Origin of the sequence: Intestinimonas butyriciproducens, from assembly GCF_004154955.1 — a bacterium.
GTDB classification, from domain to species: Bacteria; Bacillota; Clostridia; order Oscillospirales; family Oscillospiraceae; genus Intestinimonas; species Intestinimonas butyriciproducens.
Genome location: NZ_CP011524.1, coordinates 3125523 through 3224506, shown reverse-complemented (window position 1 = coordinate 3224506; position 98984 = coordinate 3125523). Strand labels below are relative to the sequence as shown.

General features: G+C 58.5%; 87 protein-coding genes, 10 tRNA genes, 3 rRNA genes and 1 pseudogene. 57 read left to right on the top strand and 44 right to left on the bottom strand.

From position 1 onward, the window contains the following. Nucleotides 1-339 precede the first annotated feature (339 nt). The 8 genes and pseudogenes from rpmH to SRB521_RS16830 all read left to right on the top strand — a co-directional run. The gene (rpmH, locus tag SRB521_RS15890) at nucleotides 340-474 is read left to right on the top strand and encodes a 50S ribosomal protein L34 (RefSeq protein WP_033117619.1); all 135 of its coding nucleotides are present in this window, start codon (nucleotides 340-342) and stop codon (nucleotides 472-474) included. Nucleotides 475-591: 117 nt separating this feature from the next. Further along, a complete protein-coding gene (gene rnpA, locus SRB521_RS15885) occupies nucleotides 592-945 on the top strand; it encodes a ribonuclease P protein component (RefSeq protein WP_075704850.1) in 354 nt (117 codons plus the stop codon). Further along, on the top strand, nucleotides 942-1160 hold the full coding sequence (gene yidD, locus SRB521_RS15880; protein WP_075704849.1) for a membrane protein insertion efficiency factor YidD: 219 nt from the start codon (nucleotides 942-944) through the stop codon (nucleotides 1158-1160). Before rnpA ends, yidD begins: the two co-directional genes overlap by 4 nt. 34 nt (nucleotides 1161-1194) lie before the next feature. Next, a complete protein-coding gene (locus SRB521_RS15875) occupies nucleotides 1195-2637 on the top strand; it encodes a YidC/Oxa1 family membrane protein insertase (protein ID WP_116721612.1) in 1443 nt (480 codons plus the stop codon). 27 nt (nucleotides 2638-2664) lie between these two features. Then, the gene (gene jag / locus SRB521_RS15870) at nucleotides 2665-3453 is read left to right on the top strand and encodes an RNA-binding cell elongation regulator Jag/EloR (protein ID WP_075704847.1); all 789 of its coding nucleotides are present in this window, start codon (nucleotides 2665-2667) and stop codon (nucleotides 3451-3453) included. 169 nt (nucleotides 3454-3622) lie between these two features. Then, the gene (locus SRB521_RS15865; protein WP_033117614.1) at nucleotides 3623-3946 is read left to right on the top strand and encodes a cyclic-di-AMP receptor; all 324 of its coding nucleotides are present in this window, start codon (nucleotides 3623-3625) and stop codon (nucleotides 3944-3946) included. After that, on the top strand, nucleotides 3946-4866 hold the full coding sequence (locus SRB521_RS15860) for a DNA polymerase III subunit delta (RefSeq protein ID WP_075704846.1): 921 nt from the start codon (nucleotides 3946-3948) through the stop codon (nucleotides 4864-4866). Before SRB521_RS15865 ends, SRB521_RS15860 begins: the two co-directional genes overlap by 1 nt. Before the next feature lie 35 nt (nucleotides 4867-4901). Continuing rightward, nucleotides 4902-5795 (top strand): annotated as a pseudogene (locus tag SRB521_RS16830) (PSP1 domain-containing protein); the annotation flags it as partial. 1549 nt (nucleotides 5796-7344) lie between these two features. On the opposite strand, the gene aspS reads toward SRB521_RS16830, so the two are convergent. The 14 genes from aspS to SRB521_RS15785 all read right to left on the bottom strand — a co-directional run bounded on the left by aspS (nucleotide 7345) and on the right by SRB521_RS15785 (nucleotide 20117). After that, entirely contained in the window at nucleotides 7345-9120 is a 1776-nt protein-coding gene (gene aspS / locus SRB521_RS15850) for an aspartate--tRNA ligase (RefSeq protein WP_116721613.1), read from the bottom strand. 111 nt (nucleotides 9121-9231) lie between these two features. Next, a complete protein-coding gene (gene hisS, locus SRB521_RS15845; RefSeq protein WP_116721614.1) occupies nucleotides 9232-10581 on the bottom strand; it encodes a histidine--tRNA ligase in 1350 nt (449 codons plus the stop codon). A gap of 409 nt (nucleotides 10582-10990) precedes the next feature. Further along, nucleotides 10991-11407: a methylglyoxal synthase gene (locus SRB521_RS15840; protein ID WP_033117608.1), complete on the bottom strand. Its 417-nt coding sequence runs from the start codon at nucleotides 11405-11407 to the stop codon at nucleotides 10991-10993. A gap of 28 nt (nucleotides 11408-11435) precedes the next feature. Continuing rightward, on the bottom strand, nucleotides 11436-12176 hold the full coding sequence (minD, locus tag SRB521_RS15835; RefSeq protein ID WP_033117607.1) for a septum site-determining protein MinD: 741 nt from the start codon (nucleotides 12174-12176) through the stop codon (nucleotides 11436-11438). 123 nt (nucleotides 12177-12299) lie between these two features. Beyond that, entirely contained in the window at nucleotides 12300-13010 is a 711-nt protein-coding gene (gene rsmG, locus SRB521_RS15830; RefSeq protein ID WP_058118680.1) for a 16S rRNA (guanine(527)-N(7))-methyltransferase RsmG, read from the bottom strand. Between the two features lie 3 nt (nucleotides 13011-13013). After that, nucleotides 13014-13361: a hypothetical protein gene (locus tag SRB521_RS15825; protein ID WP_058118679.1), complete on the bottom strand. Its 348-nt coding sequence runs from the start codon at nucleotides 13359-13361 to the stop codon at nucleotides 13014-13016. Nucleotides 13362-13390: 29 nt separating this feature from the next. Further along, complete coding sequence (gene mscL / locus SRB521_RS15820) at nucleotides 13391-13801, bottom strand: large-conductance mechanosensitive channel protein MscL (RefSeq protein WP_058118678.1); 411 nt, start codon at nucleotides 13799-13801, stop codon at nucleotides 13391-13393. Between the two features lie 55 nt (nucleotides 13802-13856). After that, nucleotides 13857-14798 (bottom strand): S-layer homology domain-containing protein, encoded by a 942-nt coding sequence (locus SRB521_RS15815; RefSeq protein WP_116721615.1) that lies wholly within the window; start codon nucleotides 14796-14798, stop codon nucleotides 13857-13859. Between the two features lie 59 nt (nucleotides 14799-14857). Next, nucleotides 14858-16165 carry a serine--tRNA ligase gene (serS, locus tag SRB521_RS15810; RefSeq protein ID WP_058118676.1) on the bottom strand — a complete coding sequence of 436 codons (1308 nt, stop codon included), beginning with the start codon at nucleotides 16163-16165 and terminating at the stop codon, nucleotides 14858-14860. Nucleotides 16166-16254: 89 nt separating this feature from the next. Next, nucleotides 16255-16812, bottom strand: a complete 558-nt coding sequence (locus SRB521_RS15805) for a hypothetical protein (protein WP_075704839.1) — start codon at nucleotides 16810-16812, stop codon at nucleotides 16255-16257. Further along, on the bottom strand, nucleotides 16809-17693 hold the full coding sequence (locus tag SRB521_RS15800; RefSeq protein WP_116721616.1) for a ParB/RepB/Spo0J family partition protein: 885 nt from the start codon (nucleotides 17691-17693) through the stop codon (nucleotides 16809-16811). The genes SRB521_RS15805 and SRB521_RS15800 overlap by 4 nt, the downstream gene beginning before the upstream one ends. A gap of 81 nt (nucleotides 17694-17774) precedes the next feature. Further along, the gene (locus SRB521_RS15795; RefSeq protein WP_116721617.1) at nucleotides 17775-18551 is read right to left on the bottom strand and encodes a ParA family protein; all 777 of its coding nucleotides are present in this window, start codon (nucleotides 18549-18551) and stop codon (nucleotides 17775-17777) included. 234 nt (nucleotides 18552-18785) lie between these two features. Next, nucleotides 18786-19586: a ParB/RepB/Spo0J family partition protein gene (locus tag SRB521_RS15790; RefSeq protein WP_075704837.1), complete on the bottom strand. Its 801-nt coding sequence runs from the start codon at nucleotides 19584-19586 to the stop codon at nucleotides 18786-18788. Nucleotides 19587-19757: 171 nt separating this feature from the next. Further along, on the bottom strand, nucleotides 19758-20117 hold the full coding sequence (locus tag SRB521_RS15785) for a hypothetical protein (RefSeq protein WP_075704836.1): 360 nt from the start codon (nucleotides 20115-20117) through the stop codon (nucleotides 19758-19760). A 149-nt stretch (nucleotides 20118-20266) separates the two neighbouring features. Here SRB521_RS15785 and SRB521_RS15780 point away from each other — a divergent pair, with 149 nt between their 5' ends. Then, nucleotides 20267-20581 (top strand): helix-turn-helix domain-containing protein, encoded by a 315-nt coding sequence (locus SRB521_RS15780; protein ID WP_033117597.1) that lies wholly within the window; start codon nucleotides 20267-20269, stop codon nucleotides 20579-20581. Nucleotides 20582-20670: 89 nt separating this feature from the next. Here the strand turns inward: SRB521_RS15780 and SRB521_RS15775 are convergent, their stop codons facing one another. Beyond that, nucleotides 20671-21528, bottom strand: a complete 858-nt coding sequence (locus SRB521_RS15775; RefSeq protein WP_075704835.1) for a YitT family protein — start codon at nucleotides 21526-21528, stop codon at nucleotides 20671-20673. A 36-nt stretch (nucleotides 21529-21564) separates the two neighbouring features. Continuing rightward, nucleotides 21565-23247 (bottom strand): S-layer homology domain-containing protein, encoded by a 1683-nt coding sequence (locus SRB521_RS15770; RefSeq protein ID WP_075704834.1) that lies wholly within the window; start codon nucleotides 23245-23247, stop codon nucleotides 21565-21567. A 321-nt stretch (nucleotides 23248-23568) separates the two neighbouring features. Between SRB521_RS15770 and SRB521_RS15765 the strand changes: the two genes are divergently transcribed. From SRB521_RS15765 to SRB521_RS15735, 7 genes are all read left to right on the top strand, one after another. Further along, complete coding sequence (locus SRB521_RS15765; RefSeq protein WP_058118671.1) at nucleotides 23569-24141, top strand: xanthine phosphoribosyltransferase; 573 nt, start codon at nucleotides 23569-23571, stop codon at nucleotides 24139-24141. A gap of 214 nt (nucleotides 24142-24355) precedes the next feature. Beyond that, the gene (locus tag SRB521_RS15760) at nucleotides 24356-25633 is read left to right on the top strand and encodes a BMP family ABC transporter substrate-binding protein (RefSeq protein WP_116721618.1); all 1278 of its coding nucleotides are present in this window, start codon (nucleotides 24356-24358) and stop codon (nucleotides 25631-25633) included. A gap of 160 nt (nucleotides 25634-25793) precedes the next feature. After that, nucleotides 25794-27338, top strand: a complete 1545-nt coding sequence (locus SRB521_RS15755) for an ABC transporter ATP-binding protein (protein WP_371824762.1) — start codon at nucleotides 25794-25796, stop codon at nucleotides 27336-27338. Next, nucleotides 27339-28430, top strand: a complete 1092-nt coding sequence (locus SRB521_RS15750; RefSeq protein ID WP_033117591.1) for an ABC transporter permease — start codon at nucleotides 27339-27341, stop codon at nucleotides 28428-28430. Continuing rightward, nucleotides 28427-29422, top strand: coding sequence for an ABC transporter permease (locus tag SRB521_RS15745; protein ID WP_033117590.1), 996 nt, complete (start codon nucleotides 28427-28429; stop codon nucleotides 29420-29422). The genes SRB521_RS15750 and SRB521_RS15745 overlap by 4 nt, the downstream gene beginning before the upstream one ends. A 296-nt stretch (nucleotides 29423-29718) precedes the next feature. After that, a complete protein-coding gene (locus tag SRB521_RS15740) occupies nucleotides 29719-30174 on the top strand; it encodes a MarR family winged helix-turn-helix transcriptional regulator (RefSeq protein ID WP_243276454.1) in 456 nt (151 codons plus the stop codon). Next, nucleotides 30164-31408, top strand: a complete 1245-nt coding sequence (locus SRB521_RS15735) for an MFS transporter (RefSeq protein WP_033117588.1) — start codon at nucleotides 30164-30166, stop codon at nucleotides 31406-31408. The genes SRB521_RS15740 and SRB521_RS15735 overlap by 11 nt, the downstream gene beginning before the upstream one ends. 326 nt (nucleotides 31409-31734) lie before the next feature. On the opposite strand, the gene tadA is transcribed toward SRB521_RS15735, so the two are convergent. Continuing rightward, nucleotides 31735-32208 (bottom strand): tRNA adenosine(34) deaminase TadA, encoded by a 474-nt coding sequence (gene tadA, locus SRB521_RS15730; RefSeq protein ID WP_116721620.1) that lies wholly within the window; start codon nucleotides 32206-32208, stop codon nucleotides 31735-31737. Between the two features lie 92 nt (nucleotides 32209-32300). On the opposite strand from tadA, the gene SRB521_RS15725 reads away from it, so the two are divergent. Together SRB521_RS15725 and SRB521_RS15720 are read left to right on the top strand one after the other, a co-directional pair. Further along, nucleotides 32301-32909, top strand: coding sequence for a manganese efflux pump MntP (locus SRB521_RS15725; RefSeq protein ID WP_058118670.1), 609 nt, complete (start codon nucleotides 32301-32303; stop codon nucleotides 32907-32909). Nucleotides 32910-32935: 26 nt separating this feature from the next. Then, nucleotides 32936-33232 carry a thioredoxin family protein gene (locus SRB521_RS15720; RefSeq protein WP_033117587.1) on the top strand — a complete coding sequence of 99 codons (297 nt, stop codon included), beginning with the start codon at nucleotides 32936-32938 and terminating at the stop codon, nucleotides 33230-33232. 351 nt (nucleotides 33233-33583) lie between these two features. Here the strand turns inward: SRB521_RS15720 and SRB521_RS15715 are convergent, their stop codons facing one another. From SRB521_RS15715 to SRB521_RS15695, 5 genes are all read right to left on the bottom strand, one after another. After that, nucleotides 33584-34141, bottom strand: a complete 558-nt coding sequence (locus SRB521_RS15715; RefSeq protein ID WP_075704830.1) for a nucleotidyltransferase family protein — start codon at nucleotides 34139-34141, stop codon at nucleotides 33584-33586. A gap of 10 nt (nucleotides 34142-34151) precedes the next feature. Next, nucleotides 34152-35534: a dihydropyrimidinase gene (hydA, locus tag SRB521_RS15710; protein ID WP_075704829.1), complete on the bottom strand. Its 1383-nt coding sequence runs from the start codon at nucleotides 35532-35534 to the stop codon at nucleotides 34152-34154. Between the two features lie 161 nt (nucleotides 35535-35695). After that, the gene (locus tag SRB521_RS15705) at nucleotides 35696-36049 is read right to left on the bottom strand and encodes a hypothetical protein (protein WP_075704828.1); all 354 of its coding nucleotides are present in this window, start codon (nucleotides 36047-36049) and stop codon (nucleotides 35696-35698) included. A gap of 26 nt (nucleotides 36050-36075) precedes the next feature. Beyond that, nucleotides 36076-37314 (bottom strand): threonine synthase, encoded by a 1239-nt coding sequence (locus tag SRB521_RS15700; protein ID WP_075704827.1) that lies wholly within the window; start codon nucleotides 37312-37314, stop codon nucleotides 36076-36078. Between the two features lie 11 nt (nucleotides 37315-37325). Continuing rightward, entirely contained in the window at nucleotides 37326-38801 is a 1476-nt protein-coding gene (locus SRB521_RS15695) for a pyridoxal-phosphate dependent enzyme (protein WP_075704826.1), read from the bottom strand. Between the two features lie 363 nt (nucleotides 38802-39164). Here SRB521_RS15695 and ygeW point away from each other — a divergent pair, with 363 nt between their 5' ends. From ygeW to xdhC, 5 genes are all read left to right on the top strand, one after another. Next, the gene (gene ygeW, locus SRB521_RS15690; RefSeq protein WP_075704825.1) at nucleotides 39165-40358 is read left to right on the top strand and encodes a knotted carbamoyltransferase YgeW; all 1194 of its coding nucleotides are present in this window, start codon (nucleotides 39165-39167) and stop codon (nucleotides 40356-40358) included. Nucleotides 40359-40424: 66 nt separating this feature from the next. Further along, on the top strand, nucleotides 40425-41357 hold the full coding sequence (gene arcC / locus SRB521_RS15685; RefSeq protein WP_033118284.1) for a carbamate kinase: 933 nt from the start codon (nucleotides 40425-40427) through the stop codon (nucleotides 41355-41357). A gap of 85 nt (nucleotides 41358-41442) precedes the next feature. Continuing rightward, complete coding sequence (gene xdhA, locus SRB521_RS15680; RefSeq protein ID WP_033118285.1) at nucleotides 41443-43761, top strand: xanthine dehydrogenase subunit XdhA; 2319 nt, start codon at nucleotides 41443-41445, stop codon at nucleotides 43759-43761. A gap of 3 nt (nucleotides 43762-43764) precedes the next feature. Next, entirely contained in the window at nucleotides 43765-44646 is an 882-nt protein-coding gene (gene xdhB / locus SRB521_RS15675) for a xanthine dehydrogenase subunit XdhB (protein WP_075704824.1), read from the top strand. Then, nucleotides 44643-45137 (top strand): xanthine dehydrogenase subunit XdhC, encoded by a 495-nt coding sequence (xdhC, locus tag SRB521_RS15670; protein WP_075704823.1) that lies wholly within the window; start codon nucleotides 44643-44645, stop codon nucleotides 45135-45137. The genes xdhB and xdhC overlap by 4 nt, the downstream gene beginning before the upstream one ends. A 105-nt stretch (nucleotides 45138-45242) precedes the next feature. Here the strand turns inward: xdhC and SRB521_RS15665 are convergent, their stop codons facing one another. The 9 genes from SRB521_RS15665 to SRB521_RS15625 form a co-directional block, all read right to left on the bottom strand. After that, a complete protein-coding gene (locus SRB521_RS15665; RefSeq protein WP_116722539.1) occupies nucleotides 45243-45905 on the bottom strand; it encodes a 3-oxoacid CoA-transferase subunit B in 663 nt (220 codons plus the stop codon). Next, nucleotides 45905-46591: a CoA transferase subunit A gene (locus tag SRB521_RS15660; protein ID WP_075704821.1), complete on the bottom strand. Its 687-nt coding sequence runs from the start codon at nucleotides 46589-46591 to the stop codon at nucleotides 45905-45907. Before SRB521_RS15660 ends, SRB521_RS15665 begins: the two co-directional genes overlap by 1 nt. 83 nt (nucleotides 46592-46674) lie before the next feature. Further along, complete coding sequence (locus tag SRB521_RS15655; RefSeq protein WP_116722538.1) at nucleotides 46675-47859, bottom strand: acetyl-CoA C-acetyltransferase; 1185 nt, start codon at nucleotides 47857-47859, stop codon at nucleotides 46675-46677. Nucleotides 47860-48155: 296 nt separating this feature from the next. Next, nucleotides 48156-51665, bottom strand: coding sequence for a transcription-repair coupling factor (gene mfd / locus SRB521_RS15650; RefSeq protein ID WP_116722537.1), 3510 nt, complete (start codon nucleotides 51663-51665; stop codon nucleotides 48156-48158). A 259-nt stretch (nucleotides 51666-51924) separates the two neighbouring features. Continuing rightward, nucleotides 51925-52380 carry a hypothetical protein gene (locus SRB521_RS15645; RefSeq protein ID WP_075704819.1) on the bottom strand — a complete coding sequence of 152 codons (456 nt, stop codon included), beginning with the start codon at nucleotides 52378-52380 and terminating at the stop codon, nucleotides 51925-51927. Between the two features lie 44 nt (nucleotides 52381-52424). Continuing rightward, nucleotides 52425-53018: an aminoacyl-tRNA hydrolase gene (pth, locus tag SRB521_RS15640; RefSeq protein WP_033118293.1), complete on the bottom strand. Its 594-nt coding sequence runs from the start codon at nucleotides 53016-53018 to the stop codon at nucleotides 52425-52427. Nucleotides 53019-53177: 159 nt separating this feature from the next. After that, nucleotides 53178-54137: a ribose-phosphate pyrophosphokinase gene (locus tag SRB521_RS15635; protein ID WP_033118294.1), complete on the bottom strand. Its 960-nt coding sequence runs from the start codon at nucleotides 54135-54137 to the stop codon at nucleotides 53178-53180. A 69-nt stretch (nucleotides 54138-54206) separates the two neighbouring features. After that, a complete protein-coding gene (locus tag SRB521_RS15630; RefSeq protein WP_075704818.1) occupies nucleotides 54207-55385 on the bottom strand; it encodes a DapH/DapD/GlmU-related protein in 1179 nt (392 codons plus the stop codon). A gap of 187 nt (nucleotides 55386-55572) precedes the next feature. Then, nucleotides 55573-56079 (bottom strand): HD domain-containing protein, encoded by a 507-nt coding sequence (locus tag SRB521_RS15625; protein WP_033118296.1) that lies wholly within the window; start codon nucleotides 56077-56079, stop codon nucleotides 55573-55575. 249 nt (nucleotides 56080-56328) lie between these two features. Between SRB521_RS15625 and SRB521_RS15620 the strand changes: the two genes are divergently transcribed. Genes SRB521_RS15620 through SRB521_RS15610 form a run of 3 tightly spaced genes read left to right on the top strand, consistent with a single transcriptional unit; the run spans nucleotide 56329 to nucleotide 59580 of the window. Continuing rightward, the gene (locus SRB521_RS15620; RefSeq protein WP_116722536.1) at nucleotides 56329-56697 is read left to right on the top strand and encodes a GntR family transcriptional regulator; all 369 of its coding nucleotides are present in this window, start codon (nucleotides 56329-56331) and stop codon (nucleotides 56695-56697) included. Then, complete coding sequence (locus SRB521_RS15615) at nucleotides 56694-57596, top strand: ABC transporter ATP-binding protein (protein WP_116722535.1); 903 nt, start codon at nucleotides 56694-56696, stop codon at nucleotides 57594-57596. Before SRB521_RS15620 ends, SRB521_RS15615 begins: the two co-directional genes overlap by 4 nt. Next, a complete protein-coding gene (locus SRB521_RS15610; RefSeq protein ID WP_075704816.1) occupies nucleotides 57571-59580 on the top strand; it encodes a hypothetical protein in 2010 nt (669 codons plus the stop codon). Before SRB521_RS15615 ends, SRB521_RS15610 begins: the two co-directional genes overlap by 26 nt. An 85-nt stretch (nucleotides 59581-59665) precedes the next feature. On the opposite strand, the gene SRB521_RS15605 is transcribed toward SRB521_RS15610, so the two are convergent. Then, nucleotides 59666-60337: an HAD family hydrolase gene (locus SRB521_RS15605; RefSeq protein WP_058118655.1), complete on the bottom strand. Its 672-nt coding sequence runs from the start codon at nucleotides 60335-60337 to the stop codon at nucleotides 59666-59668. 563 nt (nucleotides 60338-60900) lie between these two features. Here SRB521_RS15605 and SRB521_RS15600 point away from each other — a divergent pair. The 6 genes from SRB521_RS15600 to SRB521_RS15575 all read left to right on the top strand — a co-directional run bounded on the left by SRB521_RS15600 (nucleotide 60901) and on the right by SRB521_RS15575 (nucleotide 66568). Next, nucleotides 60901-61338, top strand: coding sequence for an RpiB/LacA/LacB family sugar-phosphate isomerase (locus SRB521_RS15600; protein WP_075704814.1), 438 nt, complete (start codon nucleotides 60901-60903; stop codon nucleotides 61336-61338). A gap of 1 nt (nucleotide 61339) precedes the next feature. Then, nucleotides 61340-62176, top strand: coding sequence for a transketolase (locus SRB521_RS15595; protein WP_058118652.1), 837 nt, complete (start codon nucleotides 61340-61342; stop codon nucleotides 62174-62176). Nucleotides 62177-62178: 2 nt separating this feature from the next. Then, complete coding sequence (locus tag SRB521_RS15590; RefSeq protein ID WP_075704813.1) at nucleotides 62179-63123, top strand: transketolase family protein; 945 nt, start codon at nucleotides 62179-62181, stop codon at nucleotides 63121-63123. A 67-nt stretch (nucleotides 63124-63190) separates the two neighbouring features. Then, nucleotides 63191-64531, top strand: coding sequence for a transaldolase family protein (locus SRB521_RS15585; RefSeq protein WP_052082754.1), 1341 nt, complete (start codon nucleotides 63191-63193; stop codon nucleotides 64529-64531). Between the two features lie 30 nt (nucleotides 64532-64561). Continuing rightward, on the top strand, nucleotides 64562-65449 hold the full coding sequence (locus SRB521_RS15580) for a dihydrodipicolinate synthase family protein (RefSeq protein ID WP_075704811.1): 888 nt from the start codon (nucleotides 64562-64564) through the stop codon (nucleotides 65447-65449). Between the two features lie 48 nt (nucleotides 65450-65497). Continuing rightward, a complete protein-coding gene (locus tag SRB521_RS15575; protein ID WP_033118304.1) occupies nucleotides 65498-66568 on the top strand; it encodes a sugar kinase in 1071 nt (356 codons plus the stop codon). 117 nt (nucleotides 66569-66685) lie between these two features. On the opposite strand, the gene SRB521_RS15570 is transcribed toward SRB521_RS15575, so the two are convergent. Next, nucleotides 66686-67366 (bottom strand): GntR family transcriptional regulator, encoded by a 681-nt coding sequence (locus tag SRB521_RS15570; RefSeq protein WP_195974258.1) that lies wholly within the window; start codon nucleotides 67364-67366, stop codon nucleotides 66686-66688. A 516-nt stretch (nucleotides 67367-67882) separates the two neighbouring features. Here SRB521_RS15570 and SRB521_RS15565 point away from each other — a divergent pair. Together SRB521_RS15565 and SRB521_RS15560 are read left to right on the top strand one after the other, a co-directional pair. Next, nucleotides 67883-69157: a peptidylprolyl isomerase gene (locus tag SRB521_RS15565; RefSeq protein WP_116722534.1), complete on the top strand. Its 1275-nt coding sequence runs from the start codon at nucleotides 67883-67885 to the stop codon at nucleotides 69155-69157. A gap of 176 nt (nucleotides 69158-69333) precedes the next feature. Then, on the top strand, nucleotides 69334-71991 hold the full coding sequence (locus SRB521_RS15560; protein ID WP_116722533.1) for a calcium-translocating P-type ATPase, PMCA-type: 2658 nt from the start codon (nucleotides 69334-69336) through the stop codon (nucleotides 71989-71991). Nucleotides 71992-72067: 76 nt separating this feature from the next. Here SRB521_RS15560 and SRB521_RS15555 read toward each other — a convergent pair whose 3' ends face one another. The 6 genes from SRB521_RS15555 to SRB521_RS15530 form a co-directional block, all read right to left on the bottom strand. Next, complete coding sequence (locus SRB521_RS15555) at nucleotides 72068-73003, bottom strand: phosphate acyltransferase (RefSeq protein ID WP_033118308.1); 936 nt, start codon at nucleotides 73001-73003, stop codon at nucleotides 72068-72070. Between the two features lie 295 nt (nucleotides 73004-73298). Beyond that, a complete protein-coding gene (locus tag SRB521_RS15550; RefSeq protein WP_116722532.1) occupies nucleotides 73299-74540 on the bottom strand; it encodes an MFS transporter in 1242 nt (413 codons plus the stop codon). A gap of 118 nt (nucleotides 74541-74658) precedes the next feature. Next, on the bottom strand, nucleotides 74659-75384 hold the full coding sequence (locus SRB521_RS15545) for a TetR/AcrR family transcriptional regulator (protein ID WP_116722531.1): 726 nt from the start codon (nucleotides 75382-75384) through the stop codon (nucleotides 74659-74661). A gap of 139 nt (nucleotides 75385-75523) precedes the next feature. Continuing rightward, nucleotides 75524-76303 (bottom strand): coenzyme F420-0:L-glutamate ligase, encoded by a 780-nt coding sequence (locus tag SRB521_RS15540; RefSeq protein WP_075704805.1) that lies wholly within the window; start codon nucleotides 76301-76303, stop codon nucleotides 75524-75526. 139 nt (nucleotides 76304-76442) lie between these two features. Further along, a complete protein-coding gene (gene gltA, locus SRB521_RS15535) occupies nucleotides 76443-77840 on the bottom strand; it encodes an NADPH-dependent glutamate synthase (protein ID WP_116722530.1) in 1398 nt (465 codons plus the stop codon). A gap of 3 nt (nucleotides 77841-77843) precedes the next feature. Beyond that, nucleotides 77844-78719: a sulfide/dihydroorotate dehydrogenase-like FAD/NAD-binding protein gene (locus SRB521_RS15530; RefSeq protein WP_116722529.1), complete on the bottom strand. Its 876-nt coding sequence runs from the start codon at nucleotides 78717-78719 to the stop codon at nucleotides 77844-77846. A gap of 190 nt (nucleotides 78720-78909) precedes the next feature. On the opposite strand from SRB521_RS15530, the gene SRB521_RS15525 reads away from it, so the two are divergent. The 16 genes from SRB521_RS15525 to SRB521_RS15450 all read left to right on the top strand — a co-directional run bounded on the left by SRB521_RS15525 (nucleotide 78910) and on the right by SRB521_RS15450 (nucleotide 89415). Beyond that, complete coding sequence (locus SRB521_RS15525) at nucleotides 78910-80427, top strand: spore germination protein (protein ID WP_075704802.1); 1518 nt, start codon at nucleotides 78910-78912, stop codon at nucleotides 80425-80427. Continuing rightward, a complete protein-coding gene (locus SRB521_RS15520) occupies nucleotides 80424-81569 on the top strand; it encodes a Ger(x)C family spore germination protein (RefSeq protein ID WP_116722528.1) in 1146 nt (381 codons plus the stop codon). Before SRB521_RS15525 ends, SRB521_RS15520 begins: the two co-directional genes overlap by 4 nt. A 36-nt stretch (nucleotides 81570-81605) precedes the next feature. After that, nucleotides 81606-82733, top strand: a complete 1128-nt coding sequence (locus tag SRB521_RS15515; protein ID WP_116722527.1) for a GerAB/ArcD/ProY family transporter — start codon at nucleotides 81606-81608, stop codon at nucleotides 82731-82733. Nucleotides 82734-83288: 555 nt separating this feature from the next. Next, nucleotides 83289-84820: ribosomal RNA gene (locus SRB521_RS15510) — 16S ribosomal RNA — on the top strand. A gap of 108 nt (nucleotides 84821-84928) precedes the next feature. Continuing rightward, nucleotides 84929-85005: transfer RNA gene (locus tag SRB521_RS15505), tRNA-Ile, on the top strand. Between the two features lie 65 nt (nucleotides 85006-85070). Further along, nucleotides 85071-85146 (top strand) — tRNA-Ala (locus SRB521_RS15500). 269 nt (nucleotides 85147-85415) lie between these two features. After that, nucleotides 85416-88257 (top strand): 23S ribosomal RNA (locus SRB521_RS15495). Nucleotides 88258-88328: 71 nt separating this feature from the next. Next, nucleotides 88329-88404, top strand: a tRNA-Lys gene (locus SRB521_RS15490). Between the two features lie 3 nt (nucleotides 88405-88407). Further along, nucleotides 88408-88482 (top strand) — tRNA-Glu (locus tag SRB521_RS15485). A 17-nt stretch (nucleotides 88483-88499) separates the two neighbouring features. Beyond that, nucleotides 88500-88576 (top strand) — tRNA-Lys (locus tag SRB521_RS15480). A gap of 164 nt (nucleotides 88577-88740) precedes the next feature. Beyond that, nucleotides 88741-88856 (top strand): 5S ribosomal RNA (rrf, locus tag SRB521_RS15475). The 16S, 23S and 5S rRNA genes sit together here with 10 tRNA genes alongside, the layout of an rRNA operon. 42 nt (nucleotides 88857-88898) lie before the next feature. Continuing rightward, nucleotides 88899-88974: transfer RNA gene (locus SRB521_RS15470), tRNA-Asn, on the top strand. Nucleotides 88975-89045: 71 nt separating this feature from the next. Further along, a tRNA-Ile gene (locus SRB521_RS15465) sits at nucleotides 89046-89122 on the top strand. A 3-nt stretch (nucleotides 89123-89125) separates the two neighbouring features. Next, nucleotides 89126-89201, top strand: a tRNA-Trp gene (locus SRB521_RS15460). A 35-nt stretch (nucleotides 89202-89236) separates the two neighbouring features. Further along, nucleotides 89237-89313, top strand: a tRNA-Asp gene (locus SRB521_RS15455). A gap of 26 nt (nucleotides 89314-89339) precedes the next feature. Beyond that, a tRNA-Thr gene (locus SRB521_RS15450) sits at nucleotides 89340-89415 on the top strand. A gap of 170 nt (nucleotides 89416-89585) precedes the next feature. On the opposite strand, the gene SRB521_RS15445 is transcribed toward SRB521_RS15450, so the two are convergent. Continuing rightward, nucleotides 89586-90779 (bottom strand): tyrosine-type recombinase/integrase, encoded by a 1194-nt coding sequence (locus SRB521_RS15445; protein WP_165366662.1) that lies wholly within the window; start codon nucleotides 90777-90779, stop codon nucleotides 89586-89588. A 1-nt stretch (nucleotide 90780) separates the two neighbouring features. Beyond that, nucleotides 90781-91605, bottom strand: coding sequence for a helix-turn-helix domain-containing protein (locus SRB521_RS15440; protein ID WP_207215983.1), 825 nt, complete (start codon nucleotides 91603-91605; stop codon nucleotides 90781-90783). A gap of 108 nt (nucleotides 91606-91713) precedes the next feature. Here SRB521_RS15440 and SRB521_RS15435 point away from each other — a divergent pair, with 108 nt between their 5' ends. The 7 genes from SRB521_RS15435 (at nucleotide 91714) to SRB521_RS16380 (ending at nucleotide 97280) form a co-directional block, all read left to right on the top strand. Next, nucleotides 91714-91926 carry a hypothetical protein gene (locus SRB521_RS15435; RefSeq protein ID WP_116722625.1) on the top strand — a complete coding sequence of 71 codons (213 nt, stop codon included), beginning with the start codon at nucleotides 91714-91716 and terminating at the stop codon, nucleotides 91924-91926. Between the two features lie 136 nt (nucleotides 91927-92062). Further along, nucleotides 92063-92395 carry a hypothetical protein gene (locus SRB521_RS15430; RefSeq protein ID WP_129868868.1) on the top strand — a complete coding sequence of 111 codons (333 nt, stop codon included), beginning with the start codon at nucleotides 92063-92065 and terminating at the stop codon, nucleotides 92393-92395. Between the two features lie 18 nt (nucleotides 92396-92413). After that, nucleotides 92414-93763, top strand: a complete 1350-nt coding sequence (locus tag SRB521_RS15425; RefSeq protein WP_116722627.1) for a DEAD/DEAH box helicase family protein — start codon at nucleotides 92414-92416, stop codon at nucleotides 93761-93763. A 263-nt stretch (nucleotides 93764-94026) separates the two neighbouring features. Next, complete coding sequence (locus SRB521_RS15420) at nucleotides 94027-95127, top strand: hypothetical protein (protein ID WP_116722628.1); 1101 nt, start codon at nucleotides 94027-94029, stop codon at nucleotides 95125-95127. A 222-nt stretch (nucleotides 95128-95349) separates the two neighbouring features. Continuing rightward, a complete protein-coding gene (locus SRB521_RS15415; RefSeq protein ID WP_116722629.1) occupies nucleotides 95350-95718 on the top strand; it encodes a hypothetical protein in 369 nt (122 codons plus the stop codon). 416 nt (nucleotides 95719-96134) lie between these two features. After that, nucleotides 96135-96563 carry a hypothetical protein gene (locus SRB521_RS16385; RefSeq protein WP_207215982.1) on the top strand — a complete coding sequence of 143 codons (429 nt, stop codon included), beginning with the start codon at nucleotides 96135-96137 and terminating at the stop codon, nucleotides 96561-96563. Between the two features lie 498 nt (nucleotides 96564-97061). Continuing rightward, nucleotides 97062-97280: a hypothetical protein gene (locus SRB521_RS16380; protein ID WP_207215981.1), complete on the top strand. Its 219-nt coding sequence runs from the start codon at nucleotides 97062-97064 to the stop codon at nucleotides 97278-97280. Between the two features lie 282 nt (nucleotides 97281-97562). Here the strand turns inward: SRB521_RS16380 and SRB521_RS15405 are convergent, their stop codons facing one another. From SRB521_RS15405 to SRB521_RS16585, 3 genes are all read right to left on the bottom strand, one after another. After that, nucleotides 97563-97742, bottom strand: coding sequence for a hypothetical protein (locus SRB521_RS15405; RefSeq protein ID WP_075704799.1), 180 nt, complete (start codon nucleotides 97740-97742; stop codon nucleotides 97563-97565). A 265-nt stretch (nucleotides 97743-98007) separates the two neighbouring features. After that, the gene (locus SRB521_RS15400; protein ID WP_075704798.1) at nucleotides 98008-98241 is read right to left on the bottom strand and encodes a hypothetical protein; all 234 of its coding nucleotides are present in this window, start codon (nucleotides 98239-98241) and stop codon (nucleotides 98008-98010) included. Nucleotides 98242-98540: 299 nt separating this feature from the next. Then, on the bottom strand, nucleotides 98541-98675 hold the full coding sequence (locus SRB521_RS16585) for a 3-keto-5-aminohexanoate cleavage protein (RefSeq protein ID WP_143433307.1): 135 nt from the start codon (nucleotides 98673-98675) through the stop codon (nucleotides 98541-98543). Between the last annotated feature and the right edge of the window lie 309 nt (nucleotides 98676-98984).

The following is a 98984-nucleotide window of genomic DNA, read 5'->3' as shown; positions in this document are numbered from 1 at the left end:
CGCGGGACCTCCCTTTTTTTGTAGTGTCCATATCTAATTAATTATATCAAAAAAACTGGTTGGAGGCAACGGTTTTCCACCTATACATTATTTATAAATATAACCCAGCCTCGGGCAGAATAGACAACCACAATATCTTGTATGGAAGGGGAAATCCTTGTCATAGACTGAAAAAAGAAGAAAAAAGGTGGTTGACAGGGGATAAAAATATAGGCTATAATAACGATTGCGTCCTGAAAACAAGGGAGACGTATATTCTGACGACCGCGGCCGGTCAAAACGGCCGTTGTGGTAGACGGGCTCAGCCCGTTTTATGCCGCGTACAGGAGGTGTACAGAGATGAAGCGTACCTATCAGCCCAAGAAGCTCCAGCGCTCCAAGGAGCATGGCTTCCGTAAGCGCATGGCCACCCGGAATGGCCGGAAGGTGCTGGCCCGCCGCCGTGCGAAGGGCCGCGCTCGCCTGACCTACTAAGGCAGATGCAGGCAGAACCGGAATAGAGCGTCATCAAGGGGCGGGGGAGCATTCCCACCGCCCCTGTAGTGCATACGCAAAAATTCCGCCTCAATGTCCGAAAGTGGGGTACCTTTTTTGAAGTTTACCGTCACCATCAAACGAAATCATGAATTCCAGCGCCTTTACCACAAGGGAAAGAGCGCGGCTACGCCCTATCTGGCCCTCTACTGTCGGAAAAACCGACGCATGGAGAACCGGTTGGGCTTGACGGTAGGCAAAAAGGTGGGCGGCGCTGTGACCCGGAACCGGGTCCGCCGCCGCGTCCGGGAGATCTACCGGCTCCATGAAGGAGAGCTCCGTCCCGGTTACGACATCGTGGTGGTGGCCAGGGTCAAGGCAGCCTTCGCCACGTACCGCCAGTTGGAGTGGTCCTTTCTTTCCCTTGCGGACAAGCTGGGGCTGAAGGCCAGGGAGGCGGGAGAGCCGTGAAGGCACTGCTGCTGAAGCTGATCCGGTTTTACCGAAGCAACCTGTCGCCCGCCCGGCCGCCCTGCTGCCGTTTTATTCCCACCTGTTCGGCCTATGCCTTGGAGGCGGTGGAAAAGTACGGCGCGTGGAAGGGCGGATGGCTGGCACTCAGGCGTATCCTGAAATGTCAGCCCTTCCATAAGCAAAAGAGCATCGAGTATGATCCGGTGCCCTGACTCCTCTTCTAAAATATTGTGTGGAGGACCCTAAATGGATATTTGGTACTACATTCTCACCCCCTTTACCTGGCTGCTCCAGCTGTTTTATAACATCACCGGCAGCTATGGCTTTGCTCTGATCTTCTTCGCCGTTGTGGTGAAGCTGATCCTGTTCCCCTTCTCGCTCAAGGGAAAGAAGAGCATGATCCAGATGAATATGCTCTCCGGCAAGATGCAGCAGATCCAGAAAAAGTATGCCAATGATAAAGAGCGGCAGAATCTGGAGATTCAAAAGCTCTATGAGAAAGAAAAGGTCAACCCCATGGGAGGGTGCCTGTGGTCTTTTCTTCCCATTTTGGTGCTGTTTCCCCTGTATGCCATCATCCGTCAGCCGCTGAAGTACATGATGGGCCTCAACGGCGAACAGATCTCCGCCGTGGCCGACGCCCTGAACTGGGCCACCATTTCCATTGAAAACGGCTGGGTCAAGAACGTGGCTGAGGGCGCGGCCAACGCTTTCAGCAATACGGGCTACAACCAGCTTTTCCTGGCCTCTCTCATCAATCCGGAAAACCTCTCTGCCGCTCAGGCCGCAGTAGGTGAGGGCGCCGCGAAGATGTTTGCGATGAACTTCCAGTTCCTCGGCCTGGACCTCTCTCAGGTGCCCAACGCCAAGTTCTGGGTCAACGGCATCAGCTGGGGCAGCATAGGGCTGTTCCTCATCCCTGTGATTTCCGCCGTTACGGGCCTTCTGTTCTCTATCATCTCCATGCGGACCAATCAGATGAACAGCCAGTCCCAGAATGCCCAGCAAAACTCCACCAACCGTATGATGATGATCATGAGTCCCCTGATGTCCCTGTGGATCGGTTTTATCATGCCTGCCGGTCTGGGCGTGTACTGGGTGGTGAACAACCTGCTGTCTCTGCTGCAGGAGTTTGTGGCGGGTAAAATTCTGAAAAAGGATTATGAGGCCGCTGCCGCGGCCCGCGCCGAACAGGAACGCCTGGAGAAGGAAGAGGAGAAGAAAAGGCGCCGGGAGGCCGCGGAGCGGAAAGCCCAGGCGCTGGCTGAGGCCAAGACCAATAAGGGTAAGAAAAAGGCCGCCGCGGTGGAAAAGAAGAAGAGCGACGCCTCTGTAATCGAGGTGAGCCGTGTGGGCATTCGCTCCTATGCCCGGGGCCGGGCGTATGACCCCTATCGCTACAGCCCCGACGGGCCGACCCTTTACAAGGATCCGGGAGCCCCCATCGATGAGAACGCCGTGGAGGCCGCTCTGGAGAAAAAATCGGACAAGCTGCAAGAGGCGGCTTTAGAGGCCGCCGCCGATGAGATGATCGCAGAGGAGCTTGTGGAGGAGAAGACTCCGGAAGCTCCCGACAAGAATCCCGTTTCCGAAAGCGCTGTCGAGGAAAACGGGACCGATTCTGAGGACCCCTGGGCCAAGCTGGATGAGGAAATCGAGGAGATCCAGAAGCCTGAGGGACGGGAATGACCCCAACATAAGGAGAAGAGAAGACCTATGTTGAAGTATATTGAGTGTACTGGAAAAAATGAGGAAGAAGCCATTACCGCCGCGCTGAGGCAGTTGGGGCTGGATCGGGACGAGGTGTCCGTGGAGGTCCTGGAGCGGGCCAAGAGTGGTTTTTTGGGCATTGGAGGAAGCCCCGCAAAGATCAAAGTGACTTATGAGGCGCCCGATGAGCCGGCCCCTGTCCCTGTTGTGGAGAAGAAGCCTGCTTCGACCGCGGAAAAGGAGCCGGCTCCTGCGGTCGAAAGGGCGGAGGACACGGCCGCTCCCGCCGATTTGACCTCTCAGACGACGGCTGCCCCGGAGGAGTTGGGGGACAAGGCTGAATCCATTGATCGCTTTCTCACCGGACTGATGGCCCACATGGAGGTGGAGGCCACTCCGAAGATCACTATGGGGGAGGACGGTAGCTACAAGGTGGAGCTGGTGGGTGAGAACCTGGGGGCTCTCATCGGGCGCCGGGGCGAGACGCTGGACGCGATCCAACAGCTCACCAGTTACGCGGTGAACCGCGGAGCGTCCAAGCGTAGCCGCATCCATGTGGATGCGGAAAACTACCGGGCCAAGCGGGAGGAATCCCTGGAGCGTCTAGCCAGAAAGGTGGCGGGCAAGGTGGTGAAGTACCGCCGGAACGTGACGTTAGAGCCCATGAACGCCTATGAGCGCCATGTGATCCATACGGCCCTTCAGGATTATCCAGACGTGACGACCTACTCCACCGGCACCGAACCCAACCGCCGCACGGTGGTGGCCTACTCCAGAGGAGAGCACAGAGCATAAGATTCCAAACGGGAAGCGGCATACTCTCGCCGCTTCCCGTTTTTTTCTTTCTGACCCGGGGCAGAAAGAAAAAACATCTTTCATATTTCTGCGAAGTAGGTTATAATATAAAGAATAAGATAGGCATATTGTAAAGAGGCAGTATGCCTGTCCCTGAGGAGGGAGTTCTATGAAACTGATCCTTGCTATCATCAACTTTGACGACGCCAATGCGGTGACCCATGCCCTGACTAAGAAGGGTTTTTCCTCGACCAAGCTGGCCACCACCGGCGGGTTTCTGATGGCCGGAAACGTCACTATCCTCGTGGGCGTGGATGAGGAGAAGGTGCAGGCTGTGATCGACATCATCAAAGAGCACTCTCACAGTCGGAAGCAGATGATCCCCACCACCACTGAGATGAGCTACGGCTATTATCCCAGTATGCCTGTGGAGGTCACGGTGGGAGGTGCTACCATTTTTGTGGTGGATATCGAACGATTTGAGCGCGCCTGATGCGGGGACTTGACGCTCTGGTAGGCAACGCGCAGGTCAAGCACCGACTTCAGACCGGTCGTGGGCTTTCACATGCGTACATTTTGGCAGGGCCGTCCGGGACCGGTAAGCGGACACTGGGGGGGGTCCTATCCTCGGCACTGGTCTGCTCCGGCCGAGGGGAGCCACCCTGCGGACACTGCCCCGACTGCCGGAAGGCGGGAGCAGGTGTCCACCCGGATGTCATCCGTATCGGCCTGGATGGGAAGGATATTAGCGTATCCCAGATCCGGGAGCTCCGGGCGGACGCCTATGTCCGCCCCAATGAAGCGGCGCGGAAGGTCTATGTGCTGGAAAACGCCCAGACTATGAACGGAAGCGCTCAGAACGCGCTTTTAAAGCTGCTGGAGGACGGTCCGGCCTATGCCGCGTTCCTGCTGCTCACCGACAATGCCGGAAATATGTTTGCCACGGTCCGTTCCCGCTGTGAGCTGCTCAACCTCAGCCCGGTGACCCCGGCGGAGTGCCGGGAGTATCTGCTCACCAGATTTTCTACCCTGCCGAGAGAAAGGGTGCTGGATGCCGCAGGGCGCTGCGAGGGCGTTCTGGGGCGGGCGGTAGCTTGGCTGGAGGGCGGAGGAGAAGAGGAGGAACGGATCCGTGAGGCCGCTTCCAGGCTGGCTTCTCTCCTGAAGGACGGGGGAGAGGGCGAGTTGCTGGAATATTGCGTGGGGCTGGAGAAATGGGATCGGGACGCGCTCTCCGGCCTGATGGATGAAACGGTACAGCAGCTCCGGGACGGACTTCTTCGCGGAGATGCGCCGGGCCGTTCCCTTCGGCTCATCAGCCATATTCAGCTACTCAAGGAGGCGCTCTCCTTCCATGTAGGGGCCGGCCATATTGCCGGTTGGCTCTGTGCGGGAGCCTTTGCGCATGTTTGAACAGGTCCCAATCAAAAGAGATACGAGGTACCCCAATGACAGAAATTATAGGCGTCCGTTTTAAAAGCGGCGGAAAGCAATACTATTTCGATCCGAAAGGCATTCAAGTGGAGCCCGGACAGGGCGTCATTGTTGAAACGGCCAAGGGGATCGAATACGGAGAATGTTTGAAGGGCAATACCATGGTGGAGGATGAGGCCGTAGTGGCTCCGCTGCGCCCCATGCTTCGGGTGGCCACGGAAGAGGATGAGCGGACCGTGGCCCGGAACCGGGAGAAGGAGGAGCGGGCCTTCCACATCTGTCAGGAGAAAATTGCCGAGCATAAGCTGGATATGAAGCTGGTGGAGGTAGAGTACAATTTTGAGGGGAACAAGATATTGTTCTTCTTTACCTCAGAGGGCAGGGTGGACTTCCGGGCCTTGGTCAAAGATCTGGCTGGTATTTTTCACACCCGTATCGAACTCCGCCAGATCGGTGTGCGTGACGAGGCCAAAATGCTGGGGGGCCTGGGGATCTGTGGAAAGCCCTTTTGCTGTGCCACTTTCCTGGATGAGTTCCAGCCGGTGTCCATCAAGATGGCGAAAACGCAGAATCTGTCCCTTAATCCCACGAAGATATCAGGTACCTGCGGACGACTGATGTGCTGCCTCAAGTACGAGCAGGACGCCTATGAAGATGCCGTCAAGCGAATGCCCAAGCCGGAGTCCTTTGTGGAGACACCGGACGGTGTGGGCAATGTGTGTCAGGTGAATTTGCTCCGGGAGCAGGTAAAGGTGCGTTTGGACGATGCGCCTGAGACGCCAAAGTGTTACCACAACTGTGAGATCTGCGTGGTACGCAATGGAAAGGGAAAACGGCCGGAGGGCTATGTGGCCCCGCCCCCTGAAGAGTTGGCAAAGCTGCGGAAAACGGATCCCAAGGAGGCGCTGGAGGAGCGGCCCGCGTCGGAAAAAACGGCTCTTTCGGAGGCGCTGGAGCGTGTCTTTCAGACGGCTGAGGAAAATGCCGCTCCCCTGCGGGAGAAAAAGTTGCCTCCGGAGCGGCGGGGAGGGTCTCGGCGTCCGGAGCGGCGGCGGCGTCCCCGGAATGAGGAAGAAGAGGAGTATGAGCAGCTGACCCAGCGGATTCCGCAGGAGCGGAAAAAACAGCAGCCGCCCCGCCATACAGACAAGCCTAAGGGGGACAAGCCGCCCCGGACAGAAAAACCAAAGGGTCCTGAGACCGAGGGCGAAAAGACCGAGAAGAAACAGAGCGGGCGGAACCACCGCCGCCGTCATCGGGGCGGGGGAGGGCAGCCCAAGCCTCCGGCAGCGGAATAGGAGCAGGCCCCGGCGGAATAGAGCGGGATCGCCCTCCATGCGGATAAATGCTGTTCGCATGGAGGGTTTTTCTATCACAATTTTTTTGGAAGAGTCATGGCTTGTTTGAAGATTGCGGGCCCGCCTAAGCGCCGGGTATTCTGGTGCCCGGGCTATGCCCTGTGTATGATCTTGTCGCTCGCTCTCGTACCCTGTTTTGACAGGGTGGCGGATGGATGTGGAGAGATACAGGTTTAACGGAACAGGTGGAAAAGAGACAGAACACACTTTTCCACATATTTTTCCACACATTGTCTCATGTTGGCGAACAGTATCTTTCAAAAAGGAAAGTGCAGAGATATTGTGATGTGCAGAATATCCCAAAAGGAAAATCCCCACTTCTTGGATTTGAAATTTATCCGAATGACAAAGTTCAATTCCCATGTTAAAACAATCATCAAGAGAATGTGATTTATAATATTTTTCTGCTTCATTTTTTACAAGTTTAAGACTATCTTTTTCGGGATTATTTTCGCTAAATATTCCATATATTCATTCATTTACCCATATCTCCAATACCGGTTTTTTCATTTTCTAAAATTGCTTGGTAAACTCCAATTTATCGAATTGATATGGTAAATTATACCACCAATCCGAACAATGTTCAACCTTTTTTGACGGACGTTGACAGTAGTAGCAAGCAACGCCTCGGTATATACCCGGCGCAGCTTGTTGGTGGCTGACGGCGCCCAAGCCCCAGTATATCGACGCAGCGGCGTCCGATGCCCAAGCCGCCGTTGGCGTTGGCGTCTGCTGTATATACCGGCGCAGGGGGAAGCTGACGGCGGAGCCGCCCCACCCCCGTCCCCCGGAGGGCGCACGCTGGCCGCAGGCCATACCACCACCGGCCAGCGGCGGGTGGTGAGTAAGTGCGCCCTTACCGGGGCCTATAAAAAGAAAGAGTGTCCAGGTCATTCCCAGACGCTCCCGCTCCGGCCCCCCTGCGGGTCGATCACAGAATTCCAGTTTCTGATATTTTGCCACAAATGAGCCGTCGGTCAATGTGATGTATTGGGCGGTTGATTTACCCTTTACATAGTACATCTCAAACGGACCATTACGGAAGGAGCCCCGGACCTTTGAGGTCCGGGGCTCCTTCCGTCACCAGGGCAAGCCGGGATCATGCTTCCGGCTCTACCAACGCAATATGCAGCTCGTCCAGTTGTTTCTGGCTGACGGTGGAAGGGGCATCCATCATCAGATCCTGTGCATTTTTGTTCATAGGGAAGGGGATGATCTCACGGATAGAATCCTCACCGGCCAGGAGCATGACCATCCGGTCTACGCCGGGGGCGATACCCGCATGGGGGGGAGCTCCATAGCAAAAGGCGTTGTACATGGCGGGGAACTTGGCCTTGACGTCCTCTTCACCCAGCCGAACCAGCTCAAAGGCCCGGATCATGATCTCAGGGTCGTGGTTCCGGACTGCACCGGAGGAGAGTTCCACGCCGTTGCACACCAAGTCATACTGATAGGCCATGATGGTGAGGGGGTCCACCTCTCCCCGGTGGGCCTTTTCCAGGATCTCCAGTTCACCGATGGGCATGGAGAAGGGGTTGTGGCAGAACTCCAGCTCACCGGACTCCTCGCCGATCTCATACATGGGGAAGTCGGTGATCCAGCAGAACGCGTACCGTTCCTTATCCATATGCTCGGGGGCCAGGGCGGGGAGCATCTTGATGAGTACGCCAGCGGTCTTTTGGGCCGCCAGCTTTTTCCCGGCGGTCAAGCCCACAAAGGTATTGGGTTTCAAGCCCAGGGCCGCAGTCACGGCCTCCTTCCGGTCCTGTAGGAACTTGGAGATACCGCCCACCAGCTCTCCCTTTTCGTCCAGCCGGAACCAGTAGACTTTGCCACCTGACTGTACCTCCACATCGGCGCAGAGCTTGTCGATCTGCTTGCGTGTGGCGGTAAAGTTGGTGACAGGTACGGCCTTTACCACACTTCCCTCAAAGGGACCGAAGCCGCAGTCGGCGAGGAGCGCTGTGGCGTCCACCGCGGTGAGGTCGATGCGCAGGTCCGGTTTGTCGGAGCCGTAGGTGTCCATGGCCTGGGTAAAGGGAATGCGGGTAAAGGGTGCGGAGGAGGCCATATGATACTTGCCGTACTTGGCAAAGATGGGAGGCAGCACATCCTCCAGCACGGCGAAGACATCCTCCTGGGTGGCGAAGGCCATCTCCATATCCAATTGATAGAATTCGCCGGGGGAGCGGTCGGCCCGGGCGTCCTCGTCCCGGAAGCAGGGGGCGATCTGAAAGTAGCGGTCGAAGCCGGAAGCCATCAGGAGCTGTTTGAACTGCTGGGGCGCCTGCGGCAGGGCATAGAACTTACCCGGATGGTTTCGGGCAGGCACCAGATAATCCCGGGCCCCCTCGGGGGAGGAGGCGGTGAGGATAGGGGTGGTGATCTCCAGGAAGCCGTGATCGGTCATGGCTTGGCGCAGGGCCGCCACCACCTGACAGCGCAGCACGATGTTGCCCTTTACAGCGGGATTCCGGAGGTCCAGGTAGCGGTACTTGAGTCGGGCGGCCTCATCCGCCTCGCGGCTGCGGTTGATCGGGAAGGGGAGCTCATGGTAGCGGCACCGGCCCAAAACCTCGATTTTGCTGGGCAGGACTTCGATATCCCCGGTGGGCAGCTTGGAATTCTTGCTGTCGCGCTCCCGAACGATGCCCTCTACCCGGATGGTGGATTCCTTGTTGATGGATTTGACGAGCTTCATCATGTCTTCGGTCTCGACCACTACTTGGGTGGTGCCATAGAAATCCCGGAGGATGACAAAGGCCAGATTTCCGCCCACTTCCCGGACATTTTCCATCCAGCCGACAAGGGTGACCTGCTGCCCCACGTGCTCGATGCGGAGCTCGTTACAAGTGTGGGTGCGGGACTGAAACATATCAATATCTCTCCTTAATGTTTATTATAAAATAAAATATACAAAATGGAATCAAAAATGACTGTTCTCAAAGGAAAGAGTCAGGCTTCAGGGCTGCCATCTCATGTGCTCTTAAACCTTGTCCTGAATGGGCGTGCCAATACTGCGCTGTCGAATACCCGTCTGGATGAGCGTCACAGCCTGGTCAGGGTCGGCCTTGACCTGTTCGCCGGAGCCCATGTCCTTGACGGCACAGACCCCTGCGCTCACCTCGTCCTCTCCCAGGAAGATCACATAGGGAATCCCCAGCTTGTCGGCATAGTTCATTTTAGCCTTGAATTTTTTCTGCTCCGTATAGAGCTGGGTCCGGACCCCCGCCTCCCGAAGAGTGGTGGCCAGTGAGATGGCGGGGGAGAGATCCTGGGTCATGGGGAGGATGAGGACATCCGCCGGCGCGGTGAGGAGTGCGTCGTTGAGATAGCCCTGGTCCTCCAGGACAAAAAACAAACGGGTGAGACCAATGGAAATTCCGACTCCAGGGAGTTGTTTATCAGTGTAATATTCCGATAAGTTGTCATATCTGCCGCCGGAACAGATGGAGCCGATCTCGGGGTGATCCAGCATGACGGTCTCATAAACGGTCCCGGTATAGTAGTCCAGGCCGCGGGCGATGGTCAGGTCCACCATAAAGTGGTCGGCTGGCACACCAAAGGCGGACATATAGCCCACCACGGTGGAGAGCTCTTCGATCCCCTGATCCAGGAGGGCATTTTGACCGCGGTAATGTTCCAGAGCGGACATGGGGTCCTTGGTGGCAAGGAGAGCGAGAAGCTTGTCCGCTGTGTCAGCGGGCACGGCAAAATCCTCGGTGAGAATCGCTCTAACCTTTTCCGCGCCGATTTTCTCCAGCTTATCAATGGTGCGCATCACGTCTCCGGACTGCGCCCGGAGGCCCAAGACGTCAAAGAGGCCGTTGAGGACCTTGCGGTTGTTGACACGGATCTTAAAGCGCCTGAGGCCCAGGGCGGTGAAGGTATTGTAGATGATGGCGGGCACCTCGGCCTCGTTGGCGATATCCAGCGCGCCGTCGCCGATCACATCGATATCGGCCTGATAAAACTCCCGGAACCGGCCCCGCTGTGCCCGCTCTCCCCGGTAGACCTTTCCGATTTGAAAGCGCCGGAAGGGGAAAGTAAGTTCATTGTGGTGCAGCGCCACATACTTGGCCAAGGGGACGGTGAGATCAAAACGCAGGCTGAGGTCCGTGTCCCCTTTGGTAAAGCGGTATATCTGCTTTTCGGTCTCTCCGCCGCCTTTAGCCAGAAGCACCTCGCTGGCCTCGATGGCGGGGGTATCCAGGGGGGTAAAACCATAGAGAGAGTAGGTTTTGCGCAGGGCCTCCACCATGCGCTCGAACTGTACCTGCCGCTGCGGCAGTAGCTCCATAAAGCCGGAGAGGGTTCTGGGTTTGATACGGTCCATGGAAACGCTCCTTTGTGATAAGATGTTGGGGTCTTGTCTGTAAAAAGGACAAAAAGGCGCTTTCGTCCCCAATGGGACGAAAGCGCCTGCTTTCGTGGTGCCACCCATTTTTAACGGCCTGCAGTATAACGCGGGGCCGTCCTCCGACCTTCTGTTGCGGGAAGGGGACCGCACCCGTCTCCGGGCCCGCTGCTGGGGCCGTCTTCTCCCACTCCTGGCCGTGGAGCCCTTTCAGCCTTGGGGTTCCTCTCTGTCCGGCGGTGCTGCGGGGTACTCATGCTCCGTCTTTGCGGTTCGATTCTTTCAAATAGTATCCCACTTTTGGGAAAAAGTCAACCAAAAATCACAGCTTTTTGGAAAGAAAGCGGCTCCGGCGGCCATCACCGTCAGGGCAGGGCATGCGGCCCTGTCATACCCGGAAGGGCGCAGTTTTGGGGCTGACAATATCGCGCCAGTCCAGATCGCCCCGCTCCAGGCCCAGAATAAGCATTTCAGCGGTGGCCACATTGGTGGCGAGGGGAATGTTATACTGGTCACAGAGCTTACGGATATAGCGGACATCGTCGTCCAGGTCGTCGGACTGGGGCTCGGTGAAGAAGAGCACCATATCGATCTCATTGTAGGCAATGCGGGCGCCGATCTGCTGGATCCCGCCGTGCTCGTGAGACAGAAAAAGATTGACCGGCAGACCGGTGGCCTCGGCCACCAGCTTGCCGGTGGTGTTGGTGGCGCATACGGTATGCTTGGAGAGAATGCCGCAGTAAGCGATACAGAACTGCACCATCAATTCCTTTCTACGGTCGTGGCTCATCAGTGCAAGATTCATCTTAGCTCATCCTCTCTAAAATATATCGTCAATGTATTTTCATCAGGGGGACACGTTCGCCCAGCAGCCGTTTGGCGATGTTCAGATAGGCCAGGGCCGCGCCCTTTCGGCTGGTCAGGATCAAGGGCTGGGAGGTATTGGCGGCCAGAATGACCTGTGCGTCCTCGGGCACCACGCCCAGGAGGGGAAGACCTGCGGCATCCATGGCGTCGTCGATGGTGGTCCTCAGCCGGCGCATCAGCTTGGGCTGGATGCGATTCATCACCAAGTGGATGGTGTCTATGCTGCGGCCCAACTCGGTAACAGTTCGCTGTGCGTCCCGAAGGGCGGAGGAGTCGTTGGTGGAGACGACCACGGCGCGGTCTGCGCCGCAGGAGGCCAGGCGAAAGCCGGAGCCCAGGCCGGCGGGGGAGTCGATGAGCACATAGTCAAATCGTTCCCGGGCCTGCCGCAGCAGGTCCAGCATGGAACTCTCTCCCAAAGGGTGGGGGGGAGGGCTTACCGGTGCGGTAAGGAGGTAGAGGTTTCGGATGACCGGATGTTCCACGGCGGCCCGCTCCAAAGAGCAGCGGCCCTCCAGTACGTCGGTAAAGTCCATCAGGGCCCGGTCGGTCATGCCCAGAGAGATGTCCAGGTTGCGCAGGCCGATATCCATGTCGATACACAGCACCTGTCTGCCCAGCGCCGCCAGACAGGAGGCCACGCCGCCGGTGAGCGAGGTCTTTCCAGTTCCGCCCTTGCCCGATGTGACGACGATTACCGTACCCATAGAGTGCCTCCTACCAGATGGTTACTATTATACCATTTGCAATCAGATAGTTCAAATCATTTTATGCGAAATGTGAAATTTCTTCTCGGGCGCGCCGGCGGTGTTCCGGCGGGCGGACCGTCGTCAGGAGAGAGGCGATTTCTGGATCTTGGCCCAACGTCTGGGATAGCCCTTGGGCGTGGGGGCGACCTTCTCCACGACGATGACCCTTCGGTCGACCTCTGTGCCGGGGATATGGTACCGATAGGAGGGGAGAAGCCGCCCCCCCAGGAGCTCTGCACCGTGTGCAGCAGCGGAGAGTTCTTCGTCGCAGTCCGCGGCTTTCATGGCGAGGAACCGGCCGCCCACTTTTACATAGGGGAGGCAGATCTCACACAGCACCCGCAGCTCGGCCACGGCTCTGGCCGTTGCAAAGTCAAAGGAGTCCCTCCAGCCCGACTGGAGGGCGAGCTCCTCGGCGCGGGCGTGACGGCGCTCCACCCCCTCCAGTCCCAGTGCTCCGCACACCTCGCCCAACCAGTCCAGGCGCTTGCCCAGACTGTCCACCAGGGTGAGCCGCAGCTCCGGGACCATGAGCTTGAGCACCATGCCGGGAAAACCGGCGCCGGTGCCCACGTCCACCAGGGATTTTCCCCTCAGGTCGGCACAGCCCAGCAGGGCGGCGGAGTCCAGAAAGTGAAGGGCTGCCACCTGCGCAGGCTCTTTGATGGCGGTGAGATTCATCACCTTGTTTTGCTCCAGGAGCAGTCCGGCGTACTGGGCCATCTGTGCCACGGCCCCTTCCGGCGGTGTAAGCCCCAATTGGGCCAGCCCCTCTTTTAGCTGTTCGGTCATGGCTCAGCCTCCAAAATTCCGCAGCAGTGCGGGAATACCGATCCCCAGGTTGAGGAGCAGCAGCACCGCGCAGAGGGCGGTCAGAACGGCGCAGGCTACCGGTCCGCCCCGCCCTTCGCCGGTGCGATAGCGCAGTACGGCGGTGGCTCCCAGCCCCGCCAGCGCGGGGCAGAAGAGGAGAGGACCTATGCCGGTGAGTATCCTCGCGGTGGCCAGATAGTAGGTGAAGGTGGCCAGGGTGATGAGCATATAGGAGATTCCCACCCATGCCCAGGCCCGTTTGACGGGAGATGCGTAGACGGGAGGTTCGCTCTGCTGACCGGGGTCCTGATTCTGCTTTTCGTCAGGCATAATGTTCTCCTTGCGGATTGAAATAGAGGTTACTTCCGCTCCTTCAGCAAATCGCGGATCTCCATCAGGAGCTTTTCTTCCTCAGAGGGCTCGGCGGGTGCCGGGGGAGCGGCGGGCGCCTCTTCCTTTTTGCGATGGAAGCGATTGATACCCTTGACCAGGCAGAATACGACAAGGGCCATAATGAGGAAATTGAGCACAGCCTGAATGAAATTTCCATATGTAATGACGGCGGTCCCCACGGTGAGGCTTAGGTCCGCAAAAGAATTTTCGCTGACAAAGATACCAATGACGGGCATGATGATATCGGCGGTGAGGGAATCGGCAATGGCCTTGAACGCGCCGCCGACGATGACGCCCACCGCCATGTCCATGACGTTGCCGCGGGCAATGAATTGCTTGAACTCTGCGATAAACCCTTTGGTTTTTTCCTGATACATGATCTGACCCTCCTTTTGGTTATGAGCAGCCTGTGTAATACCATAAAAATAGAAACTAATTCCTGGAATTAAAGGAAACTCTTTGCTGTGGGTCCAGAACTCTGGCCAATACGGCAGCCAGTTCGGCGCGGGTAAGGGTGCGATTTCCTGCAAACGTACCCTGTGCATCCACACCGGTGAAGATTCCCGCGCGGTAAAGCGTGAGTACGCCCGGATCTTCGGTGTCAGGGAGGGAGTCCACGGTGGTGGTGGCGGGAAAACAGTCCGCTGGCAGTGCGGACAGGATCCACTCCCCCAGTTCTTCCCGGGAGGCGGGGGCTTCAAAGGGGGTTTCCATGGGCTGCGCGTCCATCAGGCCGTGTTCGCGCGCATACCACAGGGCGTTTCGATACCACAATCCACGGGCCGGTGCGGGAAGAAAAGAGGAGAGTTCGCGGTGGAAGGCAGTGTAGTCGAGACCTACGGCGGCGGTAAACTCGATGCGGAGCGTGCCGTCGGATGCGGGTGCGAGGAAGCCTGTGAGCACAATGGCTCCATTCAGCGTCAGACTCACCTCTGCGGCTCCGCCGGCGGGGGAGAGGGCTTTATATTCCTGGCTGTTCACCTCCAGCAGCAGGTGGAGACGGCGGGGTGTGGTACTGTCAAAATAATAGGACAATTTGTGGTCCAGGTCTTCAGAGGAGAAGGAGAGCAGGACTGCACCGGCAGGCGTGTTGATCGAACCGGTTCCCCAACTCTCCGGAGCCGTCGGGAGGTCTCCGTTTCCGCCTGACTGCTGGTAGGACAGACGGGCGGCCACAGTCATGACCTCTGCCAAGGTGACGGTTTTGTCTGGGGAAAAGGTGTCTGAGGAGGTGCCTTTGAGCAGGCCGGCCTGTTGACATTGGGCTGCGCTGCTGGCGTACCAGGTGTCTGCGGGCACGTCGGAAAAGGCGGCCGCGGGGAGGGCGAGCAGCACGGACAGCGCCAGGGCAAGGGGAAAAAATCGGGGTCTCATTGGATTCCTCTCTTTCAGCGGGAGACGCGGAAGGGTATGGGATCTGCGGGCGGCAGTTCTTATTTTGTCTTCGGGACCAGGAGCGCCTTTCCTCCCATATAGGGTTGGAGGACCTTGGGGACTTTTACGCTGCCATCAGCCTGGAGATTGTTTTCCAGGAGGGCGATGAGCATGCGGGGAGGGGCCACACAGGTGTTGTTGAGGGTGTGGGCCAGATAATTTTTCCCATCCTCGCCCCGGATGCGGATTTTCAACCGCCGGGCCTGGGCGTCGCCCAGGTTGGAGCAGGAACAGACTTCAAAGTATTTTTTTTGCCGGGGACTCCAGGCCTCGATGTCGCAGGATTTCACCTTTAGATCGGCCAGGTCGCCGGAGCAGCACTCCAGTTGCCGGACGGGGATATCAAAATTGCGGAAGAGCTCTACAGAATACCGCCATAGCTTTTCATACCAGTCCATGGATTCCTCGGGCCTGCAGACTACGATCATCTCCTGCTTTTCAAACTGGTGGATGCGGTAGACGCCCCGCTCTTCAATGCCGTGGGAGCCCTTTTCCTTGCGGAAGCAGGGGGAGTAGGAGGTGAGGGTCTGGGGGATCTTTTCCTCTGGAATGATCTGATCGATAAAGCGCCCGATCATCGAGTGCTCAGAAGTACCGATGAGGTAGAGGTCTTCCCCTTCGATCTTATACATCATGCCGTCCATATCGGTCTGACTCATCACGCCCTCCACTACGTTCCCGTGGATCATGAAGGGGGGGATACAGTAGGTGAAGCCCTTGTCGATCATGAAGTCCCGGCCATAGGCCAGAACAGCCTCGTGGAGGCGGGCAATATCGCCCAGCAGATAATAGAAGCCGGAGCCGGACACCCGCCCGGCGGCGTCCATATCGATGCCATCAAAGGACTCCATGATGTCGGTGTGGTAAGGGACTTCGAAGTCGGGCGCCAGTGGCTCACCGAAACGCTGGACCTCCACATTGGCGGAGTCGTCTGGTCCAATGGGGACGGAGGGGTCGATGATCTGGGGGATCACCAGCATGATTTTTCGGATCTCCTCAGCAAGGGCGGTTTCCTGTGCCTCTAATTCGGCCAGGCGCTGGGCGTCGGCCGTGACTTTGGCCTTCAGGGCTTCAGCCTCTGCCAGTTTGGACGGGTCCTTCTTGGCCTGCCCCATCAGCATTCCCACCTGCTTGGAGAGGGTGTTTCTCTGGGTCCTCAAGTCTTGGGCCTCTTGAATGGTCTGGCGGTTTTGGCTATCCAGTTCCAGCACCTGGTCAACCAGGGGAAGCTTTTCCTCCTGGAATTTTTTCCGGATGTTTTCTTTCACCGCCTCGGGATTTTCGCGGATAAATTTGATATCCAACATGTTGTTCACCTCATTGTTAGTCGTTCAGCGCTGGGATGTTTCACGTGAAACAAAGGCCCTCGGGGGCGTTCTATCTGTTCGGCTACGCCTTAGTATAGCACGGCGAGGATCTCCTGATACTGCTCGGCGGGGGAAGGACCCTCAGGGTCCGCAGGATGGTCGGTGGGCAGGCAGTCCTCCAAGCCGGTGGCCTGGAATGCCTCCACCAGGGAACGCGCTGAGCCGTAACGGCCCCGGGAGAGCTCCCGCTGAATTCTCCAGAACCAGTCCATGGCCTCGGCAGCGTGTGCTTGCTCCTCGGCGGCGCTCTGAAGCGCCGCAGTTTCATTCTGGAGGGCGCTGACCTGGCCTTCCAGGTGGGCGACCTGCTCCTCCAGCAATGCCACTTGGGACTCCAGTCCCTCTTTTTCTTTTTGGAGGCTGTCGATGGACTGCATGGCGGAAACCGACTGTTTCAGCCCCTCGATGGTTTCGCTGTTGGTGCGCTGCTGCATCAGATAGCTGAGGAGCAGCAGCAAAAACGCGGCGGCAAAGAGGATGGTGAGGTAATTCATGACGGAGAGCCGCTTATGGGGCCGCTCATGCTCGGCGGCGTGTTGGAGCCCTCCGGATTCATGCTCCTGCTTTTCTTCTGGTTCCCGGTTCAAGACTGGCCTCCTCCCCTCAGGTCGGAGAGCCTGTCCAACAGCTCGGTGAGGTCTTCGTCATTATAGAACTCAAATTCCAGCTTTCCCTTTTTGGGCCCCATCGTGATTGAGACCTTTCTGCCCCAGCGGGTGGTGAGGTCCTTCGCTGCGGCGTCCCGATAGAGCTTCATGGGGTCGGGCGGCGCTGCATATGCGGTTTCCTCCTGCGCCTCTTCTCTGGCAAAGCGTTTTGCTAGGGCCTCGGTCTGCCGGACGGAGAGTCCCTCGGCGATGATCTTTTGGGCCAGCTTTTTTTGAAGGGTGCTGCTGGAGATGCTCAGAAGCGCTCTGGCATGGCCTGCGGAGAGCTGTCCCTCTTCCACAAGATGACGGATGGCGTCGGGCAGGGCGATCAGCCGCAGCGCATTTGCTACAGCGGGGCGTGATTTGCCTACGCGCTGAGCAGTCTCTTCCTGAGTGAGACCGTATTCCTCCATTAGGGTTCGATATCCCATGGCTTCTTCCATGGGATTGAGGTCCTCGCGCTGGAGGTTTTCAATAAGGCCCAGCTCCATCACCTTGCGATCGTCGGCCTCTATGATGACAGCGGGCACCTCTGACAGACCGGCCAGCTTGGCGGCCCGCCAACGGCGCTCGCCTGCGATGATCTGATAATAGCCGGAGGACAGCCGCCGCACAGTAAGGGGCTGGATGATACCGTGTGTACGAATAGAGTCGGCCAGATCGGCCAGAGTCTCTTCATCAAATCGTTTCCGGGGCTGTTTCAGGCCCGGCTCCACCTGGGCCAGGGGGAGAGAGACCGAGCCGCCCTCCTGGGATTGCAGGGCCGCGTCGCCCAGCAGAGCGCCCAGACCTTTGCCCAGGCCGCGTTCTGATGCCATAGGATCACTCCTTCTACGTTACAGTTTACTTGGGTTTTGACAAAAGAAAGCTCGTTTGCGCCGCAGGAAAACAGGCGGGGCTCAGACTCTTGTCACTGCGCAGCCGTTCTTTTCCACCAGCTCTTCCGCCAGGGCGCGATAGGCTTCGGCGCCCCGGGAAAGGCCGTCGTAGGCAGTGACAGGCTTCCCGTGGCTGGGGGCTTCGGAGAGGCGGACGTTCCGGGGGATGACCGTGGCATAGACCTTACCGGGGAAATGACGTTTGACCTCCTCCGCCACCTGCATGGAAAGGTTGGTCCGTCCGTCAAACATGGTGAGGACCACCCCCTCCAGATCAATGTCCGGATTCAGGGACCGCTTTACGATGCGTATGGTAGAGAGAAGGTCGCTGAGGCCTTCCAGAGCGTAGTATTCGCATTGAACGGGAACCAGAATGGTGTCTGCGGCGCACAGTGCGTTGAGGGTGAGAAGTTCCAGCGAGGGGGGACAGTCCACAAAGATGTAGTCATATTCCTCATGGAAGGGAGCCAAAGCATCCTTGAGCAGATATTCCCGCCGGGACATACCGATCATCTCCACAGTGGCCCCGGCCAAAGCCTTGTTGGAGGGGATCACATCGGCCCAGACGGTGGGGACGATGGCTTTCCGGCAGTCGGCACCGTCGATCAGCACATCGTAGATGGAGGGGGAAGAGGCGGTCTTATCGACCCCAAATCCCGAAGTGGTGTTGGCCTGTGGGTCAAAGTCGCAGACCAAGATGCGACGGTCCAGGGCCTTGAGTGCGGCGGCCAAGTTGACGCAAGTCGTGGTTTTGCCGACGCCGCCTTTCTGGTTGACGATTGCGATGGTTTTTCCCATGGGACACCTGCTCTCTTTCTTTCGGGAGGTTGGAAGGAATGCGGATTGAGGACCAAAGGCCGGAGCGGGCGGGCACCCCCTTGCAGGGGTGCCCGGTATTTCAACAGGTTCTATTATAATGCGTGCGCCGTGGTAATTCAACTAAATTTCCGTGTTTCACGTGAAACATTCCAAAAAGAAGCCGGCGGAATGTTTCACGTGAAACATTCCGCCGGGGGAGAAGAGGGGAGCCTGTCAAGAGCACTTTGGAATGCGGATGGTGAGAAGAATGGCATCTGCAGTCTCCTGCCGGCCACACTGAGCATCAATTCCGGCACCCTTCATCAGTGAGAGGCCACGGGTAACGGTATTGAGGAAAAATCGCACATCTTTAATCAGATAAGTGGGCTTCCGCTTTTGCGGCTTGGGAGAAAGAAGGCTTTCCACATAAGCCTCGGTTTTGGCCACCGTCAAGTGATTGGCGGCCACATGGCGAAGGGCGGAAAGCCTTGCCTCATTCCCCTCCAAGCGGAGCAGCGCCCGGGCGTGACGCTCAGTAAGTCCGCTCTCACGGAGCAGGTACAGCGCTTCCGGAGGAAGCTTCAAGAGCCGCAGCTTGTTGGCTACTGCCGATTGGGACTTCCCAATGCGCCGGGCCGCCTCCTCCTGGGAGAGGTGATAGGTGCGGATCAGCTTGTCCAGCGCAAAGGCCTCCTCCAGAAAGTCCAGATCCCGGCGCTGTAGATTTTCCACTAGGGCCAGAAGCGAGGAAGCGGTATCATCTACATCTACCGCGATACAGGGGACCTCCCTCAGCCCTGCCAACTTGGCGGCTCTGAGGCGCCGCTCTCCGGAAACCAATTCATATCCGCCCTCAACCCGCCGAACTGAGAGAGGCTGGAGAATCCCGTGCTCCTGAATACTGGCGGATAGCTCCTCCAGGCCCTCCTGAGAAAATTGAGTCCTGGGCTGATTGGGATTGGGTCGCAGGGAGTCCACCGACAGATAGAGCACCCTGCCAGACTCAAAGAGGCCTTTTTTGCGAAGAAACTGCATAGAGAGGACTCCCTTCTGCTTTGATAACCATATTTTACCATAGCTGTAAGAGAAAGAAGGGGAAAACCGTCGAGGGGGAAATTTTTTTATTTCCGGAGTATGGCAGGAGCAAACACACTTGCGTCCATAAGCAGGGCACTTAGGGATTGTTTTGAATATTGGAACGATGCGCTAAAAGAGATGGGCACAGAAAGGCACCTCATGGAGCATGCATAGCCCGCTGACCAGGGCCACCCGTTCCCGATGGTAGGGATCGGCATGGAGGGCCAGAATACAGACCTGAGCGGATCGACGGACCAGACAGCCGTAATAGGCGCGATCGGTGTCAAAGCGCTGCCAGAAAGAGCGGGGGATGGAGATGATACCGTGGCTCCAGGGGAGAGGGGAAAGGTCGAAGAGGGGGAGATCCGTCCAAAGAAGGGCGCCGTCCCGCCTCGCCTGTTCCATAGACTCCTTCGCATGGAAGAGAACGGTCTTTCGCAGGGCTTCGGGAAAATAGCCGCCGGACAGGAGAAGAAAACGCTCAATCATAAAACCACGCCATTCGCCGTTATTTGCTATTCAAAACTAATTATACGCAGAATTCGGCCATTATCAAGTAAATATTTTCTGATTTGGGCAGAATATAAAAATGAGGTGGAGAGGGAGAATACTCTTTTCCCGAAGTGGGGGTCATTGCAATGGAGGGTGAACGTCTGGCGGAGCTCCGAAAGGGCAGAAAGATCGGCCAGAAGGAATTTGCGGAATTGATGGGGATTTCAGTGAGTGCGCTGTCCAAATATGAGCGCAATGTCAATGAACCTGAGGACGCGCTGAAGAAAAAGTTCGCTGAATATTTCAACGTGTCAATGGACTATCTCATGGGGCTGACCAGAGAAGAGGTGCCCATCCGGCACACGGAGAGCGGATTTCTCTATTTTGACAACCTGCCCGAGGCGGCCCGAACGGAGCTGTGCTCTTTTCTGGAATATCTGCGCAAACGCTACCGTCTGTAGGACGGTGTCCAGCCGTAAAGCGCAAAGCCGGCCCAGAGCGGGGGCCTCATTTAGGAGGTCCCCGCTCTGGGCCGACTTTGCATTACGGGTCAGGCCCTGAGAAAGCCTTTTCCAAAAATCTCGCTGGAATTGGTGACGATCATAAAAGCCTGGGGATCCTGTGCCTTCAGATGGCGGCGGAGGAGGACGGCCTGACTCCGGGAGAGGACCGTGAGCACGATATGGTGTTCCTGATGGGTGTAGGCCCCCTCGGCATCCCAGAGGGTGGCGCCCCGGACCAGATTGTCAGTGATGTAGCCGCAGGCGATCTCGGGATGAGAGGTGACGATGATAAAAGCTTTTCGGCGATTCAAGGATTCGATCACATTGTCTACCAGCACTGATTTGAGGACCAGACCCAACAACGAGCACAGGCCGGCCGTAATGTCAAAGACAAAGAGGGCAGAGGCGGCGATGAGCACATCTGAGTAGAGCAGAGCCCTCCCCACATCCAGGCCGGTATATTTCTTGAGGATCATGGCCGCAATGTCTGTACCACCGGTGGAGGAGCCCAAATTAAAGAGGATGGCCGCGCCCAGGGCCGGCAGAATGACGGCGAAAAAGAGCTCCAGCATCAGCTCGTCGGTGAGGGGACGCTCCATGGGATAGATCCACTCAAGGACCTGGACCAGACCGGAGTAGAGAAGGGAGCAGTACACCGTACGGACCCCAAAGCCCTTGTCCAGCACCACAAAGCCCAAAGCGAGAAAGATGATGTTGATTAGGGTGTTAAAGGTGGAGGGGGTGAGCCAGGGAGCGGAAAAAAGCTCACCCAGCAAAATAGAGAGACCGGAGACGCCGCCCATGGAAAAGTGGTTGGGAAACTTAAAGAAATAGACGCCGATGGATACCAGAGACGTGCCGAGGGAGAGAAGCAGAAATTCCTGAAGGGTCTTCTTTGTGAGCATGGGCGCATCATCTCCTGATCAATGGGCGCAGCAGCTTCACCGCTGGGCCAAAATGGCGGACCAGACGTCATAATTAGGGACGTCGGAGTAGGCAGGAATATTTCCCAAGCGCCACACCGACACCCCTGTGATGCCGAACATCCGGGCCAGGGTCAGCTTGTCCGCCACACTTCGGGCATCCTCGTACCAGAGAAGAATGCGGCTGCCGTCCTCAGTGGTATAGAGGGCCGCAGGATTGCGGGTGTGGTCGTCGTAAGTCACCACCGTGTCGGACTGGAGCAGGCGCTTGGCAATGGTATTCTGGGTGGGATGGTAGATGGTGGAGGAGAGGAGGTTCCCGTTCTCATCCACCTGAAAACCCGCCGTGCCGAGGGAGATCTGGAGGGCGATTTTGCGCTTGTCCTGCACACCGGTCTCCGCGTCGGTGATGGCCTGCAGGGCCCGGTAGACGTCGGGGAAGGGGGTGACTGGGGAGGAGGTATCCTCCGTGGTCCCCATGGGCTTGCCAATCTGATAGCTGGGTACGCTGGTCCACTGATAGTCATGTACCATGTAGATAACCTTGTCGCACACCTCGCCAAGGGCCCTGAAATCATAGCCCTTGTACCAGTCGTTGGGGGGAACGCAGACAAAGAGGGTCTTGCCGGAGGGAAGCGCGGCCCGCAGTTCGGTCATGAAGGAGACAAAGTCGGCCTTTAAGAGATCGGTCCGCAGTCCTTCAAAGTCGATGGTGATGCCCGCATAGTCCGAAGCCGCGTCGGTCAAGGCGGCCACGGCCTGCGCCCTGACCGACGGGTCGGGGAGAATGGTCTCCAGTACACTGGTCCTGGAGCCGTCTGGAAGGGCGACGTCCTGTGTGGTGTCTGCATAGACGTTGAGCGTATAGAGCGTGCCGTTTCCCTGGAAATAAGAGGTGGCGGTGGAAGCGTCCTGCGGCTTGACCCAGTCGTTTCCCCCCGAGCTGGTGGAGTTGAGCCAGGGGCCGGCGTCGGCGTCATAGCTCATTCGGGCCCAGCCCACCGACACCACGTCCATCTCGTCGGTAAAGGAGATTTGGGAATACGAGGAGAAGGCGTAAAAGCCATTGAGCCAGTCGATGGTTGAGCAGTAGCGCTCGTAGACACGGGAAAGCATGGCGGCGGCCTGTCCACGGGTGGCGAAGGCATCTGGCTGGAAGAGAAGCTGGCCGTCCACCTCCACGCCGGTGGTCATACCGATGGCGGCGGAGAGGGCGATGTGACCGGGGTGGGAGGTCACATCGGGGAAGGGGACGCCCAGGGAGGCGATGTCGCCGGCCAGGGATTCATACCCCAGGGCCCGCACCAGCATGACCGCCATATCCTCCCGCGTGATGTAGGCCATAGGCTGAAAGAGCGTCTCCTCGCCGGTAACGCCGTGGGCACGGGCTGTCTCGGCGGCCGCGTAATACCAGTCGCCGGGCCGGACATCGGAGAAGGAGGGAGAGGCCGGCAATACGTCCTCCCAGGAGAACATGCGCTGAAGGATGGTGACGAAAGAGGCGCGGTTCAGGGTCTCCTCCGGACGAAAGGTCCCGTCTTCCAGCCCCTGAATCAGCCCGTATCCCGAAGCCTTTTGAATGTCGGCATAGGCCCAGTGCTCCGTGGACACGTCGGGAAACTCCACTGCCTGGGCCGAAGCGGTGAGCCCACTGAGCAGGGCAGCGCAGACCAGGAGCGCGGAGATGCGTTTGATAAACATGGATTTCCTCCTCCAGGCTGCCGCCGGGGACCGGCGGAGCAGCGGCAGAGATCCGCGCCCTCCTGAGGCCGGTGGAAGCGGACCGTAAAACAATTGATTCGACAGACCCTATTTTAGCAGGTCGGAGGCGGTTATACAACGGTTATTTCCAGGAAGGAAAGAGGTGGAGGGACGGCTGGACATGCCGTCGCTTTCGTCAAAAGCGTGTGGAATACATTGGGTTTTTTGTTACATTTGCTTCATTGAACGCTGGTAGATTTTACTGTAGAATAAGGTTATCTTACTTTTGCTTTTGAGTATACTTACAGAGGAGCGGCTGCAATGAAGCTTTTGGAGGATCGGATCCGGAAGGACGGAAAGATTAAGGGCGGCGACGTCCTCAAGGTGGACAGTTTTCTGAACCATCAGATGGACGTGGACCTCTTCAATGAGATCGGCAAGGAGTTTCAGCGGCTGTACGGGGACTGCGGAGTCACCAAGATTTTGACCATCGAGGCATCGGGGATCGGGATCGCGTGTGTGACTGCGCAGTTTTTTCATTGCCCGGTGATCTTCGCCAAAAAAAATAAGACAAAGAATATCGCGGGGGATGTCTATACCTCTCAGGTGGAGTCCTTTACCCACGGCAAGGTGTATGATATCATTGTGGCCAAGGAGTTTCTGCTTCCCACCGATCGGGTCCTGCTCATTGACGATTTCCTGGCCAACGGCTCGGCGCTGCAGGGACTCATCAATCTGGTCCGGGATGCGGGCGCCACCTTGGTTGGGGCGGGCATCTGCGTGGAAAAGGCGTTTCAGCCCGGCGGAGACCTGATCCGCAGCATGGGCGTCCGGGTGGAATCTCTGGCGCGGGTCAAGTCCATGAGCGAGGAGAACGGGATCACGTTCTGCTGACGCGCCTGTTTGCATACCAAATTTCGCGGGGCCCGCGCGCCCCGCATGCTGCCGCAGCCAGAGAGAGCGCCGCTCTCCTGGGATGAGCGGATGGAGCCCTTCGGCTGCCCGCTGGCGGTATACGACATTTTCTTGGATATCCCGGCTGTGGCAGCCGTTTTTCATTTTGACGGATCCGGATATCGACCAACTATTTTGAGGAGGAATGAAAAGAATGAAGAAACGTATTCTTGCCCTGTTCCTGGCAGGCGCCATGACGCTGAGCCTCGCCGCATGCTCCGGCGGCTCCGGCAACTCCACCCCGGCCCCCGCCGACACCACCGCCCCCGCGGATACTTCCGCGCCCGCCGACACCACTGAGCCGGCTAAGACCGTGAAGGTGGGCCTCATCTGCATCGGCGACGAGAACGACCAGGGCTATACCTACAACTTTGTCCGCGGCAAGGAGGCCGCCACCGAGGCGTTGGCCGCCAAAGGCATCGAGGTGGAGTGGGTCGTCAAGTGGAACATCGGCGAGGACTCCGGCTGTGAGGACGCCAATATCGAGCTGGCCGAGGAGGGCTGCGACCTCATCATCAACAACTCCTACGGCTTTGAGCCTTACATGCTGAAGGTGGCTCCCGATTATCCCGAGGTGGAGTTCATCTCCTGCACCAACCAGGGCTCCTGGAACGACGGGCTGGAGAACACCCACAACGCCTTCGCCAACATCTACGAGGGCCGTTATCTGGCCGGCGTGGTGGCCGGCATGAAGATGCAGGAGATGATCGACAACGGCGACATCACCCCCGAGCAGGCCGTGATCGGCTATGTGGGCGCCTATTCCTTCGCGGAAGTGATCTCCGGCTTCACCGCCTACTATCTGGGCGCCAAGAGCATGTGCCCCAGCACTACCATGAAGGTCCAGTTCGTGGGCTCCTGGTCCAACGCCACGGAAGAGGGGAACGCCGCCGCCGCGCTGTGCGACCTGGGCTGCATCATGATCTCCCAGCACTCCGACAACACCTCTCCCGCCACCACCGCCCAGTCCAAGGGCGCTTTCAGCTGCGGTTACAACAACGACATGATCTCCGTGGCCCCCGAAGCCTCACTCATCTCCACCCGCATCGACTGGTCCGTTTACTTTGAGTACGCCATCGAGGCCGTTGCCAACGGCGAGAGCTTTGACCAGGACTGGTGCCACGGCATGGATATGGGAGCCGTGGTCATGACCGATCTCAACGAGGCCATTGCCGCCGAGGGCACCGCCGAGAAGCTGGCCGAGGTGGAAAAGGCCATCCATGACGGGACCCTCCAGGTGTTCGACACCTCCACCTTCACCATTGACGGCGCTGAGCTGACCCAGGCCTTTGCGCTGGATACCGACGGCGACTTCACGCCCGACTCCGAGGAGGCCGTGTTTGATGGCGCGTTCCACGAGTCCTACTTCCAGTCCGCTCCCTACTTCGCCCTGACCATTGACGGCATCGAGTGGCTGAACTCCGCATTCTGATGCGCGTATCACCAAGAGGGGGCTGCGACGGCAGCCCCCTTTTGCTCTTGTGAAGGGCGCCCGCCCGCACCCGGATCGGCGCGCCGAATTTCCCAGCGCAAGTCTGGCGCCCAGGAGCCAAAGCCGAAGGGATTTCGCTCCTGCCGCATGAAAAGGAAGGATGACAGCCTTGGAAACTGTCCATGCAATCGAACTCCGGCACATCACCAAGCGCTTCGGCAAGGTGGTGGCCAACGACGACATCGACCTGGCCCTGGACCGCGGTGAGATACTTTCCCTGCTGGGAGAGAACGGCAGCGGAAAGACCACCCTGATGAACATGCTCTCGGGCATCTACTTTCCCAACGAGGGGGAGATCCTGGTGGAGGGCAGGCCGGCGGCTATCCGTTCCCCCAAGGACGCCTTCGACCACGGGATCGGGATGATCCATCAGCATTTCAAGCTGATCGACGTCTTTACCGCCGCGGAGAACATCGTTCTTGGCCTTCACGACGGCAGCAGGCTGGACCGCAGGGAGATCGCGGCGAAGGTGAAGGAGATCAGCGACCGGTATGGCTTCGGAATCGATCCCAACAAGAAGGTCTACGATATGTCGGTCTCCGAGAAGCAGACGGTGGAGATCGTCAAGGTGCTCTACCGGGGCGCCGACATCCTGATTCTGGATGAGCCTACAGCGGTGCTCACGCCCCAGGAGACAGACCGGCTCTTCGATATTCTCCGCGCCATGCGTGCAGACGGCAAGGCCATCGTTATCATTACCCATAAGCTCCACGAGGTCATGGCCCTCTCGGACAAGGTGGCGGTGCTGCGCAAGGGGAAATACATCGGCACGGTGAACACCGCCGAGACCAACCCCCAGGCGCTGACCGATATGATGGTGGGACACGCCGTCACCCTGAACATTGACCGCCCTGAGCCTGTGAACCCAGAGCCCCGTCTGGAGATCCAGGGGCTCACCTGCCTGGATGCCGAAGGCGTGAAGAAGCTGGACGATGTGAGCTTTACCGCCCGGAGCGGCGAGATCCTGGGCGTGGCCGGTATCGCCGGCTCGGGCCAGAAGGAGTTGCTGGAGGCCATCGCCGGCCTTTACCCCATTGCCAAGGGGTCGATCCGGTATACGCCGGAGGGGAAGGAGACCTTCGATCTGGTGGGGAGGACCCCCATGCAGATCAAGCAGGCCGGCGTATCTCTGGCCTTCGTGCCCGAGGACCGGCTGGGTATGGGCCTGGTGGGCGGCATGGGAATGACGGGCAACATGATGCTCCGCTCCTGGCGGAAGGGGAAGGGCGCCTTCGTCAACCGGAAGGACCCCAATGAGCTGGCCCTAAAGGTGAAGGAGAGCCTGGAGGTGGTGACGCCCAGCGTGGAGTTCCCCGTCCGGCGGCTCTCCGGCGGCAACGTCCAGAAGGTGCTGGTGGGTCGGGAGATCGCCTCCTCGCCCACGGTGCTGATGAGCGCCTATGCCGTCCGGGGTCTGGACATCAACACCTCATATACCATCTATAATCTGATGACCGAGCAGAAGAAAAAGGGAGTGGCCGTTCTTTTCGTGGGGGAGGACCTGGACGTCCTGCTGGAGCTGTGCGACCGGATCCTGGTCCTCTGCGGCGGCAGGGTGAGCGGCGTGGTGGATGCCCGTACCGCCACCAAGGAAGAGGTCGGCCTGCTTATGACCCGGGTGGGCGGCGGAAGGGAGGAAGCGTAGATGCACGAACAGAACACGCCCCTGATCCGTCTGGCCAAACGGGACGACATGCCCCGGTGGCAGGTCTGGTGCATCCGCGGCGGCTCCTTTGTGGCGGCCATTCTGCTGGGTGCGCTGATTTTCCTCATTATGGGCCATAGTCCTGTGTCGGCCTATGGCACCATCCTCTCCGGCTCCCTGGGCAAAAAGACGGCCGTCTGGCAGACGGTGAAGATCGCCATCCCCTTGCTGGGCACCGCCCTGGCCATCGCGCCCTGCTTCAAGATGCGGTTTTGGAATATCGGGGCCGAGGGGCAGATCACCGCGGGGGCTGTGGCGGCCAGCTACTTTGCCCTCTTCTGGTACGACAAACTGCCCTCTCCGGTGCTGCTGGCGGTCATGGCGGCGTCCGGCGCGCTGTTCGGCGGCCTGTGGGCCCTGATCCCCGCCTTTTTCAAGGCCAGATGGGGTACCAACGAGACCCTCTTCACTCTGATGATGAACTATATCATCATCGGTGTGGTCAAATGGCTCCAGGGCGGCCCCTGGGAGGGGCGCCCCGGGTCCCAGATTATCCCGCAGTTCGACTCCGCCGCCGTATTGCCCAAGGTCCTCGGGGTCCACTGCGGCTGGATCATCGTGCTGGCGCTGACCGTGCTCATGTATATCTACATGAAATATACCAAGCAGGGCTATGAGATCGCCGTCATCGGAGAGAGTGAGAACACCGCCCGCTATGCGGGCATGAACGTGGGGCGGATCATCATGCGCACCATGTTCCTCTCCGGGGCCATCAGCGGTCTGGTGGGCTTTATCGTGTGCTCCGGCGCCAACAACACCCTTTACGACGGCGTGGCGGCCGGAGTGGGCTTTACCGCCATCACCGTGGCGTGGCTGGCCCAGCTCAATCCCTTTGCCATGATCGGGATATCCGGGCTGCTGGCCGTGCTGGAGAAGGGGGCGGACACCCTGCAGACCCGCATGACGGTCCCTGCCTCCATCTCCGACATCATCACCGGTATCTTCCTCTTCTGCATGCTGGGCTGTGAATTTTTCATCAACTATCAGATGATCTTCCGGGGAAAGCACAGGGAGGAGGTGTCCGGCGCATGAACATCAATCAGAGCTTTCTGGTTCTCCTCATCAGCGCCGCAGTGCTCAACGGCACGCCGCTGCTCTTCGGCACGGTGGGAGAGATCCTGTCGGAGAAGTCCGGCAACCTGAACCTGGGCGTGGAGGGCATGATGTATATGGGAGGCGCCATGGGCCTAGGCGGTGCCTTCTATTACGAGATGATGACCGGCGGAAACACAAACGGTCTGGTGGCCGTGCTCATCGCCATCCTGTTCGCCTTCTTGGGGGGCGCGTTCGGGGCCCTCATCTACAGCTTCATCACCATCACGCTCCGGGCCAACCAGAATGTCACGGGTCTGGCCTTGGCCATCTTTGGCACCGGCGCGGGGCAGTTCATCGGCGAGTATATGCGCGTGACCTCCGGCGGTTATGTGGCCATCAGCAACGAGCTCAAGGCGGTCTTTCAGGGCTCGCCTTTTCCCGCGGCACTCCAGAGCATTCCCGTGGCGGGCCCGCTGCTGTTCAGCTACAACATCTTCGTCTACCTGGGCGTGGCCATTGCGGTGGCCATGGCGTTCTTCTTCAACAAGAGCCGCCCCGGCCTCCATCTGCGGGCGGTGGGGGAGAGTCCCGCCACCGCAGACGCTGCCGGAATCAACGTCACAAAGTACAAGTACCTGTCCACTGTGATCGGCGGTGGGATTTCGGCCATCGGCGGCATGGTCTATATTACGACCATCGCAGGCTGCGTCTGGAACCATGAGGGCCTCTCCGGCGAGGGCTGGCTGGCGGTGGCGCTGGTCATCTTCTGCCTGTGGCGGCCCGTCAACGCCATCTGGGGCTCGGTGCTCTTCGGCGCTCTGATGATCCTCTACCTAAGGCTCCAGCTCCCCTTCATCCCCGACCAGCTCTATAAGATCCTGCCCTATGTGGTAACGGTGATCGTCCTGATCTTCACCAGCATGCGCAACAGCAAGGATAAACAGCCCCCGGCCAGCCTGGGCCTGCCCTTCTTCCGCGAGGAGCGATGACTGCGGCCGTGGTCTGTCAAAAAAATGCCCGCAGGCGCGCTTCACAGAATCCCGGTGTCCACATACGACGGAAGAAACACAAGATTCGCCGTTTTCGGGGACATACGCCTCGGAGATGACACTTCTCATGACGGACAGGGTGACCTTTTCGACAGCCTAAGGCCGCCGCCCGGTATTTCGGGCGGCGGCCGTCCTTGTGGGAAGCGTTGACAAAGGAAATAAGTTGTAGTATCATCTATCAGGTTGATACTACAACTTGTTTGGGAGAGATGACAGTGGACATCACACAGCGGAGAATGACGAAGATCGCGCGGGAGGCCGCCAAGTTCACCACCCGTACGCTGCGGGCCGACGGGGTGGGGACGGCGGAGTTCGACCTCATCCATGTGGTGCGCCATGCCCCTGGCATCACGCAGGCGGAGGCCTGCAAGCGACTGGGCGTGGACAAGGGAGCCGTGGCCCGGCAGGCGGCCAACCTGGAGAGTAAAGGCTATCTGATCCGGGAGCGCAACCCCAAGGACGGCCGGAGCCAGCTCCTCTATGCCACGGAGAAAGCCGAGCGGCTGAAGAACTCAAAGACCCAGGTGGAGACGCTCTTTTACGAGTGGCTGCTGGAGCCTCTGGGAAAGAAGGAGCGCAGGGAGTTCGTCCGGGTCCTGGAGCTCCTGTATCAGCGGTCCAAGGCGGAGAGCCGGGCGGGCTTTCCCAATGTAGCGGAGCGGATAAAGGGAGAGGATCGAAATGAGGAATGAAAAAAAGAAGCGGAGGCTGTCCCAGGCCATGCTGTTTATCCTGCTCTTCGGTGTGGTGAGTCTGTTCTCCGACATGACACATGAGGGAGCCTCCAGCATACGGGGGGCCTACCTTACGCTGCTGGGAGCCTCTTCGGCCGCCATCGGTTTTGTCTCCGGACTGGGGGAGCTCATCGGCTATTCCATGCGCTATGTGTTCGGAAAGCTCACGGACAGGACGCGCCAATACTGGACCATGACCATCTTGGGCTATGTACTGGATGTGCTGGCCGTCCCGGCGCTGGCCCTGGTGGGAGAACACGGCTGGCTCTGGGCCTGCGCTCTGCTGGTGGTTCAGCGCATGGGCAAGGCCATCAAGAAGCCTGCGAAGGACACCATCATGTCCTTTGCCGCCACCCAGGAGGGCACGGGCAAGAGCTTTGGACTCCAGGAGCTGCTGGATCAGATCGGGGCCTTCCTGGGGCCGGTGCTGCTCTATCTGGTGATGCTCTTCCAGACGGAGGGGAGCACCTTTCAGATCTACTCGGCTTGCTTTGCCGTGTTGGCAGTCCCCGGAGCGATCACCATTGTGCTGCTGCTGGTGACCAAGCACAAATTCCCCAATCCGGAGCAGTTTGAGCCGGAGCCCAAGGAATACGTGCCCTTTCGGATGAAAAAGGAGTTCGTGCTGTATATCGCCGGGATCAGCCTCTTCGCCTTCGGTTTTATCGACTACTCCATCATCCTCATGCATGTCTCACGGCTGTATACGCCCCTGGCCTCGGGCCTTGCCGAGACCTCCGCACTGGTGAACAGCGGCACCCTGCCCCTGCTGTACGCCGGAGCCATGCTGGTGGATGCGGCCGCCGCCCTGGTGTTCGGTCACATGTACGATAAAAAAGGAGTCAGGGCCCTGGTTTGGTCCACCCTGCTCTCCGCCCCCTTCGCCCTGTTTGTATTCGCCTTTGACTCTATTCCCGCACTGCTTCTGGGCATCGCCCTCTGGGGAGTGGGGATGGGGGCCCAGGAGTCCATTCTGAAGGCCGCCGTGAGCAGCATGGTGCCCAAGAGCAGTCGGGCCACGGGTTATGGTATTTTCGAGTGCTCCTTCGGCGTGTTCTGGTTCCTGGGGAGCTGGCTCCTGGGCGCGCTGTACGATGTGAGCATTCCGGCGATGGTAGCTGTCTCCATGGCCGCGCAGTTGGCCGCGATCCCCCTTTATCTCTGCTCGGCCAGGGAGAGGGAGACCCCCTGAGCATAGCAAAAGCCGGACGCCTGCTCCTGACGTCCGGCTCTCACCAAAGGAAAGAGGATACAATGAAATGAAAAGAAACTGTCTCTTGCAAGTAGTATAATACCCGGGAGTTGTTAAGAATCAAATCTGGAGTTGTTACAAAAAGATTAAATCTTTGCAGAAAGCAGTAAAATCTGTGTAATTTGCGTTTGGACAGAAAAAAGCGGCGGATATTCCGCCGCTTTTTTCCGGATTTGGAGGATAGAATGAAAAGAAGTATCGTCTCTTGCTGAGGATATCCTATCAGGGCTTTGTTAAAAAAGAAGACCGGAGTTGTTACAAATGTTTTAAATCAGCGTGGATATCCCGCCTTTTTTGCGCAAGGTGTGGAAAAATTCCTGGAGCAGCGCGGCGCATTCCTCCCGGAGGACGCCGCCGTAGAGCCGGGGCTTGTGGTTGAAGTCCTCCATAAAGAGGTTGAGGACGGAGCCGCAGGCTCCGGCCTTTTCATCCCGTGCGCCGTAGCAGACGCTTTTGAGCCGGGCGTTGATGATGGCCCCGGCGCACATGGGGCAGGGCTCTAGGGTCACATAGAGGGTGCAGCCGTGCAGGTTCCAGCCGCCCCGGCGCCGGCAGGCGCTGCGAATGGCCTCCACCTCGGCGTGGGCCAGGGCGTCCCCTTCGGCTTCCCTGCGGTTCCAGCCCTCGCCGATGATCGCCCCATCCGCATCCGCGACGACGCAGCCCACGGGCACGTCCCCGGTGCTGAGGGCGCGGCGGGCCAGGACGAGGGCGCGGCGCATATAATCTTCTGAAGTCACGGCGGAGCCTCCTTCTCGGGATTGTCGATGCTATCTTAGCCGGTTTTCCTCCAAAAGGCAAGGGTCCGGCATAAATTCAGGTGGAAAAGCATATGTTCCTGTGCTATAACAGTATTGACGAGGGCGGTGATCGGGTGCCTGTGACGATTCTCCTCATCGCGGTGAGCCTAGCGATGGATGCCTTTGCCGTGTCCGTATCCTGCGGCATCTCCGTGCCCGGATTTGGGGTCCGGCAGGCGGCGCGGGTGGGACTCTGGTTCGGGCTCTTTCAGTTTCTCATGCCCCTGGCGGGGTGGGCTCTGGGCACCGGCGTCAGCGGCTGCATCCGGGCGGTGGACCACTGGGTGGCATTCGCGCTCCTGGCCTTCATCGGCGGACGGATGGTGGCCGGGGCCCTGGAGCAGAGCTGTGGAGGAGAGGGGGTCCGGGTCCCGTCGGAGCTCACCCGGCGGCGGCTGTGCCTGCTGGCTGTGGCCACCAGCATCGACGCCCTGGCCGTGGGCGTCTCTATGGCGTTTCTCCAGCATGTGAATATCCTGTGGGCGGCCTTGGTCATCGGCGGTGTGGCATTTGCCTTCTCCCTGGCGGGCGGGCTGCTGGGGCGGCGGTTGGGCTGCCTCTTTCAGAAGCGGGCGGAGCTGGCCGGCGGACTGGTGCTCATCGGGATAGGATTCAAGATTTTGGGGGAACATCTCGGATAGCCTGAGAAAGGCAAGGAGGTAGAAGGATGAAGGACGTGATCTTGTTCAAGCTGACCTATTGTCCCCACTGCAAGTTGGCCCTGCGGCTTCAGGAGGAGCTCTTTCAGGCGCACCCCGAATGGCGTGACATCCCGCTGCAGATGATCGACGAGGCGGAGGAGCCGGAGCTGGCCAATTCGTATGATTACTATTATGTCCCGACCTACTACGTGGGCGGGGAAAAGGTCCATGAGGGCCACGCCGAGCGGGAGGACATCGAGCGGGTCTTTTGCCTGGCGGCCGGAGAGCCGGCGGCCGCATCTGTAAACGGCGGACAGCATTAGCTGTCCGCCGGTCAGTCTGTCGATAAAGTGTAATTCTGCGATTTTTATTGCAAGAGCCTCGCAGAGTTCCGTCGCCCGCAGACGACGGAAGCACATCAAAGCGTGTTTTTCGACGGCGTGTACGTCGAAAAACACTCATTTCAGGCCGCTAGTGTGCGAGCGCCAGCGAGTGCGCGCAGCGGCCTGCATCCCCTCGAAAAAATGCTTGCATTTTTGAGAAGCGTGTCGAACTTTTTCGACACGCTGCGGCGGACAGCATTAGCTGTCCGCCGTCTTTGATGTAAATAGAACAAGATAATCCACAGACAAAGGATTCTTTGGGAGGGGGCGCCGCATCTGATACGGAGCGGCCTACAGTTCCTCAGGGTAGTCCACATCGGAGAGCTCGCGGGGAGATCCCGCCTCGGTGAGGCGGAGAAGTTCCGCGTGGCGCCGGATGACCGCGCTGCCCCCGGCATCTCCGGTGAGGGCCATCAGCTCTGGAAAGAGAGCCTTGGGGAAGAGGACCGGATTGCCCCGCCGTCCCTGCCAAGAGAGGGCATAAATGAAATCGGGCGATTCCAAAAAGGAATTTATCAAGCTTTCAATACTTTTTGTTGTCAAATTTGGCTGATCGCAGACCGAAAACAGGACTCCGTCCATATTCCGCAGGGCGGCGAGGCCCAGCCGAATACCCGCCGCCACCCCCTCCCAGGGGTGGCAATTGAGGAGAGGAAGGTAGCCCAGCTTTCCCGCCTGGGCCAATATCTCGCCATACTGGCTGGTGACCACCGCCTTTGTAAAGAGGGTGGGGGGCAGGGCGGCAAAGGCCCGGCGATAGAGGGGAACTCCGTCCAAAAGGGCCAGCAGCTTGTTGGAGCCGAAGCGGCGGCCGTAGCCGGAGCAGAGGAGGACGCAACCGATCTCCATGGTCCCGCCCTCACCGCCAGAAACCGCTGGGCCCCCGAGAGACATAGCGGCCCCGGCGCTCCAGCAGCACCCGGCCGCCCTCCACCGCCACCTCGCCCCCCAGGAGGACGGTGTCCACCCGCCCGCGGAGCTCCATTCCCTCGTAAGGGGTGTAATCCACATTCTGATATTGGGTCTCAGCGGTAATACGGCCTGTATCATTTGGATCAAAAATAACAAGATCAGCATCGCTCCCCACGGCCAGGACCCCCTTTTGGGGATACATCCCGAAGAGACGGGCCGGATTTTCCGCAAGCAGCCGGGCCATATCCACGGCGGTAATGCGCCCCGCCGCCACCCCGTAGGTGTACATCAGGCTGGGACGGTGCTCCACGCCGGGGATGCCGTTGGGGATCTTGGAGAAGTCCTCTCGTCCCAGCTCTTTGGCGCCGTGGAAGCGGAAGGAGCAGTGGTCGGTGCCTATGGTGTCGATCTCTCCCGCCTCCAGGGCGTCCCACAAGGCGGCGCAGTTTTCCTGCGCGCGCAGGGGAGGAGAGAGCACGAACTTGGCGCTCTCAAAGCCGGGCAGACGGTAGCTCCGCTCGTCCAGCAGCAGATACTGGGGACAGGTCTCCACATACAGCCGCTGTCCCCTGGTCCGTGCGGCCCGCACGGCCTCCAGCCCCCGGAGGGTGGACAGGTGGACAATGTTTACCGGGCAGCCCGCCAGCTCGGCGATGGTCAGCCAGCGGCCCACCGCCTCGGCCTCCACCGCAGGCGGGCGGGACAGGGGATGGGCGGCCGGACTCAGATTTCCGGCCGCCTGCTGAGCGCGGATGCCCTCGGTCACCAGGTCGCCGTTTTCACAGTGGCAGCTCACCACGCCGCCCTCTGCCCCCACGGCCTTCACCACCTCATAGGCGGCGGCGTCGGAGAGGCGGAGGTTGTCGTAGGCCAGATAGACCTTGTAAGAGGTGACTCCAGCGGCGGTCATCTCCCGCAGTTCGCTGCGGATGGAGGGGGACCAGTCCTTGACAGTCATGTGAAAGCCGTAGTTGCAGCAGGCCGCGCCATCCGCCCGGCCATGCCATGTCTCCAACGCAGAGGCCAGAGTGGCGCCGCGCTCCGGCTCGGCGAAGTCCAGCACCGTGGTGGTGCCCCCGGCCAGCGCCGCCCGGGTGCCGGTGTACCAGTCGTCAGCGGTCTCGTTGGGAAAGCCCTTGTTCATCTCAAAGTGGGTGTGGGTGTCGATAAAGCCGGGAAAGACCAGCCGTTCCTGGGCGTCGATGACACGGGAAGCGCCAGGGGCGAGGCCGGGCCCCAGCTCTGCAATCCTGCCGCCTGCCACCCGCAGGTCGGCCTGGATAGGGCCCGTGGGGAGGACGAGGATGCCGTTTTGGATCAGAATGGACATCAGGAGACACCTCTTTTCAAATGCGGCGGAATTTGTCAAAAGACACTGTAAAACGATATTATTTTATTAAAGTGGACAGAGATGCGGAAAGAAAAACGGGCCCCATTCTGACCCTGCCGCGTCAAAATGAAGCCCGCGCGCTGCGGCGCGGGGCCGCCGGGTCAGCGAAAGAGCACCCAGAGGGCCACGGGGACCGCCAGCTTGAGGAGGGAGGAGGCGACCAGCATCAGGGTAAAATACCGCATGGCGGTTCCGTGATCTCCCGTGTTCTGCTCCCAAAGGGCGATGGTGTTTTGAAAATTCTGCGCTTTTTTGTGCTGGCCGGAGAGGACGTCGCTAAGCATGTGGATGAGGGAATACACTCCCAGGGCCAGCCAGGCCATGAACACGACGGTGCGGGTCAGGCTGCCGCCGCTGCCGCTGATGAACAGGGCAAAGGTGAGAGCTAGGTTGGCCACGGTGATGATGCGGTTGACGATGACGCCGGTCGTGACGGCCTTGGAAGTCTGATCCATAGGGGGTATCCTCACTTTTCCTTATTTTAGGGGGCGATGCGGCGCTGGGCGAAGGCGGAGAGCAGGGCGTCCATATCCGGCGGGACCAGCATAGGCTCGCCCGCGGCCCGGATGCCGCTCTGCACGTCCTTGAGACCGTTGCCGGTGACCACGCTAACCACAGTGGAATCCGGATCGATAAGGCCGAGCTCCAGGGCCTTTTTTATGCCGGCGGTGCCGGTGACACCGGCGGGCTCGCCAAAGATCCCCTGGGTGCGGCCCAGCAGGCGCATGGCATCCAAGATCTCCTCGTCGGAGACGATGACGGCCAGCCCCCGGGACTCCCGGATGGCGGCGAGGGCCTTGTCCGCGTTGCGGGGGACGCCCACGGCGATGGAGTCGGCCAAGGTGTTCTCCTCCATGGGGCGCCAAGGCTCTCCCGTCTGAATGGCCCGGTTCAAGGGACAACAGCCCTCCGCCTGAACAGAGATCAGGCGGGGCAGCCGGTCGATAAACCCGGCGGCGCAGAGGTCCTTGAGTCCTTTCCAGGCTCCGGCGATGGTGCAGCCGTCCCCCACGGAGAGGGCGATATAGTCCGGGACCTGCCAGTGGAGCTGTTCCATGATCTCCAGGGTGACGGTCTTTTTTCCCTCGGAGAGGTAGGGGTTGATGGCGGCGTTCCGGTTGTACCAGCCCCAGCGGTCGATGGCCTCCTTAGAGAGGGCAAAGGTGTCCTCATAGGAGCCGTCCACCGTGATGACGGCGGCGCCGAAGATCATAAGCTGGGCCACCTTTCCCTTGGGGGCCCGGGCGGGCACGAAGATGTAGGTGCGGAAGCCTGCGGCGGTCGCGTTCCCGGCCAGAGAGGAGGCGGCGTTGCCGGTGGAGGAGCAGGCGATGGTATCCGCCCCCGCCTCCCTGGCCTTGACCACCGCCATGGCGGAGGCACGGTCCTTCAGGGAGGAGGTGGGATTCTGGCCGTCATCCTTGAGGTAGAGGGTCCTCAGCCCAAGCGTGCGGGCCAGCCTGTCGGCCCGGTAAAGGGGGGACCAGCCCACCCGCAGGGGCGTGGGCGGCGAGCGGTCCTCCACCGGGAGGAAGGGACGGTAGCGCCACATGGAATAATCCCGGCATCCCTCCAGGTCCGCGGGGGAAAAGTCGGCCCGGATGGCCTCGTAATCGTACTCGATGTCCAGCATGCCGCCGCAGCGGCAGGTGGTGAGGGCGGGGACGGCCTCGTAGACGGCGCCGCAGCGGACACAGCGGGCGTGGCGGACATATTTCATATCGCCGCCCCCTACAGGCCCTTCAGCACGCCGGTGGCCTCGTTGAAGGCTTCTATGAGTTCGTCCAGCCCGTCGGCCTGGGCGTGGACGCCCTTCCAGGTCTTTTCCTCATCATACCACAGGTCGTTCAGTTCGTCCACCGTCCGGCCCTGCTGCTCCACCCAGGTGTAGTACTTGAGGTTGTGGACCCGCTTGCGGTCCTGGTAGGTGAGCTCCTCCATGGAGTCGGTGCGCAGCCCCAGCATGTGGAGATGGTGGTCCACCGCGGCGGATTTGGCGTCGTAGGGACCGTACTGCGCAGAGAGCTCCTGAATGCGGGAGCCGTACATGGCGGCCGAGTCGGTAAGGACGGTGCACACCACGTCCCGGCCGGTCAGCTCGTAATATTTGGCCATTTTGATGCAGCACAGGACGTTGGCGATGCCGGAGATGCCCAGCCAGGAGAGCCGGGAGAGGGTTTCTTCGTCCACACCGGCCTCCGTCCCGAGGTAGCGGAGCCCGGCCGGATCGTTGAAAAGGCGCAGGAGGCGTTGGGAATCCTCATCGTCGATGGCAATGACCATGTCGGTGTTTTTCACGTTGTGGATCCAGGGGATATGCTTGTCTCCAATGCCCTCGATGCGGTGGCCGCCGAAGCCGTTGTTGAGGATTGTGGGGCACTGGAGGGCCTCTCCCACCGCCAGACGCATGGCGGGATAGTGCTCCTTGAGGTAGTCGCCGCAGCCGATGGTGCCCGCCGACCCGGAGGTAAAGCAGGCCCCGGCCATCCGGTCCCCGGGGCGCTTGACATGCTCAAAGACGGTGGCGATGGCGTCGCCGGTGACCTGATAGTGCCACAGGTGGTTGCCCATCTCCTCGAACTGGTTGAAGACCATCATGTGGGGCTGGCGTTTGAGCTCGTTGGCCTTGTCGAAAATCTCCTTCACGTTGGACTCGCAGCCGGGGGTTGCGATGACCTGACCGGCGATGGAGCGCAGCCAGTCGAAGCGCTCCCGGCTCATGCCCTCGGGGAGGATGGCAACCGAGTCCACCGCCAGCAGCTTGGAATTGAAGGCGCCGCCCCGGCAGTAGTTGCCGGTGGACGGCCAGACAGCGTGATCTGTGGTGGCGTCGAACTGACCTGTGACCAGACGGGGCACCAGACAGCCGTAGGAGGCTCCCACCTTATGGCAGCCGGTGGGAAACCACTTTCCCACCAGGCACACGATGCGGGCGGGGACGCCGGTGAGAGAGGGGGGGAGCTCGATGTAATTGGGCACGTCCTGATAGAGCCCGCCGGTCTCCTTGGCCTCGTTTTTCCAGGTGATGCGGAAGAGATTGAGGGGATCCACGTCCCAAAGCCCCACAGCCTTCAGCCGATCCCGGATGACGCCCGGAATGGTCTCGGGGTGCTTCATTTGCCGATAGGTGGGGATAACGACGCGGTTTTCGCGGGCCTTGCGGATGTTGTGGGCCAAGTTCTCATGGTGGATGGTCAGGTCGATCATGGAAAAACCTCCTTTATCAATAGACCATTTTTAAGGTGAGAAGGTGAGGCGGCGCAAACAAGGGCTCGGCCTCTTTGGGACGTGGGCCAGGCAGCCCGGATATCCGTCCGCGGGCGGCGCGGCCGCGCCCGACAGGCCCAGGAGAGCAGGGGAGGCAATGGCCCCCAGCCTGCGCCCGGATATCTTGCCGTCATTTTATTGGTATCTCCATCATAGCACATGAGAGACAGAAATCAAGTCGAGAATCAAAAAACAGTTTGGACGGCTAAGAATTTGTAAGATGCATTGACAGGAGGCCGCCGGGTGGCTATGATGGGTGGTAAGAGAAGAGGCGGAAGGCCGATTACGTCAGGAGGAAAGACCATGAGCCAGTTTCAGGAGATTTTGAAGGAATTGGGGACCCTGGATGTCTCCAGGCTATACAAAAACGACTTTTTCCTCACTTGGGACAAGACGGACCAGGAGATCGCCGGGGTGTTCGCCGTGGCGGACGCGCTGCGGGATCTGCGGGAGCGGAACATTTCCGCCAGGATCTTTGATTCCGGCCTGGGCATCTCCCTCTTCCGGGACAACTCCACCCGGACCCGCTTCTCCTTCGCCAGCGCCTGCAACCTGCTGGGCCTGGAGGTCCAGGACCTGGACGAGGGCAAGAGCCAGATCGCCCACGGCGAGACCGTGCGGGAGACCGCCAATATGATCTCCTTCATGGCCGATGTCATCGGTATCCGGGACGATATGTACATCGGAAAGGGTCACACCTATATGCAGTCCGTGGCCGACGCGGTGGCCGAGGGCTACCGGGACGGGGTGCTGGAGCAGCGGCCTACCCTGGTGAATCTCCAGTGCGATATCGACCACCCCACCCAGTGCATGGCCGATATGCTCCATATCATTCACGAGTTCGGCGGCGTAGAGAACCTGAAGGGCAAGAAGGTGGCCATGACCTGGGCGTACTCACCCAGCTACGGTAAGCCCCTGTCGGTGCCCCAGGGGGTGATCGGGCTGATGACCCGCTTCGGCATGGATGTGGTGCTGGCCCACCCCGAGGGCTACGAGGTCATGCCCGAGGTGGAGGAGGTGGCCCGCCAGAACGCCCGGCGCTCCGGCGGCACCTTTACCAAGACCAACTCCATGGCGGAGGCCTTTGCAGGGGCGGATATCGTCTACCCCAAGAGCTGGGCGCCCTTCGCCGCCATGGAGAAGCGGACCGAACTGTACGCCGGGGGCGACAGCGCGGGCATCCAGGCGCTGGAGAAGGAGCTGCTGGAGCAGAATGCCCGGCACAAGGACTGGTGCTGCACCGAGGAGCTGATGAAGACCACCCGGGAGGGCAGGGCGCTGTATCTCCACTGCCTGCCCGCCGACATCAACGGCGTCTCCTGTGTGGACGGCGAGGTGGAGGCCGGTGTCTTCGACCGCTACCGCACCCTCCTCTACAGGGAGGCCAGCTTCAAGCCCTATATCATCGCCGCCATGATCTTCCTGGCCCAATGTGAAAAGCCCGTGGAGATGCTCCGGGAGCTGGAGCGCCGGGGCCGGGTCCGGAGGAAGAAGTAAGGACCCATATCCGCGGGAGAGACAGCGCCCGCGCGGCGGCCGAAAGGCTGGAAAGGGGGATTGCCTATGAAACCCAAGCGCATTGTTCTGGCTCTGGGGGGAAACGCCCTGGGGGAAAACCTGCCTGAGCAGATGAAAGCCGTAAAGCGCACCGTCAAGACTATCGCCGACCTCCTAGAGGAGGGCCATCAGATGGTCATTACCCACGGCAACGGTCCCCAGGTGGGGATGATCAACATGGCCATGACCACGCTCTCCCGGGAGGACCCCAGCCACCCCATGGCCCCTCTCTCGGTATGTACCGCCATGAGCCAAGGCTACATCGGCTATGATCTCCAGAACGCCCTGCGGGAGGAACTGCTGAACCGGGGCGTTCGCCGCAGCGTGGCGACGGTGCTCACCCAGGTGGAGGTGGACCCCGCAGACCCGGCTTTCCAGCATCCCACCAAGCCCATCGGAGCCTTTATGACCCAGGCGGAGGCGGAGGAGATGCGCCGCCGGGGAAATCCGGTCATGGAGGATGCCGGGCGGGGCTGGCGCCGGGTGGTGGCCTCTCCCCGGCCCCGCCGGGTGGTGGAGCTGGACACCATCCGCACACTGGCCGATGCGGGACAGATCGTCATCGCCTGCGGCGGAGGCGGCATCCCGGTGTTGCCGGATGGCAACCACCTGCGGGGCGCCGGTGCCGTGGTAGACAAGGATTTCACCGCGGAGCTCCTGGCGGAGGAACTGGGGGCGGACTGCCTCATGATCCTCACCGCCGTGGAAAAGGTGGCAGTCCACTTTGGAAAGCCCAATCAGCGTTGGCTCACCCATATGACCGTGCCTGTGGCGGAAAAATACATCGCGGAAGGACAGTTTGCCCCCGGTTCCATGCTGCCCAAGGTGGAGGCCGCTGTGGCGTTCGCCAAGTCGAGCCCCGGCCGGCAGACCCTGATCACCCAGTTGGAGAAGGCGCTGGACGGGATGCGGGGTCAGACCGGGACCATCATCGGCTGATGGGATCCATTGGAAAGGGGGCTGGACGCCCCCTTCCTTTTTGGACAAAACTGTGTTATATTACCTTTAAAAGGAGGTGTGTTTTGTGGAAGTTGGCAGAAGTCTGACTCGCGTAGACGCCTTTGACAAGGTGACGGGGCGGGCCAAGTATACGGACGATCTCCACGGTGAGGCCATCCTTGTGGCCAGAATCCTCCACAGCACCATTGCAAACGGCGTGGTCAGATCCATGGATATTTCAGAAGCCCAGGCGGTCCCCGGCGTGGTGAAGGTGCTCACCTGTTTTGATGTGCCCGACATCCAGTATCCCACGCCGGGCCATCCCTGGAGTGTGGAGGAGGCGCACCAGGACGTGGCCGACCGAAAGCTGCTGGCCACCCGGGTACGCATCTATGGGGACGACATCGCCGTAGTGGTAGCGGAAAATGAGCTGGCAGCGCAGCGGGGGCTGGAGGCCATCCGGGTGGAGTATGAGGAGTACCCCGTTTGCACCACGCCGGAACAGGCGATGGCGGAGGGGGCCCTTCCCATCCACGAGGAGCACCCGGACAATGTCTTGAAGCACACTCTGTTCAACGTGATCACCCCGGGCGCGGCGGTAAAGGATGTGGATGAGGTCTTTGCCGATCCCGCCTACCGGGTCTTCGAGGACCACTTCGACACCCAGGCCGTTCAGCACTGCCACATCGAGAACCCGGTGTCGTACGCCTATATGGAAGCCGGACGCATCGTGGTGGTGTCCTCCACCCAGATCCCCCATATCGTCCGCCGCGTCATCGGCCAGGCCTTGGGCATCGGCTGGGGCAACATACGGGTCATCAAGCCCTATATCGGCGGCGGGTTCGGGAATAAACAGGAGGTACTCTACGAGCCTCTCAATGCCTGGATCACCACCCAGGTGGGCGGCCGACCGGTGAAACTGGAGTGCACCCGGGAGGAGACCTTTCAAAATACCCGCTCCCGCCATCCCATCCACTTCGACCTGAAGGCCGCCGTGGGGCCGGATATGCGCCTTATGGCCCGGGAGTGCCGGGCGGTCTCCAATCAGGGGGGCTACGCCTCCCACGGCCATGCCATCGTGGCCAATGCCGTCACCGGCTTCCGCCAGACCTATCCCGATGTCCTGGCCCACCGCTCCGAGGCATGGACGGTGTACACCAATCTGGGCTCTACCGGCGCCATGCGGGGCTACGGCATCCCGCAGTGCAATTTTGCCGGCGAGTGCATGATGGACGACATCGCCCGGGAGATGGGGTGGGATCCGCTGGAATTCCGGCTGAAAAACAGTATGCCGCTGGGCTATGTGGACCCCACCAACGGCATCACGTGCCACTCCACCGGACTCCGGGACTGCATCCGTAAGGGTGCGGATTTCATCAGGTGGAGGGAGCTGCGGGAGAAATATGCCCATGAGACCGGAGCCATCCGCCGGGGTGTGGGCATGGCGGTCTTTTCCTACAAGACCGGCGTGTGGCCCATCTCCCTGGAGACCTCGTCGGCCCGGATCATCCTCAACCAGGACGGTACCGTGCAGCTCCAGCTCGGGGCCACGGAGATCGGACAGGGGGGCGACACCGTCTTTTCCCAGATGTGCGCGCAGGCCGTGGGCATCCCCACCGAGGATGTACATATCGTCTCTTTCCAGGACACCGACACGGCGCCCTTTGACACCGGCGCCTATGCATCCCGGCAGACCTATGTCACCGGTAAGGCCATCAAAAGGGCGGGAGAGATCTTCCGGGACAAGGTGCTGGACTATGCAGCCGAGCTCACCGATCTGGACCCGGGCAATCTGGACATCCGGGGCCGGGATGTGGTGTCCACAGTCAGCGGTGCGCCTGTGCTGCGCATGGCGGACCTGGCGATGGAGGCCTTTTACTCTCTGCAGCACTGTGTCCACATCACCGCTGAGGCCACCGTCCAGTGCAAGAACAATACCTTTTCCTTCGGCTGCTGCTTTGCCGAGGTGGAGGTGGACATCCCGGTGGGCAAGGTGCGGGTGCTCCGCATCGTGAATGTTCACGATTCCGGAAGGCTCATCAATCCCAAGCTGGCCGAGGCACAGGTGCACGGCGGCATGAGCATGGGGATGGGATATGCCCTCTCAGAGGAGATGAAGTACGATGACAAGGGCCGCCTCCTCAACGGCAATCTGCTGGACTATAAGCTGCCCACCGCGATGGACCACCCGGAGCTCCACGCCCTCTTCGTGGAGACCGACGACCCCTCGGGGCCCTTTGGGAACAAATCCCTGGGAGAGCCGCCGGCCATTCCTGTGGCCGGCGCGATCCGAAACGCCGTGCTCCAGGCCACCGGCGTGGGCCTCCGCCGCCTGCCCATGAATCCGCAGCGGCTGGTGGAGGCCTTTACGGAGGCGGGACTCATCGAGAAAGTGGGGGATTGAGCCGTGTACGATATTCAATCCATTTACCGGGCCGTATCCGTGGAGGACGCCATTTCGGCGCTGCAAAAGGACCCGTCGGCCGTGGTCATCGCGGGCGGCTCCGATGTGCTCATCAAGATCCGGGAGGGAAAGCTAGCCGACAGCCGTCTGGTGTCCATCCACGGACTGCGGGAGGAGCTGGAGGGGGTGACGCTGCTGGAAAACGGCGATATCGCCGTGGGACCTCTGACCACTTTCCGGGGTGTCACCGGCAGCGAGATCATTCAGGAGAGGGTCTCCGTGCTGGGGGAGGCCACCGATTTGGCCGGCGGCCCCCAGCTCCGGGCAGTGGGGACCATCGGCGGCAACGTCTGTAACGGCGTCACCTCTGCCGACTCGGCCTCCACCCTTATGGCCCTGGACGTCCGGATGCACCTGCGGGGCCCCGCGGGCTGGCGGATCGTGCCCATTTCCCAGTGGTATCAGGGGGTGGGCAAAGTGGACCTCGGCCCCGCCGAGCTCCTGTGCAGGATTGTGATACAAAAAGAAAATTATGACGGCTGGAGCGGACACTATATCAAATACGCCCAGCGCAACGCCATGGACATCGCCACACTGGGGGTCTCCTGTCTGGTCCGGCTTTCCGCAGACAAGAGGATCTGTGAGGATGTGCGCCTCGCCTTTGGCGTGGCCGCGCCGACGCCCATCCGTGCCCGGACGGCGGAGGAGGGGGTCCGCGGCCTCCCCGTATCGGAAGCGGCTGCGCGGCTTGGAAGCCTGGCGCTGGAGGACGTCAGCCCACGGACCAGCTGGCGGGCCTCCAGGGAATTTCGCCTTCAGCTCATCCGGGAACTGTCCGGGCGGGCCCTGCTGGAGGCGGCCCGGAAGGGAGGGGCGCAGCTATGATGGAAATTCTGCACTGCACCGTCAACGGAAGGCCGGTGGAGGTGGGGTACGACCTGCGGGAGTCCCTGCTGGACACCCTGCGGGACCGGTTGGGCCTTACCAGCGTCAAGCGGGGCTGTGAGGTAGGGGAGTGCGGGGCTTGTACTGTTCTGGTGGACGGCGTGGCCATCGACTCCTGCATCTACCTCACCTGTTGGGCGGAGGGAAAACACATCCTGACTGTGGAAGGACTCCAGGGGGAAAACGGGGAGCTCACCGAGATCCAGAGGGCGTTCATCGAGGAGGCCGCCGTCCAGTGCGGCTTCTGCACCCCGGGCATCATTCTCTCCGCTGTGGAGATCGTGGGAACAGGGCGAACGTACACACGGGAGGAGCTCCGAAAGCTGATCTCCGGCCATCTGTGCCGCTGCACCGGCTATCAGAACATCCTCAACGCCGTGGAGAAGGCGGTCAACGTCTGCAACGGCTACGTGGGGGAGAAACAGAGTTAAAAAGGAGCAGCCCGCCGTATGGCGGGCTGCTCTTTTTAATAGAGCCGGGCTGGGAGAAAAAAAGATTCCCCGGACATCTGTCCGGGGAATCTTGATAAGAAAAACTCAGGCGGTCATATCCTTGAGGTCCTCGGCCACAGTGAAGTCTGCGGCGGTGGCGGCCTTCACATCATCTACCGTGAACTCAGGGTTGATCTCGGTCATCACCAGGCCGTCCTTGGTCACATTGAATACGCACATCTCGGTGATGATTTTGGTGACACAGTGCACGGCGGTATAGGGCAGGGTGCACTTCTTCAGGATTTTGGGGTTGCCCTTGGCGGTGTGCTCCATGGCCACGATGACTTCCTTGGCGCCCACCAGCAGGTCCATGGCGCCGCCCATACCTGGCATCTTCTTGCCGGGGATGATCCAGTTGGACAGAGAGCCCTCCTGATCGACCTCCAGACCGCCCAGGATGGTGGCGTTCACATGGCCGCCGCGGATAAAGGCAAAGGAGGTGGCGGAATCAATGTAACAGCCGCCCTTGGCAGCCTGAGCGGGAGAGCCGCCGGCATCGGTCTTGTAGGCGGGTTCAGCGTCGGTGCCGGTGGGTTTGGCGCCGGTGCCGATGATGCCGTTCTCGGACTGAAGAATCACATGTACGCCCTCGGGCAGGTAGGCGGGGACCAGGGTGGGCAGGCCGATGCCCAGATTCACCACGTCGCCGTCCTTGAGCTCCTTGGCAACACGCTTGGCGATAAAGCCCTTGATCTCAGACTTTTCCATTACAGCTTCCCTCCATCCACGATGTATTTGATGTAGGCGCCGGGGGTGACAACGTTCTCGGGCTCGATGTCGCCGATCTCGACCACGTGATCGGCCTCGGCGATAACGATGTCAGCGGCGGTGGCGGCTACAGTGTTGAAGTTGCGGGTGGTGCCCTTGTACCACATGTTGCCGGCCTTGTCGACGAAATGGGCGTTGACCAGAGCAAAGTCGGCCTTCAGGGCCTTCATGAGCAGGTACTCCTTGCCGTCGATGGTCTGCTTGCCCAGGCAGAGAGGGGAGTCCTCCACGATGGTACCCACGCCGGTGGGGGTGAGCACGCCGCCCAGGCCCGCGCCGCCGGCACGGATCATCTCGGCCAGAGAGCCCTGGGGGACCAAGTCCACGGTGAGGGTCTTGTCCACCATGTTCTGAGTGCCCACGTCGGGAGTCATGCCCACATGGGTGGCGATGACGCGCTTGACCTGGTGGTTGTGTACTAGTTTGGCCATGCCGTACAGGTCGCCGTTGGGGCCGGTGGCCATGCCGCAGTCGTTGCCAATGATGGTAAAGTCCTTCTTGCCACTTTTGGACAGGGCATCGATGATATGGTGAGCGCTGCCGCAGCCCAAGAAGCCGCCGAACATGATGGTAGCCCCATCGGGGATCATGGCGATGGCTTCCTCAACAGAAATAATTTTTGCCACTGTTACGTTCCCTCCTAAAATTGTTTCTATGCTGACTTCGGCGGACGGACCCTGCCCGCCCGCCGAAGAACCGCAAGCTTATTTTAGCACTTTTCAAAGATGGTGGCAACGCCCATGCCGCCGCCGATGCAGAGGGTGGCGAGGCCCTTCTTGGCGTCGTCGCGCTTGAGCATCTCGTGGAGCAGGGTGACGATAATCCGGGCGCCGGAAGCGCCGACAGGGTGGCCGATGGCGATGGCACCGCCGTTGACGTTGACCTTGCTCATGTCGAATTTCAGCTCACGGGCAACCGCCACGGACTGGGCGGCAAAAGCCTCGTTGGCTTCCACCAGGTCGATGTCCTCGATGGTCACGCCGGCCTTTGCCATGGCGTTCTTGGAGGCGGGCACAGGGCCCACGCCCATGATCTTCGGGTCCACGCCGCCCTGGCCCCAGCCGATCAGCTTGAACATGGGCTTCAGGCCATACTTCTCCACGGCCTCCTTGGAGGCCAGAACAATGGCGGCGGCGCCGTCGTTGATACCGGAGGCGTTGGCGGCGGTCACGCGGCCGCCGTCGGGCTTGAAGGCGGGCTTCAGCTTGGCCATCTTCTCCAGGGAGACGTCGCCCTTAATGAACTCGTCGGTCTTGAACTCCACGATCTCCTTCTTCACCTTCACGGGCACAGGCACGATCTCGTCGTTGAAGCGGCCGGAGTCACGGGCGGCGGCGGCCTTCTTCTGAGAGTTGTAGGCGAACTCATCCAGCTCCTCGCGGGTGATGTCCCACTGATCGCAGACATTCTCGGCGGTGATGCCCATGTGATAATTATTGAAGGCGTCGGTCAGACCGTCGTTCACCATGGTGTCGATGATCTTGTTGTTGTTCATCCGGGCGCCCCAGCGGGCGGCGGGGATGGAGTAGGGGGCCGCGGACATGTTCTCGGTGCCGCCGGCCACGATGATGTCGGCGTCACCGGCGACAATGGAGCGGGCACCCTCAATGACGCTCTTCATGCCGGAGCCGCAGACCATGCCCACGGTGTAGGCGGGGACCTCAATGGGAATCCCGGCCTTGAGGGAGGCCTGGCGGGCCACGTTCTGGCCCAGGCCGGCGGTCAGAATGCAGCCAAACATGACCTCATCCACATTCTCGGGGGCAACATTGGCGCGCTTGAGCGCTTCCTTGATGACAATGGCACCCATCTCGGGAGCCGGAACGTCCTTCAAGGACCCGCCGAACGAGCCGACAGCGGTACGGCAGCAGTTCACAACATAGACTTCTCTCATGGGACTAACCTCCATAAATTAAGTATTTTTGTATTTTGCTTTCCCATCCTTATGCTTCGTGGTTTATTATATATGATTGTCCCATAAAAAGCAACGGGACCTTTGAGAATTGTTTGTGTATAAGTTAAGGTTTTTTTATACTTTGTGGTATATCGCGGAACTTAATTGCCGGATGTTCTGATTAGCGGAACCAGATGAGAGAAAACAAAAAGATTGTCTGCATATAGGCTCGAATTGGTATTACCAATATAAAGGCAACTTGGAGGCCGCGGGATCGGAGCGTCAGGCGGCAAGGGCTATTTTGCGGGGGAAGGGAGCGGTGTGGCCCTGTACTCCTCCACCAACCGGGCGGCTAGTTTCAGCGCGTCCTCTCCCTTACGCACCTTGAGGGCCAGGTAGGGATTTTCCCCGGCGGAGAAGAGAAGGCGGCCCCGGTAGGCCGCTCCACCGCACAGAGAGGAGACCTTGGCGAAATCCACCTGGGCCAGCGTGAAGTTCAGGCGTTCCCCTTTCTGGGCGATCTCTGTAATGCCGCAGCCGGCAGCGGCGGCGCGGAGCAGCGCCACGGAGATGAGATTGTTTACGGTCCGCGGGGGATCTCCGTAGCGGTCGATGAGCTCATCCACCAGGTCGTCGGCCTCCTCTTCGCTGCGGATACGGGCGATGCGGCGGTAGAGGTCCATGCGCTGTTCCGGCGAGGGGACATATCGATCCGGGATAGAGGCGGCCACCGCCAGATCGGCGGCGCATTCGGCCTGGACCTTGGGCGTCTCGCCCCTCTGTTCCAGGACCGCCTCCTCCAAAAGCTTCAGGTACATATCATAGCCCACGCTGACCAGGAAGCCGGACTGCTCGGGACCCAGCACGTTACCCGCGCCCCGGATCTCCAGGTCCCGCATGGCGATTTTGAACCCAGAGCCGAATTCGGCGAACTCCCGGATGGCAGAAAGGCGCTTGGCCTGGACCTCGGTGAGCACTTTGCCCTGGCGGTAGGTCATATAGGCGAAGGCGCGACGGGCGGAGCGCCCTACCCGACCCCGGAGCTGGTGGAGCTGGGCAAGCCCCATCCTGTCCGCATCCTCTATGATGAGCGTATTGGCGTTGGGGATATCGATACCGGTTTCGATGATGGTGGTACACACGAGAATGTCCACCTCGCCGTCGGTCATCCGGCTCATGACATCGTTGATCTCTTCCTGGGTCATGCGGCCATGGGCGATGGCGATGCCTGCATCAGGCAGCATGGCCTGGATACGGGCCGCCGTGCGCTCGATGGTCTCCACACGGTTGTGGAGATAGTACACCTGGCCGCCCCGCTCCAGCTCGCGGCTCATGGCGTCGCCCAGCACGGACCAGTCGTGCTCAAGCACATAGGTCTGGACCGGTTGGCGGTCCTGGGGCGGCTCCTCCAGGGTAGACATGTCACGGATACCGGAGAGGGCCATGTTCAGCGTGCGGGGAATGGGGGTGGCAGAGAGTGTAAGCACGTCCACCTGCTTGGAGAGCTCCTTGAGCTTCTCTTTGTGCTGGACGCCGAACCGCTGCTCCTCATCCACCACCAGCAGCCCCAGGTCCTTAAAGTGGACATCCTTATTGAAAAGGCGGTGGGTCCCGATGAGCAGGTCCACCTTTCCGGACTGCACGTTCATCAGCGTGGCCTTCATCTGGGCCGGTGTACGAAAGCGGCTCACCACATCGATCTCCACGGGGAACTGCGCAAAGCGGCGTTTGGCGGTGAGAAAGTGCTGCCGGGCCAGCACGGTGGTGGGGGCCAGGATGGCCGCCTGTTTGCCGTCCAGCACACATTTCATGATGGCACGGAAGGCCACCTCCGTCTTGCCGTAGCCCACATCCCCGCAGAGAAGCCGGTCCATGGGCTTGGGCGTCTCCATATCGCGTTTGATCTCCTCGATGCATCGGAGCTGGTCGTCGGTCTCAGCGTACTCGAACTGATCCTCGAACTCCTTCATCCAAGGGGAGTCGGGCGAGAAGGCATAGCCGGGCATGCGCTCCCGCTCCGCGTAGAGCTGGATGAGCCCCTTGGCCAGGTCCTGCACCGCCTTCCGCGCCCGGGTCTTGGCCTTTTCCCAGTCGGTGCCCCCAAGCTTGGAAAGCTTTTTATGCTCGGTGTCATCGCCGGAGCCGATGTACTTGGACACCAGGTCGAGCTGGGTGGCGGGCACATAAAGAATATCGGACCCGGCATAGGCGATTTTTACATAGTCTTTCTGCACGCCGTCGGCGGACATTTTTACCATGCCCACATACCGGCCGATGCCATGGTGCTCATGGACCACCAGATCGCCGGGGGAGAGGTCGGCATAGGAATCCAGCTTCTGGCGGTTGGATGCCTTCCTGCTTTTCGGCTTTTTGGCGGGGGCGGCCCGCCCTTCGGTAAGTACGGCCAGTCTGGCGTCCGGATACTCAAAGCCGGCGGAGAGGCCCCCCACGCAGATGACCGTCTTGCCGGGCGCGGGCAGATCGTGAAGGGCGAAGTCCACGGCGGAGCGGACCTTCCGCTCCCGCAGCAGCGACTGGAGGTTCAGACAGCGCTGCTCGCCGGCGGCCAGGGCGATGGACCGGAAGCCCACGGACTGGTAGTGCTCCAGGTCGGCGGCGGCGGTCTCCGGGCTCGCGCCGTAGGAGGGGAGCTGTTTGGCCATCACGTCCAGAAGCGATCTGGGACGCAGAGGGTAGGAGGACGAGGAAAAGGTGTCCAGAAAGACCACGGGGTAGTCGGAAAGCCCGTGGGACAGGTCGTCCATGGTGCGGGAGAAGGCGGCCAGCTCCCCGGGGAGGAGGCCGGATTCCATCAGGGTCTTGGCGTCCTCCTCCAGCCGCCACTGGTAGTTCCTGGCCCGCTCCGCCACGCGGGGACTTTCAGAGAGGCAGACCACGGCGTCCTCGGGGAGATAGTCGACTGCTGTGGACATCTGAGGATAAATAAGGGCGATGTACCGGTCCACGGCGGGAAAGGAGCCCCCCGCCTCCAGGCGGTCCCGGTCCTCGACCAGGGTGGCGAGAAGCTCCGGCTGTGGGTGTTTGGCCCGTTTTACCCGGGAAATGAGCTGGTCCATGGACTCCAGGAGCCCGGGATAGCCTCCGGGGGCAAACTGAGGGAGGACTTCTGCCACCGGAAGGATCTCCGCCTCCTCCCGGTTTTCCGTCCTGCGCTGACTGGAGGGGTCAAACAGACCCATGGAGTCGATCTCATCTCCAAAAAATTCGCATCGAACAGGCCGGTCGTAAGCAGGGGAGAAAAAGTCCAGAATACCGCCCCGCAGAGCAAACTGGCCCGCGCCCTCCACCTGCTCACAACGGGCATATCCCGCGGCGGCAAGGCGTTCGGCCAGCTCTGGCAGGTCATGGACCTCCCCCACGCGCAGAGTCTGTGCCGCCTGGGACAGCAGTGTTTTCGGGAGGGTCCGCTGGAGGAGGGCATCCACAGTGGCCACGACCAGCGGCGCCCGTCCGGTGGACATGGCCCGGAGAACGGAGAGCCGCCGGTGCTCCCACTGGCGGGAGACCACGGCGGCGTTGTGGAAGGTAAACTCCCTGGCGGGCAGCCGAAGGACCGTCTCCCCGGTCAGAGCGGCCAGGTCCTCCCCCAGACGGGCGGCCTCGGTTTCGTCGGCGCACAGAAGGACCACCGGACGCCCGGTATTAGCCCGGATGCCGGCGGCAAAATGGGCGCGGTGGACCGCCGCCAGCCCTGTGACGGCCGCGGGACACCCGCCGGAGTCGATGGCAGCCAGAAGCTGGGGAAATTCCGGGACCTGGGATAAGATCGAGAGCAATTGATTCATAACAGGCGGTACTCCTTGGATCAGGTTTCTCCGGCGACCGGCGCGGAGCTGCGGAGCAGTGCTTCTGCGTCGGCGCGGTGGTGGAGCCACCCACCGTGGGCGGCGGCGTATTCCAGATGGGGGCAGGCCTCCTCCGACCGGCCCGCATTTCAGGCAGAGGCGGCCCAGCAACAGACAGACCCACACGGAAGTGTAGCGGTCGGGAGCGGGAGCCATCGGGGAGAGCAGGTCAGCCTCTAGGCCGACACGCTCTTCCTGGTCAAACCGGAGCAGCAGACCGTTGAGACAGAGGTTCCACTGGAGGGAAAAACGATTTTCCCCGCTCATAGGTCCATGGCGGAAGGATTCCACGGCCCGGTTGCGGTTTTCCGCCGCCTCCTGCCAGAGTTCGCCGCCGGCGAGGGCGCAGCTCAGGGCATACCAATAAGGCGGCACGGAGCGAGGCACGGTTGGGAAAGACGGCATCGGGCTCCATCCGGCACAGGAGGGAGAGCGCAGCGCTCTCCTCTCCCATGTCCACGTTGACATCCGCCAGATTGAGGGCATGGAGGAAGTAGAGCTGGGGAGAGGAGACGGCCAGTCCGGCGTCGGCCATGGTCCTGCGGGAGACATCCAGGAGCGGTCCCGGGTCGCAGTCCTCTTTCAGATGCCGCATGGCGCGTTCGCCGCTGTGGGCGGTGCGGTGCATGTGGAATAGATTTGCCCAATTTCCCATGCCGGACCCTCCTCAGAATCAGAGCGGCCGGGGAGAAGGCCCCATCAGCCGTTGTAGCGGTTCATGGCCTCCTCGGGGCCCCGTTCGATGAGGCATTCCACTGCGTCGGCGGCGCGCTTCACCGCAGCTTCCACCGCTTTTTTGTCCTCGCCCTGGAACTTTCCCAGGACCCAGTCGGCCATATCACAGGCGGGGTGGGGCTTCTGGCCCACCCCCACCCGAACCCGGGGAAACTGGTCGGTGCCAAGGTGGGCAATGATGTTTTTCAGGCCGTTGTGGCCGCCGGCACTGCCGTTTTTTCGGACCCGGATCTTTCCAGGGGGAAGGGCCACCTCGTCGGAGACCACCAGGACCCGCTCCGGAGGGATCTTGTAAAAGGAAGCGGCCTCGTGTACCGCTTCGCCGGAGAGATTCATGTAGGTCATAGGCTTCATGAGCAGGACCTTCCGGCCGCCCAGCGTCACCGTGTTGGTGAGGGCGCGGAACTTCAGGCGCTGAACGGGTACGTTCAGGCGGTCCGCCAGCTCGTCGGCCACCATAAAACCCGCGTTATGGCGGGTATTCTCGTACTGGTCGCCAGGATTACCCAGGCAGACCAGCAGCCAGTCCACACCGCCGCTCTTTGGGGAGAAGAACATGGTTTCACCTCGATGATCTGGATAAGAAGCGGCCCAGCAAGGGGAGGGGGACTCCGGCGCAAGGCGGGCGCCCAGCCTTACAGAGGCCGACTTTCTTCCGATGCACAACGGGGGCGAAGCTGCCGCTCCGCCCCTGTCGCAGTGTTCAGTTGAAGCCGATCAGTTGAAGAGCTTGGAGACGGAGATCTCCTCGTAGATGCGCTCGATGGCCTCGGCAAACATCTCAGCCACGGAGAGATACTTGATTTTAGCACACTTTACCTCAGGACGCGCGGGAATGGTGTCGAGGAAGATGACCTCGTCCAGGACGCTGTCCTCAATGCGCTGGATGGCGGGACCGGAGAGAACGCCGTGGGAAGCGCAGGCGGTGACGGACTTGGCGCCGCCCACCTCGACCAGGGCCTTGGCCGCGCCGCAGAGGGAGCCGCCGGTGTCCACCATGTCGTCGAGGAGGATGACCCGCTTGTCGCGGACATCGCCGATGATGTTCATGACCTCGGAGGAGTTGGCCTTCTGGCGGCGCTTATCCACGATGGCCAGCGGCATATCCAGCTTCTGGGCAAAGGCGCGGGCGCGGGCCACAGAGCCCACGTCGGGGGAGACCACCATGACCTCCTGGTGACAGTCGGCATACTTCGTCATAAAGTGATTGACAAAAATGGGAGAGCCCAGCAGATTGTCCACGGGAATGTCGAAAAAGCCCTGGATCTGATTGGCGTGTAGGTCCATGGTCAGCACCCGGTCGGCGCCGGCGCGGGTGATGAGGTTGGCCACCAGCTTGGCGGAGATGGGGTCGCGGGGCTTGGTCTTGCGGTCCTGGCGCGCATAGCCGAAATAGGGGATCACGGCGGTGACGCGCCCGGCAGAGGCACGGCGCATGGCGTCGATCATGATGAGGAGCTCCATCAGGTTATCATTTACAGGAGAGCAGGTGGACTGGACGACAAATACGTCGGAACCACGGACGGTCTCATAGATGGAGACGGACTTCTCTCCGTCGGAGAACGTGCCCACCTCGGCGTTGCCCATCTGGGTACCCAACTTCTTGCAGATGTCCAGCGCCAGCTTGGGGTTGGAGTTGCCGGAGAAAATCTTGATGTCCTTGCCGTGTGCGATCATTTCAGCATCCCTCTCATTTTTTGTGATGTGTTTCACATAATTTGCAGGCGTTCCCGCCTGGAAGCTACGTTATTTCCGGCCCTTGGCCCTGCGGCGTTTGGCGGCCCACTGCACTTTGATGGTCTGGGGCGAGCGGGCGATGCACAGGCTGTCCGCCGGCACATCCTCGGTGACGGTGCTGCCCGCTGCGGTGTAGGCCCTGTCCCCGATTTTCACAGGGGCCACCAAATTGGTATTGCAGCCGATAAAGGCGTGGTCGCCGATGGTGGTGCGGTATTTGGCCGTGCCGTCATAGTTCACTGTGACAGTGCCGCAGCCGAAATTCACATGGCCGCCCACGTCGGAATCCCCCACGTAGGTGAGGTGGGAGATCTTGGTGCCGTCGCCGATGGTGGAGTTTTTGAGCTCCACAAAGTCGCCCACCTTCACGTCGGCGCCCACATGGCAATGGGGCCGGACATAGGCAAAGGGGCCAACCTTGGTCCGGTCGGCCACGGTGGACTCGTTGAGCTGGGAGGCGTTCACCGTCACACCGTCGCCGATGACACAGTCCTGGATCATGGAATTGGGGCCGATTTCGCAGTCGGCGCCGATGGTGGTCTTGCCCCGAAGGATGGTGCCGGGCAGGATCACCGTACCCTTGCCGACCCGCACGGTAGGGTCGGAAAAGAAGGAGCCGGGGTCGATGAACCGGGCGCCCATCCGCTCCAGACGGCTCACCTCCAGCACTTGCGCCTGACCCTGGTACATGCGCCACATGGCGGGGTTCCGACTCTGGAGGGGCATGGCGCAGGTCTCGCTCACCGCGCCGCCATGGAGCTTGAGGGCACCGGCGAAGTCCTCGCCGGCGGCCAGGTCGGCGGCCAGGACCTCGGTGGACATGCAGTACATGCCGGTCTCCACCTTGGGAGACTGTCCGGCGGGCAGGAAGTTGAGTCCGTCCGGCGCCAGAAGCACCGGGCGGGTGACGACCACCACCTTGCCCGGTTCCCGGGTGAGGAAAGCGGAGAGCTTTGCGCCGGCGTCGTCCGCGCCGGTGGTGACAAATTCCGTATCTGCGGGGAAACAGGCTGCAGCCGCCTCACGGTCATCATCGTGGCAGACCACCAAAAAACGGCCAACTCCTGCGCTTTTCAGGGCTTCGCACAGCCACACCGCGCCGGGAGAAAACAGCAGCTTCTCCAGCAGCAGGGGCATTTCATTGGCGTGATCGCGGGGCAGAAATACAACGGCGCCCACAGATTCCATATCAAAGCCTCCCAGAAAAAAGTCGAACGGACACAGTATAGCATATAAGAAGGGAAAAAGCGATGTCCAGTCTTGCAAGAACATTATATCAGAGCGAGAGGTTTTTTGCACTGATATATAAAAATTTTTCGCACAGGAATACAAAAAGCCGGCCTCGCCCCCTGAAAGGGGCGCGGCCAGCTTCCTGTTATACGGCGGCGGCAATTCGGCGGCGATATTTGCGGTTCCGGATGCGGCGGATACCGTGGTAGAGGTGGGAGACCTCAGCGGTGGCGCACAGTTTGTCCGCCAGATTGACCACCAGGGACTCCTTGTAGCGGGGCATCCGGCGGGAGAGGGGCCACATGTGGGAGATGATGATGTTCTCCTCCATAGGGGTGAGGCTCCCGCACAGGGCCCAGGCATTCTTCAGCGCAGCCACCGGATGGGCGAAGCACTGATTGCCGTAGTAGGCGGGCTTGTTCCGGGCGTCATAGAGATAGAGGTCATGGAGCAGCCCCGCTCTGGCCGCGGCCCTGTAGTCCAGGCCCCAGCGGCGGGCCAGACGGAAGGATACATAGGCCACAAAGACCGAATGTTCATAGCAGGAGGTGCCGGGGTGATGGGGCAGCGCCCGCATGGACTGGACTTCGGGGGAGTCCAGAAGGTCCCGGACACAGTTTACGAAACAGCGGATATTGACGTCATAGTACATGATGTGCCTTTCATCTGAGCGGAATAGATTCGTGGGGAGAGCCGTGTCGGGCGGCTTTCGCCGGGACGGAGGGGAGGGCCTGCTGCTTGCAGGAGTTATTTTTTATTATAGTGTGTAAGATGGGATTTGTCATGCGATTTCTCAGGAAAATAGGAAAAACGTTATAATAAATTAAGACTTGCAGCGGCAGGTCCGTGTATACTAAACTGTACCAAGCGATCTAGTACAGTCGGAAAGGAGGCCGGAAGTGTGTTCAGTTTGAATTATCGGGACGCCCGGCCCATCTATGAGCAGGTGAAGGACGGTCTGCGGCATCTGGTGGTCACAGGGGCCATCCAGCCTGGGGACCAGCTCCCCTCGGTGCGGGCATTGGCGTCGGCCCTGGCTATCAATCCCAACACCATCCAGCGGGCCTATGAGTCGCTGGAAGCGGAGGGATATCTCTACACCATGCCGGGCAAGGGATCCTATGCTTCGGAGCAGACTGGTGTGAATCAGGACCGGCGGCGGAGGCTACTGGAGCAGTTTGATGCCGCCGCCTCGGAACTCATCTTTCTGGGCATGACGGCGGAGGAGCTGGCCCTGCGGGTGTCCGGTGCGAAGGAGGGGAGAGTATGATCGAAGTTAAGCATGTGACAAAGACCTTTGACAGGTTTCGGGCGCTGGACGGACTCACCATGTCGGTGCCGGACGGGTCCATCTACGGCCTGGTGGGGCCCAACGGCGCGGGCAAATCCACCATTCTGCGCCACATCACCGGCATTTACCGCCAGGACGAGGGCGAGGTGCTGGTGGCGGGGGAGCCGGTGTACGAGAATCCGGCGGTCAAGGCCCGCATCGCCTCCATTCCGGATGAACTCTATTATTTCCTCTCCGCCTCCACCCGGGACATGATGCGGCTCTTCCGGGGCTTTTACCCCCGCTTCGATCAGAAGCGGTACGAGGCCATGAAGGACATCTTTACCACCGTAAATGAAAAACAGCCCATCCGGCGGCTCTCCAAGGGCATGCAGAAGCAGTCGGCCTTCTGGCTGGCCATGTGCTGCCGCCCTGAATTACTGGTGCTGGACGAGCCGGTGGACGGGCTGGACCCGGTGATGCGGCGTCAGGTGTGGAGCCTCCTCATGTCCGATGTGGCCGAATACGGTACCACGGTACTGGTCTCCTCCCACAACCTGCGGGAGCTGGAGGACGTGTGCGACCATGTGGGCATCCTCTCCCATGGGAAGGTCCTGGTGGAGCGGAGCCTTTCCGACCTTCAGGAGAATGTGGTAAAGATGCAGGTGGTCTTTCAGGAGAAGGAGCTTCCGCAGCTCCCCGCCGATCTGGAGATCCTCCATGTATCCCAGGTGGGGCGCATCCACACGCTTATCATACGGGGGAACGCCACCGACATCACCAACCGTCTGGCGGTCTACGCCCCCATCCTTATGGACGCCCTGCCCCTCACCCTGGAGGAGATCTTTATTTACGAGCTGGGAGGTGAGGACTATGAAGTCCGCGACATCGTGCTCTGACAGGAGGCTCTTCTATCCTGTCCTCTGGAAAAAGAACATGGCCCGGTTCTGGCCCATCTGGTCGGTATATGGAGCGTGCTGGCTCCTGGCCCTGCCCCTCAACCTGCTGATGTTGCGGGCGGAGGATACTTACGGCTCTATGCCGTCTCCCCAGTATTTTGCCGATCTGGAGGTCCTCTCCATGATCAAACCCGGCAGCGTGATCGCCGCGCTGGTGTTCGGCATCCTCTCTGCCATGGCAGTGTTCTCCTATCTCTACAACAGCCGCAGCGTGGGGCTCTTTCACGCGCTTCCGGTCAGGCGGGAAGGGCTGTTCCTCACCAACTACCTGTCCGGGCTCTCCTTTATGCTGCTGCCCTCTCTGGTTGTGTTTTTCTGCACCCTTTTGGCGGAGCTGGCCAAGGGATGTCTCAACATCGGGGCGCTGTGCATGTGGCTTGCCATGCAGGTGCTCCTTACGCTGTTTTTCTACTCCTTTGCCGTGTTCTGCGCCATGTTTACCGGACACATTCTGGCCCTGCCCGCCTTTTACGGGATTCTGAGCGTTCTGGCCGTGGTGATGGTCCAGCTCGTCAACGAGGTGCTGAGGGCGTTTGTCTTTGGCTATCGGTATGTGGATACCCTCAACACCCTGGGCACATGGCTGAGCCCGGTGATTCTGTTTTTGGAAAAACTGCGGGTGGACCGCGCCTGGGACACCGATGGAAATCTGGAAAGAGCCGTCTTTCAGGGCCTGGGGTACGGCCTGATCTATGCGCTGATCGGCGCTGCGCTGGCGGCGGTCGCCCTGGTGCTCTACCGCCGGCGGCATCTGGAGGGGGCGGGAGACGTGGTCACCGTGCGCTGGGTGCGGCCCATCTTCAAGTATGGGATGGCTTTCTGCTTTGCGCTGGCGCTGGGCCTGTTCCTCTACCTGTTCTTCGGCTACAACCTGCCCCAAGGGGCCTGGACGCTGCTGTGCTTCATGGTGCTCTGTGGAGCGGTGGGCTATTTTGCCGCTGAAATGCTGCTCAAAAAGAGCTTTTGGGTCTTTCTGGACAGCTGGAAGGGCTGTGTGGCGTTCTCTGCCTGTCTGGTGGTCCTGATTGCCGGGATGGAACTGGACGTGACGGGATTTGAGCGCCGGGTACCCGAGGCCGGACAAGTGACGGCAGTACGGATCAGAAATGTGAGCAGCGCGCCCTATGACAGAGGGGACGGCAGGGAAATCCACACGGCGGACCCGGAGCTCATCAGGGCGATCACGGAGCTCCACCAGAGTATCGTGGACGAGCGGGCGCGCCATGAGGGGACTACGTTCGGCGGCAGCTATGAGACGCGCACCCTGGCTGACGGGACTTATCTGGAGAGCGTACAGACCGAGGGCATTGTGAGCCTGCTGCTGACCTACGAACTGGCGGGGGGCGGCACCCTGACCCGGGACTACACCCTGGACGTCACGGAAGAAGACCTTCAAGACCCGGATTCGGCCGCGGCGCGGCTTACGGCGATCCTCAATCAGCCCGAGGTGATCCTGAACGCCTACTTCCCCCAGAGCTACGAAGGGCGGCAGATCACCAATATCAGACTGAATCTGATGGACATGGAAACGGGTGAATATGACAATTATCCCGTCCCCGCCGGATTCCGGGAGGATCTGGTGGCTGCGATAAAGGCGGATATCCAGGCCGGGCGTTTGGGACAAAGGTACCTGCTGGACGACGAGGCGCGGCTCACCAACTGCTATGTAAACGACCTTTTCATTGAGTATGCGCCGGTGGACCGGGAGAACAGCGCCGAATACGAGGGCGACGGATACAGTATCACTCTTCAGGTCAGCGCAGTGGAGACCCTGGAGTGCCTCCGGGAGGCCGGAGTACTGGACGAGACCCATATACTGGAGACCCAGGCGGAACACCAGCAGACCGAATGGCTGGAGCGCCGGGCTGAGGAACTGTTCTGGGAAGAGAATATGCGCATGGCGCCTGCGGCGGCGGAGCAGTGACCGCCTGAGCTGCGGTCATCCATCAGAAAAAGGCCCCCGGAATGCTGTTCACAGCATTCCGGGGGCCTTTTTCTGACAAGAGAGATCATGCGCCAAAGCCAGACTGCTCCGACAGCCACTGCAGCGCAAGACGCAGCAACTGCCCGTAGTCGGCGGCGGTGGCGTCGGCCAGCGAGACGGCCTGCGGGAGACTGCCGGCGGTCAGTCCGACCACAAACATCCCGGCCCGCTTCCCGGCCAGGATGCCGGGCGGAGAGTCCTCCACCACCATGCAGTCCTCGGGGCGCGCCCTTAAGAAACGGGCGGCATGCAGATAGGGGTCGGGGGCGGGTTTCCTCCGCGGGGCCGATTCGCCCCCCAGCACTACGTCGAAAAGTGGCAGCAGGGAAAAGCGGTTCAGCGCGTCCAAGACCTCCCGGCACTGGGTGGAGGACACCAGACCGGTTTTGGCGCCACGCTCTTTCACGGTACGGAGGAAGTGTTCCAGGCCGGGGAAAGGGCGCAGGCCCTCCGCCTCCAGATAGAGCCCCCGGCAAGTCCGCGCCAGCGCCCTTTGGCAGGCGGCCGCAGAGAGAGGCAGCTCAAAGCGCCTCGCCAGCCGCCGGGCGGCGTCGCGGTTGCTCACTCCACTCAGATCCAAAAGCGCCTCGGCCTGCACCTCGATCCCCTGCTGTTTTAAGAAACGCCTGATGTAGGCGAGACGTACCATTTCACTGTCCAGAAGTACGCCGTCCATATCCAGAAGAATCGTTTTCAATGCTTTTCCTTCTTTCTGCTGCGCTGTTCTGTGGCCCCCCTTTTTTGACGGCGGAGGGGGACGCCTCCCCTGCGGGACACGAAAAAGACAGAGCAGAGGAGGAGACCACGGCCCAGCGGCGTAAGGGGGAGAGCGGGTCGCGGAAGACCAGCGTGCTGACCGCCGGCCCCAGCATGTTGATCGCTGTAGCCGCAGAGGCCCCAACGTCGCGTGTCCCCAGGGCAAAGAGCACAATGGAGCTTATGTTGCAGAGCTGGTTCAGCAGGGTGAACAGATAAGCCCGAGGTTGCTGCATGGTAAGTACTAGTACATTCATTCATGTATATACAAGTATAATTGAGCTACAAATTGAATAATAGTCGATTTCTTGGATAAAGTCAACATATTTTTTGAAGCTTTTTTCGGTTTTATTTGGACTTGCTTAAGGATTAAAAGAAAGACTAAAAAAATCCCTTGACAAACTACCCGGGTTGATATATCTTGTATATACAAGTAAAAATAGATTGACCAAAGCTGTTTTTTTGCGCTCCCACACTTTTTGTCAGAAAGGAATTTGCCCTATTATGAAAATTGCAATTGGCAACGATCAGCATGGATTGGCCTATAAACAAATGCTTTTGAGCGCTTTCGCAGAGCACGAGTTTGTCGATATGGGCTCCTATGATACCCAGGCGGTGAGCTATCCCGCCGTTGCAGAGGCCGTTGCCCGCAAGGTGGCTTCCGGGGCGTGTGAGCGCGGCATCCTCATCTGTGGGACTGGTATCGGTATGGCCATGGCGGCCAACAAGATCAAGGGCGCATATGCCGCGGTCTGTCACGATATCTACTCCACACAGCGCTCCATCCTTTCCAACGACGCCAACATCCTCTGCATGGGGGCATTAGTGATCGGACAGAAAACGGCGGAGGAGTTGGTGCGCCTGTGGCTGCCGCTGCGCTTTGATCCCAGCAGTCCGTCTGCGGCCAAGGTGGCCCAGCTCCGCCAGCTGGAAGAGGTGTGACATGAAACCGTTTGACCGTGAAGCGCTGGAGCGGAGCGCCTTCCATATCAGGAGCAACATCGTGCGGACCATTGCCAGCAACGGTGAGGGGCACGCCGGCGGCGCGCTCTCCGCTGCGGATATCCTGGCGGTGCTCTACTTCGCTGTAATGGACTATGATCCGGAGGACCCCGTCCACCGCGACAAGCTGCTGCTCAGCGGCGGACACAAGTGCCTGGCCCTCTATGGAGCGATGGTGGAACTGGGGGTGCTGGAGCCGGAGCTACTGAAAACCTATAACCAATTGGGGACCCTCTTTCCCGGACACCCGGACGCCACAAAGTTGCCCTGCCTGGATTTTTCCACAGGTTCTCTGGGGCACGGCCTGCCGCTGGGCTGCGGCTATGCCCTGGCGGCAAGAAAGGCAGGTCTGCCGTACCGTACTTACGTATTGATGGGTGACGGAGAACAGGGGGAGGGCACCAACTGGGAGGCGGCGGCCTTCGCCGCTCACAATCATTTGGACAATCTGGTGGCGATCCTGGATGAAAATACCCTTCAGATCAATGGACGCACCAGCGAGATCTGCAAGCCCACCTCCTATGAGTCCCGATATGCTGCGTTTGGGTGGGCAGTAAGGCCGGTCCCCGGGCATGACGTTGGGGCCCTGTATGACGCCTTCGCACAGATCCCTCTGGAGCCGGGAAAGCCCACGCTCCTGGTGGCCAAGACCACAAAGGGAAAGGGGATATCCTTTCTGGAGGATCAACAGAAGTATCACCACTGGAACCCGGATGCGGGCGAAGCGGCCCGCGCCCTGGAGGAACTGGATGCCCGTGCGGCGGAAAGGGGTTGGTAAGCATGTGTTTGCGGGATCCCCGAAAGGCATTTGAGGCCAAGCTCCTGGAGCTGGGAAAAGACAATGAAGCGATTGTGGCGATTTCCTGTGACTCCGCCTCCGGCGGAGGCCTGGGCGCCTTTTTCCAGGCCTATCCCAATCGGAGCGTGGAGGTCGGCATCAGCGAACAGACCGCTGTGGGAATCAGCGCGGCGATGGCGCGTCAGGGCTTTATTCCAGTGGTCGTCGCCATCGACCCCTTCCTTACCATGCGGGCCTATGAGCAGATCCGGGATGACGTGGGTTATATGCACACCAATGTCAAACTGGTGGCCTCCGGCGGCGGTCTGGCCTATTCCACACTGGGGTCCACCCATATGGCTCTGGAGGACGTGGCCCTGATGCGCACCGTTCCCAATCTGGTGGTCCTCTGTCCCGGCGACGCCGACGAGGTGGAGTTCTGCCTGGAGGAGGCCATAAAGATAGACGGTCCCGTTTTTATCCGGATGCCCCGTCAGGCCAAGGAGCCGCCTGCAAAGCGGACGCAGCGAAAGCTGGAGCTGGGCAGGGGGGAGGTACTGGCGGACGGCGGTGTAGCCGCGGCACTCTTTACCTATGGGCCCAGCACGGCCGAGGCTGTAGAGGCGGCAGAGATCCTGCGGGAGCAGGGGGTATCGATGTCGGTAATCAATTTCACCACCTTAAAGCCGCTGGACGAAGAATTGATCCGACACTACGCGTCCTCCGCCAAAAAGGTTTTTGTCTTGGAGGAGCACGCACCCAACGGCGGGCTGGGCTCGGCGGTGGCCGATGTGCTGGCGCGGAGCGGAATATCCGTGCCGCTGAAGGTCTTTTGCGTACCGGAGGGGGCGAAGCAGACCGGGCCGTATGAGGCGCTGCTGAACTATTACGGCATCTCCGGAAGCGCCGTGGCCCGACGGGTCATGTCGGTCCTCTCCGGCGACTGATGCCCGCCCATGACGCTGTAATGTAATGCATTGGAAATAAGTATTAAGTATTAGGGGGACAAACAGAATGACAGTAAACTACCGTAGCCAGGGCGAGGGCACGCTTGGCCTCCACTTCCCACTGACCGCTCTGGGAGCGGGTGCGGCCAAAGGTGAGGAGGCATATATCGAGCGGGTGAAGGACCTGTGCCTGGAGCCGCAGCTTTTCTCTCTGCTGGAGGGGAAAGTGAAGTATCTGGCAGCCACGCCCCGGTTCAAGGATGTCATCCAGACCTTTGCGGTTCCCGCCGGAGAGACGCCCGCCGGGTTTCGCATCGAGAGCACGCTCCAGGAGGACGGACTTTTACTGATTGATTTAGTCCGCGATATCTCTTATGATAAAAACGGAGTGAAACGGCCTACCGGTATCCTCTACTCTGCCGACTCCGCCAACCCTTACGAGGTGGCGCCCATCGCCCCGCTGCTTGCAAACCTCACCTGCAATCCCGGCATCGTGTACGACCTGTTTATCAACAATCCCAAGGCCAATGTAGGGAATGCGTTCCATACCCGCGACGAGGTCATGACTGAGCTGGGACGTATTCTGGGACCCGGCTGTGACATCAGCGTGGAGCTCAACAACCCCTTTGAGGAGGACTTTGACAAAATCCTGGAGGAATGTGAGACCTTCAAGAGCATTCTCTCGGAATACCGGCTGGTGGTCAAGGTCCCCCACACCGGCCCTGTCAACCCCAACAATGTACATGAGCTGCTGGAGGGCGACAAGAAGCTCTCCACCCGGTACGACCAGGCGTCCACCGCGGACGCCCTGCGCGGCCACAATCTGGCACTCAGACTCAGGGAGCACGGATACCGCATCAATTACACCCTGATGTTTGAGCCCTATCAGACCGCCATGGCACTACAGGCAAAGCCCTATTTCATCAACAGCTTTGTCCGGCATCGCGCCAAACAGTCCTCTGCCATCAAGGTGCTGCTGGACTGCTATGACCGGACGGCGGACCGCAAATATCTGGAGGCGCTGCGGGCGGAACTTCTGGCCAACGATTACCTCAGCAGCGGGGAGGCGGACCGGGATCTGCTGGATGTGCTGAAGCTGGGCCGGGATGTCCTCAGATACCGCAATTTTGAGAACCCCGAAGGGGCCGATGGGCTGGACGGCGTGCGCCATAACCTCCGTCTCCTGCGCCAGACCAACCTGCCGGATACACGCCTGATTATCTGCTCCATGGAGGGCGAGTATAACTACCCCGACATCGACAACCTGATGGCCGACCCCGCCTATGCAGATATGGTGGACCGGGTGGTCATCACAGCAGAGCCCCAGTATCTGGCGCGGTTTACCGCTACCAACCAGGTGGTCTCGTATCAGCGCCGCTTTATGAACGCCGCCAACGGTCAAAAGTAGGAAACACAATATTTGAGAAGGGAGCCGTCTATGAACGAAAAGCTGATGGGCGTGTTCGCCCCCATCACGACCCCGTTCACCGCTGATGGGACCGTGGATTACAGCGGACTGGAGCACAATGTCCGCGCCTATGCCAAAAGCGGGCTGAAGGGGTTCCTGGCCCTGGGCTCCAACGGAGAGAACAAAAGCCTCACCAATGAGGAGAAGCTCAAGGTCCTGGAGATCATCTGTACCTGTAAGAGAGAGGACCAAGTGGTGATGGCCGGCTGTATCTTTGAGTCCACTTTCGAAACCATCGAGATGGCACATAGAATGGAGGCCTATCACCCGGATTTCCTCACCCTGCTGCCTCCCAACTATTTCAAAAAGCAGATGACCGACGATATCCTCTGCCGCTATTTTACGGATGTGGCGGAGGCCGTTCACACCCCATGCCTGGTCTACAACGCGCCGCAGTATGCCGGCGGTGTGGGCCTGTCCATCCCGCTCATCAAGCGGGTCGCCCAGCATCCCAATATCGTGGGCGTGAAGGACAGCTCGACTGGCAATATCGAGAGCATCCTGTTTGCGGTCCGGAATCACTTTGACGTGATGGCCGGCTCCATCAACAACTTTTTCATGGGAATGATCACCGGCGCCTCTGGGGGCGTGCTCTCCCTGGCGGATTCTTTCCCCGAGATAACGGTGGAGCTTTACCGCCTGCTGGCCTCCAAGCACTACGACAAGGCGGCGGCCCTCAATGACCGGATCCTTCAGATCAATAAGATCGTGTCCGGAAAAGGCGGTGTGGCCGCCGTGAAGTATGCCATGGACCTCAACGGCCTTGTGGGAGGATATCCCAGGCTGCCCCTGCTGCCCCTTGCGGAGGAGGACAAGGCGGGAATCCGGGAAAAACTGGCGGCGGAGGGACTGCTCTGACTCTTGTGGGACGCAGATCTACTACCATAAAAATAGGAGGCATATGTTATGGCAAAGTATGATTTCATGAGCTTTGGCGAAGCGATGGTCCGGTTTACACCTCCCGGCCACGACAGACTGGGACAGGCGGAGGAGCTCCAGCTGGGGATCGCGGCGGCGGAACTCAACTGCTGTGTGAATATCTCCAACCTGAGCCGAAAGCTGCTCAAACCTCAGCTCAAGACCGGCTTTGTGACCAAGCTGGTGGACGCCTGGGACGGAGACTACATCATCAAGCACGCCCAGATGCATGGCGTGGATATGTCCAATGTGGTGGTCTCTCCGTATGACAAGATCGGACGGAACGGGCGCAACGGCAAATGCTTTATTGAGGTGGGCATCGGTCCCCGTCCCAGCTATCAGACCTATGACCGCGGACACTCCGCGGTGGCCATGATCCAGCCCGGGGACATCGATTGGGAGTCTGTGCTGGATACCCGCTGGTTCCACACGACCGGCATTATCACCGCTGTGGGCGAGCATACCGCTACCGAGGTGGCCGCCGCGCTGCGGGCGGCCAAGAAGAACGGCGCGACCACCAGCTATGATCTGAATTTCCGCTCCACGCTCTGGTCCAGGGAGGATGCTCAGAAAGCCATGGTGGAGATCATGCCCTACGTGGATGTTGTCATCGGCAACGAAGAGGACTTCGAGACCATGCTGGGGATCAAGGCCGACAATACCGACCAGAACTTTTCCAAGCTGGATCCCGAGAGCTACCGCGGCGTGGCCCAGAAGGTCATGGAGAAGTACCCCAATGTGATCTGTGTGGGCACCTCGCTCCGCGAGGTCACCTCCGCATGCCTGAACAACTGGCGGACCGTGATGATGACGCGCAACGGCTTCTTCGTCTCCCGCAAGTACGACAATATCGAGATCTATGACCGTGTGGGCGGAGGTGACAGCTTTGCCTCCGCCCTGATCTGGGGCTTCCTGGAGGGCCATCCGGAGCAGGAGGTCATTGATTTTGCAGCAGCTTACTCCGCGCTGTGCCACACCATCCGCAATGACTGGAATCTGGTCACCACGGAGGAGGCCTACGATGTGATGAAGGGCGGCAGCGCGCGAGTGAAGCGCTGAGCGCAGCTCTGAATGAGTTTGTATGCTCTCTTTCCCTGTGTGGAGACCTTGTTTACGCGGAAAACCCCGCCTGCATCCTCTGGATGCAGGCGGGGTTTTCCGCGTGCGAAACCGAAGTTAAAACTCCAGCGTAATTTTGATTTTTTCCCCCCGAAAGGCGACCTTGCTGTATTCAAAAGTCAGGCCGTCCTCGTTCTGAATCACATCCTGTAAGAGAAGAAGGGGCTGGCCGGGCGCAATATTGAGGAGATCCGCTTCGTGGGCGGTGGCGGGGACGGACTCCAGCGTCTCTATGGTCTTTGCCCGGTGCAGGCCGTAGTCCTGACTCAAGATGGTGCACATCTGCTCTGTGGCGATGTCATGACGCCCCAGATCCGGGCACAGTTCGGCGGGAATATAGGAAGTGTGCACGCTAAGAGGAGTCTTTTTGAGATACCGCAGCCGGCGGACCACAAAAAAGACAGGACTTTTGATCCCGGAAAATTTGGCAAAGGTCTTTTTGTCCAGCGTCTCTTTCGTGATAGACAGGACCCGGGTGGAGACCTCATAGCCCATTTTTTCCAACTGCTCCCGAATTCCAGCGTAGGACAGAGACTGCGCCACGATCTTGGGCTCGGCGACATAGGTGCCCTTGCCTGGGATACGGAAAAGAACCTCTTCCTGCACCAGCTTCGTGATGACGTTGCGCACCGTGGTGCGGCTGATGCCGTACATATGGCTCAATTCATTTTCGGAAGGGATCAGAGCTCCGGGGCTCCACTCACCAGAATCCAATTTCCCCCAAAATAACTCTTCCATTTGAACATAGAGTGGCTTCGCGCTTGCTTTATCAAGAAGCATCTCTCTCCCCCATTTCTAATTGCTGGTGAGCCGGGGTTATGGCACTGCCAACCGCGCGTGTGTTCCCATTCCGTGCATCTGAAACTTTCAAAAAATATTCAGATAAACCGGTATAAACTCATATATACAGGGTGGAGTAAAATATACATTTCCTGTATGCAGAGTGCGCCGGCTCCGCTCAGGAAAATAGGGCTCACCAATCCCCCTTGTATATTTTTTATCATACATCAAAAAGCCATTATTTGCAAGCGTCGATTGTGAGGGTGTAAAAAACACACTTATGGACACAGGGGATATCTTGTGCAATTTGAAGCGTGAGAGAAAGAAAGGGCGGGGCGGATTTGTGTGCCGGCGTCTCCAAGCGAACTGTGCTGTGTAAAGAAAACATGAACTTGACGGCTTTCCCGTTGTGTTTTTGGAAAAAGGGTGGTATATTGAAAAGCGTCTATTGCGACGGTTAAGGAGAGTTATGAAATGAAATTTGGAACAAAGATGCTCAGCGCGGTCACCGCGGGGCTGGTTCTGGCCGCCTCTCTGGCGAGCTGCTCCAGCGGGGCGGCCACCGCTACTCCCACCCCGATCCCCCTGCCCGAGGGGGTGCCGGAGGACGTGATTCTGGAGGCGGCGGGGATCGCCAAGGACACCCCCCTCATCACTGTGGACGGTGCAGGTGTGCCGGCGGAAGAGCTCCTCTATTGGGTCACCTATTCTGCAGATCAGTATGCTCAATGGGGGATGACCGACCTCTCTATGGATATGGGCAGCGGGCAGACGCTGGGGTCATATTATCTGGACAGCGCGGTGGAAAACGCGACCCTCTATCAGGTGGTACGCAATCACGCGGAAGAGCTGAAAATGGGTTGGAACGAGGCAAATGAGGCCGACTACGAAGCGCAACTGTCCCAGTTGAAGTCCAGTCTGGCCGCCCAGATGGGGGTTGGCGCCGCCTCCGACGGCGAGTCCGCCAGCCCCGATCCTGAGATAGCTGCAAAGACGGACGCGGAATATGTCCGGTTCCTGGCCTATATGGGCCTGTCGGAAAACAGCTTTTTCCACATCAACGAGGTCTCCTATCTTTTCCAGAATCTGCGGCAGGGGCTCTATGGGACTAAGGGCACGGAGGCTCCCGACGGGGAAAAGATCGACGCAGCAGGCGTGCTCCACGCCAAACATATCCTCATCAAGGCGGTCCCTGTCACCGACGAGTCCGGTAACGTGACCGACGACGGTATGGCATCCGCCCTGGAGAAAGCCAACGCGCTCTATGATGAGATCACGGTGGCGGAGGACCCCATGACCCGCTTTGAAGAACTGATGAATGAGAACAGCGAGGATGTGGATTCCAGCGGAAATGTGAACGGCGGAGCCGACGGCTATACCTTTGGCCCGGGCGAGATGGTGACCGAGTTTGAGGAGGGCACCGCCGCGCTGGCGGTGGGGGAGATCAGCCAGCCCATCCAGAGCGACTACGGCTACCATATCATCCTCCGTCTGGATGCCGACAATGAGGCCGGCCAGAGCAAGTACGCGGACATAAAGATGAACGAGCTGGTGGACCAGTGGATGGAGGAGGCCAAGGTGGAGCGCACCGAGGCGCTGGACGGCTTGGACGTGCAGGCTTTCTACGATACCCTTGCGGAGCTCCGGCAGACCATGACCGCCGCCGCTGAGGCCGAGGACGCCCCTGCGGCCACCGATGCCCCTGTGGAGACGGGAACACCCGTCCCTACCGCTACTCCGGTGGGCTAAGAAGATAAAGATGACCGGACGGACAGCAAGAGCTGTCCGTCCGGTTTTTTGATGCGTCTATGCGCCGTCCCTCTTATTTATGACCACAATCGTCCGTCACGCTTCCCTTGGAAAGGGGACAAGCGGGGCGCTATACTTTGGGACAACCAGAATGTGGAAAAGAGGAGACGGTACTTATGAGCGCGTGGCATGCAAAGCGCACCGAGGAGGTGCTCAAAGAGCTGGGAACCGGCAGGAGATCGGGCCTTTCGGAGGCGGAAGCCGGAAAACGGCTGGGGCGGTATGGCCGCAACGAGCTGGAGCACCAAGAGCCGGAGGGGATGCTCAGACGTTTTCTGGCCCAGATGCGGGACCCGATGATCCTGGTCCTGCTCGCCGCCGCGATACTCTCCCTGCTGGCGAGCGGCGGGGAGGACTGGATTGACGCAGTGATCATTCTGGTCATCGTGGTGGTCAACGCCATCATCTCCATCTCCCAGGAGGACAGCGCCGAAAAGGCCCTGGAGGCCCTGCGGAATATGTCGGCCCCTCTGGCCAAGGTGATACGGGACGGGGGGCTACGCCGGGTGGAGACGGCCCTTCTGGTCCCGGGGGATATCCTTCAACTGGAGGCCGGGGACCTGGTGCCCGCCGACGCCCGGGTGCTGGAGGCGCACAGCCTCAAGGCAGACGAGTCCTCCATGACGGGGGAGTCGGTTCCTGTGAGCAAGGAGGCATGTGGAGCCCTGCCCGCGGATACCCCGCTGGGGGACCGGAGAAACATGCTCCTTTCCGCCACGGTGATCACAGGAGGAAACTGCACTTGTGTGGTCACGGGCACGGGGATGGACACGGAAGTGGGGCGCATTGCCGGAATGCTGATGGAAGAGGGAGATGGAGAGACCCCCCTCCAGCGAAAGATGGCGGAGATCTCCAAGACGCTCTCGTTCGTCTGCCTGTGCGTGTGCGCGGTAATGTTCGGCGTAGGACTTCTCCAGGGCAAGGAACTGCTGGACATGTTTATGACTGCGGTCTCCCTGGCGGTGGCGGCCATACCCGAGGGACTCCCGGCCATTGTTACCATCGTGCTGGCTCTGGGGGTGCAGCGGATGGTAAAGCGGGGCGCCATCGTCAAGCGTCTCCCCGCGGTAGAGACTCTGGGCTGCGCCGGGGTCATCTGCTCGGACAAAACAGGTACCCTCACGCAGAACAAGATGACGGTGGTGGACATATGGACCATCGGCGGCCGGCACAGGCAGGAGTGTCTGACCATTGGGGCGCTGTGCAACGACACGGTGCTCACCTACAGCCCCGGCGGAGAGATCGCCACCGCCGGGGATCCCACCGAGGCCGCGTTGGCGGCAGCGGCCTGGCGGGAAGGGCTGGACAAGAATGAGCTGGAGTGGAGCCAGCCCCGGCGGGCGGAGCTCCCTTTCGATTCGGAGCGGAAGCTGATGAGCACGGTCCATCCCTTGGCAGGGGGCGGGTTTCGGGTAATGGTAAAGGGGGCCCCGGACGTGCTCCTGGACCGGTGCAGGACCGCCTTGGGGCGGGTGGGGAAGACGCCCCTCAACGGCCCCCTGCGCCGGGACATCCTCCGCGCCAATGAGGATATGGCACAGCGGGCCCTTCGGGTGCTGGGAACGGCCTATCAGGATATTCCCGCACTGCCCGAGCGGCTGGACTCCGATGTTCTGGAGCGGGGGCTCACCTTTGTGGGGCTTGCGGGGATGATGGATCCGCCGCGGCCCGAGGTGAAGCGGGCCGTGGAGCAGTGCTATGGGGCGGGCATCCGCCCCGTCATGATCACCGGAGATCACCGGCTGACGGCTCTGGCCATCGCCAAGGAGTTGGGGATCTTCCGGCCCGGAGACCTGGCGGTCACCGGGGAGGACCTGGACTTCATGCCCCAGGAGATGCTGGAGCAGGACGTAGAGAAATTCTCAGTTTACGCCCGCGTGTCCCCGGAGCACAAGATGCGAATCGTGAAAGCCTGGCAGAAGCGGGGCAAGGTCGTGGCCATGACGGGGGACGGGGTGAATGACGCCCCGGCCCTCAAGGCCGCCGATATCGGATGCGCCATGGGCCTGTCCGGTACCGACGTGGCGAAAGGCGCATCCGATATGATCCTGACCGACGACAATTTTGCCACCATCGTTTCCGCGGTGGAGCAGGGCCGGGGGATCTACGCCAACATCAAAAAGGCCATCCATTATCTGCTCTCCTGCAACATTGGAGAGATCATCACCATCTTTTTTGCCACGGTGCTGGACTTTGCGCAGATGCCGCTGGTGCCGGTGCAGCTGCTGTGGCTCAATCTGGTCACGGACTCCCTGCCCGCACTGGCTCTGGGAATGGAGCCGGTAGAGGAAGGGATCATGAAGGAGAGGCCCCGGGCCGCCCACGAGAGCCTTTTTGCCCATGGGTTCGCGTTCCGCCTGGCCTGGCAGGGGGCCATGGTGGGGCTCCTTACCCTTGCGGCCTATATGCTGGGGGAGTATGTGCTCGGTACGCCGGGCACGGCGGATGGAGTGGCCAACACCATGGCCTTCGCCACGCTGACCATGTGTCAGCTCTTCCATGCCTTCGACGTGCGCAGCGAGCACCACTCCCTGCTGCACATCGGGATCTTTTCCAACAAGGCCATGAACAAGGCATTTCTGGTGGGCATGGCCATGCAGCTCGCCGTGCTGTGCCTGCCGCCTTTGCAGTTGGTGTTCGACACAGTGCCCCTGGATGCGGCGGAGTGGGCCTGCGTACTGGCTTTGGCCGTGGCTCCCGTGGTGATCTGCGAAATCGGAAAACGATGGGGCAGACGGGAGGGTTTCCATCCCGCAAGCTCCGGGAGGAGATAAAAAACGCCCGTCCGGCTTTAGCCGGACGGGCGTTTGCAATTGCTGAAAGAAGGCGCGGGCTTTTCCCGGGAGAGACTTACTCGGCGGCTCGGTTCTGCTTCCGCCAAGCGTCCAGCACGGCACAGAACACCAGGGAGAGATAGGTCTCCTCCTCATTGGCGCTGCGGCTGGTGAGGGCGATGGGCACTTTGGCGCCCACCACTGCGCCGCAGGTGACGGCATGGGCATGGATGAGCCAACTCTTGACCAGCGTGTTGGCGGTGGACAGGTCGGGGGCGATGATGCCGTCAAAACCGCCGCCGCTCCAGGGACAGTCATAGTGCTTCAGGCGGGCGGCCTCCTTGCTGAGAATGAGATCGTAGGAGATGGGACCCCACAGCTCACAGTCGGCAAAGGGCTTTTGCTTCTGCTCGGCGACCAGACGCTGGGCCTCCACCGTGTCCTGCATGTGGAAGGTCACGTTCTCCACCAGGGACAGCAGAGCCAGCTTGGGATCCTCATAGCCGAAGGCCTTCAGGGCATCGGCGGTATTCTTGATGATGGCCTTTTTCTGAGTCATATTGGGATGGATGACCACGGTCATGTCAGAAAGGGCCAGCAGCTTGGGGTACTCGGGCAGAGAGCACAGGGAGACATGGCTCATCAGCCGCTCGGTCCGCAGGCCGTTTTTGCCGTCCAGCACCGGCATCAGAAAATCACGGGTGGGGATGTTGCCCCGCATCAGAACATCTCCGTCTCCGGAGTTGATGATGTCGATGGCCGCCTGGGTAATGTTGTGTCCGGGAGGGGTATCCACCATGGTGTAGGGTTCCTTCTCCAGACCGAACTGCTCCAGCACCGTCATGGTGCGGGCGCGGTCGCCCACCAGCACAGGCTGCACAAGGCCCTTCTCCTGGGCGGCGAAGATGCCCTTGAGCATGTTCTCACCGTCAGAACCGGCCAGGATCACCCGCATGGGGCGGGACATCTTCGGGACGCGCTCCAGGATCGCGTCAAAGTTTTTCAGTTCCATTCTGTCATCTCCGATTCTTTATCCGACTCGCCGCAGGGGCGTGATTCAGGTTACAATTCAGTATACCGTATTTCCCGGGCAAAGACAAGAAGAAAAGAGGCCGAAGCCGGCGTAAAAATGAAGGAATAGGGCCTGAGGTCTGGTTAAAACTGCAAACACGCCCGACACCGGACCTTTTGCGCCCTGGAAGGCGCCGTTTCCCCCTGCAATTGAAATCCGTCCCCTGCGGTAAACCGGCGCCCGGGAGGGCAAGGACCCCTCGGTGCCGGGCATATTGCGAATATACAAACAGGCCCTAAGCAATACGGACGCTCCGCGACAGCGCGCCACGGGCGGCCAGTGCCAGCAGGAAGGTGGCCCCGCCGCCCAGGAGGACCGCCAGCCAGGGTACGGGCGCCAGGACATCGAACAGCACGCCGTACAGGGCCTGGCCCGCCGGCATTGCACAGACGGAGACCGTGGTGACCAGAGCGCCCACTTTGCCCAGCAGCGGGGCGGGGGTCTGCATTTGAAGAAAGGTCTGCGCCGAGATGGTGAAGAGTGCGGCACAGGTGAGGCCCAGCCCCATGCAGAGCAGGAGCGCGCCATAGGAGAGCAGGGGCGGGACCGGAAGGACCAGGGCAACGGCGACGGGGAGCAGGAGCAGTGCGTTGCACAGAAGATAGCGGTGGGAGGATTCGAAAGGGATTTGCCCCACGGGGGCGGCGGAGAGAAGGCCGCCCAGGATGGAGCCCAGGCCCAGGGCCGCCTCGGCCAGCCCGTAGAGCTGGTCGGAGAGGCCCAGGTGGACCTTGACCAGATAGGGCAGGCCTACGGTAAAGAGGGAGGAGAGAAACAGATTGATGAGGGCCACGATACCCAACAGCCGAAGGAGGGCAGGGTAGTCCCGGGAGAGAAAGCGGAAGGCAACGGCCAGGTCGTCCCTGGCCTGGGCCAGGAGGGGCGCGGTACGGGGCTGGGGCGTAAAGGGGATGTGGAGAAAGAGCTCCAGCACGGCGGAGCCGAAAAAGCATCCGGCGGAGACGGCCAGAATCGGATAGAACCCCAAAAAGCCCATGAGAATGCCCCCGAGGATGGGGCCCAGCAGCCCGGCCAGCGCCTGTACCTGGAGCACAACACCGTTGGCGGCGTTCAGGCGATCCTCCGCAACCAGGGCGGGGACGCTGGCCTGGACAGAGGGCTGATAGACCGCCTGAATGAGGGAAAGAAGCACCATAAAGAGCGTGACGGCGGCCAGATTGCCCGAGCGGGCAAAAAGCGCGTCGAAGACAAGGATGCACGCACAGGTGGAGAAGTCCAGGATCACCATGATGCGTGCCCGGGGCAGCCGGTCGGCCAGAATACCGCCTAACGGGGAGAGCAGCGCGGTGGGGACCATGGAGAGAGCCAAAATGCCGCCGAAAACAGCAGCTGAGCCGGTCAGCGCCAACACATGGAGAGAGAGGGCAAAGCGGAGGATGGCGTTTCCAAACAGAGATATGATCTGACCCACGGTCATCAGGGTAAAGTCGCGGGTAAAGAGACGGGGAACAGGCATAGGGAAGACTCCTTTCAGTTTAAATACCGACGGTTGGTATGTAATCGGAGGAGAAAAATCCCGGCGGGCAGAGCCGGGATTTTTTCGCACGGGGACGCGAATGCCGGGCTGGGGCAGCTCACGGTCCAGGCCGGTGAGCGCCTCCCTGCGCAGGGAGAGCGCTGCCTGAAGCGGAGGGCATCCCCACCTCCGGCGGAGGGGGCTGGGAGGAGAGGGCGAGGATGCGTTCGTAATAGACCTGGCAGACCGAGAGCAGGTGGTCGTCCAGAACGGGCAGACCCATATGGTCGGTAAGATCCTTCAAAAAGTGCATTTTGGACATAAAATCCTCCCGCGTGGAGGAGAAAACGCCCACCCACAGATTCATGAGGATCATAAAGGCCTCCGAGAACTCCTTGGGCTGGGCCACGGCGATGGAGCCATCGGCAATACCCTCCCGGATCAGAGCCTCCAAAAAGGGGCCGGAGTCCGCTACAGAGGCGCGCAGCGTCAGGGTCAGCAGCTTTGGGTCCATGGTGGTGGAGCTGGTGAGCCGATCCAGATCCAGCTTACCGGGATCGGAGAGCAGGCGGAGCAGAACCTGCCGGACCTTCTCCAGTCCTGTGAGGGAACTGTCTAGCCGGATGCCCCGAAACCAGCCCATCTCGTCATAGTACCGGTCGGTCAGCTTGTCCAGGATGTCCTCCTTGGACTTAAAATGGTGGTACACCGCGCCCTTTGACATGCCCAGGGCATCGGTGATGTCCTGAATGGTGGTGTGGTCGTAGCCTTTTTCCCGAAACAATTGATGGGAGACATCCAGGATTTTTTTTACCGTCTCCTCCGGGTATTTGTTGCGGGCCATGGGGGCCCCTCCTTTATATACATACCGTTGGTATGTTTAATATATATCGCAGCTCCCGTCTTGTCAAGGGGAAAATATCCGCGCACGAAAAGGCCCGGACGGGGCGGAGACCACGTCCGGGCCAAGCTGCGGGAGACGATCAGAGCGCCCCTTCGCCGCGGGCGGCGATCTCCGCCTGGGCCCTGGCTTCCAGCTCGGCGGCCTCTTCCTGGGGGACCTCACGGATGAGGATGAAGGGGGTGAGCTGGCGGACCTGGCCGGCCGGGTTGTCGCCGATGAGGCGGGAGAGCGTTTCATCCGGCCAATCCCGCAGGGCGTCGCATTTTCCCAAGATCTCCTGGGCCAGGGCATTGGCGTCCACGATCATAGATACCACGCCCGTCTCCTGAAAGACCTTGTTGCACACGCCGTCCGGATCGGCGGGGATGCGGATACCCATTTCGGCGTACTCTTCAATATCGTGGCCGAAGAAGCCGTCCAAGCCATAGACCTCGTCTCCGGCAATTTTGTAGAAGGTGCCGTGGACGCCGCGGAGCTTGTCGATGGCGGCGCGGAAAGCGGCCCACAGGATCTTGGGGGTGCCGCACTGGTTGATGGCAAACTGCATCTTATAGGGGACGCCGGCGCCGGGGCCGGCCTTGGTCTGGGCCACAAAGCGGCAGAGGATCCTGGCCAGCAGGCCGGGCTGAACATCCTGGGCGTAGACCACCCGCTTTTGGCACAGGGCCACGATCTTCTCGCTGACCGAGACGATGTCGCCGCTCTGCCAGAGGGGGACCACATACTGCCGCACCAGCGCGTCATAATCGTCGCCCACATTGACAAAGGGGATCTGAATGGCGTGGCGGGCATAGGTCTTGCCATCCACCTCAATGATGAGCTTTTTCGTTGCGTTGACGTAAAAATCTTTCGCTTCCATAGCCGCTCCCTCTTTTGCATTCCCTCCGGCAGGGCGCCGGAGTACACGCATGCATCAAAAATAAGGCCGGGCCCCCGCACAGGCGGGGGCCCGGCTACACCCTTTAAAAGTATATCCGTTTTGCTATAAAAATCAACCCTTAATCCTCATTTTTGGCAGAAAGCGCCTCGTGGATGGCCTTGGCAGCCCTCTTGCCTGCGCCCATGGCCAAAATCACAGTGGCCGCGCCGGTCACCGCGTCGCCCCCGGCATAGACATGCGGCCGGGTGGTCTCCATGGTGTCCTCGTGGACGACGAGGCATCCCTTCCGGTTGGTTTCCAGGCCCGGGGTGGTGGAGCGGATCAGAGGATTGGGCGTGGTGCCCAGACTCATGATGACGGTGTCCACGTCCAGCACGAACTCGCTGCCCGGCACCTCCACCGGGCGGCGGCGTCCGGACGCGTCGGGCTCACCCAGCTCCATTTTGATACACTCCATTCCGGCTATGCTTCCCTTGCCGTCGGAGAGAATCCTGGTGGGATTATTCAAAAGATGAAACTCGATCCCTTCCTCCCTGGCGTGGTGGATCTCCTCGTTCCGGGCGGGCATCTCCGCTTCGCTGCGGCGGTAGACCACATATACATGCTCGGCACCGATGCGCTTGGCACACCGGGCGGCGTCCATGGCCACGTTTCCGCCGCCCACCACGGCCACGGCCCTGCTTTTTTTGATAGGCGTGTCGTATTCCTCCAGATAGGCCTTCATGAGATTGACACGAGTGAGATATTCATTGGCGGAGTAGACCCCACTGAGCGTCTCGCCGGGGATACCCATAAACATGGGCAGGCCCGCGCCAGAACCCACAAATACGGCCTGGTAGCCCTGTTCAAAGAGTTCGTCGATGGTGATGGTCTTGCCGATGACGGTATCCAGCCTCAGCTCCACGCCCATATCCAGAATGCCCTCCACCTCATGGCGGACAATCTCCTTGGGCAGCCGGAATTGGGGAATGCCGTAGACCAATACGCCGCCGGCGGTGTGGAAGGCCTCGAAGATCGTGACGGCATAGCCCAGCTTGCCCAGGTCGGAGGCGCAGGTGAGCCCGGCGGGGCCGGAACCCACCACCGCCACTTTGACGCCGTTGGAGGCGGGCTTGGCGGTTTTCTCCGTACCGTGCCCCCGATACCAGTCGGCGACGAAGCGCTCCAGGCGGCCGATGGCAACGGGCTCCCCCTTCTTGCCGCGGACACACAGACATTCACACTGGCTCTCCTGGGGGCAGACGCGGCCGGAGATCGCGGGGAGGGTATTGGTGGTATGTATGATCTCATAGGCGGCCTGGAAGTCCCCCTCCGCCACCTTAGCGATAAACTCGGGGATGCGGATGTTCACCGGGCAGCCGGCCACGCAGGGGGAATTCTTGCAGTGGAGGCAGCGTCCGGCCTCCTCCACGGCCATCTCAGCGGTATAGCCCTGGGCCACCTCCTCAAAATTGCGGCTGCGGACGGCGGGGTCCTGCTCAGGCATGGGGAGTTTGGTCGCACTCATATTCGCCATGGCTTACTCAACCTCCTTTTGCATCAGCCGGCAGGCATGGGTCCGGCGGGTCTCCGCTTCGCGCTCCTGATAAGCCCTGTTCCGGGTCATCAGCTCGTCAAAATCCACTTTATGCCCGTCAAAGTCGGGGCCGTCCACACAGGCAAACTTCATCTCGCCCCCCACGGATACCCGGCAGCCGCCGCACATCCCGGTGCCGTCAATCATGATGGGGTTGAGGGAGACTAAAGTTTTGATGCCGTAAGGCTCGGTGGTCTTACAGACGAACTTCATCATGATGATAGGCCCAATAGCGATGACGGCGTCGTAGTGGATGCCGGAGTCGATGAGCGTTTTGAGCTTGTCGGTGACCAGCCCCTTTTCCCCGCAGGAGCCGTCGTCGGTGGTGAGATAGAAGTGGTCGCAGGCTTTTTTGAACTCCTCCTCCAGAATGACGATATCCTTGGAGCGGAAACCGGCGATGACGTCCACCTCTACGCCGCGGGCGTGGAGATACTTGGCCTGGGGATAGGCGATGGCGCAGCCTACGCCGCCGCCGATGACGGCCACCCGCTTGACAGGGCCCAACTCCAACCCGGGGTGTTCACGGTCCAGCAGGTCGGTGGGAGTGCCGAGGGGGCCGACAAAGTCCAGAATGTCATCGCCCTCCTCTAGCCGGTCCAGCAGCTCGGTGGTCAGACCTACCTTTTGAAAGATAATGGTGACGGTACCCCGCTCCCGGTCATAGTCCGAGATGGTCAGGGGGATTCGTTCGCCGTGTTCATCTACGCGGAGGATGATGAATTGGCCCGGCTGCGCCTTTTTGGCGATAAGGGGGGCGGACACCTCCATCAGAGTTACCGTGGGATTCAGGCGGCGCTTATGCTGGATCAAAGCCATGTTACTACCACTCCTTTGAGACGCTGCAAAGCAACTGTTCAGACGTTGATTTTTACTATTATAAAGGACAAATGCGCTGTTGTCCATACTATGGGTGCAGACAGCGGAACAGACTTTCGACAACTGCGCGCGGACGCATATCCGCCCGCGCTCCGGGAGAGAATAGCAGGATAGAAAAGGAGGCGTGGCTGTGGGCTTTTTTGGGAGAAAAAAGGTCGAGGTGCCGCCCCACCCCAGGCGGGAGCCCAGGATCGATCTGCCGCTGACAGTGGAGAGCGTCCGACAGGTCTTTGCGGACTGTGTGGATTTTTCCGAACGGGAAGCCGCCTTGGGTGGAGATCCGGACAAGCTGGTAACGCTGTGCTATATCAGCGGGATGGTGAAAATGGAGCGGGCCAGCGACTACGTGCTTCGCCCTCTGGCGCAGGACACCGTCCTGAGCGGGTGCGGCATGGCGCAGGCCATGGAGCGCATCCGGAAAGGCGCCCTCTACAATTTAGGGGTGGAAAAACGCGCCACGATGGACGAGGCCGTATTCGATATGATTGGCGGGAACTGCATCCTCTTTTTTCCAGGGGAAAAGGAGGCCCTCTCCTTTAATGTAGGGACCGAGGAGAAGCGGTCCATTTCCGATCCGGAGAACGAGCCTCCGCTCAAAGGGCCGAGGGATTCCTTTGTGGAGTCCGTGCGTACCAACACCTCCCTGTTGCGGCGGCGGGTACGCACCCCGGATCTGCGGATCAGGGAGCTGCTGGTGGGGCGGCAGACGGTGACCCCCGTGGATATTGTGTGGATCGAGGGCATCACCAACCCCGAGACGGTCCGCGCCGTAGAGCGCCGGGTGGCGGAGATCGACATCGACGCCCTCATCGCCACAGGGAATCTGGAGGAATATATCGCCGACGACATCCACACCGCCTTTCCCACCCTGGCGTACACCGAACGGCCGGACCGCTTTTCCGCCGGCGTGGTGGAGGGCCGCGTGGGACTGCTTATCGACGGGCTGCCTTTGGGCTGGCTCCTGCCCGGGACCCTCAGCCAGTTTTTTAAGACGCCTCAGGATAAGTCCCAGGGCTGGATGGCGGCATCCGCCCTCATGGTGCTGCGCTACCTGTGTATGCTCATCACTCTCTTTCTACCGGCGGTCTATATCGCCGCTGTGACCTTCCACCTGGAGATGCTGCCCACCGAGCTGGCCCTGTCCATCATAGCGGCCAAGCAGGATGTGCCCTTTACCACGGTGTTCGAAGTCCTCCTGATGCTGGTGGCCTTTGAGATCATTCAGGAGGCCGGGCTCCGGCTTCCCAGTTCTATCGGTCAGACCGTCTCCATTCTGGGGGGACTGGTGGTGGGGTCCGCCGCTGTGGAGGCCCGTATCGTCTCTCCCGCGGTGCTCATCGTGGTGGCGGTGGCGGGTATTGCCGGATATACTATGCCGTCTCAGGATTTCGCGGGCGCGCTGCGGATCTGGCGCTTTGGTCTGGCGGCGCTGGCCTCTCTAGCGGGAATGTTCGGCGCGGCCATTGGGGCACTGCTGCTCATCTGTCATCTCGCCTCTCTGGAGAGCTTCGGCGTGGCCTACCTCACGCCCTTTGCCGCCAACGACGGGGAACAGGTGGAGGGGCATGCCGTGATCCGACAGCCGCTGCCCAGCGTCAAGCTGCGGGAGGCGGCGCTCAAGACCCAGAACAGGAGGAACCAGCGATGAGAGTGAAAAAATCTGCTGTCCTGCTGCTGTGCGCGGCGCTGCTCCCCCTGTCCGGCTGCTCCAGAGCCGAGGCAGCCCTGCCATACGCCCATGAGATCGAGGATACCGTCCTCATGGGGGCGCTGGGAGTGGATCTGGAAAAGGGGGCTCCGGGGAGGGTGGCGGTTACCGTCTCCAGCGGGGGACGGTCCGGCGCGGGGGACTCGCCCGGGCAGTCGCCGGTGGTGCTCTCCGCACAGGCTGAAACTGTGTCCGCCGCCTGCGCAGAGATACAGACGTTCGGTTCGGATTTTGTCTTTTTCGGGGATGTGGAGCATGTCCTGGTGGGGGAAGAGCAGGCTCTGACGGGCGTTATGTCGCTGCTGGGACACATGGCACGGGACCCGGAGCTGCGGCTGGAGGCCCGCCTCTGGGTGATAAAAGACGGCAGAGCCGGGGATATCCTCTTTGACGCCGCGTCTGACGGAGGCGCACCGGATCGCCTCACGGCGCTGGAAACCGACGCCGAATTGGCGGCTTCCCCCGCGCCGCGGACAGCGAGAGAGGTGCTCTCAGACCTGCTGGACAACGGCTGTGCGCTTCTCCCGGCACTGGAACGCCGACCCGCCAGGACCGGAGACGGAGCGGAGGGGGAGTATACTGTGGCCGGAGCGGGTTATGCGATCCTGCGGAACGGAGCACTGGCGGGCTGGACTGGGGGGGAAGGCGCGCTTGGGGCGGACCTTTTGACCGGGGATGCCCCGGGGCGGATACTGGAGTTTGCCGCGCCCAGCCTTGCACAGACCGCGCTGCGGCTCACCGAGGTGAAGACGGAGCTGACGCCGTCCTTTACGGACGGCGTCCTCGCCGGACTGGCCGTCACCTGCCGGATCGAGGCCCAGGTGGCGGAGCTGCGGGGGGCGGACGAACTCAGCGAGGAGGGCAGGATATGGCTGGAGGAACGCCTTGCGCAGACAGGTGAGGCGGCTATCCATACGGCGCTGGACTTGGCGCAGACCCTGGACGCCGACTATCTCCACCTGGGGAGGAAAGCCGCCCTGGCGGCGCCCTGGCGTAAGGCAGAGCTGGAAACACAGTGGAAAGCGGGGTTTGCCGCGCTCCCAATCTCCCTGACCGTAACGGGACAGGTGGCCCGCATGTAAGGGCGGGCCTGTTATTATTATTTAGGTGGTGATCCTCTGAACAGCGATAATATTTCCGCGCGGCAGCTCTATGTGATCCTGTTCACCGCGCTGCTGTCCCCGGCGGTGCGGGCGCTGCCGGGCTGGACGGTGGGGACGGCAGGAGAGAGCGCATGGCTCACCGGCATACTGGCCTTTCCGCCCTTTCTGCTGCTGGGGTGGATGGTTTTTTCGCTTTGCCGCCGGAGCGGAGGGCTGGCACAGGCCTATCAGGATGCCTTTGGTCCTCTGGCGGGAAAGGTGGTCATTGTAATTTACCTGTCCTGGGCGCTTTTTCTCCTGTGCGCCGAGGGGCGGCTCTACGCCGAACGGATGCTCTCTGCCGGATATCGAAGCGCCGCCCCCTGGGTATTTCTGCTGGTGCTGCTGGGGGTGGTGCTGTGGATGGGACGGCGCAAATTGGGCGCCTTTGCCCGTGCGGCGGAGATCTGCTACCTGGTCCTAGCGCTGACCCTGGGGCTGGTACTGCTTTTTTCCATCCTAGATATGAGCCCCGAGCATGTGCTGCCGGTCTGGATAACGGACGTTCCGGCCGTAACGGCGGCCACGCTGATGCCGGTTGGCGTACTGAGCTGCGGGGTGTTCGGAGGATTTTTAGGGGGGAACGTCACCAGGCGTTCTGGTGACGCCGGACGGGGACTGCTCTGGCTGTTGGCGGGATGCGGTGCTCTCACACTGCTCCAGTTCGGAGTCTTGGGACAGTTGGGCCCTGCGCTGTGCGGGCGCATGGATATCCCCTTCTTTGAAGTCGCCAGAGGCGTGGGAGTGGATGGAGCATTCCAGCGGGTGGAGTCTGTTGTGGTGGCCCTCTGGGTGCTCAGTGATTTTGCAATGCTGGGTCTGTTGGTGTTTGCCATCAGAAAAGGTGCGGGAGCGGTTTTGGGCTCCCGGTGGGAACATTGGGCCGCCCCTGTGGCAGTGATCGTCGCGTTTTTAGGCGGACTTACCCTGTTTCCGGACGACTTCTCTGTGGAAAAGGTCTCATCCGCATGGGTCCCTTGGGGTAATTTGATCTTGGCGTTCCCGGTCCCAGCCCTTGCATTGATTGTGACAAATGTCAAAGGGAGAAAAAAGACGGACACATCTTGTGGGGAGAAGAGGGGAAAAGACACAGGATATGGGTAAGCAAAGACGCAGTAAAAATAGATGAAAGAAAAACGGAAAAAGGAGTTGACAATTGGGGAGGAGTTTGGTATATTAACTGAGCGCCAAACGCCGGGCAGGAAAACAGTGGCAAAGAGCGGAAGAAAAATCCGTGAGCGGCTGAAAAAATGCTTGACAAGAGCTTGGCCATCTGCTAGAATAACAAAGTTCGCGTCAGCCGAGAGGCGGCACTGATTCAAGGGGATTTGAAAAAAGTGCTTGACAAGGGCTTGAAGATCTGGTAAGATATAAAAGTTCGCGTGAGACGCAAACGAGTCAAGTGTCGAAATGATTTCGAAAGAAATTGAAGAAAACGCTTGACAATGAGAGTGCCATGTGGTACAATCAAAATCCCGCCGCTGGAGCGGCGTGCACCTTGTAAATTAAACAACGTGAAGAAGAAACACGAAGCACCAGAAAAGGACTTGAGGTCCTTTCTAAAGTCGCAAGACTTGGAAAGGCTCTTGACAAATTTCTTTGAAGCTATGGAAAGCTTCAATAAGATGATTTAAGGAACGGAAGTTCTTTAGATACCATTTTATTGAGAGTTTGATCCTGGCTCAGGATGAACGCTGGCGGCGTGCTTAACACATGCAAGTCGAACGGAGCACCCCTGACGGAGTTTTCGGACAACGAAAGGGAATGCTTAGTGGCGGACGGGTGAGTAACGCGTGAGTAACCTGCCTTGGAGTGGGGAATAACAGCCGGAAACGGCTGCTAATACCGCATGATGTATCTGGATCGCATGGTTCTGGATACCAAAGATTTATCGCTCTGAGATGGACTCGCGTCTGATTAGCTAGTTGGTGAGGTAACGGCTCACCAAGGCGACGATCAGTAGCCGGACTGAGAGGTTGGCCGGCCACATTGGGACTGAGACACGGCCCAGACTCCTACGGGAGGCAGCAGTGGGGAATATTGGGCAATGGGCGAAAGCCTGACCCAGCAACGCCGCGTGAAGGAAGAAGGCCCTCGGGTTGTAAACTTCTTTTGTCAGGGACGAAGCAAGTGACGGTACCTGACGAATAAGCCACGGCTAACTACGTGCCAGCAGCCGCGGTAATACGTAGGTGGCAAGCGTTATCCGGATTTACTGGGTGTAAAGGGCGTGTAGGCGGGAGTGCAAGTCAGATGTGAAAACTATGGGCTCAACCCATAGCCTGCATTTGAAACTGTACTTCTTGAGTGATGGAGAGGCAGGCGGAATTCCCTGTGTAGCGGTGAAATGCGTAGATATAGGGAGGAACACCAGTGGCGAAGGCGGCCTGCTGGACATTAACTGACGCTGAGGCGCGAAAGCGTGGGGAGCAAACAGGATTAGATACCCTGGTAGTCCACGCCGTAAACGATGGATACTAGGTGTGGGGGGTCTGACCCCCTCCGTGCCGCAGTTAACACAATAAGTATCCCACCTGGGGAGTACGATCGCAAGGTTGAAACTCAAAGGAATTGACGGGGGCCCGCACAAGCGGTGGAGTATGTGGTTTAATTCGAAGCAACGCGAAGAACCTTACCAGGACTTGACATCCTACTAACGAAGCAGAGATGCATAAGGTGCCCTTCGGGGAAAGTAGAGACAGGTGGTGCATGGTTGTCGTCAGCTCGTGTCGTGAGATGTTGGGTTAAGTCCCGCAACGAGCGCAACCCTTATTGTTAGTTGCTACGCAAGAGCACTCTAGCGAGACTGCCGTTGACAAAACGGAGGAAGGTGGGGACGACGTCAAATCATCATGCCCCTTATGTCCTGGGCCACACACGTACTACAATGGCGGTCAACAGAGGGAAGCAAAGCCGCGAGGTGGAGCAAATCCCTAAAAGCCGTCCCAGTTCGGATTGCAGGCTGAAACTCGCCTGTATGAAGTCGGAATCGCTAGTAATCGCGGATCAGCATGCCGCGGTGAATACGTTCCCGGGCCTTGTACACACCGCCCGTCACACCATGAGAGTCGGGAACACCCGAAGTCCGTAGCCTAACAGCAATGGGGGCGCGGCCGAAGGTGGGTTCGATAATTGGGGTGAAGTCGTAACAAGGTAGCCGTATCGGAAGGTGCGGCTGGATCACCTCCTTTCTAAGGAGAGCTCGATGGGGAGAAGTACTCATCGAAAAGTCCTAAGGTCAGGCTTTTCTGGGGAGTGGATCGCTTCACGTTGTTTAATTTAGAGGGCGCACGCCATATGGGCCCATAGCTCAGCTGGCTAGAGCGCACGACTGATAATCGTGAGGTCGGTGGTTCGAGTCCACTTGGGCCCACCACTTTCTTTCTTTGGAGAAAGAAGGAAGGCAAAGGAAGCTTTAGCAGAGCTTGGCACACCGGACGCGGGGGTATAGCTCAGTTGGTAGAGCACCTGCTTTGCAAGCAGGGGGTCACCGGTTCGAGTCCGATTACCTCCACCATTTAGAACAGATTTCAGTGCTCGATGGAGATTGAGGACTGAAATCTGTCCTGAAAGGGACAGAGGTCTGCACCTTGAAAACTGAACAATGTGAAAGAAAGTATTGAGAGCAAGCAACAGAGGGCAATTAATAGCAAATGTTGTGGAACTTTAAGATAGAATGGCGAAAGCTGTTCTAGTGAAGGGTAAAAACAATAAGCCAATTAAGAACTCTTTGAGGCCTGCATAATTCATGATCATAACGTAGAACCAGGAGATGGTTCTGCGAAAGGTCAAGCTAGAAAGAGCGCAAGGGGAATGCCTTGGCATCAGGAGCCGACGAAGGACGTGACAAGCTGCGATAAGCTACGGGGAGCGGCACATACGCATTGATCCGTAGATTTCCGAATGGGGCAACCCGGCAGAGCAATACTCTGTCAGCGTGCGTTGAATCAAATAGGCGTACGCGGGGAACCGCCTGAACTGAAACATCTAAGTAGGGCGAGGAAGAGAAATCAACCGAGATTCCGCAAGTAGTGGCGAGCGAACGCGGAAGAGGCCAAACCAGAGGATTTATTCTCTGGGGTTGTGGACTCACATAACGGTGCAATAGTTTAGCCGAATGGTATGGGAAGGCCAGCCACAGCGGGTGAGAGCCCCGTAGGCGAAAAGCGAATTGCATCAGTGAGGATCCAGAGTACCGCCGGACACGTGAAACCCGGTGGGAAACAGGGGGGACCACCCTCCAAGCCTAAATACTACCTGATGACCGATAGAGGAGCAGTACCGTGAGGGAAAGGTGAAAAGGACCCCGGGAGGGGAGTGAAATAGAACCTGAAACCTTGTGCTTACAAGCACTCAAAGCCCGTTAATGGGTGATGAGGTACCTTTTGTAGAATGGTCCGGCGAGTTATTGTAACAAGCAAGCTTAAGGTATTCAGTACCGGAGGCGCAGGGAAACCGAGGGTTAATAGCCCGTATAAAGTTTGTTGCAATAGACCCGAAACCGGGTGACCTATCCATGAGCAGGTTGAAGTGGGGGTAAAACCCCATGGAGGACCGAACGCACGTTCGTTGCAATGACCGGCGATGACTTGTGGATAGCGGTGAAATTCCAATCGAACCCGGAGATAGCTGGTTCTCCCCGAAATAGCTTTAGGGCTAGCGTTAGTTTAGATTACCGGAGGTAAAGCACTGAATGGGCTAGGGGCCGATAAGGTTACTGAACCCTATCAAACTCTGAATGCCGGCTAATTGATGACTAGCAGTCAGACTACGTGAGATAAGTTTCGTGGTCAAAAGGGAAACAGCCCAGACCCACAGCTAAGGTCCCAAATGTATGCTAAGTGGAAAACGATGTGGAGTTGCGAAAACAACCAGGATGTTGGCTTAGAAGCAGCCACTCATTAAAAGAGTGCGTAATAGCTCACTGGTCGAGTGACTCTGCGCGGAAAATATAACGGGGCTAAGCATGCAACCGAAGCTTGGGCTTGTCGCAAGACAGGGGTAGGGGAGCGTCGAATATGGGGTGAAGTCGCAGCGGGAGCAGCGGTGGACTGTATTCGAGTGAGAATGCCGGAATGAGTAGCGAGAATTATGTGGGAATCATAATGGCCGAAAATCTAAGGTTTCTTGGGGAAGGTTCGTCCGCCCAAGGTAAGCCGGGAGCTAAGGCGAGGCCGCAAGGCGTAGTCGATGCACATACGGTAGAAATTCCGTAGCCGCCGAACTTTAAGCATGCTGACACTTTGGAATAGGGGAACCCGGGCGTTGGTTGACCCGGGCGTAAGGGACCGAAAAATAGTAGGGAAGTCCTTGATGTCCAGAGGCGAGAAAAGGCATGTGGTATACTAAGGCGCCCGTACCGCAAACCGACACAGGTAGATGAGGAGAGAATCCTAAGGCCAACGGGAGAAGGGTTGTTAAGGAACTCGGCAAAATGACCCCGTAACTTCGGGATAAGGGGAGCCTGCGCGAGCAGGCCGCAGAGAATAGGCCCAAGCGACTGTTTACCAAAAACACAGGTCTATGCTAAATCGAAAGATGACGTATATGGGCTGACGCCTGCCCGGTGCTGGAAGGTTAAGAGGAGAGCTTAGTCGCAAGGCGAAGGTTTGAATTGAAGCCCCAGTAAACGGCGGCCGTAACTATAACGGTCCTAAGGTAGCGAAATTCCTTGTCAGGTAAGTTCTGACCCGCACGAATGGCGTAACGATTTGGGCACTGTCTCAACAGCCCACCCGGCGAAATTGTTGTACTGGTGAAGAAGCCAGTTACCCGCAACTAGACGGAAAGACCCCATGGAGCTTTACTGTAGCTTAATACTGGAAATCGGTAAATCATGTACAGGATAGGTGGGAGACTTGGAAGCCTGGGCGTCAGCTTAGGTGGAGTCAACCTTGGGATACCACCCTTGATTTGCTGGTTTTCTAACCTGCGGCCGTGAATCCGGTCGGGGGACACTGTTAGGTGGGCAGTTTGACTGGGGCGGTCGCCTCCAAAAAGGTAACGGAGGCGCTCAAAGGTTCGTTCAGCACGGACGGAAACCGTGCAGTGAGTGTAAACGCATAAACGAGCCTAACTGCGAGACCGACGGGTCGAGCAGTAACGAAAGTTGGAGTTAGTGATCCGGCGGTATGTGCGTGGAAATGCCGTCGCTCAACGGATAAAAGCTACCCTGGGGATAACAGGCTGATCTCCCCCAAGCGTCCACAGCGACGGGGAGGTTTGGCACCTCGATGTCGGCTCGTCGCATCCTGGGGCTGTATTCGGTCCCAAGGGTTTGGCTGTTCGCCAATTAAAGCGGCACGCGAGCTGGGTTCAGAACGTCGTGAGACAGTTCGGTCCCTATCTGTTGCGGGCGTAAGAGATTTGAAGGGAGCTGTCCTTAGTACGAGAGGACCGGGATGGACGAACCTCTGGTGCACCAGTTGTCCTGCCAAGGGCATAGCTGGGTAGCTACGTTCGGACGAGATAAACGCTGAAGGCATCTAAGCGTGAAACTCCCCCTAAGATTAGATCTCTCATCCATTAGGAGTAAGGCGCGTCGTAGACTATGACGTTGATAGGCCGGAGGTGGAAGCACGGCAACGTGTGCAGCTGACCGGTACTAATCCGCCGAGGGCTTGACCTTAACATGATTGTGCAGGCGCTTGTCCTCAACTTCTTCACATTGTTCGGTTTTGAAGGTGTAGACTTTTGTATGCGCCTTTAGCTCAGTTGGTAGAGCAACTGACTCTTAATCAGTGGGTCCCCGGTTCGAATCCGTGAAGGCGCACCATATGGCCCGTTGGTCAAGCGGCTAAGACGGCGGCCTCTCACGCCGCAAACGTGGGTTCGATTCCCGCACGGGTCACCATTTTTGACGGGTTATATGCGCCTTTAGCTCAGTTGGTAGAGCAACTAACTCTTAATCAGTGGGTCTTTCGGTTCGAATCCGTGAAGGCGCACCATTTCTACCGGGTGTGTGCTCGGTGGGGACCAGTGAAGTTTTGTTAAGGTTTTGCTTGACATTTTTTGAAAAAGTGAATATAATAACTTGTCGTTGGGAAGAACGGTAAGGAGAAGAAAGTTTTACAAAGTTTCTTTTGCTTACTTTTCTTTCTGAAGAAAAGTAGTTGGTGCTGATTGCGGTGAGGGTCCACCCGTTCCCATTCCGAACACGGCAGTTAAGCTCACTTGCGCCGAAAATACTTGCCTGGAGACGGGCCGGGAAGATAGGTAGTGCCAACACAAAATGAGGGTCTGGTCTGACCAGACCAGACCCTTCGATATTCCTCAATAGCTCAGTTGGTAGAGCATGCGGCTGTTAACCGCAGGGTCGTTGGTTCGAGTCCAACTTGGGGAGCCAGAAATATAGGGATTGCCGTCACGGTGACGTGACGGCAAACCATTACTATAGGAACCGCAAACCGGCAAGATGGGCCTTTAGCTCAGTTGGTTAGAGCAACCGGCTCATAACCGGTCGGTCCACGGTTCGAGTCCGTGAAGGCCCACCATATAGGGGTATAGCTCAGCAGGTAGAGCAGCGGTCTCCAAAACCGCGTGCCGAGGGTTCGATTCCTTCTGCCCCTGCCAGAACTTTTCCAGCATTGCTGTCTGATACAAAAGATGGCGCGGTAGTTCAGTTGGTTAGAACGCCGGCCTGTCACGCCGGAGGTCGAGGGTTCAAGTCCCTTCCGCGTCGCCATCATGGGGTGCAATCGCGCCTCATATGCTGCTATAGCTCAGTCGGTAGAGCGCATCCTTGGTAAGGATGAGGTCGGCGGTTCGAATCCGCCCAGCAGCTCCAACGAAAAGCACTCAAACTTAACGGTTTGGGTGCTTTTTGCTTTAGTTTTATAACAATTTTCTCTTTTTTGAAAAATCAGCAAAATATTGTATTGCTGTTAGTCGCAACAAAAGTCGCAACATGGCTTAAAAAATAACCGGGTAGGGGGTGTTTCCCTGCCCGGTTTTTCTTTATTCACCCTCTGCTTTGAGGGCGTCTCGGACGACCTGTCCGGCGCGTCTGATGGATTCTTCATTAGCGTGGGCATACATTCTCAGAGTAACAGCGGTATCACTATGCCCAAGGCGTTCACTAACCGATACGACATCTGCCCCGTTGGTAAGAGCAAGGGAGGCCGATGTGTGCCGGAGCTTGTGTGGGTGGAAATCCTCTACGCCGTATCGCTGACCGAATTTCTTAAAATAACGGGTAGGACTTTGAGGGTGCATCGGATCAGAAGAACCATCCTGAGTAAAGATCCATTTGCTAATACACTTGCTTGACTGCTCAGTCTGGAGCTGGCGCAGGAGCTTGACCACATCCGGGCCGATATCAATAGGCCGGGATTTTCTGTTTTTGGGGGTATCCTCGTAGATACCTGCAGCGGACGTATATTGAAGATTACGCCGAATAGTAATACAGCCCTTCTTGAAGTCTACGTCTGTCCATTGCAGGCCACAAGCCTCACCACGTCTCATTCCGGTATCGGCAACAAGATTGATATAGGCTTGCCATTTTAGAGGCTCATTATCCAGGCATTTGAGAATGTGGCGGAGTTGCTGGACAGTATAGGCCTTCTCGCTCTCTTCTTTGACGTGTTCATTCTTTCTGGGCTTGGGACGAGTAACCCGTAGCATGGGATTTTCCTGAATTGAATCATCAAGAAATGCCATTTTGAAGACGCCGTTAAGGATATTGTATAGCTTGACTGCCGAGGAGTGAGCTTTTCCGCTCTTTTGGAAGTCAAGCAGCAGCTTTGTGAGCATGGATGGAGTAATATCCCTCATGGGGAAGTCGCCCAGTACAGGGAGAATGTGTTTATCGAGGCATTGACGATAGTTTGAACGCGAGTTTTCGGAGAATGTGGCTTCTTTTGCCGACATGAAGACACCATCCGCATACTGTCTCAGCGTTTTTATCTTTGCCGCTTCCAAAGCAGCTAAGCGTCTTTCCTCCAGATCCTCCTGCCGAGTTTTAAGGGTTCCTTCAGCCAGTTCATTTTCCAGATTGGCCGCAAATTTATCGAGTTCGCGTTTAATCGTTTTGGCGCTCCATCCTGGCTCTGGCCTCCAGCTTCGTGTAACCTTGCGGCCTCGGCCATTGGATACCTGGACTTTATAGACCGTTGCGCCGCCGGCATCAGTTGTTTTCTTGTAGGACGCCATATTATTCAGCCTCCTTTTCGTCTTCGGAGATAATAAACTGTTCCAGATCACAACCCAAGCGGTGCATAAAATCTGAGTAGCCGTAAAAACGCAGGAATTTTGCAATAATGCTGAGTTGTGTATTTTTAGCTGGGTCATCCCGATGATCGTAAAGTAACTGGCACCATTGTACCGCAGTAGCATCGTCAACGCACTTGCTGATTAAGGCAAATGCCGTTTGCTCTGTGGCGGTGGTGTCATTTTTAATACGGTCATAGAAATCCGACTTGAATTTTTGAAGGTTCTCTATAATATCAGCAAAATAGAGCCGGACATCTATATTTCGCTTATCATACGGGATTAGAGAAAATGGCTTTTTCTGTGCCACATCCTCAGCAGAAAATGCAAAATAGGATGTAATTTTTTCTAAAAATAAACCATTTTCTATCAAATAGTTCAAAACTATCAGTTTTGACCTGTCTTCTTGGCTGTTTTCCAATTTCAAAACAGAGGCAGCGTGCTCAGAAAGTCCGATTTCCTCAGCGGTGAGGTGTGCTGTCTCCTCCTTTCCATAACTTGATACACCCAGAAGATAGTCAGTGGAAACGCCAAGAAAACTTGCAATATTGACGATTGTAGTAGGAGTTGGATTTGCACTGCCATCCATATAAGCAGATACAGACTGGCGTGTAATACCAAGATGAGTGGCCAAGTCTGCTTGAGTGTACCCAGAAGATGACATGAGTTCTCGTAACATTGTAGGAAGCGGAGCATTATAATTCTCTGGAATACTGGTTCGCTTGCGTGGCATATCTATATCACCTCGATTAGCAGTTTTTGCTTGCACTTTTATAGAGGTAGCTGATATTGATTGACCAATCAGCTATTAACTGCTATAATGATACCATAAGCAACGAAAGACTGCAATAGGAAAATTAAAAAAGGAGATGATTTTATGAGCAAGCAATATGATCCGTCACGCCAATTCCAAACTATCGCAGAAGCCTCGCGAACAACGGGGTTGTCGCAGTATTTCCTCCGGCGTGGTTGCTGGGATAACAGTATCCCACATATTCGCGCCGGGGCTACGAAATACCTAATCAATGTTCCGCTCATGATGCAGCGCCTCAATGAGCAATCAGAGGTCGGTGCTCAGGCAAAAGCGTGATTATATGGGGCGTCACGATGGGGACGCATACAGCAGAAATGGGTTAGCAAGATTTTTCTCTCAGGTTAGCATATAGGCTTTTTGCTTTGATATGCGGATAGACGGGATGACCGCACTATAAGCCGGGAGGTAGCATATGAGACGAGATAACTATACACCGGAGGAGATTGCAGAAATGCACGATCGCAACGAGAATTTCCACGGCAGACAGGCCAACATTGCCAAAATCCTACTTTACAACGAGATTAAAGCTGAGTTGGTGGAGTTTATGCAGTCTTGCGACGAGGTGCGATTGATGGATGGCTTTGCTCCAAACGCAAAAGAGAAGCACGCCATGCTCTGGCTCGAATTGAGATTTGCCGCAACTCTGGATAAAGAGGAGACGGCGGCGCTGACAGCTATTATGAACAAGGCTGACGGAGTGGTGCTCGCCGCCGTATCTCGTTCCAGATCGACAATATTTGGTTAGATTAGGAGGCGGATATGGATGATTAACGTAGTTGACGCCCCTTGTGGCGCAGGAAAGACAGAATGGGCGATATCCTACATGAACGCCCATCCGCAGGAGGCGTTTATTTTCGTTACGCCATTTCTCAGTGAGGTTGAGCGTATCAAACAGAGCACGACAGCGGCGTTTTACGATCCACAGCACTACCAACGTACGGATTTGCTGGGTGGTGTGGCTGGTTCTAAGACTAAGTTGGAGGACTTCAATGATTTACTTGCTGAGGGGCGAAACATTGTCACGACACACACGACTTTTACCAATGCAACACCGGACACTATCGCCATCTTGCAAGACAATTCCTATCACTTGATCCTTGATGAGGCTGTTGACGTGCTTCTCCCACTTAACGATATTATTGACTCCGCAAACTACCGGGTCAACAAGAAAAACGTCAAACTGATGCTCGATAATAACATCATAGCAGTGGATGAGGATTGTCGTGTCCGCTGGACTGGTGGGCCTCAGCCCATTGACGGTGAAGAGCGGCACTCTTTCTGTGAAGTTCAGCGCCACGCCGAAAATGGGAACTTGCTACTGATTGATGGTCGGTTCTTTATCTGGGAGTTTTCACCAGAAGTATTCAGCGCTATGGAGTCGATCACCATTCTGACCTATCAACTGGAAGGGAGTTTTTTGTGTCCATACCTGCAACTGCACGGGTTGAATTACACAAAATCAAGTGTTTGTGGCACTTACGAGAAAGGTTTTGAACTCGCTCCCTACATGGTGGATCTAAACCAGCGGAAGGAATGGAGGCGGCTTATTACCCTGTACCAAGACAAAAAAATAGCGGATTTCGGAAGCCTGTCTGCTACCTGGTACAAAAACTGTGTTAAGGATCACCCCAAGTCCCAAGAGGCGTCCGAGCTGCGCCGTGCTCTGCGACGGTTCTTTATAGCGGTACAAGCCAAGCCATACGACATCATGTGGAGTTGTCCCAAGGACAGCCGTAACAGTATTGCCCCCGGTGGATACAAGCTGATTCGAGAGCTTACTGATGAGGAGAAACGTGGTCGCAGTCAAGTACAGCAGGATGAGTATGCAGATAATAATGGCCTGCGCTGCTGGGTTGCGTCAAATGCTCGCGCTACCAACAGTTACAGTGATAGACACGTGCTGGCATATATGCTCAACCTTAATCCAAACCCGGAGGTTTCCAAATATTTTGGTAAGCAGGGTGCATCTCTTAGCCGGGATACCTTTGCACTTGCTGGGCTTATTCAGTGGGTATGGCGCTCTGCAATCCGCAAGGGAGAGCCTATAACTCTGTTCTTGCCGTCACCCCGTATGTACAAGCTGTTCACTGAATGGCTGGACGGAAAGCGGTAGCTTTGGATGAGGGGTCATCCAAAACTGGCGAGAAACCCCCATTTACTGACGGCGATTTGAGGGCATCTGCTTAAGAGGACAGAGGCATAAAAGGTGTGGTATAAGGTGTGGAGGCCAACACCCCAAATCATAGTAAAATCTGCATACACCGTACCTACTGCCAGAGCGAAAAGGAAGAAAAATATTTCTTTTCTACTTCGCTGTCAGTTTCGCACGTATAACCAACTGGTGTGCGAATATTTCAACCAGAAAGGAGATGCTTTATGGCAGAAGAATTATTTGTGTACGGATCTAACCGTATCACAATCGACAAAAAGCATTGCTACTTTGAGATCAATGCACGAAAGCACAAAAAGAAATTCACGCTTGACCGTGATTTGAGAGCGGTCGAGGCGTTGAAATCGCATATTGAACGATGGGGTTACTTTTGGCTCGACGGGAGAAAGGAGGGAGCTGGCAAACATGGCTCTTTGAGACTGACAGTATACAAAGCATATCGCGCTTATGGGCGTGATATTGATTGTGCAATGCCAAAAGATGAACGGTATGTGTATTTATGCGATGGGAACCCCTACAATTTGACCAGCAGCAATCTGTATGTTTACGGAGATGAAGTTGCCTGTAACCAGTGCCGTCGTATTTGGCATGATGAATACAGAATCTGGATTAAACTCTTAGATCGAGATCAAATTTTTTTCACCGACTATGATCCGGCCTTGTATTCGATTCTATGCAACACGAAACTCGCCTCATGGTATATCTTTTCAGAAAACGGATCGGAGTACCTTTTCTGTAGAATAGACGGTTCTGCGATTGGCCTACATACAGTAGTATGGCTCTACCATAGCGATAAGCTCCGTATGGATGATCTGATACAGTCAATTAAAGATGGAAGTGACGAGCTATCTAAAAGTGAGTTGCAAATTGATCACCTCCGGAATAATACCCGAAACAGCTGTGTCCATAACCTTACAGCTATGGAAAGGACAAAAAATAACTCGAAGCGCGATCTAATTGTACAGATAAACTATCCGTATTTTTTCATTCCTGTCCGTGTTGGTGGCAATTTTAGAGTTTTGTGCGGAAAAATTAACGGCGAAGATGTAACTATCCGTCGTGTCATTTGCCATGGTGTTGATGAACTCTTAGACTTTCTCAGACAGTTCAGGGATACTGCAAAGAGCAGCGGGGAGATGCTGCCCAGGCCGGAAGACCGCACAAAAACAGCTTGTCTGTCACAAATGCTGATGGATGATGGGCGGGAGTACCATGGAGATCAGTTCAATATCATAGAAGGGCTGCTGCAGGCAAACGATGACGAGTTTACCCCCTGGACTGGTGATGTTGCGGCAATTTTGATGTAAATTTCGTCATTCTTTCGTCTGTTGTCGGAGATTTGAGTAAATTAAGTACCCAAAAATCAAACAAATGGCGGTCTCGGTGCACCACTCGGAAAGAATCATCTATTGTCGAGCAATTTAGCGCTTTAACATACTAAATTGTTGGGTTCGGTGGAGACTTTAGTAAAGTGAAGCAATGGACGATAGAAAAAAGGACTTTCTCATAATAAAGCAAGGTGATTTTCAATGGAAAACTTTGATTGGCGGAAGATGTCAAAACTTATCTTTCCCTCTGGCGTCAATGAAACTGAATATCTGCGGTTCGAGGCAAATGGTACCTGGACGGCTTCTGATAAAGAGCAAATCTGTACTTTGACAAATAGCAATCCGGCTAACGCCGTTGCTGTGCTGAATGCGAAAATGCACCCTGTTAATGACGAAGATCGTGGGCATATGATAGCTTCACTGCATGAATGGATACAGCGGTATCAAGCGTTTTTGGCGGCGTATGGCGCTTTCCCCCAGTGGAAGTCGGATACAAAGGACGCTCGCAAGGGCATTGAGCGTATGGAAAAGGAAATCAAACGTTTGAGGGAAATGGAGCTTCCGCAGTGAACACTGCCCCACCCCGGAGGTCACGAGGGCAACAGGAGATTATCATGATAGCATTGGATAAGGGGACGTTGCCCCGGAGAATCGGCCAAAATGATACAAGCGGATTTGCTGGCGAAAACGCATATTGGTACTGCAATACTTGTCGTCAGTGGCGTACAAGTGAGATCCAGCCCGATGGAAGTATCGCCTGCCCTGTTTGCGGGAGTGGGCCAGACTGGAAGAAACACCAACCTACACTGGCCTACGGGAGCCGGCACAAGCGGGTGGCCGATTTGTGTGCCGTAGGCTCTGGATGGCGCAAGAGCTATGATGAGGTAGAGCGGAGCTACGGCAGTTTTATTGAGGAGGTTAGCTCCGGTCTCCCGCTCCGCACACAGGAAGAAGGGTGGAAGTATTTTCAGAACGCATGGAGGACGGTGGACGAGCTTGCCGACTACCTCTTGACTGCCCCGGATGCGCCGACAACGGATAGTGCTAATGTCTATACCGAGCGGGGATTGCAGCGGCGGTATTATGATCCTCGCCGTAAGTGCAACACAAATACATTGTCCAGCCTGAGCATTCCCCTCTTAACTGATGATGGTGGGGCACAATTCACAGATCAGGAGGCGGCAGAAATCATTTCTCTGCACGCCGGCTACAGCCACCCGTTCTATGATGTGTATTTTGCTGACGAGTTCTTGGAGTGTATTAGCGACCGACTGGAACGCTCCATTGCCTACGATCTTTCAAGAGGATTAACAAAACGGGATATTGAGCGCCGATACAGGTTAACGGAGCAGCAAGTGCGTACCAGAGTGGCGCATATAGCAAAAGCACTAAAAAATAGTAAAATAGTCTGTTGAGAATGACGAAAATGCAACGACTTTGTATCGTAACCGGTACCTATATTATGAGGGGGGCAAGGCCGCATTGCCGTGGCGGATCACTTCTCCCACAAACATAAAGCAGTCTGGCAAACGCTGGACTGCTTCATTTATGCCCAAGTTGTAAGGAAATTTTTACGTGAAAGGAGGTTTACGTGATGCAAGAACAGGTTGCCGTGATGAAACAGCTGAATAGCTTTTTGGAGCGAAGAGGGCTGCGAGCAAATTTCCTTGCCCAACAGGTCGGGATTAGCGAGGCTTCACTATACAGCTTCAAAAGAGGCTATATACGATTTTACCGTAGTTGTCAATAGGGCATTTCAAAGTACCTTGCTATGTGAATGTGAGTGACGTCCATCCACTCAGCACGAAGAAGCTACCGCAAAAAAGGATGAGGTCAGGCGGCGTTGTCTCTGAGCGAGTCGCAACCAAAGTCGTAACCAGCAAGAAAAAAACGTATGCAAAAGCATACGTCAGATGTCAGCAGAAGATAGAAGAAAGTGCCCGTATCTCAAGGGCTTTCGGGCATTAAAAGGCGTAAGCATACGAAAGGTTACGATAGGGTGCATCACCCAAAAAATAATTGGTAAGGATGAGGTCCCCAGTTCAAATCTGGGTAGCAGCTCCAGAAAACCACTCTTTTCAATCGAAAAGAGTGGTTTTCTTTTTGAAAAAGCTATCACAAAAAGCTGGTGATTTCGTTTGACCTACGCCGTGGACCACACGCTGAAAGGCTGGGAAAGGAGAAAAGAGTACTGGGCAGGATGTTGTGCTTCTCTGCTGCTTGAAGGTAGGCACCTAGGTCATCGGGCTTCAGGATATTCATTTCCTTTTTCTATATTTTTGGGGGGGATGCAGTCCTCAGTGGGGTTGGCGGTAATCAACTTTTCCTTTCTGGCACGTTCCAGGGTGTTGCGGAGTATGAGGTGGACGCTACGGACGGTGGTGGTACTGAGCCCGGTTTTGCCGCCCTTGGAGTCAGATCTGCCGTTTTCGGTCAAGTCCTTTTTTCCTTGACCTCGGCTTGTGGGTCTTGCCCAATATGTTTTTGATGATCCTCTTCCTTGTCTGGTCGTACCTAGCGGTGTACCGCCCTTCCCAGAGGACATCCTTCCGCTTGCGGATATTGCCCTCGACGGTGGCTCTTTTCTTTGACATTAGATTTTCCCTCCCTTCCAAGTCACAAAACATATCACAGGTGGTGTTAGAAAGCTATCCCTTTTTGGAAGAGCTTCCGTCGATCCATGCCAGGAACTTGTACTTTGGGATGAGGATGCGGCTACCAATGTTGAGGGGGGGAAGCCAGCCTTCGCTGTGGACCAGCTCGCAGAGGCCCCGGCCCGGCTAATCTCCAGCACTGCCGCCACATTGAGGGCGGAGAGGGTGAGGGGTAGCTCATCATAGGATCTGTAGGTAGGTTTGTTCATAGGAGTCCTTTCTGTTCCCGCAGGATACTTTTATTCTTGCAATCCGTGTTGTTCATATAGTTCTCCGCATCTGGTGTGGGGAGGGGCGGCACCGGGTGGGGGCAGCTTATGGTCTGCTGCTCCTCGTGGTCATCCGCTCTGTGATCTTGGGCGATCTTCTTCTGACGCTCTTTGGAGAGGCCCTTGCGGTCGCTGTGGATGTGTACAGCGGTGGCATCTCTCATGAACATCTTGACCACGCTCCAGAGTACGGCCCAGAGAGGCCACAGTGCCCACGAGCCGACCATAATTGGGATAATCCACACCCACACGGGTAGGAATTGGGCAGGTGTATTTTGGGAAAACGTAAATGCTGCCGTTCTTTCTTCCGCCCAACCTGTTGGAGCAGAGATGTCATCTCTGTTACGGCCATCACTATTTTTTCGTCTGAGCTGCCATCGCAGACAGCATAGTCGATAGGTTCTGCACCGTCTTGCTCTGGGGCACCAGTAAGCGGGACTCACGCTCCATCACCTCTTTTTTGTATTTGTCACCGCGGAGCCGGCATTATAGAAGGCCAGGGTGTCCCGGGCCAGCTCGTCCGGGGTGTGATGGGCACCTTAGAATTCTGCGCCTCGGTGGGCAGCGAGCCCACCAGGGCGGCGGTGATGATCAGCTTGTTCATCTTTTCTCTCCGTACAGCAACTCGTAAATGCCAGCCATACCCAAGTCGCGCCGATGCACATACTTACCGTCTGTATTACGCAAGAATTAAGAAGAGCCCCGCTTCCTTCCGGGCATCAACATAAATCTTGGAACCCTGAACAAAGTAACGAATCTGGTGGTTCACGGCGAATTCCATAATGTCATCCAGGCCGCCGCCGGTGAATTCCAAGGCGACAAAGTTGCTGATAGCGTTGGGAGCGTCGACCAGAACTCCTCCTCGTAGGCGTCCTTATCCAGAAGCACAGTATCAGAAGTGTGGTTGGGATCC

Coding starts and splice junctions, on each gene's coding strand:
- SRB521_RS15655 (WP_116722538.1), bottom strand. CDS start 47,859: ATGAGAGAAGTCTATGTTGTGAACTGCTGCCGTACCGCTGTCGGCTCG.
- SRB521_RS15550 (WP_116722532.1), bottom strand. CDS start 74,540: ATGCCTGTTCCCCGTCTCTTTACCCGCGACTTTACCCTGATGACCGTG.
- SRB521_RS15795 (WP_116721617.1), bottom strand. CDS start 18,551: ATGGGAAAAACCATCGCAATCGTCAACCAGAAAGGCGGCGTCGGCAAA.
- arcC (WP_033118284.1), top strand. CDS start 40,425: ATGAAACCCAAGCGCATTGTTCTGGCTCTGGGGGGAAACGCCCTGGGG.
- hisS (WP_116721614.1), bottom strand. CDS start 10,581: ATGGACCGTATCAAACCCAGAACCCTCTCCGGCTTTATGGAGCTACTG.
- SRB521_RS15415 (WP_116722629.1), top strand. CDS start 95,350: ATGGAAAACTTTGATTGGCGGAAGATGTCAAAACTTATCTTTCCCTCT.
- SRB521_RS15645 (WP_075704819.1), bottom strand. CDS start 52,380: ATGGGAAATTGGGCAAATCTATTCCACATGCACCGCACCGCCCACAGC.
- SRB521_RS15790 (WP_075704837.1), bottom strand. CDS start 19,586: ATGCAGTTTCTTCGCAAAAAAGGCCTCTTTGAGTCTGGCAGGGTGCTC.
- SRB521_RS15435 (WP_116722625.1), top strand. CDS start 91,714: ATGAGCAAGCAATATGATCCGTCACGCCAATTCCAAACTATCGCAGAA.
- SRB521_RS15760 (WP_116721618.1), top strand. CDS start 24,356: ATGAAGAAACGTATTCTTGCCCTGTTCCTGGCAGGCGCCATGACGCTG.
- SRB521_RS15445 (WP_165366662.1), bottom strand. CDS start 90,779: ATGGCGTCCTACAAGAAAACAACTGATGCCGGCGGCGCAACGGTCTAT.
- SRB521_RS15400 (WP_075704798.1), bottom strand. CDS start 98,241: ATGTTCATGAGAGATGCCACCGCTGTACACATCCACAGCGACCGCAAG.
- SRB521_RS15740 (WP_243276454.1), top strand. CDS start 29,719: ATGACGAAGATCGCGCGGGAGGCCGCCAAGTTCACCACCCGTACGCTG.
- SRB521_RS15865 (WP_033117614.1), top strand. CDS start 3,623: ATGAAACTGATCCTTGCTATCATCAACTTTGACGACGCCAATGCGGTG.
- SRB521_RS15570 (WP_195974258.1), bottom strand. CDS start 67,366: ATGGAAGAGTTATTTTGGGGGAAATTGGATTCTGGTGAGTGGAGCCCC.
- gltA (WP_116722530.1), bottom strand. CDS start 77,840: ATGGCGAATATGAGTGCGACCAAACTCCCCATGCCTGAGCAGGACCCC.
- SRB521_RS15420 (WP_116722628.1), top strand. CDS start 94,027: ATGGCAGAAGAATTATTTGTGTACGGATCTAACCGTATCACAATCGAC.
- SRB521_RS15775 (WP_075704835.1), bottom strand. CDS start 21,528: ATGCTCACAAAGAAGACCCTTCAGGAATTTCTGCTTCTCTCCCTCGGC.
- SRB521_RS15695 (WP_075704826.1), bottom strand. CDS start 38,801: ATGATCGACCTGACCATCCACCATGAGAACTTGGCCCACAACATCCGC.
- xdhC (WP_075704823.1), top strand. CDS start 44,643: ATGATGGAAATTCTGCACTGCACCGTCAACGGAAGGCCGGTGGAGGTG.
- SRB521_RS15815 (WP_116721615.1), bottom strand. CDS start 14,798: ATGAGACCCCGATTTTTTCCCCTTGCCCTGGCGCTGTCCGTGCTGCTC.
- SRB521_RS15840 (WP_033117608.1), bottom strand. CDS start 11,407: ATGAATCTTGCACTGATGAGCCACGACCGTAGAAAGGAATTGATGGTG.
- pth (WP_033118293.1), bottom strand. CDS start 53,018: ATGTTCTTCTCCCCAAAGAGCGGCGGTGTGGACTGGCTGCTGGTCTGC.
- SRB521_RS15430 (WP_129868868.1), top strand. CDS start 92,063: ATGAGACGAGATAACTATACACCGGAGGAGATTGCAGAAATGCACGAT.
- SRB521_RS15635 (WP_033118294.1), bottom strand. CDS start 54,137: ATGATCGCACACGGCAAGGACATCAAGATTTTCTCCGGCAACTCCAAC.
- SRB521_RS15630 (WP_075704818.1), bottom strand. CDS start 55,385: ATGGAATCTGTGGGCGCCGTTGTATTTCTGCCCCGCGATCACGCCAAT.
- rsmG (WP_058118680.1), bottom strand. CDS start 13,010: ATGACCGAACAGCTAAAAGAGGGGCTGGCCCAATTGGGGCTTACACCG.
- jag (WP_075704847.1), top strand. CDS start 2,665: ATGTTGAAGTATATTGAGTGTACTGGAAAAAATGAGGAAGAAGCCATT.
- SRB521_RS15780 (WP_033117597.1), top strand. CDS start 20,267: ATGGAGGGTGAACGTCTGGCGGAGCTCCGAAAGGGCAGAAAGATCGGC.
- SRB521_RS15565 (WP_116722534.1), top strand. CDS start 67,883: ATGAAATTTGGAACAAAGATGCTCAGCGCGGTCACCGCGGGGCTGGTT.
- SRB521_RS15735 (WP_033117588.1), top strand. CDS start 30,164: ATGAGGAATGAAAAAAAGAAGCGGAGGCTGTCCCAGGCCATGCTGTTT.
- SRB521_RS15560 (WP_116722533.1), top strand. CDS start 69,334: ATGAGCGCGTGGCATGCAAAGCGCACCGAGGAGGTGCTCAAAGAGCTG.
- SRB521_RS15770 (WP_075704834.1), bottom strand. CDS start 23,247: ATGTTTATCAAACGCATCTCCGCGCTCCTGGTCTGCGCTGCCCTGCTC.
- SRB521_RS15705 (WP_075704828.1), bottom strand. CDS start 36,049: ATGGATCAGACTTCCAAGGCCGTCACGACCGGCGTCATCGTCAACCGC.
- hydA (WP_075704829.1), bottom strand. CDS start 35,534: ATGTCCATTCTGATCCAAAACGGCATCCTCGTCCTCCCCACGGGCCCT.
- SRB521_RS15765 (WP_058118671.1), top strand. CDS start 23,569: ATGAAGCTTTTGGAGGATCGGATCCGGAAGGACGGAAAGATTAAGGGC.
- SRB521_RS15860 (WP_075704846.1), top strand. CDS start 3,946: ATGCGGGGACTTGACGCTCTGGTAGGCAACGCGCAGGTCAAGCACCGA.
- SRB521_RS16380 (WP_207215981.1), top strand. CDS start 97,062: ATGTCAGCAGAAGATAGAAGAAAGTGCCCGTATCTCAAGGGCTTTCGG.
- SRB521_RS15590 (WP_075704813.1), top strand. CDS start 62,179: ATGTGTTTGCGGGATCCCCGAAAGGCATTTGAGGCCAAGCTCCTGGAG.
- SRB521_RS15625 (WP_033118296.1), bottom strand. CDS start 56,079: ATGTACTATGACGTCAATATCCGCTGTTTCGTAAACTGTGTCCGGGAC.
- SRB521_RS15600 (WP_075704814.1), top strand. CDS start 60,901: ATGAAAATTGCAATTGGCAACGATCAGCATGGATTGGCCTATAAACAA.
- SRB521_RS15615 (WP_116722535.1), top strand. CDS start 56,694: ATGATCGAAGTTAAGCATGTGACAAAGACCTTTGACAGGTTTCGGGCG.
- SRB521_RS15785 (WP_075704836.1), bottom strand. CDS start 20,117: ATGATTGAGCGTTTTCTTCTCCTGTCCGGCGGCTATTTTCCCGAAGCC.
- serS (WP_058118676.1), bottom strand. CDS start 16,165: ATGTTGGATATCAAATTTATCCGCGAAAATCCCGAGGCGGTGAAAGAA.
- SRB521_RS15545 (WP_116722531.1), bottom strand. CDS start 75,384: ATGGCCCGCAACAAATACCCGGAGGAGACGGTAAAAAAAATCCTGGAT.
- SRB521_RS15700 (WP_075704827.1), bottom strand. CDS start 37,314: ATGAAATATGTCCGCCACGCCCGCTGTGTCCGCTGCGGCGCCGTCTAC.
- minD (WP_033117607.1), bottom strand. CDS start 12,176: ATGGGTACGGTAATCGTCGTCACATCGGGCAAGGGCGGAACTGGAAAG.
- SRB521_RS15595 (WP_058118652.1), top strand. CDS start 61,340: ATGAAACCGTTTGACCGTGAAGCGCTGGAGCGGAGCGCCTTCCATATC.
- mfd (WP_116722537.1), bottom strand. CDS start 51,665: ATGAATCAATTGCTCTCGATCTTATCCCAGGTCCCGGAATTTCCCCAG.
- aspS (WP_116721613.1), bottom strand. CDS start 9,120: ATGTTTCAGTCCCGCACCCACACTTGTAACGAGCTCCGCATCGAGCAC.
- SRB521_RS15580 (WP_075704811.1), top strand. CDS start 64,562: ATGAACGAAAAGCTGATGGGCGTGTTCGCCCCCATCACGACCCCGTTC.
- SRB521_RS15585 (WP_052082754.1), top strand. CDS start 63,191: ATGACAGTAAACTACCGTAGCCAGGGCGAGGGCACGCTTGGCCTCCAC.
- SRB521_RS15725 (WP_058118670.1), top strand. CDS start 32,301: ATGTTCCTGTGCTATAACAGTATTGACGAGGGCGGTGATCGGGTGCCT.
- ygeW (WP_075704825.1), top strand. CDS start 39,165: ATGAGCCAGTTTCAGGAGATTTTGAAGGAATTGGGGACCCTGGATGTC.
- SRB521_RS15555 (WP_033118308.1), bottom strand. CDS start 73,003: ATGGAACTGAAAAACTTTGACGCGATCCTGGAGCGCGTCCCGAAGATG.
- SRB521_RS15425 (WP_116722627.1), top strand. CDS start 92,414: ATGATTAACGTAGTTGACGCCCCTTGTGGCGCAGGAAAGACAGAATGG.
- SRB521_RS15750 (WP_033117591.1), top strand. CDS start 27,339: ATGCACGAACAGAACACGCCCCTGATCCGTCTGGCCAAACGGGACGAC.
- SRB521_RS15540 (WP_075704805.1), bottom strand. CDS start 76,303: ATGGAAGCGAAAGATTTTTACGTCAACGCAACGAAAAAGCTCATCATT.
- SRB521_RS15800 (WP_116721616.1), bottom strand. CDS start 17,693: ATGGCATCAGAACGCGGCCTGGGCAAAGGTCTGGGCGCTCTGCTGGGC.
- SRB521_RS15720 (WP_033117587.1), top strand. CDS start 32,936: ATGAAGGACGTGATCTTGTTCAAGCTGACCTATTGTCCCCACTGCAAG.
- mscL (WP_058118678.1), bottom strand. CDS start 13,801: ATGTATCAGGAAAAAACCAAAGGGTTTATCGCAGAGTTCAAGCAATTC.
- SRB521_RS15875 (WP_116721612.1), top strand. CDS start 1,195: ATGGATATTTGGTACTACATTCTCACCCCCTTTACCTGGCTGCTCCAG.
- SRB521_RS15715 (WP_075704830.1), bottom strand. CDS start 34,141: ATGGAGATCGGTTGCGTCCTCCTCTGCTCCGGCTACGGCCGCCGCTTC.
- SRB521_RS16585 (WP_143433307.1), bottom strand. CDS start 98,675: ATGAACAAGCTGATCATCACCGCCGCCCTGGTGGGCTCGCTGCCCACC.
- SRB521_RS15520 (WP_116722528.1), top strand. CDS start 80,424: ATGAGAGTGAAAAAATCTGCTGTCCTGCTGCTGTGCGCGGCGCTGCTC.
- SRB521_RS15405 (WP_075704799.1), bottom strand. CDS start 97,742: ATGTCAAAGAAAAGAGCCACCGTCGAGGGCAATATCCGCAAGCGGAAG.
- SRB521_RS15755 (WP_371824762.1), top strand. CDS start 25,794: ATGACAGCCTTGGAAACTGTCCATGCAATCGAACTCCGGCACATCACC.
- SRB521_RS15665 (WP_116722539.1), bottom strand. CDS start 45,905: ATGGAAAAGTCTGAGATCAAGGGCTTTATCGCCAAGCGTGTTGCCAAG.
- SRB521_RS15575 (WP_033118304.1), top strand. CDS start 65,498: ATGGCAAAGTATGATTTCATGAGCTTTGGCGAAGCGATGGTCCGGTTT.
- rpmH (WP_033117619.1), top strand. CDS start 340: ATGAAGCGTACCTATCAGCCCAAGAAGCTCCAGCGCTCCAAGGAGCAT.
- SRB521_RS15610 (WP_075704816.1), top strand. CDS start 57,571: ATGAAGTCCGCGACATCGTGCTCTGACAGGAGGCTCTTCTATCCTGTC.
- SRB521_RS15530 (WP_116722529.1), bottom strand. CDS start 78,719: ATGGCTTTGATCCAGCATAAGCGCCGCCTGAATCCCACGGTAACTCTG.
- SRB521_RS15745 (WP_033117590.1), top strand. CDS start 28,427: ATGAACATCAATCAGAGCTTTCTGGTTCTCCTCATCAGCGCCGCAGTG.
- SRB521_RS15825 (WP_058118679.1), bottom strand. CDS start 13,361: ATGCCTGACGAAAAGCAGAATCAGGACCCCGGTCAGCAGAGCGAACCT.